117 protein-coding genes (1 of these 117 running past the window's edge) are annotated in these 115343 nt (G+C 36.0%); 82 read left to right on the top strand and 35 right to left on the bottom strand.

Going from position 1 to position 115343, the window contains the following annotated elements:
- The 3 genes from ACYQ73_RS01460 to ACYQ73_RS01450 all read left to right on the top strand — a co-directional run.
- On the top strand, positions 1-650 hold the 3' portion of the coding sequence (locus tag ACYQ73_RS01460; RefSeq protein WP_460010824.1) for a hypothetical protein. Its footprint begins 379 nt before the window's first position; only the last 650 of its 1029 coding nucleotides appear in the window; its start codon lies off the left edge, out of view; its stop codon occupies positions 648-650.
- Between the two features lie 58 nt (positions 651-708).
- Complete coding sequence (locus ACYQ73_RS01455; protein WP_460010823.1) at positions 709-1209, top strand: hypothetical protein; 501 nt, start codon at positions 709-711, stop codon at positions 1207-1209.
- Between the two features lie 128 nt (positions 1210-1337).
- Positions 1338-1718: a GntR family transcriptional regulator gene (locus ACYQ73_RS01450; RefSeq protein WP_460010822.1), complete on the top strand. Its 381-nt coding sequence runs from the start codon at positions 1338-1340 to the stop codon at positions 1716-1718.
- A 225-nt stretch (positions 1719-1943) separates the two neighbouring features.
- Here the strand turns inward: ACYQ73_RS01450 and ACYQ73_RS01445 are convergent, their stop codons facing one another.
- Together ACYQ73_RS01445 and ACYQ73_RS01440 are read right to left on the bottom strand one after the other, a co-directional pair.
- Positions 1944-2627 carry a GNAT family N-acetyltransferase gene (locus tag ACYQ73_RS01445; RefSeq protein ID WP_460010821.1) on the bottom strand — a complete coding sequence of 228 codons (684 nt, stop codon included), beginning with the start codon at positions 2625-2627 and terminating at the stop codon, positions 1944-1946.
- Positions 2628-2724: 97 nt separating this feature from the next.
- Complete coding sequence (locus tag ACYQ73_RS01440) at positions 2725-4122, bottom strand: hypothetical protein (protein WP_460010820.1); 1398 nt, start codon at positions 4120-4122, stop codon at positions 2725-2727.
- Positions 4123-4566: 444 nt separating this feature from the next.
- On the opposite strand from ACYQ73_RS01440, the gene ACYQ73_RS01435 reads away from it, so the two are divergent.
- The 10 genes from ACYQ73_RS01435 (at position 4567) to hblA (ending at position 17710) form a co-directional block, all read left to right on the top strand.
- Positions 4567-5244, top strand: coding sequence for a response regulator transcription factor (locus tag ACYQ73_RS01435; RefSeq protein WP_460010819.1), 678 nt, complete (start codon positions 4567-4569; stop codon positions 5242-5244).
- Between the two features lie 398 nt (positions 5245-5642).
- Positions 5643-6674: a siderophore ABC transporter substrate-binding protein gene (locus ACYQ73_RS01430; protein WP_460010818.1), complete on the top strand. Its 1032-nt coding sequence runs from the start codon at positions 5643-5645 to the stop codon at positions 6672-6674.
- A 19-nt stretch (positions 6675-6693) separates the two neighbouring features.
- Positions 6694-7710, top strand: coding sequence for an ABC transporter permease (locus tag ACYQ73_RS01425; RefSeq protein ID WP_460010817.1), 1017 nt, complete (start codon positions 6694-6696; stop codon positions 7708-7710).
- On the top strand, positions 7707-8771 hold the full coding sequence (locus tag ACYQ73_RS01420; RefSeq protein ID WP_460010816.1) for an iron chelate uptake ABC transporter family permease subunit: 1065 nt from the start codon (positions 7707-7709) through the stop codon (positions 8769-8771). The genes ACYQ73_RS01425 and ACYQ73_RS01420 overlap by 4 nt, the downstream gene beginning before the upstream one ends.
- On the top strand, positions 8768-9520 hold the full coding sequence (locus tag ACYQ73_RS01415) for an iron ABC transporter ATP-binding protein (protein WP_460010815.1): 753 nt from the start codon (positions 8768-8770) through the stop codon (positions 9518-9520). Before ACYQ73_RS01420 ends, ACYQ73_RS01415 begins: the two co-directional genes overlap by 4 nt.
- An 850-nt stretch (positions 9521-10370) precedes the next feature.
- Positions 10371-11867, top strand: coding sequence for a serine hydrolase domain-containing protein (locus ACYQ73_RS01410; protein WP_460010814.1), 1497 nt, complete (start codon positions 10371-10373; stop codon positions 11865-11867).
- Positions 11868-12366: 499 nt separating this feature from the next.
- Positions 12367-13410, top strand: coding sequence for a Fic family protein (locus ACYQ73_RS01405; protein ID WP_460010813.1), 1044 nt, complete (start codon positions 12367-12369; stop codon positions 13408-13410).
- Positions 13411-13969: 559 nt separating this feature from the next.
- Complete coding sequence (gene hblC, locus ACYQ73_RS01400) at positions 13970-15289, top strand: hemolysin BL lytic component L2 (RefSeq protein ID WP_460010812.1); 1320 nt, start codon at positions 13970-13972, stop codon at positions 15287-15289.
- Between the two features lie 53 nt (positions 15290-15342).
- Positions 15343-16575, top strand: a complete 1233-nt coding sequence (gene hblD, locus ACYQ73_RS01395) for a hemolysin BL lytic component L1 (protein ID WP_460010811.1) — start codon at positions 15343-15345, stop codon at positions 16573-16575.
- Positions 16576-16597: 22 nt separating this feature from the next.
- A complete protein-coding gene (gene hblA / locus ACYQ73_RS01390) occupies positions 16598-17710 on the top strand; it encodes a hemolysin BL binding component B (RefSeq protein WP_460010810.1) in 1113 nt (370 codons plus the stop codon).
- Positions 17711-18053: 343 nt separating this feature from the next.
- Here hblA and ACYQ73_RS01385 read toward each other — a convergent pair whose 3' ends face one another.
- Positions 18054-18821, bottom strand: coding sequence for a sulfite exporter TauE/SafE family protein (locus ACYQ73_RS01385; RefSeq protein ID WP_460010809.1), 768 nt, complete (start codon positions 18819-18821; stop codon positions 18054-18056).
- Positions 18822-18925: 104 nt separating this feature from the next.
- On the opposite strand from ACYQ73_RS01385, the gene ACYQ73_RS01380 reads away from it, so the two are divergent.
- A complete protein-coding gene (locus tag ACYQ73_RS01380; protein ID WP_460010808.1) occupies positions 18926-19810 on the top strand; it encodes a LysR family transcriptional regulator in 885 nt (294 codons plus the stop codon).
- Positions 19811-20168: 358 nt separating this feature from the next.
- Entirely contained in the window at positions 20169-20564 is a 396-nt protein-coding gene (locus tag ACYQ73_RS01375; RefSeq protein ID WP_460010807.1) for a VOC family protein, read from the top strand.
- Positions 20565-20804: 240 nt separating this feature from the next.
- On the opposite strand, the gene ACYQ73_RS01370 is transcribed toward ACYQ73_RS01375, so the two are convergent.
- Complete coding sequence (locus ACYQ73_RS01370) at positions 20805-21662, bottom strand: LysR family transcriptional regulator (protein ID WP_460010806.1); 858 nt, start codon at positions 21660-21662, stop codon at positions 20805-20807.
- 102 nt (positions 21663-21764) lie between these two features.
- Complete coding sequence (locus ACYQ73_RS01365) at positions 21765-21887, bottom strand: hypothetical protein (protein WP_460010805.1); 123 nt, start codon at positions 21885-21887, stop codon at positions 21765-21767.
- A 49-nt stretch (positions 21888-21936) separates the two neighbouring features.
- Between ACYQ73_RS01365 and ACYQ73_RS01360 the strand changes: the two genes are divergently transcribed.
- Together ACYQ73_RS01360 and ACYQ73_RS01355 are read left to right on the top strand one after the other, a co-directional pair.
- Positions 21937-22908 (top strand): DMT family transporter, encoded by a 972-nt coding sequence (locus ACYQ73_RS01360; RefSeq protein ID WP_460010804.1) that lies wholly within the window; start codon positions 21937-21939, stop codon positions 22906-22908.
- 218 nt (positions 22909-23126) lie between these two features.
- Positions 23127-23267, top strand: coding sequence for a hypothetical protein (locus ACYQ73_RS01355; RefSeq protein WP_460010803.1), 141 nt, complete (start codon positions 23127-23129; stop codon positions 23265-23267).
- Positions 23268-23626: 359 nt separating this feature from the next.
- Here ACYQ73_RS01355 and ACYQ73_RS01350 read toward each other — a convergent pair whose 3' ends face one another.
- Complete coding sequence (locus ACYQ73_RS01350; protein ID WP_460010802.1) at positions 23627-24838, bottom strand: MFS transporter; 1212 nt, start codon at positions 24836-24838, stop codon at positions 23627-23629.
- A 404-nt stretch (positions 24839-25242) separates the two neighbouring features.
- Entirely contained in the window at positions 25243-25680 is a 438-nt protein-coding gene (locus ACYQ73_RS01345; RefSeq protein WP_460010801.1) for an N-acetylmuramoyl-L-alanine amidase, read from the bottom strand.
- A 377-nt stretch (positions 25681-26057) separates the two neighbouring features.
- On the opposite strand from ACYQ73_RS01345, the gene ACYQ73_RS01340 reads away from it, so the two are divergent.
- The 5 genes from ACYQ73_RS01340 to ACYQ73_RS01320 all read left to right on the top strand — a co-directional run bounded on the left by ACYQ73_RS01340 (position 26058) and on the right by ACYQ73_RS01320 (position 29490).
- Positions 26058-26519 (top strand): hypothetical protein, encoded by a 462-nt coding sequence (locus ACYQ73_RS01340; protein ID WP_460010800.1) that lies wholly within the window; start codon positions 26058-26060, stop codon positions 26517-26519.
- Positions 26520-26536: 17 nt separating this feature from the next.
- Positions 26537-26845 (top strand): hypothetical protein, encoded by a 309-nt coding sequence (locus tag ACYQ73_RS01335; protein WP_460010799.1) that lies wholly within the window; start codon positions 26537-26539, stop codon positions 26843-26845.
- Between the two features lie 2 nt (positions 26846-26847).
- Complete coding sequence (locus ACYQ73_RS01330) at positions 26848-28113, top strand: glutathionylspermidine synthase family protein (RefSeq protein WP_460010798.1); 1266 nt, start codon at positions 26848-26850, stop codon at positions 28111-28113.
- Positions 28114-28182: 69 nt separating this feature from the next.
- Positions 28183-28596 carry a DUF350 domain-containing protein gene (locus ACYQ73_RS01325; RefSeq protein WP_460010797.1) on the top strand — a complete coding sequence of 138 codons (414 nt, stop codon included), beginning with the start codon at positions 28183-28185 and terminating at the stop codon, positions 28594-28596.
- A 453-nt stretch (positions 28597-29049) separates the two neighbouring features.
- Complete coding sequence (locus ACYQ73_RS01320) at positions 29050-29490, top strand: GNAT family N-acetyltransferase (protein WP_460010796.1); 441 nt, start codon at positions 29050-29052, stop codon at positions 29488-29490.
- Between the two features lie 136 nt (positions 29491-29626).
- On the opposite strand, the gene ACYQ73_RS01315 is transcribed toward ACYQ73_RS01320, so the two are convergent.
- The 4 genes from ACYQ73_RS01315 to ACYQ73_RS01300 all read right to left on the bottom strand — a co-directional run bounded on the left by ACYQ73_RS01315 (position 29627) and on the right by ACYQ73_RS01300 (position 35676).
- On the bottom strand, positions 29627-31423 hold the full coding sequence (locus ACYQ73_RS01315; protein WP_460010795.1) for a sensor histidine kinase: 1797 nt from the start codon (positions 31421-31423) through the stop codon (positions 29627-29629).
- Positions 31423-32106: a response regulator transcription factor gene (locus ACYQ73_RS01310; protein ID WP_460010794.1), complete on the bottom strand. Its 684-nt coding sequence runs from the start codon at positions 32104-32106 to the stop codon at positions 31423-31425. The genes ACYQ73_RS01315 and ACYQ73_RS01310 overlap by 1 nt, the downstream gene beginning before the upstream one ends.
- A gap of 88 nt (positions 32107-32194) precedes the next feature.
- A complete protein-coding gene (locus ACYQ73_RS01305; RefSeq protein WP_460010793.1) occupies positions 32195-33715 on the bottom strand; it encodes a hypothetical protein in 1521 nt (506 codons plus the stop codon).
- 23 nt (positions 33716-33738) lie between these two features.
- A complete protein-coding gene (locus tag ACYQ73_RS01300) occupies positions 33739-35676 on the bottom strand; it encodes an ABC transporter ATP-binding protein/permease (protein ID WP_460010792.1) in 1938 nt (645 codons plus the stop codon).
- A 262-nt stretch (positions 35677-35938) separates the two neighbouring features.
- Between ACYQ73_RS01300 and ACYQ73_RS01295 the strand changes: the two genes are divergently transcribed.
- The gene (locus ACYQ73_RS01295) at positions 35939-36154 is read left to right on the top strand and encodes a hypothetical protein (RefSeq protein WP_460010791.1); all 216 of its coding nucleotides are present in this window, start codon (positions 35939-35941) and stop codon (positions 36152-36154) included.
- A 579-nt stretch (positions 36155-36733) separates the two neighbouring features.
- Here ACYQ73_RS01295 and ACYQ73_RS01290 read toward each other — a convergent pair.
- Positions 36734-37327, bottom strand: a complete 594-nt coding sequence (locus ACYQ73_RS01290; RefSeq protein ID WP_460010790.1) for a hypothetical protein — start codon at positions 37325-37327, stop codon at positions 36734-36736.
- Between the two features lie 116 nt (positions 37328-37443).
- Between ACYQ73_RS01290 and ACYQ73_RS01285 the strand changes: the two genes are divergently transcribed.
- Positions 37444-37638 (top strand): hypothetical protein, encoded by a 195-nt coding sequence (locus ACYQ73_RS01285; RefSeq protein WP_460010789.1) that lies wholly within the window; start codon positions 37444-37446, stop codon positions 37636-37638.
- A gap of 461 nt (positions 37639-38099) precedes the next feature.
- Here ACYQ73_RS01285 and ACYQ73_RS01280 read toward each other — a convergent pair whose 3' ends face one another.
- Positions 38100-39296, bottom strand: coding sequence for an AraC family transcriptional regulator (locus tag ACYQ73_RS01280; RefSeq protein WP_460010788.1), 1197 nt, complete (start codon positions 39294-39296; stop codon positions 38100-38102).
- Positions 39297-39459: 163 nt separating this feature from the next.
- On the opposite strand from ACYQ73_RS01280, the gene ACYQ73_RS01275 reads away from it, so the two are divergent.
- Positions 39460-40218 carry an SDR family NAD(P)-dependent oxidoreductase gene (locus ACYQ73_RS01275; RefSeq protein WP_460010787.1) on the top strand — a complete coding sequence of 253 codons (759 nt, stop codon included), beginning with the start codon at positions 39460-39462 and terminating at the stop codon, positions 40216-40218.
- 156 nt (positions 40219-40374) lie between these two features.
- Here the strand turns inward: ACYQ73_RS01275 and ACYQ73_RS01270 are convergent, their stop codons facing one another.
- Positions 40375-41340 carry a DMT family transporter gene (locus ACYQ73_RS01270; protein ID WP_460010786.1) on the bottom strand — a complete coding sequence of 322 codons (966 nt, stop codon included), beginning with the start codon at positions 41338-41340 and terminating at the stop codon, positions 40375-40377.
- Between the two features lie 84 nt (positions 41341-41424).
- Here ACYQ73_RS01270 and ACYQ73_RS01265 point away from each other — a divergent pair, with 84 nt between their 5' ends.
- The 3 genes from ACYQ73_RS01265 to menC are packed head-to-tail and all read left to right on the top strand — an operon-like array spanning position 41425 to position 43507.
- Positions 41425-41997, top strand: a complete 573-nt coding sequence (locus ACYQ73_RS01265; protein ID WP_460010785.1) for a helix-turn-helix domain-containing protein — start codon at positions 41425-41427, stop codon at positions 41995-41997.
- 4 nt (positions 41998-42001) lie between these two features.
- Positions 42002-42382: an oligopeptide/dipeptide ABC transporter ATP-binding protein gene (locus tag ACYQ73_RS01260; protein WP_460010784.1), complete on the top strand. Its 381-nt coding sequence runs from the start codon at positions 42002-42004 to the stop codon at positions 42380-42382.
- 15 nt (positions 42383-42397) lie between these two features.
- Positions 42398-43507, top strand: a complete 1110-nt coding sequence (menC, locus tag ACYQ73_RS01255; RefSeq protein ID WP_460010783.1) for an o-succinylbenzoate synthase — start codon at positions 42398-42400, stop codon at positions 43505-43507.
- A gap of 392 nt (positions 43508-43899) precedes the next feature.
- Here menC and ACYQ73_RS01250 read toward each other — a convergent pair whose 3' ends face one another.
- The 5 genes from ACYQ73_RS01250 to ACYQ73_RS01230 form a co-directional block, all read right to left on the bottom strand.
- Positions 43900-45561: a methyl-accepting chemotaxis protein gene (locus ACYQ73_RS01250; protein ID WP_460010782.1), complete on the bottom strand. Its 1662-nt coding sequence runs from the start codon at positions 45559-45561 to the stop codon at positions 43900-43902.
- Complete coding sequence (locus tag ACYQ73_RS01245) at positions 45558-46544, bottom strand: BMP family lipoprotein (protein ID WP_460010781.1); 987 nt, start codon at positions 46542-46544, stop codon at positions 45558-45560. Before ACYQ73_RS01245 ends, ACYQ73_RS01250 begins: the two co-directional genes overlap by 4 nt.
- A 321-nt stretch (positions 46545-46865) precedes the next feature.
- On the bottom strand, positions 46866-48134 hold the full coding sequence (locus ACYQ73_RS01240) for a PTS ascorbate transporter subunit IIC (protein WP_460010780.1): 1269 nt from the start codon (positions 48132-48134) through the stop codon (positions 46866-46868).
- 49 nt (positions 48135-48183) lie between these two features.
- Positions 48184-48447 (bottom strand): PTS sugar transporter subunit IIB, encoded by a 264-nt coding sequence (locus ACYQ73_RS01235; RefSeq protein ID WP_427425399.1) that lies wholly within the window; start codon positions 48445-48447, stop codon positions 48184-48186.
- A 5-nt stretch (positions 48448-48452) separates the two neighbouring features.
- A complete protein-coding gene (locus ACYQ73_RS01230; RefSeq protein WP_460010779.1) occupies positions 48453-48902 on the bottom strand; it encodes a PTS sugar transporter subunit IIA in 450 nt (149 codons plus the stop codon).
- 404 nt (positions 48903-49306) lie between these two features.
- Between ACYQ73_RS01230 and ACYQ73_RS01225 the strand changes: the two genes are divergently transcribed.
- From ACYQ73_RS01225 to ACYQ73_RS01170, 12 genes are all read left to right on the top strand, one after another.
- Complete coding sequence (locus ACYQ73_RS01225; RefSeq protein WP_460010778.1) at positions 49307-50086, top strand: SDR family NAD(P)-dependent oxidoreductase; 780 nt, start codon at positions 49307-49309, stop codon at positions 50084-50086.
- A 98-nt stretch (positions 50087-50184) separates the two neighbouring features.
- A complete protein-coding gene (locus ACYQ73_RS01220; protein WP_460010777.1) occupies positions 50185-50757 on the top strand; it encodes a TetR/AcrR family transcriptional regulator in 573 nt (190 codons plus the stop codon).
- Positions 50758-51504: 747 nt separating this feature from the next.
- Positions 51505-52647, top strand: coding sequence for a DUF3419 family protein (locus ACYQ73_RS01215; protein WP_460010776.1), 1143 nt, complete (start codon positions 51505-51507; stop codon positions 52645-52647).
- On the top strand, positions 52634-53776 hold the full coding sequence (locus tag ACYQ73_RS01210; protein ID WP_460010775.1) for a Glu/Leu/Phe/Val dehydrogenase dimerization domain-containing protein: 1143 nt from the start codon (positions 52634-52636) through the stop codon (positions 53774-53776). Before ACYQ73_RS01215 ends, ACYQ73_RS01210 begins: the two co-directional genes overlap by 14 nt.
- Positions 53777-53928: 152 nt before the next feature.
- Entirely contained in the window at positions 53929-54309 is a 381-nt protein-coding gene (locus ACYQ73_RS01205; protein WP_460010774.1) for a DUF5367 domain-containing protein, read from the top strand.
- A gap of 2 nt (positions 54310-54311) precedes the next feature.
- Entirely contained in the window at positions 54312-55328 is a 1017-nt protein-coding gene (locus ACYQ73_RS01200) for an SDR family oxidoreductase (protein WP_460010773.1), read from the top strand.
- Between the two features lie 200 nt (positions 55329-55528).
- Positions 55529-56776, top strand: a complete 1248-nt coding sequence (locus tag ACYQ73_RS01195; RefSeq protein WP_460010772.1) for an aspartate aminotransferase family protein — start codon at positions 55529-55531, stop codon at positions 56774-56776.
- Positions 56777-56794: 18 nt separating this feature from the next.
- The gene (locus ACYQ73_RS01190) at positions 56795-57274 is read left to right on the top strand and encodes an SRPBCC family protein (RefSeq protein WP_460010771.1); all 480 of its coding nucleotides are present in this window, start codon (positions 56795-56797) and stop codon (positions 57272-57274) included.
- Positions 57274-58383, top strand: a complete 1110-nt coding sequence (locus ACYQ73_RS01185; RefSeq protein ID WP_460010770.1) for a hypothetical protein — start codon at positions 57274-57276, stop codon at positions 58381-58383. Before ACYQ73_RS01190 ends, ACYQ73_RS01185 begins: the two co-directional genes overlap by 1 nt.
- Positions 58384-58911: 528 nt before the next feature.
- Positions 58912-60237: a M48 family metallopeptidase gene (locus tag ACYQ73_RS01180; protein ID WP_460011498.1), complete on the top strand. Its 1326-nt coding sequence runs from the start codon at positions 58912-58914 to the stop codon at positions 60235-60237.
- A 113-nt stretch (positions 60238-60350) separates the two neighbouring features.
- A complete protein-coding gene (locus ACYQ73_RS01175) occupies positions 60351-61166 on the top strand; it encodes a YitT family protein (protein WP_460010769.1) in 816 nt (271 codons plus the stop codon).
- 419 nt (positions 61167-61585) lie between these two features.
- Complete coding sequence (locus tag ACYQ73_RS01170; RefSeq protein WP_460010768.1) at positions 61586-61960, top strand: MmcQ/YjbR family DNA-binding protein; 375 nt, start codon at positions 61586-61588, stop codon at positions 61958-61960.
- A 225-nt stretch (positions 61961-62185) separates the two neighbouring features.
- Here the strand turns inward: ACYQ73_RS01170 and ACYQ73_RS01165 are convergent, their stop codons facing one another.
- The 6 genes from ACYQ73_RS01165 to ACYQ73_RS01140 form a co-directional block, all read right to left on the bottom strand.
- Positions 62186-62527, bottom strand: a complete 342-nt coding sequence (locus tag ACYQ73_RS01165) for a GIY-YIG nuclease family protein (RefSeq protein ID WP_460010767.1) — start codon at positions 62525-62527, stop codon at positions 62186-62188.
- Positions 62528-62543: 16 nt separating this feature from the next.
- Complete coding sequence (locus ACYQ73_RS01160) at positions 62544-63299, bottom strand: DUF2087 domain-containing protein (RefSeq protein WP_460010766.1); 756 nt, start codon at positions 63297-63299, stop codon at positions 62544-62546.
- Between the two features lie 127 nt (positions 63300-63426).
- On the bottom strand, positions 63427-64302 hold the full coding sequence (locus ACYQ73_RS01155; protein WP_460010765.1) for an ABC transporter permease: 876 nt from the start codon (positions 64300-64302) through the stop codon (positions 63427-63429).
- Complete coding sequence (locus ACYQ73_RS01150; protein WP_460010764.1) at positions 64302-65222, bottom strand: ABC transporter ATP-binding protein; 921 nt, start codon at positions 65220-65222, stop codon at positions 64302-64304. The genes ACYQ73_RS01155 and ACYQ73_RS01150 overlap by 1 nt, the downstream gene beginning before the upstream one ends.
- A 5-nt stretch (positions 65223-65227) precedes the next feature.
- Positions 65228-65635: a DUF3021 domain-containing protein gene (locus tag ACYQ73_RS01145; protein WP_460010763.1), complete on the bottom strand. Its 408-nt coding sequence runs from the start codon at positions 65633-65635 to the stop codon at positions 65228-65230.
- Position 65636: 1 nt separating this feature from the next.
- Positions 65637-66086 carry a LytTR family DNA-binding domain-containing protein gene (locus ACYQ73_RS01140; protein ID WP_460010762.1) on the bottom strand — a complete coding sequence of 150 codons (450 nt, stop codon included), beginning with the start codon at positions 66084-66086 and terminating at the stop codon, positions 65637-65639.
- Between the two features lie 224 nt (positions 66087-66310).
- On the opposite strand from ACYQ73_RS01140, the gene ACYQ73_RS01135 reads away from it, so the two are divergent.
- The 6 genes from ACYQ73_RS01135 to ACYQ73_RS01110 all read left to right on the top strand — a co-directional run bounded on the left by ACYQ73_RS01135 (position 66311) and on the right by ACYQ73_RS01110 (position 72198).
- Positions 66311-67339 (top strand): AbrB family transcriptional regulator, encoded by a 1029-nt coding sequence (locus tag ACYQ73_RS01135; protein ID WP_460010761.1) that lies wholly within the window; start codon positions 66311-66313, stop codon positions 67337-67339.
- A 242-nt stretch (positions 67340-67581) separates the two neighbouring features.
- Positions 67582-68058, top strand: coding sequence for a YjdJ family protein (locus ACYQ73_RS01130; protein WP_460010760.1), 477 nt, complete (start codon positions 67582-67584; stop codon positions 68056-68058).
- A gap of 255 nt (positions 68059-68313) precedes the next feature.
- The gene (locus tag ACYQ73_RS01125; protein WP_166672191.1) at positions 68314-68454 is read left to right on the top strand and encodes an RAxF-45 family protein; all 141 of its coding nucleotides are present in this window, start codon (positions 68314-68316) and stop codon (positions 68452-68454) included.
- 103 nt (positions 68455-68557) lie between these two features.
- Positions 68558-70357 carry a ribosomal protection-like ABC-F family protein gene (gene abc-f / locus ACYQ73_RS01120; protein WP_460010759.1) on the top strand — a complete coding sequence of 600 codons (1800 nt, stop codon included), beginning with the start codon at positions 68558-68560 and terminating at the stop codon, positions 70355-70357.
- Positions 70350-71141, top strand: a complete 792-nt coding sequence (locus tag ACYQ73_RS01115) for a GNAT family N-acetyltransferase (RefSeq protein ID WP_460010758.1) — start codon at positions 70350-70352, stop codon at positions 71139-71141. The genes abc-f and ACYQ73_RS01115 overlap by 8 nt, the downstream gene beginning before the upstream one ends.
- A 322-nt stretch (positions 71142-71463) precedes the next feature.
- On the top strand, positions 71464-72198 hold the full coding sequence (locus tag ACYQ73_RS01110) for a hypothetical protein (RefSeq protein WP_460010757.1): 735 nt from the start codon (positions 71464-71466) through the stop codon (positions 72196-72198).
- Between the two features lie 305 nt (positions 72199-72503).
- Here the strand turns inward: ACYQ73_RS01110 and ACYQ73_RS01105 are convergent, their stop codons facing one another.
- The gene (locus ACYQ73_RS01105) at positions 72504-73571 is read right to left on the bottom strand and encodes a beta-propeller fold lactonase family protein (RefSeq protein WP_460010756.1); all 1068 of its coding nucleotides are present in this window, start codon (positions 73569-73571) and stop codon (positions 72504-72506) included.
- A gap of 234 nt (positions 73572-73805) precedes the next feature.
- Between ACYQ73_RS01105 and ACYQ73_RS01100 the strand changes: the two genes are divergently transcribed.
- The 3 genes from ACYQ73_RS01100 to ACYQ73_RS01090 all read left to right on the top strand — a co-directional run bounded on the left by ACYQ73_RS01100 (position 73806) and on the right by ACYQ73_RS01090 (position 76429).
- Complete coding sequence (locus ACYQ73_RS01100) at positions 73806-74000, top strand: hypothetical protein (RefSeq protein ID WP_460010755.1); 195 nt, start codon at positions 73806-73808, stop codon at positions 73998-74000.
- Positions 74001-74320: 320 nt separating this feature from the next.
- Positions 74321-74851 carry a hypothetical protein gene (locus ACYQ73_RS01095; protein WP_460010754.1) on the top strand — a complete coding sequence of 177 codons (531 nt, stop codon included), beginning with the start codon at positions 74321-74323 and terminating at the stop codon, positions 74849-74851.
- Positions 74852-74866: 15 nt separating this feature from the next.
- A complete protein-coding gene (locus ACYQ73_RS01090; protein WP_460010753.1) occupies positions 74867-76429 on the top strand; it encodes a flotillin family protein in 1563 nt (520 codons plus the stop codon).
- A 44-nt stretch (positions 76430-76473) separates the two neighbouring features.
- Here ACYQ73_RS01090 and ACYQ73_RS01085 read toward each other — a convergent pair whose 3' ends face one another.
- The 3 genes from ACYQ73_RS01085 to ACYQ73_RS01075 form a co-directional block, all read right to left on the bottom strand.
- Positions 76474-77016 (bottom strand): GNAT family N-acetyltransferase, encoded by a 543-nt coding sequence (locus tag ACYQ73_RS01085; RefSeq protein WP_460010752.1) that lies wholly within the window; start codon positions 77014-77016, stop codon positions 76474-76476.
- Positions 77017-77033: 17 nt separating this feature from the next.
- Positions 77034-77858, bottom strand: coding sequence for a methyl-accepting chemotaxis protein (locus tag ACYQ73_RS01080; RefSeq protein WP_460010751.1), 825 nt, complete (start codon positions 77856-77858; stop codon positions 77034-77036).
- Between the two features lie 140 nt (positions 77859-77998).
- Entirely contained in the window at positions 77999-78232 is a 234-nt protein-coding gene (locus ACYQ73_RS01075) for a hypothetical protein (RefSeq protein ID WP_460010750.1), read from the bottom strand.
- Between the two features lie 180 nt (positions 78233-78412).
- Between ACYQ73_RS01075 and ACYQ73_RS01070 the strand changes: the two genes are divergently transcribed.
- Together ACYQ73_RS01070 and ACYQ73_RS01065 are read left to right on the top strand one after the other, a co-directional pair.
- Entirely contained in the window at positions 78413-79621 is a 1209-nt protein-coding gene (locus ACYQ73_RS01070; RefSeq protein WP_460010749.1) for an MFS transporter, read from the top strand.
- A 109-nt stretch (positions 79622-79730) separates the two neighbouring features.
- Positions 79731-80402, top strand: a complete 672-nt coding sequence (locus ACYQ73_RS01065; protein ID WP_460010748.1) for a peptidylprolyl isomerase — start codon at positions 79731-79733, stop codon at positions 80400-80402.
- Positions 80403-80480: 78 nt separating this feature from the next.
- On the opposite strand, the gene ACYQ73_RS01060 is transcribed toward ACYQ73_RS01065, so the two are convergent.
- Entirely contained in the window at positions 80481-81263 is a 783-nt protein-coding gene (locus ACYQ73_RS01060; RefSeq protein WP_223553174.1) for an enoyl-ACP reductase FabI, read from the bottom strand.
- A gap of 285 nt (positions 81264-81548) precedes the next feature.
- On the bottom strand, positions 81549-81797 hold the full coding sequence (locus ACYQ73_RS01055) for a ferredoxin (protein WP_053482601.1): 249 nt from the start codon (positions 81795-81797) through the stop codon (positions 81549-81551).
- Positions 81798-81904: 107 nt separating this feature from the next.
- Between ACYQ73_RS01055 and ACYQ73_RS01050 the strand changes: the two genes are divergently transcribed.
- The 5 genes from ACYQ73_RS01050 to ACYQ73_RS01030 all read left to right on the top strand — a co-directional run bounded on the left by ACYQ73_RS01050 (position 81905) and on the right by ACYQ73_RS01030 (position 87341).
- Positions 81905-82933 (top strand): YpbB family protein, encoded by a 1029-nt coding sequence (locus tag ACYQ73_RS01050; RefSeq protein ID WP_460010747.1) that lies wholly within the window; start codon positions 81905-81907, stop codon positions 82931-82933.
- Complete coding sequence (locus ACYQ73_RS01045) at positions 82934-84376, top strand: RecQ family ATP-dependent DNA helicase (RefSeq protein WP_460010746.1); 1443 nt, start codon at positions 82934-82936, stop codon at positions 84374-84376.
- Positions 84377-84560: 184 nt separating this feature from the next.
- Positions 84561-85343, top strand: a complete 783-nt coding sequence (locus ACYQ73_RS01040) for a LysM peptidoglycan-binding domain-containing protein (protein ID WP_460010745.1) — start codon at positions 84561-84563, stop codon at positions 85341-85343.
- Positions 85344-85502: 159 nt separating this feature from the next.
- Positions 85503-86258, top strand: coding sequence for a metallophosphoesterase (locus tag ACYQ73_RS01035; RefSeq protein ID WP_460010744.1), 756 nt, complete (start codon positions 85503-85505; stop codon positions 86256-86258).
- Positions 86259-86375: 117 nt separating this feature from the next.
- A complete protein-coding gene (locus tag ACYQ73_RS01030; RefSeq protein ID WP_460010743.1) occupies positions 86376-87341 on the top strand; it encodes a YpdA family putative bacillithiol disulfide reductase in 966 nt (321 codons plus the stop codon).
- 267 nt (positions 87342-87608) lie between these two features.
- Here the strand turns inward: ACYQ73_RS01030 and ACYQ73_RS01025 are convergent, their stop codons facing one another.
- Positions 87609-87968: a hypothetical protein gene (locus ACYQ73_RS01025; protein ID WP_460010742.1), complete on the bottom strand. Its 360-nt coding sequence runs from the start codon at positions 87966-87968 to the stop codon at positions 87609-87611.
- Between the two features lie 104 nt (positions 87969-88072).
- Between ACYQ73_RS01025 and ACYQ73_RS01020 the strand changes: the two genes are divergently transcribed.
- Both ACYQ73_RS01020 and ACYQ73_RS01015 read left to right on the top strand, forming a co-directional pair.
- Positions 88073-88633: a glycerol-3-phosphate acyltransferase gene (locus ACYQ73_RS01020; RefSeq protein WP_460010741.1), complete on the top strand. Its 561-nt coding sequence runs from the start codon at positions 88073-88075 to the stop codon at positions 88631-88633.
- A gap of 4 nt (positions 88634-88637) precedes the next feature.
- Positions 88638-90179 (top strand): aminotransferase class V-fold PLP-dependent enzyme, encoded by a 1542-nt coding sequence (locus ACYQ73_RS01015; protein WP_460010740.1) that lies wholly within the window; start codon positions 88638-88640, stop codon positions 90177-90179.
- Positions 90180-90207: 28 nt separating this feature from the next.
- Here the strand turns inward: ACYQ73_RS01015 and ACYQ73_RS01010 are convergent, their stop codons facing one another.
- Complete coding sequence (locus ACYQ73_RS01010) at positions 90208-91176, bottom strand: asparaginase (protein WP_460010739.1); 969 nt, start codon at positions 91174-91176, stop codon at positions 90208-90210.
- A 400-nt stretch (positions 91177-91576) separates the two neighbouring features.
- Here ACYQ73_RS01010 and prsW point away from each other — a divergent pair, with 400 nt between their 5' ends.
- The 19 genes from prsW (at position 91577) to ndk (ending at position 108805) form a co-directional block, all read left to right on the top strand.
- Entirely contained in the window at positions 91577-92251 is a 675-nt protein-coding gene (prsW, locus tag ACYQ73_RS01005; RefSeq protein WP_460010738.1) for a glutamic-type intramembrane protease PrsW, read from the top strand.
- A gap of 365 nt (positions 92252-92616) precedes the next feature.
- Entirely contained in the window at positions 92617-93438 is an 822-nt protein-coding gene (gene sleB, locus ACYQ73_RS01000; protein ID WP_460010737.1) for a spore cortex-lytic enzyme, read from the top strand.
- A 15-nt stretch (positions 93439-93453) separates the two neighbouring features.
- Positions 93454-94737 carry a PepSY1/2 domain-containing protein gene (locus ACYQ73_RS00995; RefSeq protein WP_460010736.1) on the top strand — a complete coding sequence of 428 codons (1284 nt, stop codon included), beginning with the start codon at positions 93454-93456 and terminating at the stop codon, positions 94735-94737.
- A gap of 84 nt (positions 94738-94821) precedes the next feature.
- Positions 94822-95481: a flagellar brake protein gene (locus tag ACYQ73_RS00990; RefSeq protein ID WP_460010735.1), complete on the top strand. Its 660-nt coding sequence runs from the start codon at positions 94822-94824 to the stop codon at positions 95479-95481.
- Between the two features lie 207 nt (positions 95482-95688).
- Positions 95689-96363, top strand: a complete 675-nt coding sequence (gene cmk, locus ACYQ73_RS00985; protein ID WP_460010734.1) for a (d)CMP kinase — start codon at positions 95689-95691, stop codon at positions 96361-96363.
- A 102-nt stretch (positions 96364-96465) separates the two neighbouring features.
- On the top strand, positions 96466-97602 hold the full coding sequence (gene rpsA, locus ACYQ73_RS00980) for a 30S ribosomal protein S1 (protein ID WP_460010733.1): 1137 nt from the start codon (positions 96466-96468) through the stop codon (positions 97600-97602).
- A 40-nt stretch (positions 97603-97642) separates the two neighbouring features.
- Entirely contained in the window at positions 97643-97804 is a 162-nt protein-coding gene (locus tag ACYQ73_RS00975) for a hypothetical protein (protein ID WP_460010732.1), read from the top strand.
- Positions 97805-97859: 55 nt separating this feature from the next.
- Complete coding sequence (der, locus tag ACYQ73_RS00970; protein WP_460010731.1) at positions 97860-99170, top strand: ribosome biogenesis GTPase Der; 1311 nt, start codon at positions 97860-97862, stop codon at positions 99168-99170.
- A 193-nt stretch (positions 99171-99363) separates the two neighbouring features.
- Positions 99364-100380 carry an NAD(P)H-dependent glycerol-3-phosphate dehydrogenase gene (locus ACYQ73_RS00965; RefSeq protein WP_460010730.1) on the top strand — a complete coding sequence of 339 codons (1017 nt, stop codon included), beginning with the start codon at positions 99364-99366 and terminating at the stop codon, positions 100378-100380.
- 438 nt (positions 100381-100818) lie between these two features.
- Complete coding sequence (locus tag ACYQ73_RS00960; protein WP_460010729.1) at positions 100819-101028, top strand: DUF2768 domain-containing protein; 210 nt, start codon at positions 100819-100821, stop codon at positions 101026-101028.
- A 21-nt stretch (positions 101029-101049) separates the two neighbouring features.
- Positions 101050-101841 (top strand): hypothetical protein, encoded by a 792-nt coding sequence (locus tag ACYQ73_RS00955; RefSeq protein WP_460010728.1) that lies wholly within the window; start codon positions 101050-101052, stop codon positions 101839-101841.
- A gap of 91 nt (positions 101842-101932) precedes the next feature.
- Positions 101933-103411, top strand: a complete 1479-nt coding sequence (gene spoIVA / locus ACYQ73_RS00950; protein WP_460010727.1) for a stage IV sporulation protein A — start codon at positions 101933-101935, stop codon at positions 103409-103411.
- 199 nt (positions 103412-103610) lie between these two features.
- Positions 103611-103883 (top strand): HU family DNA-binding protein, encoded by a 273-nt coding sequence (locus tag ACYQ73_RS00945; protein ID WP_004232618.1) that lies wholly within the window; start codon positions 103611-103613, stop codon positions 103881-103883.
- Positions 103884-104513: 630 nt separating this feature from the next.
- Positions 104514-105083: a GTP cyclohydrolase I FolE gene (gene folE / locus ACYQ73_RS00940; RefSeq protein ID WP_132359262.1), complete on the top strand. Its 570-nt coding sequence runs from the start codon at positions 104514-104516 to the stop codon at positions 105081-105083.
- Between the two features lie 63 nt (positions 105084-105146).
- Positions 105147-105365: a trp RNA-binding attenuation protein MtrB gene (gene mtrB / locus ACYQ73_RS00935; RefSeq protein ID WP_049666799.1), complete on the top strand. Its 219-nt coding sequence runs from the start codon at positions 105147-105149 to the stop codon at positions 105363-105365.
- 455 nt (positions 105366-105820) lie between these two features.
- Positions 105821-106588, top strand: a complete 768-nt coding sequence (locus ACYQ73_RS00930) for a heptaprenyl diphosphate synthase component 1 (RefSeq protein WP_460010726.1) — start codon at positions 105821-105823, stop codon at positions 106586-106588.
- A 15-nt stretch (positions 106589-106603) separates the two neighbouring features.
- Complete coding sequence (locus ACYQ73_RS00925) at positions 106604-107308, top strand: demethylmenaquinone methyltransferase (protein ID WP_460010725.1); 705 nt, start codon at positions 106604-106606, stop codon at positions 107306-107308.
- A 19-nt stretch (positions 107309-107327) separates the two neighbouring features.
- Positions 107328-108302 (top strand): heptaprenyl diphosphate synthase component II, encoded by a 975-nt coding sequence (gene hepT / locus ACYQ73_RS00920; protein WP_460010724.1) that lies wholly within the window; start codon positions 107328-107330, stop codon positions 108300-108302.
- An 86-nt stretch (positions 108303-108388) separates the two neighbouring features.
- A complete protein-coding gene (gene ndk, locus ACYQ73_RS00915) occupies positions 108389-108805 on the top strand; it encodes a nucleoside-diphosphate kinase (protein ID WP_132359254.1) in 417 nt (138 codons plus the stop codon).
- 414 nt (positions 108806-109219) lie between these two features.
- Here ndk and ACYQ73_RS00910 read toward each other — a convergent pair whose 3' ends face one another.
- Positions 109220-109393 carry a hypothetical protein gene (locus tag ACYQ73_RS00910; RefSeq protein WP_460010723.1) on the bottom strand — a complete coding sequence of 58 codons (174 nt, stop codon included), beginning with the start codon at positions 109391-109393 and terminating at the stop codon, positions 109220-109222.
- A 111-nt stretch (positions 109394-109504) separates the two neighbouring features.
- On the opposite strand from ACYQ73_RS00910, the gene ACYQ73_RS00905 reads away from it, so the two are divergent.
- Both ACYQ73_RS00905 and ACYQ73_RS00900 read left to right on the top strand, forming a co-directional pair.
- The gene (locus tag ACYQ73_RS00905; protein WP_460010722.1) at positions 109505-110653 is read left to right on the top strand and encodes a thiolase family protein; all 1149 of its coding nucleotides are present in this window, start codon (positions 109505-109507) and stop codon (positions 110651-110653) included.
- Between the two features lie 15 nt (positions 110654-110668).
- Positions 110669-111430 (top strand): 3-hydroxyacyl-CoA dehydrogenase, encoded by a 762-nt coding sequence (locus ACYQ73_RS00900; RefSeq protein WP_460010721.1) that lies wholly within the window; start codon positions 110669-110671, stop codon positions 111428-111430.
- Positions 111431-111556: 126 nt separating this feature from the next.
- Here the strand turns inward: ACYQ73_RS00900 and ACYQ73_RS00895 are convergent, their stop codons facing one another.
- Positions 111557-111793 (bottom strand): hypothetical protein, encoded by a 237-nt coding sequence (locus ACYQ73_RS00895; RefSeq protein ID WP_460010720.1) that lies wholly within the window; start codon positions 111791-111793, stop codon positions 111557-111559.
- 138 nt (positions 111794-111931) lie between these two features.
- Here ACYQ73_RS00895 and ACYQ73_RS00890 point away from each other — a divergent pair, with 138 nt between their 5' ends.
- The 3 genes from ACYQ73_RS00890 (at position 111932) to ACYQ73_RS00880 (ending at position 114924) form a co-directional block, all read left to right on the top strand.
- Positions 111932-113557, top strand: coding sequence for a long-chain fatty acid--CoA ligase (locus ACYQ73_RS00890; RefSeq protein WP_460010719.1), 1626 nt, complete (start codon positions 111932-111934; stop codon positions 113555-113557).
- Between the two features lie 296 nt (positions 113558-113853).
- A complete protein-coding gene (locus ACYQ73_RS00885) occupies positions 113854-114069 on the top strand; it encodes a hypothetical protein (protein ID WP_460011497.1) in 216 nt (71 codons plus the stop codon).
- Between the two features lie 84 nt (positions 114070-114153).
- Positions 114154-114924, top strand: coding sequence for a CheR family methyltransferase (locus ACYQ73_RS00880; protein ID WP_460010718.1), 771 nt, complete (start codon positions 114154-114156; stop codon positions 114922-114924).
- Positions 114925-115343: the final 419 nt, after the last annotated feature.

Raw genomic sequence — 115343 nt, 5'->3', positions numbered from 1 at the left:
TAGAGTTTAAGCTAGCTGTCGCAGTAAAATCAATTGCATTTTTACTGATCATGAATGTTTTAATTGTACTGTTCCTTCTATTTTTATTATCCATTTTGAATCATTATCGCACTGTATTTATCAATACATCTGTGTATTTGCTTGTCAGGATGACTCTTATATTTGGTATGGGAATAAGCCCAATATTGTACTTTCTAATAAAAAATTATCATGCGATCAACATTGTTTTAGCGAAATTAGATGCTTCAACAATATCATCCTTAAGTGCTTCAATTTTAGATTTGCTCGATTTAGGTTATCGTTTTGCAATGCAACAGTCATGGGTGAAGACGCTTTTGCTATTGACTACTACAAAAAGTTTTATCTATTTCATCCTATTATCCGTTCTATGTTATTTATTGTTTAAAGCAACTATAAAAATGATTGCATCTAAGTATTATGAACATGGCTTGCTTGTAAGCAGAATAGAAAAAACGACCAAAGTTTGGGGAAGAGATATTCAAAGTAGTTTGCTCAATTATTTGCAACGTGAATATTGGATTATCCAGTCTGAACCATACTTTAAAATGCAAGCTATTTTAGGGATTATTTTAACGCCAATTTGTACAATCATTTTTTTTAACGCTACAGACGAACATTTTAAAGGTTGAATGGATTGTTAACAATGAATCTTTTCTTTTTGTCTATATGATTTTGTTCATAAGTTGTATGAACAATATTAGTGGAACTCCTTATTCAAGAGAGGGGAAATACTATGCATCTAGCATGACGTTGCCATTTGATCCACAAAAAATTTACCTGGCAAAAGTTATGACCTCATCATGCATCGGCACAATATCGGTTGTAATAAGCTACATCATTTACATGCTATTTGGTAGAGGCGATATTATTACGGGACTCCATTTATTGATTACATTACTATTAGTCATTACGTATAATTTATTGTCCCCACTTTATGATAGAAGGCATCCATTACTTGAATGGTCTAATCCATCAGAAGCAATAAAATCAAATCCTACAGTATTAATAAGCTTGCTATATGGATTACCATTATTGATTGTCATAGTACTTCTTCACTTTAGCTTGCTATCTTTCAATGTTTCTCCGTCGATTTCGGCAGCAATTATTTTGATTATTGCAATACTATGTGTAACCACTGTAATTTACGGAATATTCAATAAAAAGAAATTTGAATGCTCATCACCATAACTTCTGAAACACTGTTCCCCAAGGAGTCGCCCAGTCTGCATTTCGATAAATTTAGATTTTGGTAAATGTTTTAATAAATGTAATGCCTAATTTTTGGCGATGAGCCATATGAAAGGATACGTGAACACTTGAATGTAAAAATAGATCCAATGAGTAAAATTCCTTTTTATCAACAGTTAACCCAGCAACTACTTTGTGAAATAGCGACAGGAAATTTAAAAAATGGTGACCCATTGCCCTCTATTCGTGATTTAGCAGCCGAAACAAACCTTAATCTTCATACCGTTCATAAAAGTTACAAGGAGCTTCAAAAGAAGGGAATAATCGATTTAAAACCAAGCTCGAAAGCAATTGTTAAAAAATCTGTTGAAGCAAAGGGCGTTAACTTGCAACAAATTTCTATAAAGGTCGAACAAATAATGTGTGAAGCATATGTGTTAGGGATCAGTGAGCTTCAACTACAACAGATATTTCATAAGAATTTGCGAAAATATTATTCTGAGTGTTAAGAGAGAAAGGGATGACTTCTGCAATGTACAGAAGTCATCTAGTGTATTTTATTCAATTATGGCTAGGTATAATTGCGTCCGGAATCGGCTTTGTGCTTGGGACTGCGTTATGCAGGTCAGTTAGCAGTTGTCGCTTGGATGCGATGATTTTAGGCTAACATCCTTTATTAACTCCTTTCCGATTCTGTGACATCCGCCGGAAGCTTTGGGCCAACATGATGTTGGTCACTCAGTCGTTGCCACAGGACGTGGCGTTCTTAGACTGAGTTCCTCTATTTCAGTAGGTGTTTGGACACCCTCTGAAAAGTAACTTATATCCGAAATCATTTCACCACTTATAGAAGTAGGAGACTTCTGATGAAAGAAGTTAAACTCATCCTTGGTCATTCCAAAATAGACCTCGTCATAAAAGGTACCATTTGTATAAATCATATTTCTTAACCGGCCTTCTTCAACAAATCGCAGTTTTTTATGTAGAGCTATAGAAGAGGCATTAAAGGAATAAACACAAATTGTTGCTTTCTGATAGCGAAGTTCAAAGAAATAATGCTTTAAAATCGTTAAAATCATATCTTTAGCATACCCTTTTCCTCTATGGGAGGGAAATACCGTAATAGCATAATCAAAGGTTCCATTCTTTGCATCACAGTCAGAAACCTCAATTGTCCCCACGACATTGTTCGAAGTATCCTCCGCAATCCAGTAAAAATCATCACTGTCTGTAGATGCCCCTTGAGATATTTCATTTATCCATTCTTCAATTTGCTGATTTGTCCGAGGAAAAGCGATTGAATCAAGGTTTTTAAGTATGTCATCATCTAAATTTTCAAATATATGAATGTCCTCAGACTTAGCCGCCCTCAATCGTATTTTTTCTCCACACCAATAGGAAACTTTCATTGAACTCATCTACCTTTCTAATTTGTACAGTTAAATTATACCATTATGATATGTGTGGAAAAGAAAAAGTAAGAAACCACTAAAAGAGTTCCTTACTTTTACAATGCTAAATTAAAAACACAGCCACAATAGTTGTAATCACAAGGCCAATCGCCACTGGCAATAAATTACGCCTTGCAAGTTCAAATGGGCTGACATTACAAATTGCAGCAGCGGGGATTAGTGCCCAGGGAATTAATGTACCGCCCCCTACAAAGATCGCTGTTATTTGTCCTAAAGCTGTTAAAGTTGCAGTACTTCCACCAATAGCATTGCCAAACAAACTACCAACGGAACCTGCTAAGGAAATACCTGAGAAGCCCGAACCGTCTAAGCCTGTAATGGCGCCAACGACTGCTAAAGTGACGACTGCGATTCCCTTCGTTAATGGAACTACTGCAGCTAGACCCACACCGAGATCGTTGACAATACCATGTGAAGTGGCTGGTAAGTAGTCACCAATAATTTGTGTAAATCCGGAATCTCCTAGATAGAAAAAGGCTGCGATTGGAATAACCGGCCCAAACACTTTAAATCCGAATTGGAAACCTTGAATGAAATAGCTTGTTGTCTTTTCAAGCCCTTGTTTTTTGTGGGCTACAACGCAAAGCAATAGTAGTATAAAAAGAGATGTGCCTCCTATTAAAGCTGTTGCATCTCCACCTTGTAATTTTAAGATAGACATGGCAATGACATCGAGTACAAAGGCAATTGGAATAAGTACTGCGAAAAAGCGTTTTTGTCCGAGTGTTAGCAGGTTTTCAGTAATTACTTGTTCTTCATCTTCATTTGTGTCGTTTGTAGCATATAAATTCGTTGCTCCACGCTTCATATCACGTCGTAATAAAATATAAGCGACTACCGTAGTAACAACGCCCATTGTAATAACAAGGGGAATACTAGCAGTCATTACCTCACTAACTGGAATACCAGCAGCGTCAGCCGTTAGCTTCGGAGCTCCTTGTATAACAAAATCACTGGAGAGAGCGATTCCGTGACCAAATAAATTCATTGCCATCGCTACTCCAAGTGCTGGTAAGCCTGCACGTAGAGCAACAGGTAACAAAACCGCCCCTAAAAGTGCGACAGCCGGCGAAGGCCAGAAAAACCAAGAGATACACATCATTAACAGCCCAATCGTCCAATAAGCTAAAGCTGGTGTTTTAATAATTTTAGTAAAAGGAGCTATCATTACCTCATTAATACCAGAAGTCATCATGACTCGACTCATGGCTACGATAATAGAAATAATGAGAATGGTCGACAAAAGCTCAGTGATGGCATAAATAAAACTATTAAATACACCACTAATGGACGAAGTTAAATCGCCTGTAGCAACGATTGCTAACATGAAGATGCCAAGTACACAAATGAGGGTGGTATCGAGACGTTTAACCATAAAGCCAATGATAAGGACAATAAAAACAACGTAAATCCAATGGAGAGCCGTGAATTCAATCCCCATACGTTTCCCCCTCAATATTCGATCTGATTCTATAGAATATGAAGGTGAAAAAAGTTGGTGATGGTTTTGAAAAATTTCGACTTAAGTAGAATGAAAATATGAATTGATAATTAAAATTAAATCTCTTATATTTACTATAAAGGGAAAAACTGTTGAAAGTTCGATGAATCAAACTTTCAACAGCTAAATGAACACATCGGACTTTTTCATTTCCCCCCAATTAACCCTTTACGAGATTTTCACAGTTGTTAGAATTATACTTACTTAATAGAATGAGAAAGAAAGGGATTTTTTTATATTTAGCATTTTGTACATATTCATTTAAAATCGCCAAATTAACCCTGATAAGTTGTTATAATAGTTTTTTAGAAATTTAAGATTTATAAATCCGATATTCTTTTTTGTGATAAATAAATTTATGAATGAAGTAGAGGTGAATCATAGGTGAAGCAGGTGTTGGTAATTAAGAATGAACGGTCTTTGGCAAAGAAAATCGTAAGTGGTCTAAAGCAAGAAGGCTATTTCATTTTAACACTTCACAATGAAAACAAAGGTTTAAATATAGTATATGATCAAGATTGGGATATTATCATATTGGATTGGGATTCGTTAAGTATATCTGGACCGGAAATTTGTAAACAAATACGAGCAGTTAAAACGACACCGATAATCATTGTGACCGACAATGTGTCCAGCAAGGACTGCATAGCAGGGCTACAAGCAGGAGCAGATGATTATATAAGAAAACCGTTTGTGAAAGAAGAATTAGTAGCAAGGATAAAAGTTATTTTAAGAAGAGGGGACAGTATCCGGCCAATCGAGATAGATTACTTCCGGTTTAAAGATCTCTTCGTGGATGCATCTCGCAATATTGTGACAAAAGATGGAGAGAATTTCCTGCTTACTAAGCGTGAGTATGACCTACTTGTATTTTTAATCAAGAATAAAAATACAATATTGAGCCGTGAAATGCTTTTGAACCAGGTTTGGGGATATGACGTAGCAGTAAATCCAAATGTAGTGGATTTATATATTGGATATTTAAGAAAAAAGCTAAAGTGCGAGAAGAAAGACAGATATATTCAAACAGTACATGGCAGAGGCTATTCAATGATTGAATAGTAGAAATAAGATAATAGGTACAGTTTGTCACAGTAATCAATATTAAACATAATCGAAAAAAAACGAGTAAAAACAGTTTCATCCAGTTTTGCTCGTTTTTTTGTTCTATTAAATCTGATAACCAAGCAGTTTCTGGAAGATTTTGAAGAGAAGTAAACTATAAAAAGAATACTTCACGCATTACTCTCTTGTATCCAATACTTAATGTGAAAAATAAACTTTATTTATCATCTTATATCCTTCACAAGATTTTCACAGAATTAAAGACTATACTGTTCCACAGGACGGTTAAATGAAAATGATTATCAATAGCAATTGAGATGGCTAGCAATTACTATCCAATTCAATCTATAGACTTCATCATTTTCGAAATAAATTACATAATAAGGAGTATGTGTATGAAGAAATCTATGTTTTTAAAATTTGTTGGTATTATCGCAGTTTTGACATTGATGTTAGTAGCTTGTTCAGATTCAAGTAATAAATCTAGTCAAGAGTCAAAGTCTAATGAAGATAATGGAAGTAAAGAGGTTGCTAAACCTGCGACAGTTGAAATCACTGATGCTCACGGAACTGTTACTGTTCCTGTGAACCCAAAGAATGTAGTTGCATTGGATAATAGAACTTTTGAAACTTTAGCTGATTGGAAAATTGACTTAGTGGCTGTTCCAAAGGATGTAATGCCTGCAGATTCGCCGTATGTAAAGGACGATTCAGTTAAAAATATTGGAAATCACCGTGAACCAAATCTTGAAATTATAGCAGCTGCAAACCCTGATCTTGTAATCGTCGGTCAAAGATTTGCTGGCTATTACGAAGATATCAAAAAATTAGTGCCAAATGCAGCTGTTATTGATCTTAATGTTGATGTTTCTGAGGAAGCTGCTACGCCTGGCGAAAACTTAGTAAATGGACTTAAAAATTCTACAATTGCTTTAGGTCAAATTTTTGATAAAAATGAAGAAGCTAAACAAGTGGTAGCTGATTTTGATAAAGTTATCGAAAACGCTAAATCTGCTTATAATGGAACAGATAAAGTGATGAGTGTTATCGTTGGTGGTGGGGATATTGGTTTTTCAGCTCCTCATTCTGGACGTGTTTGGGGACCAATGTATGAAATTTTCGGTTGGGCACCAGCATTAGAAGTTGCCGACTCTACTTCAGATCATAAAGGTGATGAAGTTTCTGTTGAAGCTATTGCGCAAAGTAATCCTGATTGGCTGTTCGTATTAGATCGTGATGCTGCAATATCTGGTGAAGAAAATGCAGTTCCTGCTCAGGATGTTATTGCTAACGCACCTGCTCTTCAAAAGACAACTGCTGTTTCTAAAAAACATATTATTTATGCACCAGCAGATACTTACACAAATGAATCAATTCAGACTTATATAGAGTTGTTTGAAAACCTTGCAAATACTTTAGCTAAGTAGTGTAAAGGAGTATAAAATAGTGCTGAAAAATGTAACTTCTAGGGTTGAGATAAATTCTCAACCCCAGTTTTATAACTACAATAAAATATGGACAAGACCTTTTATATTAGCGATTATAGTTGTTATTATTTTAGGCATTATATCACTGTTTACTGGAGTTTATGATATACGTGGACAAGAGGATGGAATGGAGATGTTTTTCATAACTCGTGTTCCGAGAACAGTTGCATTAATGCTTACTGGAGCTGCAATGTCAATGGCAGGACTCGTAATGCAACTGATTACACAGAATCGTTTTGTTGAACCTACTACAACAGGGACTATTGAATGGTCAGGTTTAGGGTTGCTTTTTGTTTATTTATTATTTCCTGCCCCGACTTTAGTTCTAAGAATGACTGGTGCAATCATTTTTTCTTTTATAGGAACTATGATTTTCTTTTTATTTTTAAGAAGAGTTAAACTTCGTTCGTCTTTAATTGTCCCGATTATTGGATTGATGCTTGGAGCAGTTATTTCTGCAGTGTCCACTTTTATGGGACTCCTTTTTCAAATGACACAAAGTATTGAAACTTGGTTTGTAGGTTCTTTTGCGCCTGTTCAGGTGGGAAGATATGAATATTTATGGCTAATTGTTATCGTTACTTTGTTTATTTTTATTTATGCTAATAGATTGACTTTAGCTGGACTAGGAGAAGATGTCGCAACAAGCCTTGGCGTTAATTACAATAGGATTGTTCTTGTGGGGACTGCCCTTATTTCTATTGCAGTTGGAATTGTTGCAGCTGTTATTGGGAACTTACCTTTCTTGGGTTTAATTGTCCCAAACATTGTGTCAATGTTTAGAGGCGATGATCTTAGGAGTAATTTACCTTGGGTATGTTTGATAGGAATGGGGACTGTAACTGCCTGTGACATAATTTCTCGAACAATTATAATGCCTTTTGAAGTACCTGTTTCATTAATACTGGGAACAGTGGGGGCAGTCGTGTTTATTACTATTTTATTGAGACAAAGAAAACCAAGGAGGCTACGATGAGCACATTGGAATATAGAAATAAAGAAAATGTCGAAATCGATTCTAGCCTTCATAATGAAAATAGATCAGCTAGGGCTTTTCGTTCTAAGAAGGAAGAAAGACGTTATTGGATTTTGCTAATAACATTGATTGCTTTAGGCGTCCTTTCTTCATACGGACTTTTAGTTTATAACAATCCAGTTCCGATTGATTCACCTTCTTTTATCCCAGTTGTTATGAGAAGGATAGTAGCTCTTGTTGCAATGATTATTGCTGCAGTTTGTCAGAGCTTGTCGACTGTTGCTTTCCAATCCATTACGCATAATAGGATTATAACTCCTTCGCTTTTAGGTTTCGAATCACTTTACTCAACAATTCAAACTAGTACTATATTTTTCTTTGGGGCTAGTGCATTGATAAATTTTACTGGGATTGGATCATTTTTATTTCAAGTTGTTGTAATGGTTTTAATGAGCTTGATACTTTATGGATGGCTACTTTCTGGTAAATACGGGAATTTACAACTTATGCTTTTAGTTGGAATTATTATTGGCACTGGGCTAAATTCAGTGGGAACTTTCATGAGAAGACTACTTGCGCCTTCTGAATTTGATATTTTACAGGCAAGATTGTTTGGTTCTGTTAATAATGCAGATTCTGCATATTTTCCTATTGTAATTCCTATGGTAATAATTGTAGCAATATTACTTCTTGCTCATTCTAAGAATCTAAATATATTGTCACTAGGGAAGGATGTTTCTACTTCTTTTGGAGTTAAATATCAATCTAATGTAATTTATACGCTTGTACTAGTTGCTATTTTGATGTCAATTTCAACAGCTTTAATTGGACCACTTACTTTCTATGGTTTTTTAGTAGCAACTTTGAGCTATCAGGCGGCGTCAACTTATGATCATAGATATATTTTTCCAATGGCTCTTGCTATAGGATTTTTGATAATAACGAGTGCATACTTTTTAATGTATCATGTATTCCATGCTCAAGGTGTAGTTTCAGTTATTATCGAATTATTTGGTGGAATAATATTTTTAACTGTAGTTTTAAGGAAGAGGGCTTTATGATAAAAATTGATAATGTTAAAAAGTTCTATACTGATAAGGTAAAAATAGGACCTTTGAATATTGAAATACCAAAAGCGGGTTTTACTTCTTTAATTGGCCCAAATGGTGCTGGAAAGTCTACGACACTTTTGATGATTGGAAGACTCTTGGATATGGAGGAAGGTCAAATTCAGGTGGCAAATATGGATGTTTCTGAATCCAAATCAAAAGACTTATCAAAAATTTTGACTATATTGCGCCAAGAAAATCATTTTGTAACTAGGCTAACTATTAGACAACTAGTTGGATTTGGACGTTTTCCTTATTCAAAGGGAAGATTAACTATAGAGGACGAGGTTATTATTTCTAAATATATCGATTTTTTAGACTTAACTGATTTAGAGAATAGATATTTAGATGAGCTTTCTGGTGGTCAAAGACAAAGGGCATATGTAGCGATGGTTTTGTGTCAAGAGACTGAATATGTACTTTTGGACGAGCCTCTGAACAACCTTGATGTTGCCCGTTCTGTTCAAATGATGGAGCATTTGAGACGTGCGGCTAATGAATTTGGAAGAACAATTCTGACTGTTATGCATGATATAAATTTTGCAGCCAAATATTCTGATAGAATTTGTGCTATGAAAGATGGACAAATTGCCGCTTTTGGGACAGTAGAAGAGGTTATGGACTCGGAAATTTTGACAGATATTTTCGAAACAAAAATAGAAATTATCGAAGGTCCTTATGGGCCAATCGCTGTTTATTAGTGACAAAATTTTTAATGAAGCATCTTAAAAAATGAGTATGCCAAAAAACTAATAGAGAATTAAATTATTTACTGTAGCTTGCATAGATCATAACTGCTACTCTAGTTGAAGTTGCTGTCTGTATTTTACAGGTGGCAGCTTTTTTAATGCCATTGCTCACGATAATGAATTGAAGTATGTCAGAACGAGAAAAATGAGGGTGGTATCACGACGTTTAACCATAAAGCCAATGATAAGGACAATAAAAACAACGTAAATCCAATGGAGAGCCGTGATTTCAATCCCTATACTTTTCCCCCTCAACATAGGTCTGCTTATAGAATATGAAGAGAAAAAGGTTGGTGATGGTTTTAATAAATTTCGACTTAAGTAGAAATTTGAAAAAGTAATAATAATATATAATAAGGAGAGGTAGCAGAAAAGCTTGCTGAGGCGGCGAATAAATAATTATTGCCTGCTGTAATAAGAGAACTTTCTAAACCACAACGTCAACAGCAACAACATAATAAATTAAATGGAATCGAGAAAAACAATTCATAATAAGAAAACAATGTTGCAACATCAGTAATAGTCCAAGTTCGCAACATTTTTTTTATCGGAAAAATTCCTTAAAAGAAATCTTTTAATACTTCGTACAGTAGTTAATACATTACTAGAAACTTTAACTTCTTTCAGCAAAATGTTTTATGTAGCGAAAGCAAAGCGTCAGCTACAGAGTCAACCACCTCTATAGGTGCTGAGATGAATGCAAGTTACTTTTCAGCGGGTGTCAAACATCCGCCGGAGGCATAATTGATAAAACATCATTACTAGGTGTAGAGTGGTTTGATATTAAAGAGAAGGGGGAAGTATGATTAAAAAGATAATAGTTTTAATTAATAGCATTCTCTGTATTTTATTAATTATGTCTACAGATAAAGTTGCGGCAACAATAAGTGATAGGGATGAGAAAATAAAACTGATTGAAGTTGAAATTGAGAGTAACATGAAAACACATGATATTCCGGGGATGGCCTTTGCGCTAGTTGATTCTAATGGGATTATTTATTCTAAAGGTTTTGGAATTTTAGATATACGAGAAGATACCCAGCAGATTGACGAAAATACAAACTTTAACTTAGGATCGCTTTCTAAAGTGTTTACCACATTAGCTATTATGCAGCTTCATGAGAAAGGATTTTTAAGTATAGAAGATCCTGTTGTTGACCATCTTCCTTGGTTTAAGACAAGAGATACTTTCATGTCAAATCAAATTACTATTAAACATTTACTTAATCATTCAAGTGGTTTGCCAAGTCGTCTCAATGTTCATGATGTTAAAAGTGTAGATCGCCAGGAGGTTATAGATCAAATTAGTTATAAACTAAGTAATGTTATGTTAGTTGCAAAACCTGGTGAAACTTTTGAATACACCAATATGAATACAGATTTGTTGCAAATAATTATTGAGGAAGTTTCAGGTGACCCTTTTACAAAATATATGGATGAAAATATTTTTAAGCCTCTCGGAATGAATAGAACAGGGTATTTTACATTTGATAATCATCACCTTTCCAATACAGCAATGGGGCATCGCTATCAATGGGGTAAAATTAAACCTTATGAGGAAAAGCTAGTCTATGCTACATCTAGTTCGGCTGGGTTATCCTCAAATGCCACAGATTTAGCAAAGTTTATGATGTGTCTACTCAACGAGGGAATAACTCCAACGGGTAATCTGATTCGTTCAAATAGTATTACTGAAATATTCAAAGCTAATAGATATGGCGTAGGGTACAATTGGTATGTATATCCTCATAATATGTATATGGAGGGTGGGTTACCAGGCTTCACTTCAACGATGGTCCTTTCTTCGGATAAATCCTTTGGTCTTGTTCTCTTATCAAATTCGAAACAAGATATAACATACCATTCTGGATTTAATTTATTTAAAATAGTGGACGGAGGAACTCCTAAACCTTTATTAGGTAAGGACTTTCCAAAGGTGAATTCTGCCGCTAAGATAATTCTTGGTATCACAATCTTCATTTGTATTATTTTAACCTTTGTATTAGGATCAACATTCTATAATTTAGCAAAAGGAAGACATAAGGTAGCTTTTGTGAAACCAAGTTTTGGTAAATTTTGTGTGATCATTTTCTTACTAGTATTATACTTTGGAGTAATGTATTACATTTACGTGTTACTACCTTTTTACGTGGGAGTTCCTTTGTTATTCAACTTTAAAAAAGAACCAGATGTCACATCAGGACTGATTATATTTAGTATAGTACATACATTGTTCTCTTTAGTTTTATTCTTGAAAACCCTAATAATTCAAAAGGTTAAACAGATCCAAGCGGTATAGTTTAATTAGAAATTAAAGCGTTGATCAAACAAGGGATTAACGCTCTTTTTGTTGAAGTAAATTGGACTAACGAAGCAGGTTTAGTTGAAGCGTGTTGTTTAACTTGTATGTAACATCGGGAGTATAGTGGAATAACTCGCTTTCGTTAAAAATGAATGATTATATAGAGGAAAGAAAAATACATATAAAAAAATGTCACAAAAAATAACAAAAATCAGTACATATAAAAGATAATATTCCGATATTTAATAATGTCTAATGTCTAATGTCTAATGTCTAATGTCTAATGTCTAATGTCTAATGTCTAATGTCTAACGACTATATTCATTTTATACAAAAATTTGAATAATAAATTAATCCTCTTTTTTAGAAAGTAAAAGCTCTATTTAAACCGGATGTTATTTGAATAGTAATACTAAATAACATTAGGAATTCCTAAAAACAAAAAATTTATTATTGTTGTAATAGAGCATTAAGAGATAGTGACAGGAGGAACAAAATGAGAAATTATTTCGAAGACCCGTACATAAATATTGAGCAACAACTAATAAACTTGGTCAGTGAAATTAGTGAATATAAAGGAATGTTGACCGCTTATAAAGAGCAAAGACCAGACATATTCACTAACCTTGAAAAAGCTATACCCCTACAATACATAAAAAACTATATTTCAGTTTATGAGGATATAAAAGTTTCAAATAAGCGATTAAAAGAACTTATTTTAGATGATATGATCCCCCAATCAATTTCGGAAGATGCGATATTTTGTTATTATGAAACTTTGTCTCTAGTACATAAAAAATCTTGTACTTTTTCTATCAGTCCAGATACTATACAAGAATTGCATTTTCAGTTAATTCATTATAATACCTCTGACGGTGCAAAATGGCGTCAAAAGCCATTTTCTATCCCAGGACTTCCCGAAAAAGGGATGCATACGATCTGTTATCGTCCTCTTCCACCTGAAAATATTCCACAGGCAGTAGAACAATTATGTAACCAGTACAATTTATTAAACCGTAAAAAAGAGTTACCTACACTTATATTGATAGCTCGTTTTATATTGAATTTTTATTGTATAATGCCATTTAGTCAAGGCAATGGTAGATTAACACTTATGTTAATGCAATTACTATTAGTAAAAAGCGGACATACATTTGTAAAATATGTTTGTTTAGATGATTATATAAAGAAAAGAGAATCTGAATACTATGAAGCCATAGTTAAATCATCGGTTAATTGGTATTGTAATGGGCATAATATTAACTTCTGGTTAAAAGAGTTCTTAATTATTATTTTAGAGGCTTATGAAGATCTACATAGCAGAGTGCTGGATTCTATATGTAAACATACTAAAGTAGAGCGAATTCAGAATTTTATTCATAATCAAAAACAACCATTTACAAAAGAATGCATTCGAAGCATTTATCCAGATATAGCTGAAAGTACTATTAGTAAAGCTTTAACTGATTTGCAACTATTAGGTGAAATTAAACTTATTTCAAAAGGGAGAAATGCCCGCTGGATGAAAGTGGAGTCTTAATCTACACCTTTTGAAGTCGGGGTTAATCAGTTTTTACTAAACAACTCAAAAATCTACTCAAAGAACCAATTGCCAACCTTTAATCGGCAATTGGTTCTTTAGTTATCTATCTAAATAAGGAATGGAAAGTTTTCCGTTGATAAAATATAACAACGAAAGTAATTCATTTCTCCTTTCTATCACAATAAAACACGTCCTTTCTAAAATAACCAATATGTCTAAATGTAGAAGATTTATTTTCTATTCCATTGGCAAAAATATGTCAATGTTGCAACTTCAAACTGCTGATTCTCACCATATTATGGCACTTTCATGTTGATTTTGTTCATATTAATCTACTTTAAAATCAAGATTACAGCGAAAATTAACTATTTTACACATAAAATAGATTATTTTCACTGCAATTTGCTAAAAAATGTGACTATGCCTAAAATTTACATTGTAGGAAAGTATAAATCATTTTAGCAAGGATCTTTCCTGAAACTATAAGAATATGGGGGGACTTAAGAAATAATTACATAAATTATTTGGAAAAATATCATCTAAGGAGGTAAACAAAATGAAAAAGAAAATAATTACAGGATTAATGATAACGTCCATTGTTACAACGGGGGCTATTCCTATACATACTTTAACAACGCCTTTAGTTCAGGCGGAAGTTCAAGAAGAGAACATGGCTATTTCCTCATCTTTAAGAAAATTAGGTGCACAGTCTAAATTGATTCAAATGTATATAGATCAGGCTTTAATAAGCCCTAATGTACAGCTAGAGGAAGTACCAGCTTTAAGCACAGAGCAATTTCTAATAAAACAGGATATGAAAGAATGGTCATCGGAACATTATCCAAAGTTAATGCTAATAAATTCAAAAAGTAAAGGGTTTGCCACTAAATTTAATAACTATTATTCAGCATTAAAAGGATATGTAGATAATAAAGACGATAAAGAAGGTTTTTTGGATAGATTAGAAGTCCTTCAAGAAATGGCTATGACGAATCAAGAAAATGTGCAACTTCAAATTAATGAATTAACAGACCTTAAATTCCAGCTTGATAAAAAACTTAAAGACCTCGATACAGATGTGACAAAAGCTCAGGGAGTACTAAGTTTAGAGGGAACTGGGAAGATAGACAAGCTAAAAGACGAATTACTGGATACTAAAAAATTAATTCAAAATGATTTGCAGCAAATAGCATTTCTACCAGGCGCTTTAAATGTACAAGGACTTAAAATATTCCAAGAGATATATAGTCTTGCAAAAGATATTATCGACCCGGCTGCTCAAACAGCAGCAGTAGCGTATAACAAAGGAAAAGAAATTAATAAATCTATTTTAGAAGCAGAGGAAAAAGCAGAGCAAGAAGCAAAAGAAAAGGGTAAATCTGCTTTAGAGATTGAAGCTGCTAAAAAAGAAGCTCGTGAAGCAATTGAGAAAAATAAAAAAGGTGAAATTGCTGCAGCTGCAGCTACAAAAGCGAAAGAGTATGACCTTATGAAAGCAATTGACCCAGAAAAAATCAAAAAAACATATAGTACCTTCGCTGAAGTCAATAATCTAAAGGCAGAACAACGAGCACAATTAAATGATTTAGAGCAACAAAATCAAAAATTATATGATTTAACAACGAAACTAACGATAGCAGATTTACAAAAATCAATGCTTCTTCTTATGCAACATGATTTGCATACATTTGCTAGCCAAGTAGATGTAGAACTTGACCTATTAAACCGCTATAAAGAAGATTTGAATTTAATAAAAAATAGTATCACAAAATTAAGTGCTGATGTTGATACTGCTAACAATCCGTCTCAAAAAGATACATTAAGACGATTAAAAAATGTAATAACTCAACTAGAGGAACAGGCTGATAAATTTTAATATCCTGAAATTTAAAATTATAAAAATCTATCGAAGTTTGGGAGGAAATAAATATGAAGAAATTCCCTTTTAAAGTATTAACCGTAGCCACTTTGGCAGCGGTTATAACTGCAACTAACAGTGGCACTATTCAAGCACTTGCACAAGAACAAATCACGCAGGAACAAAAAATAGGAAATTATTATTCATTAGGACCTGAAGGACTGAAAAAAGCGTTAGCTGAAACAGGATCACATATTCTTGTAATGGATTTGTACGCAAAAACAATGATTAAACAGCCGAATGTAAATCTATCTAATATTGATTTAGGTTCAGAAGGGGGAGAATTAATCAAAAATATTCACCTTAATCAGGACCTATCTAGAATCAATGCAAATTATTGGTTAGATACGGCGAAGCCAAAAATTCAAAAGACAGCACGTAATATTGTCAATTATGATGAACAATTTAATAACTATTACGACACATTAATAGACACTGTACAAAAGAAAGATAAGGAAGGCTTAAAAGAAGGTATAGGTGATTTAATCAGTACAATTAATACAAATTCAAAAGAAGTTACAGAAGTCATTAAAATGTTAGAAGCCTTCAAAACAAAACTGTATACAAATACTATAGATTTTAAAAATAATATTGGTGGTCCAGATGGGAAAGGTGGATTAACGGCAATATTAGCGGGAAAACAAGCATTGATTCCACAGCTTCAAGCTGAAATTGAGAATCTACGTTCCACTCAGAAGGCCCATTTTGACAATGTATTAGCATGGTCAATTGGTGGTGGATTGGGAGCAGCTATTTTAGTTATTGGAACTATTGCAGGAGGAGTAATCATTGTTGTGACTGGTGGAACAGCGACACCGGCTGTTGTAGGAGGCCTTGCAGTGCTCGGTTCAGCTGGTATTGGTTTAGGAACAGCAGCTGGAGTTACGGCATCTAATCATATGAACTCCTATAACGAAATTTCTAATAAAATCGGAGAGTTAACGATGAAAGCCGATTTTGCTAACCAGGCAGTTATTGCACTTACTAACGCTAAAGACACTTTGACATATCTGTATCAAACAGTGGATCAAGCGATCATGTCTCTGACGAATATTCAGCAACAATGGAATACAATGGGGGCAAATTATAAAGATTTATATGATAATATCGATCAAATGCAAGAACATAAGCTCTCTTTAATACCTGATGATTTAAAAGCTGCTAAACAAAGTTGGAATGATATTCATCAAGATGCAGAATTTATTGCAAAAGACATTGCCTTTAAACAAGAAGAAAAGAATTGAAATACAGTAGGAGGAATATAAAATGAATAAAAAATCTCTTTACAAAGTGCTCGCTGTATCGACGCTTTTAACCTTGACAACAACTTCTGTAATCACTCCGGTAGCAGCATTTGCAGAAACAAGTAAGATTGAGCAAACTAACAATAGTGATACGTCTCTTTCGGCAAACGAAGCGAAGATGAAAGAAACCTTGCAAAAGGCGGGGCTTTTTGCAAAATCTATGAATGCCTATTCTTATATGTTAATTAAGAATCCAGATGTCAACTTTGAAGGAATTAAGATTAATGGCTATCCAGATTTACCTAGTAAAATTATCCAAGATCAAAAGGATGCAAGAGGACATGCCCTTACATGGGATACAAAAGTAAAAAAACAGCTGATAGATACATTGACAGGTATTATTGAATACGATACAAAATTCGAAAATTATTATGACATAATTGTAGAGGCCATTAATACAGGAGATGCAGAGACGTTAATAGAAGGAATAACAGATTTACGAGAAGAAATTCAACAAAATCAAAAGTATGCACAACAATTAATAGAAGAATTAACTAAATTAAGAGACGCTATTGGACAAGATGTTAGAGCATTTGGCAGTAACAAAGATCTTTTACAGTCGATTTTAAAAAACCAAGGGGTTGCAGTGGAGGATGATCAAAAGCGACTAAAAGAAGTTTTAGAATCAGTAAACTACTATAAAAAATTAGAGTCTGATGGAATAATAACAGTATCTGTGCCATCTATTCCTACGTGGATTGCTGGTGGCATTATGCTAGGGGTAGCAAGAGATCAATTAGGTCAATTAGAACCGTTATTAGCACAATTAAATCAGACAGTTGATTATAAAACAACATTAAATCGTGTAGTTGGAATTGCACATAGTAATATTAGTGAGATGTACAATGCACTCGATGATGCTATTAACGCTCTTACTTTTATGTCTGCACAATGGAATGATTTAGACTCTCAATATTCAGGCGTACTGAGACATATCGAGAATGCATCTGAAAAAGCGGAACAAAATAAATTTAAATTTTTACTACCTAATTTAAAATCAGCTAAAGACAGCTGGGGAACATTAAAAGTAGATGCAGACACATTAAAAGCAGGGATAAAAGAGTTGAAAATATAACCTGTTTTCAATATAAACTACTATAATAGAAAAGTAGATTTGGGGAATATTTCATTTTCCAAATCTGCTTTTTTATTTCAGTTATATAGACTGCTTTCTTGCAATTAGAACACTATCTTAGCAACTAGTGTAGTGCTTACATATCTAACATAGACCCGCAACGTGATACAGAAATATTGTAATGTAAGATTCGTTCAGGCCAAACAGTTATTTTTTTCATTATAACTAACTGCTCAAACTTTTTTTGTTGTAACAACCAAAATAACTCTGTACTTTTACTTGTAAGATAAATTTGCACACCATCAAATGTACTAGCCAAAGAAAGTATATTAGCCAATTAGTGTTATATCAATAAATCTGATACGACCTGAACAATTAGCAAGAAAAAAATGATGGGTAATGAAATTTGAATCCATTTTGTTTTGATATAAGGAATTATCTTTAAACCTAAGAACGACCCAACGATAGAGCCAATGGAAACAGGAATAGCGATTCCCCAATTAACAATGCCCGTAAAGTAGTAAAAGAGAAATGCACCTGTACAACTTGAAAACGTAATAATTCTTGTTAACTCAACTGCTTTTATATAGGTATATTGCTTTTTAAGATGATAGGTTACATTCATTAGAGCTGAGCCTGGTCCAAAACCACCGTCATATATTGAAATCGCAAACGGAATGAGTTTATTAATTGGTTGTTCCTCTGTTTCTTTTATATCCTTTACCATAAATTTATTACTGCAAAGTACAATGAAAAATGCGAAAATTAAGAATACACAAGCTACAACATTCATGACTTGCTCCGATAATCGAGTGGCTAAAAATGCGCCAAATAAACCTCCTAAACTAGATATCATCATTAAAGATGTGGATTTTTTTAACGATAAATGTCCTTTAATTATAAACGATACGACATTTGATAGAGCTGAAATTCCTGTTGCGAATTTATTAACAGCTACGGTTGTATGAATCGGAATGCCAATAAATAACATTACGGGTAACAAAACAAAGCCTGCAGCGCCGAAAAGAACACCAATGACTGCTGCGAGTAAGCCGATTGAAAATAAAATAAATCCATTTACTGATAACCATTCATGTAGTAAAATTTCCATCAAATCACCTCTATACCTAAATTACTGCTAAATAATACATAAAACAAATATATAAAAATTGCTTATTCATAAATTTAATTTATGGATAGAAAGGTGTGAATGAAATGAATTTGCATGCATTAAGGATTTTTACGAATGTAGCAAAGCTTGGAGGAATTACCGCAGCAGCGAATAAAATGCTTCTTAGCCAACCAGCTGTCACTATTCAAATTCGGAAATTAGAGAGCGAAATAGGGGCAAAATTGATTGAAGGGAAAGGACGTGGCATTCAATTAACTCCTGAGGGGAAGTTTTTGTATGAGCAGGGAATGCGTTTATTTTATTTAGAAGCACAAATTGATGAAAAGCTCGGTAAATTTTTAGCGAAGGAAGAAAAAATACATATTGCTTCGTCCTATATACCGACAAACTATATACTCCCGTCTATTATAGCAGCGTATAAGCTTGCTAATCCTCACATTGAATTTTTTGTGTCGTTGGGCAATGTGAAATCTGTGGAAGAGCAAGTTCTTAATTATGAAGTAGATTTTGGCTTTGTCGTACAAAATAAAATTGGTCACTCTGATTTACAGTTTGAAAAACTAGTAGATATCCCGTTTTGGTTTGTTGTTCACCCATCACATTCTTTAGCAAATCAAACTGTCCCCATTTCCAAATTATCGAATGAGGACTTTATTTATCGGGAACGTGGTAGCTCGACACTTGATTTATTGGAGTCGGTTTTTTACACGTTTAATGGTCCATTACCTAAATTAGGACTTCAAATGCAGGGCTTACACGAATCGATTAAAGTAGTGGAAGCAGGGTACGGTATGACTTTAGCACCGTCCTACAGTGTAACGGAAAGTATAGCAAATGGGAAACTAGCTCGAGTGTATGTTGAACAGGCAGATATTCAGCAAAGTTTATTTTTATGTACTCGCAAATCAGATATAGAAGAGCATCCATTTATTCAGTATTTAAAAGATCATTTAAACACTATAAATTAACAATAAAAAATCGGAAATAAGCATTAGTTTGCTTATTCTCGATTTTTTTAAATGATTTTTCACTTGTAGCCTTTAACCTTTATTAAGTAACAGCCACGATTCCTATAATTTGAGCTAAAGAGATTGGTTCATGCAGAAAATAACCGGTAGAGTGTCTGAAAAAATTTGTGATACTGACGATTGTCAATACCTACGACGTCGTGATAGAATGGAAACAAATGTTCTTATGTTGAGGTGGGATTATTTAGTCAATAAAGCATACAAATAATTTCCCTTCTACATAATAATATTTTATAGTAATTGTAGTTAAACACAGATTAATTCAAGTAAAAGTTCGCTTTATAACGAGGAGGATATCATGGGAAGATTAGTTCATTTTGAAATTCATGTAAGTGACATGGAACGTGCAAAGAAATTTTATGGAGAGGTATTCGGATGGTCATTTCAAGACTGGAGTGAGTATGCAGGAATGCCTTACTTTGGAGCTGTGACTGGCAATGAGGACGAGCTTGGAATCAATGGTGCTTTAATGCAACGTCAAGGTGCTTCTCCGGAACCAAACCAGGCCTTAAATGGATTTGCTTGTACAATGGGTGTGGAAAATTACGATGTAACAGAAGCTAAAATTCTTGAGAATGGCGGCACGGTTGCAATGCCAAAGTATGCTCTACCGGGAATGGCGTGGCAAGGTTATTATATTGATACTGAAGGCAATATATTTGGAATTCATCAACCTGACAAAAATGCAAAATAGTATCCATGATAGATCAATAAATATGCAGTCATGAGAAGCTCAATAGATTTGACTTATTAACTGCATTAAAAGACCTGAGGTTGGTTTTGTACCGGCCTAGGTCTTTTAATTTTTGTCTTTATTCGTTGTGAATATATGATGGATAGGAAACAGTAAGCTTGGGACTAAAACCAAGCGTTTAGCTTTTAGATAAAATAACAAAGTCACGTCGAGTTGGCGCTTTCTACGGGCTAAATAATCCTATGTATGCTGATGCTCAGCAATTGTTTTTAAAAAACATTCCATCGAATTTGTCATATATGCATCTTTTCGTCGAATAAAGACGGTTGAAATTGTACCGTATTTTTTTGGAATTGGATGACAATATACCTTGCCTGTTGTAGAAAGATGTTCAGCAGCCGATTGTGGTACAAGTGTAACGCCAAGACCAATGGCAACACTCTTCAAAATGGTCTCTAATATATTAAATTCCATGATTCTTTTTGGCAGTAAACCTTCATCTTTGAGCCAGAGTTCTAGCTTGGAACGATATCCGCAACCTTGATTAGAAACAAGGATTGGTGTAGACATAAATTCCTCTATACGAAAGGATTTGTTTTGTGATAGGAGAACAAGGTTTTCAGTAAATACATCATATTGTTCTAAAATTGGATGTTTAATCGGACCAGTTATAAATGCCCCATCTAATTGGTGATCCGCTACTTCTTTAATAAGTTCCTCAGTTAAACCAGCTTGCAGTGTCAAGTCGACATTGGGATATCCCTTATAGTAAGACGCTAGAATGGTTGGTAATATACTCACAGTTTCGACTGTACCGATTTTTAATGTACCGGTCGGTGTATCACTATCTAAAAAGACCTGTTTCATTTCTTCGACATCCAACAAAATTTTATTCACGTAAGCAAGCATTTTTCGCCCTTCTGGATTTAATGTCATCCCTTTTTTATGGCGATAAAAAAGCGGCGTTTGGAGTTCCTTTTCCAGTAGCTTAATACGAGCAGTTACATTGGATTGTACATAATTTAATTCTTTTGCAGCATGGCTGACGCTCCCGTGATTTGCCACGCTTTTGAAAATTTGTAAATCTCGTAGTTCCATTGAGTATACCCCCTTAAAAACTATCATTATAAATGATAGTTAATATCACTTTCAATCATTTTACGTGATGTATTTTCTTTTTTATAATTCTCATTGTGAAATTTAATTTCTTTCAGCGGTTGTCCAAACACCCGCTGAAATAGAGGAACTCAGTCTAAGAACGCCACGTCCTGTGGCAACGGCTGAGTGACCAACATCATGTTGGCCTAGAGCCTCCGGACGCAATTATGCCGAGGCATAATTAATAGAGTTGTATAGAAACGAGGAAAAAACAGTGAGAAAAAGTCAAATAATAGTAGGCATGATGGCATGTTTAATTGCAAGTATGTCGTGGGGAGCCATGTTTCCAGTTGCAGATCATGCACTTGAATATATAAATCCATTCTATTTTTCTATTATTCGTTATGGAGCGGTATCGATTGTATTAGTTATTTTATTATGGATGAAAGAAGGTAAAAAAGCTTTTCGTTTAGAAGGGAAGGGTAAACTGCTCGTCTTTTTTGGGACGATGGCATTTACTGTTTATAACGTGCTTGTTTTCTTAGGTCAGATGTTAATGGGTAAATCTGGTGTTATGGTAGCATCGATTATGGAAGCACTCATGCCGATGATTTCGATTGCTATTCTCTGGGGATATAAACAAGTGAAACCGAAGAAGTATATGATTAGCAGCATGATCATTGCTTTTGTTGGAGCTATTTTTGTTATTACAAAAGGCGATATGAGTTTCTTTCTTACACTGAAACATAATCTAGTTCCGCTAGCCTTCATTTTAATTGGAGTTGTAGGATGGGTCATTTATACAATGGGCGGTCAAACATTTAACGATTGGTCTACTCTCCGCTATTCAACATTAACATGTGTATTTGGCACTGCTGTAACAGGCATCATGACAATGATCATCACGATGCAAGGGTATGTCTCAGTCCCAAGTATGGAAACCATTTTTGCTATTAAATATGATTTATTGTTTATGATGACACTTCCAGGTATTGTAGCATTGCTTAGTTGGAATTATGGTGTGAAAATCCTATCATCCATTAATGGAATTTTATTTATTAACTTCGTTCCAATTACTACATTAGTCATTATGATGTTACAAGGATATAAAATAACAATCTTTGATATAGCAGGGACCCTACTTGTTATTTCAGCTCTTATTTGGAATAACATATGTCAGCGCAGAGAAGAAAAAACGAGTCCGCAGGTTATACAAGAGGAGGAAGAATTACGGCAGGCTGTCTAATGTTAGAAGGTTTGTTGCTTTCTTCGATAGCTGGGGCGAAATTTATTAATCTAGATTTTATCTAGGTTGTATAAATTTCGCCCAATTTATTTTGGAAATATATCCCTTAATTAAATTAGTATAATAACCAGAATAATGAGACATATCGTTTTTTCTAATTATACAGTAGAGTAACTAGTAATTAATGATGTATAATTATTATTCTTATCAAAGATTTAATGTTTTTTGAAAAAGGAGAAATAGACGAAGAAAATAGTATTTTTTGTGGTGTTAGTAATAGCGATGAGTTCTGTAAAACGGCTAGTCTTGAAAGCACTGCCGATTTCATTATCAAAGGAATGGACTATTTCGCAAAATAAATTCAAGTTAAAAAATCTAGGTATATAACTCCCATGAAAGAACGTGATCATCTTTCATTTTCTGTGGTGTAGCACGGGTTTTGTGCTACATGGATGGCTAACGGGTTCCGTTTTGGGAGAGAAAAATGCTAATAACAATATAAATAACATAATTATTAGCACATATTTCAACAACAAATTAGCAATATAAATAGCAGGCAAAAACGCTCAGATTATTTCCGAGCGTTTTTTGACATAATATTTCACTAATCTTACTGATCTATCGTACTCGTTTACTTTAAGTGTAAAATTTCACAAACTATTCACGGATTAAGAAAAATGAAGGATTTTGTTAACTTCAAAATCCTTCATTTTAAATTTTATTGTTCCATAACATTTCTAACAAACAATTGTTTGTTTTTATGAACGATTGTACATACAATGGCTAGCAATAACCCCGAAATAACGAATACGATTCTAATTCCCCACAAATCTGATAAAATTCCCATTAGCAGTGAACCAATGCCAAAGATTCCTGTTCCGATGGCACCTAATGAGGTGTAAACAGTTGACAACTTTTCTTTTGATACACTAGTCTGTATAACAGTTTGTTGTGGAATGTTTTTTATCTGACCGAAAAGACCAATACATAATGATAAAAGTAAGGCGAGAATAGGTATACTGTTTAAACTAAACAATATCGTGACGATAAAAGTTGCTAAAGAACCAGCAAAAATAAAAGTACCCAATCTTTTTTCAATCAATAATGAGTATTTGATACAAAAAATACTTCCCAAAATTAAACCAATAAAGAAAGCACCATTAATAAAACCCCACCACTTTTCACCAACATTTAAAGCGTCATTGACAAATACATATAAAATAGCGGCAATCCATACTGTACCTGCTATGGTTTCGAAAAAGTCAATCCACGCAATTTTTCTCAAAATAGGAGTGTTGGATAAAGTTTTCCATCCTTCTTTTATCTGTTCCCACTTTCCCTTTGACTCGGTTGTTGTTTGATGATCAATGTTTTCTAAAAGACATAACAACAGACTTGATAAAACAAATAAACCTCCAACTAACCAAATGAGTTGTTGTGAGCCTAATATGACTAAAAGTAAACTACCTACGAACCACATCGCTGCTTGAATTATTTGGGTAACTGTTTCAGCAATTCCATTTGCTTGGATTAACTGCTCAGATTCTACATAATGTGGAATCAATGTGTGTCTTATTGGATTTGCACAACCATCAAGAAAGGAAATCATTCCTAGGATTAGGAACAGCAAATAATAGTTAGAATCCGTTATTATGATTAACATAAACCCTAAAAAAATCAACAATACTGTTTTTCCGATTTGAGAACCTGCCATTAGCCACTTTAGATTTACTTTTCCGATTAATAGTGGTGTTAATAAACTAGATACAAACATAGATGAAGTAATGGTAAACGGCACAAAGGATGCAGCTGTCGCAGAATCAGTTAAAATAAAAATTAAGCTAATTACACTTACCATATATAGAACGTCACCAATATCGGCAAGCGAATGTCCAATCAGTAATAAACAAAAATTTCTATTAAATTTCATAATAATATCCCCCATAGTTTTTAGCTTTTTTTAAAGAGATGGGGTTTTTAAATTGGACAATTCATTCTCATGCTCCTTTCAAAAAAAGATAAATCTGGGGGATATAGATTTATCACAAATTTATGATCCACATACACTTATTTGACTTTTAACACACTGCTGATTGACTAACATAATTAATTACTAATCACTTATACTTATTTAAGCTAACCTACCTCGTCAATTGCATACAAGTTTATTAAGAATGTTACTTTATTAACCCTATACTAATTTGATTTTAGCATAAATTTTCCATTTACATTTAAAAAAGTTCGCTATTATCTAGCGAACTATCTCAAATAAATTATAACTTTTAAATCAAACAGTCTATCAGTTATACCTAATCTTTGTGCAGGGGTACGCTTTTAGATTAGAGTAGTTGCTGCTGTACGTGTAGTATCACGTATAATCGCAAAATCTCCTTCGTGTGGAACAGTTCCGTAACGAATTGCAATAGCTTTGGAAAAATTCTTGGATGTAGTTTTATCTTTTTGATAAAACGGGCCAATTCTTCCCGTCCAAGCAGTATTAACGTGAATACTAGCCAATCCACTAACCTTCGGGAAATTTTTATTAATATATGCTACACGTTTATTTACATCCTCATCTGCATTAGAACCACCAAAATCTTTGTCTGTGGTACGAGTCATGTAAACAGTAGCCCCTTTAGCTTTTAATTTCTTTTCAAGAATTTTAGACATGTTTAAAGTCACTACTTTTTCTTTTCGAGAACCTGATGTTGTACCATCGTATTTACCGCCATGACCTGCATCAATAATGAATGATTTACCTTTTACACTCATTTAAAAATCCACCTTTATTTTTTATTTGAAAACCGGCTTTCATTAATAAAGGTAAAAATCAAAGCAAAATAACAACTATTCAATTTAAAATTAAAAAGAATTTATACAGTAAAGAAGGAAAGCCAGGAAAATACGGATTTACTCGATAAGGAAATTTCAATATATTAGAAAGTCTCTATTGGTGCAGTACTAATAGAGGCACTTTTTTTAAGTCACTATTCAGGGTTCAGTTCATTCTCTCTCTACAAAAATACCTAAGGTGCAGTTTAGAAGAATAATATGAAACTGTTTCTAATTCTCAGTCGTATAAAAAATAAGGAGATTATAGAAAAATCTACGATGAATATAAAATCAATATTTATAAAGGGAAGTGTGTTATGAAATTTGAAGGTGCGATGTTAGAATATCGTTTGCAAAAAGGTAAAGACAAGTTTGAACCAATCTATTATTATACTAATATTGATTTACCACAAATTTTAACAAGAAGAGAATGTGAATTTTTTATTAAAGAAGGTAAGACTTATCAACAATTGTCTTCTGCTATTGAGGGAGAGTTAATCGTCATTTATGTGAAATTATATGAAGAAACACCAATTGAAATTAATGAACACTTGCAAGAAGGTATAAAACTTGAATTTCGTGAATTAAATGCCTATAAAAATCATCCACTTATAACATTTGAATATATGACGAATCATTTAGATGTTTTAAGCATTATTGGCAATATATATACATATATCGAAGGCAAGGAATGGGAGCGTGACTCTGCTGAAATTGATGAAGATCGAGGTGTGTATGTTTTATATGTTACGCCAACAGGTTATACGCTTGCAACATAGGGAGGGGGATTTTTAGCATGAAGAAAACAAAGAAGATGATGACAGGAGCATTAGCAGCTGCGGCTTTGGTAACGTTAACTGCTTGTGGAGAAGAAAGGGGATATGCAGAACCGACTGGAACGGATTGCGATGATTGGGATTGGGATAAGGAGACGGGTACGTATTATTGCGATGATAACCATTCAACGCATGCCGGGAGTTACTATTATGGAGGAAATTATTATAACTCAAAAAATTCATTACAAAAAAGTGCTGACTACAAAACTTATACGTCGAATTACAAATCAGGAATAGGTAGTGGTTCAAAAGGCGGTTTTGGAGGGTAAAGATGAACCGATTTCGTGAGAATCGACAACAATTTTATAGCCAGATCAAGGATTTTTGGCATGACATATATGGTATGGAATATGCTTTATTTGATATTAAGAGAGAAAGTGCTGAAACGATTAAAAAGATTCGCCAAGCAACCGAACATATTGGCCATATTTTTTATAAGTCTGCTCCTTTGCTGCGTATGTTAGATGATGAGACACTTTTGCGACTTGGATTTCCAACTGAAACGCATTCTTTCATTCGTTTGCAAACACTTCCAGTAGAAAGTGTCATTGCTCGTTTAGATTTAGTAGTAACAGATGAACAAGTAAAATTGCTTGAAATAAACGCTGATACACCTACATTTATAAAAGAAACCTTTTTTGTGAATGGAAAAGTGTGTGAACAGTTTGAGCTGGAAAATCCAAACGAAGGATGCGAAGACCAGTTAAAACAAGCAATTTTGAAAGCTGTAACGTCTTCGCTTCGCTTGAGAGGAAGATCTGGAGCTCGCAATATTGTTTTCGCAGCACACTCAGAACATGAAGAAGATAAACTTACAACAATGTATTTAAAGGAACTCGCTGGCTTAAAAAGTCATTATATGGACTTTAGTCAGCTACAACTTGTAGATGAGCCGATTTTAGAAAGTGAAGAGGTTGTCCTACCACAAGGTCTTTATGATATGTATGGAGAAAAAATCGATGTTTTATATCGACAAACGTATCCAATTGAACATTTAATATATGATGTAGATCCCCTAACGAAAGAAAAAGTAGGTCAATCGCTAATGAAGCTTGTGGAACAACAACAATTAGCCATTGTGAATCCTCCTTCTGCTTTTTTACTACAATCTAAGGCAATAATGGCGCTCATATGGGGGCTACATGAGGAACAACATTCTTTTTATACGTCTGAAGAACATAACGCAATACATAAATATTTTTTACCAACCTACTTAGATCCAGATGCTTTTTTACAACATGGACAAAGTTTTGTTAAAAAACCTACATTTGGTCGCGAAGGAGACACAGTCGAGATTTTTTCAAATACAGGTAAAAAAATTGCGGAAGATATTCATAAAACATATAAAGATGAACTTCCTGTTTATCAACAATTTATAGAGCTACCACAAACTATGATTCAAACAGAACAAGGTCCAAAACGAGCGCATTATATGTATGGTTGCTTTTATATAAATGGTAAGGCAAGTGCAATTGGTATTCGCGCAGGGGGACAAATTACAGATAACGGATCTTATTTTCTACCAATAGGATATTAGAAAATTGTAAGAATTTAAGAGAGCAAAGTGAATCAAACTGAAGCTACCATAAAAGGAGTGTGTATTGGAATGGGATATTTCTCATTAGATAGTTTTTTAAATTTTTTATTATATACAGGAACCGGGTTTATTCTCATTTTGATTGGTATTGTTGCATTTGCTTTTACAACAAAATTTTCAGAGTGGAACTTAATTAAAGTAGGTAATATGGCTGTTGCATTAAAGCTATGGGGAAAAGTGATTGGATTAGGCATCACATTATATACAGTATGGTCTTCAAGTGTTCATATACTTGATGCTATTATTTGGGGGTTAATCGGAATTGCCACACAAGTAGTTGTGTATTTGATTATTGAATACGTGTTAACACCAAAAACAAGCTTGGAGAAAAAAGTGGAAGAAGGAAATACTGCAGTAGGCTTCAGCTTATTTGCAGTGGGCATTACGGTAGGATTAATTATAGCAGGGAGTTTATCATATTAATAAAGTATATTTGATAAAACTATAATAATACATTAAAGGGAGCATGTTTTTTATTAATGAAAAAATATGCTCCCTCTTTATTTGATTTGTACATGGAAATGTCTAGGTTGAACAGTTCCCTTTAATGTAAGAAATCGATAAGTGTAAACCTTTTTGAATAGTACAGGTAATATTTTCATAATATATTTTAATTCGTTTAATACGAATGCTTGAATTGTATATTTTTGTTAAATGTAGAAGGGGTTCGACTATGTATGTCGAACTAAAATAGTGTACAAAAGGAGAGTGGATTGATTGCTCTTTATTGTACAGTTTGGTGACAAACACCATCTTATAAGGAGTGATGTGGTATGTATATAAAAATAACAGGTCGTTTTATCGGTAGGGCTATACTAATTAAGTAGAGAGTTCGTGTCAATGGATTTCTCTACTACTAGGGGAGGAATATGAAGTTTGATTAGTATAAGATCAATTGATCAAAGTAATTGGGAAGCTTGTATTCAATTGAAGCCTAAGCAAGAACAGGAAGGGTTTATTGCCTCAAATCTGTATTCAATTGCTGAAAGTAAATTTCTTTCGCATATGAAGATAAAGGCGATTTATTGTGAAGAAATACTTATCGGCTTCGCGATGTACGGAATAGATTCGGATGACGGAAACTATTGGATTTATAGGTTTATGATTGATGAGCAATTTCAAGGACGTGGGCATGGAAAGAGCGCAATGAAGTTGATCATTGAAGATATCCAGAGCAGTGCTGATCATACCGACGTTATATGGCTTGGGTATCAGCCGGAGAATGAGCAAGGAAGGAAACTATATGCCCGTGTGGGGTTTGAAGAGTCAGGAATGGCACCTTGGGGAGAAATGTTGGCAAAGTATAGTTTTCGTTAGAATATCGAAGAGAGTAATAAGTATCGCGTAACAAATGCTTTCAAGGGGATGTTCCAAAAGTCTAAAATGGATTTTAGAACATCCTCTTTTCTTTATTTAACTTTATTCAGCAGATGAAGAGATAAACAGTTGATGATTAGTAGTCCAAATAATCTGTACTAACTGCTCTCAAGTCAAAGTAAAATTCGACTCCGTTTTCAGTGTTATTTACGCCGAAGCTACTATTATGACGTTCCAATATTTGTTTTACAATAGCTAAACCTAAGCCAGAACCACCAAATTCTTTGCTTCTTGATTTTTCTACTCTGTAAAAAGGATCCCAAATTTGTTCGATTTCATCATAGGGAATGAAAATATTTTCATTTTCAATTTTAAACTTATATTTATTTAAACCCTCTAGATAGACAATTTTGATGTTAATACGGTTATGTTTTGGCGTATATTTTATAGCGTTGACAAATAGGTTGGTAATGACCTGCTCGATTCTTTTTATATCTCCATTTACATAAGCTTCCTCATCAATTTCAAACAGAACCTGCAATCCTTTTTCGTCAGCCATAGCTTTGAATTTATCGTAAACCTTTAAAAATGTATGCCATAAGTCAAAGGTGCTTTCAGAAAGCTGATAAATAGGGGACTCTAGTCTCGAAATATCAAGCATTTCTTGCACCATTTCCGTCATTCGGTCGACTTCATCCAAAATGACATCACAATATTTTAAGTCGTTTTGCTCATATACACCGTTTTTTATGCCTTTAATATAACCGTTTATTACGGTTAAAGGGGTCTTTAATTCATGAGATACGTTGGCAACAAACTCTTTTTCTTTTTCCTTCAACTTCAACTGTAGTTCATAATCTTGTGCAAGTTTTTCATTGGCATGGACTAATTCTGTAATTTTCTGTTCTAGGTTAGTAGAAATTTTGTTTAATGCTTCACCCATTTGCCCAAGCTCGTCCTTGGACTTAACAATATATTTTTCGCTGAAATTTTGATTTGCAATCTGATTCGCAATCGTGCTCATTTTAACCAAAGGCTTGGATAATGTCTTAGAAAAAACAATAGCTATTATAATAACGATGATCATTGTAAAAATAAATAAAATAATATAGTACTGATTTAAATTGCCGATAACTTCATCTACAGATTGAAGAGAAGAAACAGCCAATATTACCAAATCTGTTCCTTCCACATTTTCAATTAACATCAAATTATTAATGTCTGTCTGTGTGTCCCGTACCGTATATATTTGATTAGGTAACGTTTGACCTTCATTTTTATTTGTCATGACAAGCATTTCTTGAATGAGAACATTTTTTTGCGCTGTGAAGGATTTACTTTCAGTTGGTTTTGAAATCACTTTTCCTTCAATTGTAATAGGCTTAGGCTGCTCATTCATCATGTCATTGTCACTTATAGTGATTCCTTCAAAAAATATCGTGGATGCATCGTTTGGCTCTAAGATTTGAGTACCAATTTTGATTTTTTTCGGGAGAACTAAGGATTCCTTATCATCTAATAGCAGACCCTCGATTGAGATGTTGTTCTCTTTATTTATTTCTTTATAATCAATAGACATAAAGTCATCTACGATTTTATACTCCTTGTTGTCCTTCGTTCTGATCACGAATTGCGAGTAATTATTGTTTAAAGACGCTCCGTAATGAGCCTGAAGTTGATGATTGATAACCGAAATAATAGCATTATTACTCTCTGACATTTCAGTAATATACTGATTAATTGTGTCAGTCGACTCATGGTTTTTAATCTTTGATTCAACTGTATGGGCAAACTCTTCCATATTTTGTTTCTTTTTATGGATATAGTAAGGTTCGAAATAAATCGATTGAAAGACGATTTGGACTATAAATATAGCAGTAAATAATAAGATATGAATTAAAAAAAGCTTATAGGCAATTCCTCTTTTTCGCATTATTCCACCTCAAATTTATACCCTAAACCAAATACGGTTTTAATTAGGTAGGCTTTATGCTGTAAGTTTTTTCTAAGTTTTTTTACTTGCGCATCAACTACTCTTGCGCTTCCGAAATAATCATATCCCCATACTTCATTTAATATTTGATCTCTGGACAAGACAATATGCTTGTTTTCCATCAAATATAGTAAAAGATCAAATTGTTTTGGCTCTAATTCAATGGACGTGCTATCTATCCATACTTCACGTGTAAGTTTGTTAATCGTGACTCCTTTTAGCGTCAAGGTTTCTTTGTCTCTATCTTCTTTTTTTACAGTATAGATTCTATCGAGAAGAACTTTAGATTTAGCTACTAGAATCTCAGGATTAAACGGCTTAGTCATATAATCGTCCACTTTAAATTCATAGCCCATCAACTGATCTTCTACTTCGGATCGTGCTGTCAGCATAATGATAGGAACATCTGATTTTTTTCTAATTCTTCTGCACACGGAGAATCCGTCGATTTCTGGTAGCATGATGTCGAGAATAATTAAATCGACTGATTCTTCTTCAAATATTTGCAGACCAACCTTACCATTTATCGCAATTAGGACTTTGTATTCGTTCATGGTGAAATAGTCAGCTATTATATTAGCAATTTTCAGTTCATCTTCTATAATTAAAATCGTTCGCTTCATTAAAATCTCCTTATTTAATAAAGCAGGCATCTTCTTAGTAAAATTATTTACCGTAAAGAAGAAGGATGCCTGCTAAATCTATGGTTCGTTATTTCATCAATATTTGATACTCTCCGTCTTTTTCCTCATACTTGGCATCAAAGATTAATAAATCATCTCTTTGAATCGTAAGTAGTTTGTCTTTAGAGAATTCGATCTCCTTTTTAGGAATATATACAATCGTGTAACCCATTATCGTATTTGGATTCATCTTCGTCGAATCTTTATAACCTTCCATAGGAGCTTCTATGTAAAGAGATTCCATTTTGTTAAGTTTGATACGAGTATCTGGAAGGATAATTTCTCTTGTCGTTGTTTGTATTTCTGCTGGATTCCCTTTATATTGGTACTCCACTATCATATCCTCAAACGTAGCTGAGGAGTTTTGAATTGTCACAGGGATTCTGACTGCTACATACTGGTTATCCTTCTGTTTGGATGCTATATCATCTACATAAGATTTTAGCTTACTATTATAAGAATTGTAATAATCATCGTTAGCTTTTTTTATATTTTCATGACCTTCAGCTTTTTTGCTACCGAATTGGGAATTCAATAATCCTAAAGGAGAAGCTGTTAATATTGTTTTGTCATTAAGGTTCAAGTCAACTGCAGAAGCAATTGCTAAAGCTCCGATATCATAAAATTCTCGGTCCTTCATCAAGAGTACTTCTTCTTGCTCTTGATTAGAATTATCTATAATATTTTGTAAAGTCAACTCATTTAATTCTTTTACAGATGCGTGTGGATGTTGGAGCATCTGATATGCTTTTGACTCTAGATAAGTAGCCATACCTTCAATATTATCGTAGCCGTCTTGGTCCTTATTCTTTTTGTTACTATTTAAATATAATTCATAAAAATATACAGCTTTTTGAATCTGATCGATTTTCTCATCTTTCTTCTTGGATTCAATAGCTTTTTTTAGGTATTGGTACATTTCATTTCGGTAATATCTACTGTCGATATCTTCGGGATATGTTTCAGCTCTTGTACCAAGACCTTCCACAGTGCCTCCAGACTGTAGTAGAATATGAATCCCTTCATGGATAATAAACTTAAATACATATTCATATGCTGCCTTCTCATCTGTGCCAGAAATAAAGTCTGACGCAAAATCAAGGTTAAAGACATAGGTAGGGTGATTATTGAATGTCGTAAGTTGGAATGGCGTCACCAACAATTGGGTATCCTTTATGGAATCCGTACTATACTCAATCACCTCGTCTTTAGGTCCAATATCGGTTTTCTGGTTGTTGATCAAATAGGCTATTTTGTTAGAAGGATTCAACAATAATATTTGCTTATCCTCATTATTGAACGATGGCCATAGCTTGCTTGCATCGTCTATCAAAATCTTTTTTATATCTTTCACTAATTCAGGTGTTATTTCTCTAATTTTTTGACTATTTTCAATCGGGTTGCTGTCCATCAAATCTTCGTTCGTCTTTTGGGAGTCTTCAACCTTCTTGTTTTCAGGCTTTACTGTCGTTTCCTGATTATTGTTGTTACATGCCGTTAATATGGTTATGATCAAAATCATGAACATTAAACGTACTGTTTTTAACATAATTATCATCCTTCTTTTAATAATTAATCCTGTTTAAGTAGTTGAATCGGATTTAACTTTGCTGCTTGGTTAGCAGGAATCATACATGCCAATACATTAATTACGATGCCAAATCCTATAGTTAGCAGGACTGTAAATACATCTATATGTAACAGCTCGAAATGAATTTTAGCTTCCAGTGCACGGTTCAAAATAACCTGAACTACTATGCCAAGCACTGTACCATTGATAGAAGCCATACCTCCCAATAAAATCGCTTCCGAAAAGAAGATCCAGCGAACTTCTCTATTTCTGCCGCCAATTGCTTTGAACAAACCAATTTCTTTTCTTCGCTCTAAAACACTGATATAAAGAATAATTCCTACCATAATAGAGGAGATTAAGAGAATTAGCATAGAAACGCCAGTAATAGCAAGCTGTATATTTTTAAATGTTTTAGTTAACTCTTTCAATACATTTTCAGGTGTTGTAATGGTATAGTTTTGCTTGAACTGGTTGACAACTGATTCGATTGAGCTTTTATTATCCACATACACTTCATAGTTGTTAGTCGTTATTTCTGAGTCTTTACCGATAAATCTTGAACGTTTAACAACCTCTGTGTGGAAATCATATGGAATATATGAATATTCTTTTCCGATAAAAGATCGTTCCGTAATGGCAGAAATCTTCAACTTTTGCGTGTCCCATCGAGAGGGATAGCTCGTAATTTCGTCCATGGACAGAAACTTCATTGTAATCTCTTTGCCGATTAATTCTTCTAACTTGCCGCCTTCCTTTAGCAGTTTTTTGGCTGTGCTTTCTGACAGGGCAATTCCGTGCTCCTCATCTTTTGGAAGTTGGCCATATAATACCTTTGGCAAGGCGTAATCATTTCTATTTTTTTCTTTATGCAAAGGTTTGACATCAAAGCTGATGATATCTTGCTTTTTCTCAATTCTTGCCGATAGATCGAATTCAGATTGCACTAATTTGATATGCTCATTTTTCTTGAGTTCATAATAATTGGAACTAATCATATAATCTTGTTCTTTTTTAAAATCTAGCTTTTTACCGTCTATTACTTTATCGGATGAATACTGTATATAGTTGTCTATTCCGCTCCCGAACGCCAGAGCCAGTAAAAATCCACAAATCCCCATAGAAATGCCTATCGATACAAGGAAATAGCGCCATCTTTTTTCCTTAATCCTGTGATAAGAAAGTCTAAATGCTGATTTCAGTTGAAAAGCACGTTTCCGGGGTGGTTCTTCCGGTATCTCCATTTGAACAGAATCCCGTTTACTTTGTTTCCTGTCCTCGATGATCTCTCCGTCTTTAACTCTAACGATTCTCGAAGCTTGCTCAGCAACCGCCTCATCGTGGGTGACTACAACGACCAAGCGACCTCGCTCAGAAATTCTTTTCAATAAATCAATTATTTCTTGAGAAGTATGAGAATCTAAGGCACCCGTCGGTTCATCAGCCAAGATGATGTTTGGCGACTTAACTAACGCTCTTGCAATCGCAACTCTTTGTTGTTGTCCTCCCGACAATTCATTAGCTTTTTGGTGAATCGCTTTTTCCAGACCAACTTCTCGAAGGGCTTGTACACATTTTTGGTGAGCTTCCTTTTTCTCATACGAGCTCATAGCCAAAGCCAATTCTACATTTTCCAACACAGTCAGGTGAGGAATTAGGTGAAAATGTTGAAACACAAATCCGACGTTATCTTTACGGTAATCAGAATACTGATGATCGTTAAACGTCGACATAGGTGTTTCATTTATGTACACCTCTCCAGAATCGGGTTTATCCAGACCCCCAAGTGTGTTGAGAAGTGTAGACTTTCCAGAGCCAGAAGCTCCTACAATCGCAACGAGCTCACCGTGATCTAATATTAAATTTACATTTTTCAATGCAGGGATTGGGGTTGATTTATCTGGATAATAGGTTTTACTAACATTTCTAATTTCTATCATTGAACCACTCCATCTCTTCTAATTGTTGTCTATGATAATGGTTGGTAATGATGGTCTTATGAATACCTTATGACTTTTTTGTGACTATTGGAGAAGGATATCGATTCAAAAGTCAGACCTGAACTTATTGTTGTCTACAAAAGAAAGGGGGTTATTCTACAAATCATTGATTAATGGAAGACTATAAAGCGCGAACACTTATGATTTACGTTTTTTCCTTGATAGCTTATCTAAAAAAGAAGTAACAACATCTTTAGAAAGAATGGCTCCAAAAAAACCAACAGAAACGTATCTTTGGCTAATACATCCTGAAAATAGGAATTTGCAGATAGATACTTGGCGAGAATGGCGGGTGCTTGACGGTTTACCAGATGAAACAGGTGTGGAAGCTTATAGAGAGGCAAGTAGAACTATTAAAAAAGCTAGAAACGACAGAAAGGAGGCTGCTAAACACAAGCGTAAGCCTAGAACCGAGTAAAGTATACCAGTTGATTTATGAGACCCTTGAACAGAATCAATTTAAGCAAATGACCTCATACTTTTGTGACCTATTAGATGTCTCTCGTTCTGGATATTACAGCTATCTAAAAGCATCCGTCAGTCGAGAAGCAAGAGAGCAATTGGACTTAGAAGCGAAAGAAATCATATTAAAAGCTTTTAAGCGGCGGGGTTATAAGAAAGGATCACGTTCTATTAAAATGATACTGGAGAATGAATATATAATATTATCTTTAGACGTAAAAAGATCCTAAGAATCATGAAGAAATAGGGCATTGTCTGTCCTCATAGAAAGCCGAATCCTTATAAAAGAATCGCTAAAGCTACAAAGGAGCATCAGGTCGTTTCAAACAAGTTAAATAGAGAATTTAAACAAGGGATTCCTGGAAAAGTGTTATTAACGGACATTACTTATTGGCCATATAATGATAATTGTAAGACTTATTTGTCAACTATAAAAGGTGACCCCTATTTAATATAGGAATCACCTTCTAGTAGCTTAATCTCTTTTTTTATTGTTCTTGACATAGGTGCCATTTTATAATTGTTGCTCTTTTGTTTATTTGTATTTTACTATCACGTAAGTAGCTGTAGTTTTCGCTACGTTTTTATAATACGAGCTACTAACATTAGGAAGACTTACACGATATCTTTCTACTTTTATATCTGCATAGCCACCTAAACGGCTAAGTTTATTTGAATTTGCTGGTATAGTAGTATTAACACCATATGATTTAGAGAATGATACGCCAACATCTCCCCAATTAGTGTTCACTTTCGAAGAGAAAGATTCTGATTGGTTATTTACTAACTGATAAGCATTTGCATATGTCCATGATGGAGTGAATTTTGAGTATCCAAGGAATTCCATCTTCTTATTTTGAGTACCTACTAATGTTTCTCCAATTGCCAGTGGAGCAATCCCCGGATTTTCATCGATTGATTTCATATAATCCAAATGAGCTTCCATATCTTCCTGATTGTCAAAAAAGATTATTGAACCATCGCTTTCTGTGATTTGCAAATTGTTGTCATAATCAATACTAGATGTGTCATCGTTTGAACTGTCCTCTGCAGCTGATGCTTCATAATTATTGAAGGATAGAATTATGAAAGCGCTTAGAAAAAACAATAAGACTTTAAACTTTTTCATTTTAACACCCCTTTTTTTATGATTAAATTTATTGTACCATATATTAGTAGATTTTGTGTGATATTTACATTTTTATTTAATGGATGGATAATATAATAAAAAGGAGGGTGCTATTAATGGAGAAAAAGAAGAAAGTTATAAATGTTCCAGAATCTATTTTATTAATAAGTTCTTTTTTTATGTTTATTTATCTCTCTAAGAATCTTGTATTTATACCAGAATTTAAATATTTTTTTGAAAGAAGTTCGCTATGGTTTGTTTTTCCTATTGTTACACTCATAGTAGGTATTCATTCTTTTCTAAAAAGATAATAGTAAAAAGCGACCCGTTTCGGATGGCTTTATTTCCCCAATAAGGGTGAGACGACTTATACATCCCCATACAAATCGAGTTGAAGCACGAATGATTATGTATGCAAGATTTTATACATCGTTGTTGTAACAACCTTTTTAGGTTAAATGACTAGCTACAGCATGTATAAAATCTTGCATAAAACTATCATCAAAAGATAAGCCAATTACTTTATGGATAAGAAGCCGAAATGAAAGGTGAAATTACTGTAAAAAAGTAGGTCTCCCAAAAAAACTTTGGGGGACCTAAGTAGTAACCATTTCAATAATGAATTTTTTATTTAAAAGATGCATACACTTTGGGATTACCAATATATGTATTATCTGAATTATACACCTTTCCGTCAGGTGTTCCTACCCCGTGGGATGTTCTCAAAGTCTATAAATGGTTTTGAGAACATCTCTTTAATTTGGCTGCAGTATCACTTGTTATAGTGCTCATTTCTATACTGTTTTGGTGTGATGCCAGTGAATTTTTTAAAGATTTTAATGAAATAGCTTTGATCAGTGAAATTTAGCAATGAACCAATATCTAAGATTGGATAATTTGTGAAAGTTAATAGCCTCTTTGCTTCATCAATACGTTGCTGTTGAATATATTCACTGATTGAAATGCCGACTTCCTTTTTAAATAAAGATGAAAGATAATTGGGACTTAAATGGCAGATATCTGCAAGTTGATCCAAAGTAACTTCACCATAAATGTGATTATCAATATAATGCTGACAAGTTGTGATTGTCGCAGAATACATTTCTTTATTTGCTTTTGATACTCGATTAGTAAAGTCGTAAATGGCTTCCTCTGTTAAAGCAAGTATTGTATGCCAGCTATCTTGTTCCTCGAGTTTTTGAATATAGAAATCACTTAATGTAAATGCGGTTTCTTCATTTAATCCACCTTCTATGGCTGCACGACAAGTAAGGGCTATTCCCGTTATCATTAGATTCTGTAAACTTCTTAGCCGACTTTGTTTAGATAGTATGCCAAGTTCAGCTTCTCCGACGATAGAGTAGTTCAGCACCTCAGTTAATTTATCCTTACGCCCGTTTTTTACATAGTCTAACAATATTTTTTCATAATAAAGATTTGTATGAACAATATAGTTTCTTCTTGCATTTGAAAGTTCAAGAATCGTATTTTCTTTTTGGATAATAATCGGCTTTAATGCTTGGTTGTTATGTATAACCATCGTTTTGTTTAGTTTTTGTCGATAAATAAGATAGTAAACGAATAAACTAATTGATAAAAATTGTTGGTAATGGAGAGAAGGGATGGGTTGATCGCCATCATAGAAATTTATTTTTTCATCAGACATTTCTGAGGAAAGAGCAGGTCCCACTATGATTGAACCTAAAAATTGCTGATCCATTTTTAAATTAATATAGAAAAAATTTAATTTGGCGTTAGAGAAAAAAATCGGGAAATCACTTGGAGTAGTATGAAATGGATATGCTCGAATGTGATCTTTTAAAGGAGCAAAATGTGAGTTTTCCTGGAAATGTTTTGAAGTGTACTCAAAAGCAATTTCTCCAAATTGATTGATATAAAAAACAGAAAGATTATGTGTTTCATAAATTAGCTGACAAATATATTGAAGATCGATTGAGGAGATTTTCATCTTTCTAACCCCATCTCTATTTTTAATATTCACAATGAAAGTAGTAATATTTTTGGCTAAATACAATGAGAAAATACTATTTTGTGTAGAATAATACAATAAAAATTGTTGATTTGGCAATAAAATAAACAGTGAATTAAATATATCAAGGGGGAAATTAAGTATGGATCTTTTAAATAAAATTGCAATAGTAACTGGAGCTGGAAGCGGTATTGGTAGAGCCAGCAGTATTAAACTTGCTAGTAATGGAGCAAAAGTTGTAGTGGTCGATTTCAATAAGGAAACAGGTGAAGAAACTTTAAGCCTGATTAAGGAACAGGGTGGCGAAGGTATCTTCGTTCAAGCCGATGTTTCGAAAAGTGAAGATGTTCAGAAATATGTAATTGCTACGATTGAAACATATGGACGTATCGATGTATTTTTCAATAATGCTGGGATTATTCAAAAAATTTCACCACTTACTGAGATTGATGATGCTGAATATGATCGTATTATGTCCATCAATGTAAAAGGCGTATTCCTTGGCTTAAAACATGTTTTGAAAGTAATGGAAGGTCAAGGTAGTGGTTCAATCATTAATACAGCTTCAACGGCAGGTATCCGAAGTGAACACAGTATGGCTGCATATTCTGCAAGTAAACATGCTGTAGTTGGTTTGACTAAATCAGCTTCGTTAGAATACGTTAAAAAAGGCATTCGCATTAATGCTATTTGTCCAGGCGGTGTTCAAACAGCGTTAACAAATAGTGTTACGGAAATGTTTGAAACAACTGGATATATTCCAGATGAACTTCCGAACATGCGAATGGGACGTTATGCAGCACCAGAAGAGTTAGCAGAAATGGTTGCTTTCTTAGCATCTGAACGCGCTAGCTATATGACAGGATCAATAGTTCTTGTTGATGCTGGTTTAACTTTATAATAAGAAAAATCCCGAATATTGAATGTTATTCGGGATTTTGTTTTTATTATCTTGTGTTTTTAATTTATCCTAAAGCCTTCTATTAAACATCGTTATAAATGAATAATTCAATTGAGCGTGTTTTAATCAGTTTTCGGTTTAAAACACGCTCTTAAACTATGCTATTTTCTTTTGTTTAGATACAGGAACTGACCGATTTAAAACACTGTTAGCTATCATTCCAACCATAATAATGATCATACCGATTAAAGATACTCCAACAGGCCAAGAACCATTTAAAAAAAGGATTTCACCAAGAACAGTAAATATCATTGTTCCAGCTTGTGTTGCCTCTACTGCCCCTAACAAAGACAGGTTATTTTTCGCTAAGTCAGTAGCGAAGAAAAATGTCATTGTGGCGATAACACCCGAACATAATGCTAATAAGAAACCTTGCGTAATTTGCCCAGATGTTGGAATGCCAGTTGTTGTCCAACCATAAATCGCTAATATAATACTGACAGGAAGGCTGCCAATTGCCATGCCTAACACGCGTTGAAATGTATCTAGGCGACCAGCAACGACTTCCATCATTTTTCTATTACCGAAAGGATATAAGAATGCAGCGATAACTACAGGGAGGAAGCCAGATAAAAATTGAGAAACAGTAATATCTCCAGCTTCTGTTAATTGCATACAAATGACACCCGTTAAAATAAATAAGGAAACGAGTAAGCTTCGCATTGGAATTTTACCGCGAACTCGTTTAACTCCTGACTTCGTCTCCAATGTAATGAAAAATAACGGAGATAATAACAAACCAGCTAAAATGGTTATTTGCCATGTACCTGCTACGAGCCATGCAGGACTAAATACAGCAGCATAGCTTAATAAGGAATAAAATCCAACTCCGGCTATTGTGCCATAACCAAGCCATGCCAAAGGATGTTTACGCATTTCTACCCATAGTGGACGAAGGTTTTTGCGAAATAGGACGATAAAGAATAAAATGGGTAAAGCGAATAAAAATCGGAAGGAAGCAGTCCAAGCCCAGCTTGTTCCTGATACGTTCATAACTCGATTTATAATAAATGTAGCTGAAAAAAACGCAGATGATAAAATACCTAATAAGATAGCACGCATTTCGTTCGCTCCTTTCTAAATATATATTATAATATAATTATTTAGTTAGAAAGTAAACTATAATATACCGAAAGTGAGGTTCCTATGAAAGAACAAGAGGATATGCAAACAAAAGAAGTTATTTTGCAAGTTGGTCAATTGTTACGACAAATACGCAATGAACAGAAATTTAGTTTAGAAGAGTTAGCGAAAAAAACGGGTGTTAGTAAATTAACACTAGGAAAAATTGAGAGAGGAGAAACGAATCCTACATTAGGTGTCATTTGGAAGATTACGAAAGGATTATCTATTCCGTTGTCACGGCTTATGGTGATAGAAGATAGAGTAAATGTTGCACGCTGCGGAGAAGGATTTACTATAGAAGAAAATCAAATGTGGCGGTTAGAGACTGTATTTCGTTACAAAAAAGAAACAGGATTGGAAATGCATCGTGCTTGTTTGCAACCGAATAGCATATATGAGGCAGAACCTCATCATGAAGGAGCTATTGAATTTGTAACAGTAATGAAAGGGGAAATTTCGATTCAAGTTGGACAAGAAAAGTATGAATTAAACGAATTTGATTCTATTCAATTTGAAGCAAATCGAAAGCATAGCTATGAAAACAAGGGGAATGAAGTAGCAGTTCTCCATTTAACAATGAAATATTTATCTTGAAATATTGGAGGATTTACAAAAAGAATTTAACTTAACATTATTGTTTATCTCTCATGATTTAAGTGTTGTACGCCATATTTCCAATCGAATTGACGTAATGTATTTAGGAAAGATAGTAGAAGAAACAACGACAGATGAGATTTTTAGCAACCCAATGCATCCTTATACAAAAGAGCTTTTATCAGCAATTCCTGTGCCCAATCCGCGAATAAAACGTGAAAAGATTAAGCTACAAGGTGAAATCCCTTCTCCATTGAATCCACCAACAGGCTGTGTTTTCCAGACGAGATGCCCTTTTGTAATGGAAAAATGCCGGACGGTGGAGCCAGAGTTGGTCGAACATTCACCTGCCCATAAAACGGCCTGTCATTTATATTACAAGTAGGGGGAGTTTTGAGAAATGAAAATTGAAAAAATAATAGTTCGCAAAATGAAGATGACTATGAAATCACCCTTTGAAACAAGTTTTATGAAGCAGCAAGAACGTATTTTCTTAATTATTGAAGCGTATGGTGAGAAGCATGTTGGCTATGGAGAATGTGTTGTTAGCGCTTATCCTTATTATGGAGAAGAAACGGCTTCAACGGCATTCTCTATTATTGATGAATTTTTAATACCACTTGTTATTAATAAGGAATTCAACCACCCAGATGAGGTAAATGAGAAATTTGCTCGTGTGCGTCGCAATAATATGGCAAAATCTGCAGTGGAAGCAGCCATTTGGGATTTATATGCAAAAGAGCAGGGAATACCTTTAGCACAAGCACTTGGAGGAGAAAAAAAAGAAATTACAGTTGGCATTAGCCTGGGTATTGAGGATGATACGAATGTATTGCTGGAAAGCATTGAAGGTTATTTAAAACAAGGGTTCAAAAAAATTAAAATTAAAATTAAGCCCGGAAAAGATATCGAAGTACTGCGTGTAATCCGTGATCGCTTTGGTGATATTCCTTTAATGGCAGATGCCAATTCTGCCTACTCGTTAGAAGATCTACCTTTATTTCAGGAGATGGATAAATTAAATTTAATGATGATTGAGCAACCACTTGAGCATGATGATATTGTCGATCATCGAAAATTACAAAGAGAACTCAATACACCGATTTGCTTAGATGAAAGCATTCATTCATACGATGATGCAAGACGTGCAATTGAACTAGGTAGCTGCAAAGTGATTAATATAAAGGTAGGGCGTGTTGGAGGCTTATCTGAGGCTAAAAAGATTCATGACTTATGTCAGCAGCATCAGATCCCTGTATGGTGTGGGGGTATGCTAGAATCAGGGATTGGTCGTGCTCATAATATTGCCATTACAACACTGTCAAACTTTACAATACCTGGTGATACAGCACCGTCTTCCCGCTATTGGTATGAGGACATTATTGAGCCAGAGATTGTCATGGATGAACAAGGACATATCCAAGTTTCTGATCTACCAGGTATTGGTTATAATGTTGTGCAAGACAAACTTGAAAAATACACAATAGAAAAGTATATTTACGAAGCATAATGAAAGACGAATGCCGTGTTTTATAGTTATTTGAACAGCTTCTAATTTCATTTCTTCTCTAAATTTAGCCATATAAAAACTGCACCACCAATTGTAAGTTTGTGTCTAACAATTGGGGTGCAGTTCACTATAAAGATGGGAGGCTTTAGAGCTCCATCAGATTTTACTCACCCTCTACTACAACCCAAAAATTGTGAAGGTTAATATAAATTTTATGTGTAAAAGTTCTTGCTACAATTGCTTTCATCTTATTGTAAGCGGCTCGACGCTCTCCAGCAGGAAAGTGTGAATAGCCTGTAGCGGATATCAGCATCTTCTTAATTAAAAGTGGGGAAGATCGGCTAATTAACGCGTCTATTACTCTAAAGTAATAGACGAAATTAATACTAAATTTATAATGTGAATTTTTTTAGTTCTACAGACAATGTATTTGTCATTTCTTGGAGTTCTGAAACCTTCTCACTAATTTTTTGGAATGATCCTAACTGTTCTTGAGTAGAAGCGGATATTTCTTCTGTTCCTGCTGCGGTTTCTTCCGTAATAGCTGAAATGTTTTCAATGGCACTGTTCATTTGCTGGCTTATTTCGCTTGTTTGCTCCATATCCTTTGTAAGGTGCTGTAACTGATCATTAATGTCTAATACATGAGTTGCAATTGCCTCAAATGACTTTTCTGTATCGGTCATCGATTGTAATTGTTCTTTTGAAAGCTGATGTCCATGCTCTGCGGTAGAAAGAATGAGCGTAATGCCATCTTGTATATGTGTCACCATTGAAGTGATTAAAGTAGTTGCTTTTTCTGTTTCATGGGAAAGTTTTTTGACTTCCTCTGCAACAATGGCAAATCCTTTTCCGGCTTCGCCAGCACGTGCCGCTTCGATTGCAGCATTTAATGCTAATAGATTTGTTTGATCAGCAATCGCGTGGACTGCATTAGCTGCACCTTCAATTTCCGTTGTGAATTGAGAGAATTGAGTAACAGCCTCTTTGATATTAATCGAAGTGGATGAAATATCCTTTGCAATAGAGGATTGCTTCTCTAGTGAGCTACGACCATTTTGAACAGCAGTAAGTGCTTTGTTACCGTTTACTGCTGATTGTTCACTTGTCTCCTGAACAGTAGTAAATTGATCTGCCATCGTATTCATCAAGATAGCTGTTGACTGGATATCTTCTGAAATAGTTAGGCTTCCCTTTGCCAATTCGTCTGTTGATGTAGCAATTTGTTTACTGCCTTCGTTAACAGTTTCAATATAGCTTGTGACATCTTTTGTAAATAGACCAACATTTTTACCTACATGATCAATGGATTGTACGGTGCTTTTTAAGCCAACAATCATTTTGGAAAAGTTCTCAGTCAGTTGGTCAACTTCATTGCGACTGCCTTTCTTATAGGGGAGGGAAGAGGTGTCAATTGTCAAATCCCCTGCAGCCACCAATTGTGCATAATCCACGATTCGGTTAATCGGATTTGTAATTCTTTTCGTTGCGACATACGAAAAAATGATAGTAGCAATCAGTAGAAGAATACTTCCGATTATTGTTGATGTAGTAATAAAAGAAATTTTTTGTGTTGCCAAATCATTCGTTTCTTTATACCATTCATTTGTTTCTTTTTTCAGTAGATACATATCGTTCAAAATACCGGATATTCTGATTGATTGTTTTTTTATCTCTGGACGATTGTGAGCAAGAAATCCTGCTTCTGAAGCTTTTGCTAATTCGTCGTATTTACCCTCGATTTTTTTGATAATTGCCTTATGCTCAGCTATTTTTGCAATAGTTGAGAGTTTTTCTAAATTTGCCTTCGTTTCTTGTAAAGTTGAAAGAGCTTCATTTTTATTGGCTTCACTATCTAAAAAAGTGTAGTTATTTAATGATTGGCTCGCTACAACTAAACTTTGTTCAAGTTCTTTCACTGCCAGTAATAGTTCTGTATCATCTTGTGCAGTTGTTTGTATATCAAATGTTTGTACGATAATAAAACCAATCATAGCCATTGCGAGGACAATGGGAATAAGTATGTTCATGAATAATTTTTTTCGTAGTGTCACTGGCTGTTCTCCTTTTCTGCAGTAACTTTTATTTTACCCGAAACAATATCTTCTTTTGCTTTTTCAATAGCAGCCTGTTGTTCAGGTGTAAGTTTAATAACACGTATATCCGCTAGGCCCACTCCATTGTCAGCTAAACCGAATGACAACGATTTTTCGGAAATTTTCCCTTCTTCATCTAATGTTTTAGCAATTTTAAAAACAGCTTGGTCGACATTTTTTAACATCGATGTTACGACAGTTTTTTCTGCAATGTAAAATTGATCAATATCAACTCCGGCCGCATATATGCCCATTTCTTCCGCTTTCTTTATGGCACCAAAGCCTGTGAATCCAGCTGCATGATAAATAAAATCTACTTTGTTCTTTATGTAACGTTCTGCGATTGCGGCACCCGCATCGGTATCATCAAATGAGCCAGAATATTCACTAACAATTTCGATATTTGGATTATAATATTTAGCGCCTTCAATAAAGCCGTTCTCAAAATGGTGGATAACTGGAACATTTGCGCCACCAATAAATCCTATTTTTCCAGTTTTACTCGTCATTGCTGCAACCATGCCAAGTAAAAAGCTACCTTCCTGCTCTTTAAAAGTTATGGAAGTGATATTTGCAACATCTGATTGTCCGTCAATAAGGACGAATTGTTGATCAGGATATTTCTTCGCAGTCTTTTCCAATGCCTCCTGTACAGAGAAGCCTAGACCAATAATGACGTTATATTTTTCTGCGACAAGTTCTTCTAGCTTCTGCTCGTAATTGCCATCAGGCGCCTCTTTATAATCAAATAAAATACCTAGCTCATCGCGAGCTTTCTCAAGCCCTTTAAAAGCTGAGTCATTAAATGATTCATCACCAAGACCTGCATCTGAGAGTAAGATACCAATTTTATAGTCATCTTGCGCTTTTTCCTGCTGAGTAATTGAACAGCCTGCTAATAACAAAGCTATTAAACAAAAGCCAATCATTAATTTTTTCAATATGGGTACCTCCAATTGTATGTATTATTTATATCGGAAAAAAGTTATTCTAAGTCAGAGGTCAGACGATGATTTTTGTTTTACCATTAAATACTATCAGATTTTTTACAATTTACTACAGGCATATGGGTTTAAATCATTCTAGACATTTTCTTATCACTGAGTATTTAGTTTGTTTTGTAATGGATTTTCTCTATGTATATAGTGAAAAAGGTAGGGGAATAATGTGAAATATTAATATATTTTGCAAAATCATCCCTTTTCTTTAGTAAATAAAAAGCCTCGCAAACATCTAAAGAGTTTGCGAGACACACTAATGAATTAAACTGCACCAAATAATTTTAATATATTTATTAGTATGATCCCTACAATGCCGAAGTCTGAATCGCCAAAAGTAGTTCCTTCGTAGCCGATATCACCCATAAAGATTAGTAGAATCGCGGGGATAAAGCTAATAATTAATCCGTTGGCAAATGCTCCTACCATAGCACCGCGTCTACCACCAGTTGCATTACCGAATACTCCTGCAGCCGCACCTGTGAAGAAATGTGGTACAAGCCCAGGTACAATCACTTTTAGCCCTATGAGGGGGAGTATAAACATAGACACTAAGCCTGCTACAAAGCTAAACAGGAAACCGATAATAACTGCATTCGGTGCGAACGGAAAAATTGTAGGACAGTCTAATGCAGGCTTTGTGTTTGGCACAAGTTTATCTGCAATACCTTTAAAGGCAGGAATAATCTCGGAAATGAGCATTCGCACTCCAGCCAAAATGATATAGACACCAGCGGCAAAAGTAATAGCTTGAATAATAGCAAAGACGATAAAGTTTGAGCCGCCCGATAATTGTGTCTCAATATAGGATGAACCTGCGAATAAGGCAACGATAATAAAAAATAGACTCATAGTTAAGGACACAGCCACAGATGTATCTCGTAAAAAACCTAGAGATTTTGGAACTTTTATATCTTCTGTTGATTTGGCTTTGTTTCCAAAGAGCTTCCCGATTTTAGCAGATACATAATAACCAACACTGCCAAAATGGCCAACAGCAAAATCATCATTGCCGGTTATTTGACGAACGGTTGGTTGTAAAATGGCAGGGAACACAACCATACAAAGACCCAGTATAATAGAGCCAACGATGATAAGAGGTGTGCCACTCATACCGCCGACTGAAAGTGAAGCTGCGATTAAACACGCCATAAATAATGTATGATGACCAGTTAAAAAAATATATTTTAAAGGCGTAAATCGCGCAAATAATATGTTCATAATCATACCGAAAACCATAATCATGGCAGTAGATGTTCCGAAACTAGTTTGAGCGGCTGCTACAATCGCTTCATTATTTGGGATAACCCCTTGGACATTAAATGCATGATCAAACATTTTACTAAAATGATTTAAAGAACCAATTAAAACGCTTGCACCTGCGCCAAGTATAACAAAGCCCATAACCGTTTTTAATGTACCAGAAAGAACTGTTGAAGTTGATTTTTTTTGGATTAATAAACCGACAAAAGCGAATAGGCCGACTAATATAGCTGGTGTTCCTAAAATGTCATTCATAATAACATCTAACATATTAACACCTCATCCTATCCAATTTTTAATTAAGTTCAAATTCAATCCTTTATAACAGAGATTTAAGCTTTAATTTAATTTCAGAAATACTCATCATATTAACAATACTAACGATATGACCTCTTTCTTCGGGCAATTGATTGACAATATCTTCTGCGCCAATATAAATATCCGCTTTCTCTGCCTTGGCAGATGCTAAATCGGTATGCGTTACTTCTGCAACTTTTCCAAGTTCAGTTAACGCTTTTTTTACATTCAATTCCATAATAAAACTACTGCCTAATCCATTCCCGCACACTACTAAAATCTTCATCAAGATTACCCCTTTGCCACAATTTGTTGGATTTCTTTGATAATATCGTCTTTATGCTGGCAGGCGATGATGCTGTCGATTTGATTGGGTTCTTGCAAAATCTTTGTTAAGTCAACTAATGCCTGCAGATGTGACGCATGATCGGTCGCAGCCAAGACGATAATTAAGAAAACAGGCTTTTCTGGTCCAAACAAAACAGGTTTGTGTAAGCTTAATAGGCTCATGGCTAGCTCATTTACGCCTTCTGTGTGCTGTGCATGTGGAATCGCTACTTTTGGTGTAATGACTACATAAGGCCCATGCTTTTCAATGGAATGAATCATTGACTCAATATAGCGTTCTTCGATTTTATGCTGCTTTAATAGTGGACTTGCCGCTAAATGAATAGCTTCCTGCCAAGTATTTACAAAATTCGCCAGTTGTATAGTATCTTTTGTCAGTAGCTCAGTTAACAAGTACAACCCTCCTTTTATAGGGATAAACAATCCCCATTCCATGTTATTAATGTTGATTATGGAATTATGTCATTAAAGGATATATTTTTTGTTTGGCTAAATCGATAAGTGTAAAAGGAGCAACCATGACCTTATACTAGATGTCACTAATACTCAACTCATGGCAATAATTATTGAAATAATAAAAATTGTCGATTTTGGGAGTAGTGATGAAAAAATATTATCCTTTGAGAGTAACGAAATGTAATTGAAATTAAGAGGTGCAAAAGCATCTTAGAAAATAGTATATACATGGAAAAGAAGGAAATGTATTTACTTCTTCCCGGGATACTATATACTTATATGTAATAAATTTCTATTTAATGAATGTATGGGCAAGTCCTTATAAATGAGAGGAGTATTATATGAAAAAGAAGACTGTTTTATTGACAGGTGCTAGTGAAGGGATTGGATTGGAACTAGCAAAAATATTTGCTACAAATGGAGATAGACTTATTTTGATTGCTCGTAACCAAAAGAAATTAGTCGAGGTTTCCCAAATTCTGAATCCGCTAACAGAAGTAATTATAATAGAGAAAGATTTATCAAAAATTGGCGCAGCTAAGGAAATCTATGATGAAATAAGATTAAAGGGAGAACATATTGATATACTTGTTAATAATGCTGGAATGGGATTGCAAGGATATTTTCATCAACTATCAGAGCAAGAACAGCTACGCATGATTCAGTTGAATATTATGACTTTAACTGAACTTACTCATTTATGTATACAGGATATGCTAAAAAATGGTTATGGTCGTATAATGAATATTGCCTCTATTTCATCTTTTATTGCTACACCAAGTATGGTTGTATATGGAGCAACTAAAGCTTATGTATTGTCTTTTTCAGAAGCATTAAATATAGAACTTCAGAACAAAGGAGATTTTGCTGTAACAGTTGTTTGTCCTGGACCTACTAAAACAAATTTTTCAAAAAATAATAATATGAATCAATTGGATCAAATTGCAAGCATGGTTGGTACTAGACCAGAAAAGGTAGCTGAAATGGCTTATAATTCATTAAAAAAGAAAAAAATTACAAATATACCTGGTAAGCGTTACAAAGTCGCTATAATAAGTATGAGATTTTTACCAAGATATTTAGTTCAATTTTTAATTGGTAAATTGATGCTAAGTAAATAAGGTGGTATTTGAAAAATCTAAATGTTTTATCACAATAAAATTAGTTATTTAACTAACTAACTCTTTTACTAACTTTAAACTGAATCGGAGGTATTCTTTTGGCGAAACCTATTGGAAAATCAAAGCAGGAATTAATACAGGCAGCAATGCAATGTTTAGTAGATAACGGAATTGCAAATTTTACGTTGAAATTGGTTGCTACATATGCTGATGTAACACAGGGGACTATTTATTACCATTTCAAAACGAAAGAACAAATACTTTTAGAAATAATTAAATATATTTGTGAAGATTCTTGGGGAAAATTATTTGAGAATGATCAATTTACAATTAGCGTTGCTCTTGAAACTATAAAAAGTCGTTTTAAAAACGATGCATTCTATCATAAATTGTTAATTTCATTGATTGTTCTTGGATTTAATAACCCGTTAATAAAAGAGCAACTTGGCCAAGTTTTAATGAATGAAAATGATAGTTTGCTATTTGGTATAAAAAAATTATGGAGAGCTTCACCAATTGATGGGGTATCGTTAACAACATGGAGTATTTTTTTTAATGCATTGATTGATGGCATAGCAATACAGTTAATTACATGTGAGGATTTTCCAATAGATACTTTTTATAAAGAGCTAGAAAAGATACTCATCACGCTTCAACAATTGGAAGAGTAAATCTATAATCACTAATAAAAAATGAGAATACAACAAACGATCTATCATAAAAATTTGTAATTTGTTTAGAGGCAGAATAAATTTAAAAATCAGCATAAATAAATATTTGCATTTATTCCATAAATTGTTATAATTTGTATTAGTTAGTTAACTGACTCAGATGATAATAAATGTGATTTAATCTGAAAAATTAAAAACGGTTTAACTTTGTGTGATGAATACACTCATTATCGAGCGCAAAGTTAAACCGACTGAATTGTTCTCTCATGAAAAGATTGTTTTTTTAGTAATCCAGCGCGCTAAGTAAACAAATACTTTTATGTTTTCCATAAGTAGATATTTTACGCTGAAGTCCTTATAAGTCATAACAATAATCACATCTTATGCATATCTTCAATGTTTTAAGTTAATCCTTTGCTTTTCAGGGCAGAATTTATTAGTGTACCCTCTGTTCATATCTGACAAAAACTTAGAAACTTGGTAGTGTTCATATATCTCCTTTGAGAGCACTTGTTGAACTTCTTTCATTACTAGCTGTTCTGTACAAGTAGGTATAATGACATTAGTTCAAGCAGCCTCTCAACATAGTATTTGTTATGTATGAAATTCCGAATAGTACTATGCGATGGAGTCTTTAAATTGTTTTTTTATAATGAATTTTTGCAATATTCAATTTCGATGATGCAATTTAATGAAGTTATAAACACCTGTTGTTAATATAAGGATTTAGGAGGATATATATAAACTATGATTAAATTTTTAAAAGAAGTAATTCATTTAATGAGAAAAGCTGATGATTCATGGTTATTATATACAACCTCTAATGAAGACTCCCAATCTGAGTTAGATGCTTTGGATATAACAAATACTGATTCAGTTGTATCTATTACTGGGAGCGCTTGTAGAAGTTTAGCTTTATTAACTAAAGGTCCTAAAAGATTATATTCTGTTGATGCTGATGAGAAACAAAATCATTTAATGGAATTAAAATTAAATGCTTTTAGACATTTAACTTATGAAGAACTATTGTCTTTTCTAGGTATTTATCATACTAATGAAAGATTGAACTTTTATCAGAAAATCAAAGTAGATTTGACGCCTACTGCGCTGGCGTTTTGGAATAACCATACGAAAGAGATTGAAAAAGGAGTTGTATTTACTGGAAGACAGGAGCTTTTTTATCGTCATATCGTCGGTCCAGGGATTAAATTATTTCATAGAGCAGAAATAAAGGGGATCCTAAATAGTGAAACAATAGAGGAACAAAGAATAGCTTATGAAAAATTAAATAACGGTCGTTGGGAGAAGAATCTAAACTTACTCTGCAAGAAGGGACTTTATAAGCATATTTTAAAAGATCCAAGCTATTTCGCGTATAATGAGGTGAACTCAATAGGGGAATTTTTACATTCTCGTCTTGAAAACACCTTTAAAAATCATTCAATTAAAGAGAATCATCTGCTTACATTTTTATTAACTGGAAACTATGTATCCGAGAGATCTTTGCCAGTGTATTTGTTGAAGGAAAATTATAGTAAAATTCGTGAATATGCAAATCGCGTTGAAATTGTAACTAGCCCTATTGATTGTTATTTGAAATCAATGCCAGAGAATTCCTTTAATAAGTATTCTCTTTCTGATATTTCAGGCTGGGTTTCTGATGATCTTTTTGACACAATACTGAACGAAATAATTCGTACAGGTGTGAATGAAAGTATCTTCTGTTACAGAAATTTTTTAGCTGAAAGAAAAATTCCAGAAAAATATTTTGATCAAATTGAAAGGAATGAAAATATTATAAACAAGTTGAATCAAGATGATCGATCTTTTGCCTTTACGTTTGAAGTTGGAAAAATAAAGAAGGAAGTGAAGAATATTGTCTGCTTATAAAGTGATTTTGTGTGATCCAGAAATTGATTTAGAAGCTTTTATTGTTATAGATTCTATTGTTAATGGCATGAGTGCTGGTGGTCTTAGGATGACAAGCAATGTTACGTTAGAAGAGGTAGAACAATTGGCTCAAGTAATGACTAAAAAATACATTATTTCTGGTGTACATATGGGTGGAGCCAAATCGGGAATTGTATATGACCCTAATAAGCATGACCGAGAAAGGTTATTAAAAAGGTTTGCAGAATTAGCAAAGCCATTTTTAACAGAAAATTATTTAGTAGGGGAAGATTTAGGAATCACAGGAGATGATATAGAATTTATATATAATTCTATTAGCTTTGATCCAATCGCTACTATGAAAAATAAGCTAGAATCACAAGGATTAACAGTAAATGTTCCTCAAAATACATCATTAAAAGTTTTATTTAACGCAGGAAATTCTATTAAGTTGGTAGGGTCAACTATCATTAATTCGACACAAATAATATTAAAAAAATTAGACAAATCTATAGAGAATATGAGGGTAGGGATTCAAGGATTTGGAACAATTGGCCAGGTGAGTGCGGAAGCTATATATAATCTTGGTGGTAAAATTATCTCTATTGAAGATAAAGAAGGGTGTATTTATTACGATGATGGATTAGATATACCCGATTTAATATCTAAAACCAATAAAACGGGAATTATTGATCGTACGTTAATATCGGAGAATTATATTTTAAAGCCCAACGGAACATGGTTAGATGATGCGGAATTGTTAATCCCTGCTGCTATCAAACATTCTATAAATGAATCAAATGTAGATAGAGTGAATGCTTCTATAATTATTGAAGCGGCAAATTTACCAATTGAAATAGGGATAGAAGAACGTTTAATTAACAAAGGAATTATTATAGTTCCAGATTTCATATGTAATAGTGGAGCAGCTGCTTTTTTTGGTATGTTGGCTTCTGGACAAGCAAATTTTGAAGATATATTTGAAAAAGTGGAAACGAACGTTAATAATTCGTTTAATGATATTCTGGAACATAAATCTTTATTTAATTGTGATATAAGGGAATTTGCTAATCAGTATGTTTTGAAAATTCAAAGAAGTTTAGCGTTGGGCGATAAAGCAAATGTGTAAAATACAAATAAGTTAGAAAATTCTGATAATATAATGTGTGATTAAACAATAGAAAAGACTTTATGAGGTTCAAGATGAAATTTCCAACGCCAAAGAAATGGGTCAAATCGTCAAATCATTGATATATCAACTAATATAGGGGGTAGTGGGAAATGCCGTTTTTCTTATTTTGGGGCTTTCTTGTATGGTTAGGTGCAAGTTTAATTTTTAGGATTTTAGGTCAAGTATTTTTTATTCCTGACAATACATTGCTGATGGTATCGTCTTATATTTTAGTAATTCCGTTGATTCTAGTTCTTACATTCCCTATTTATAAATTTAAAAAAATTCAAAAGAATAGTGAAAGAATGAAAGCTGCAGTGTGTATAGCTCTTCCGGGAATGTTAATTGACGCCATTGTATTAATCTACTTTGATCAAGTTTTTGTAAATTTGTCAGTCGATACAGATAGATTTTTCGCTTCATGGTTAATGTGGGCATACTCGTTGATTCTCTTAACTGGATTTTTTAATACAAAGAAATTGGAGGGATAGTTTTGTATAAAAATATATTTATTACTGGGGGGAGTGGAGTTCTTGGAACCTCTGTAATTGAGAAACTACATGATTTTAATTTATATTGTTTAGTCCACAGTACGCCACTAAAAAAAGATAATGTTAAAACGATAATAGGTGATATACGTTTTCCTCAGTTAGGTTTAAATGATAACGATTATATTGAGCTATGCGAAAATATAGATTTAATCGTTCATATGGCAGCATTGACAAATTTTAATATGTCATACGAAAAAATTAGTACTACAAATGTAACAGGGACTCTGAATGTTTTAAAACTAGCAAAAGATGCAAAAGTGCCATTGTATCATGTTAGTACAGCATATGTTCATAATTTCAATCAAGAGGATTCATACATTACTACGGGTAATGGTTATGAGACTTCTAAAATAGAAGCAGAAAAATATCTTTGTGATAGCGATATTCCTATAACGGTCATCCGACCTTCAATTATTTTAGGCGATTCAAGAACAGGAGAAATTGCTAATGAACAAGGTTTTCATTATATTACCAAATTATTATTACAAAATCGAATACCTATTATACCCGGAGATGCTGAGGCAAAAATAGATATAGTGTCACAAGACTATGTCGCTAATGTTATTTCTCATTTAATAAGGAGTAATAAAGCTGGAGGAGAATTTTTTGTAACATTAGGAAATAATGCACCGAATTTAGAGGAGGTAATCCATAATATTATACATTCTGGTATTAAGATTACAGGTCAGTCGCTTACTATACCGAAAATAGTATCGGGCGAGATGTTTGATCGATTAATAAAACCAGTATTTTTACCAAAATTACCTATACAATATCGGAGAGAAATAAAAGTCGCTTTGTATATGTTTAAGTATATAAATATTAGTGGTTGTTTACCTAGTTCCATGGAATCCCTGTGTAATACCTTTGGAATGGAAGAACATCGCGATATAAAGGAGGTTATATATAATAATGTGAAGTATCTTGTAGAAAATGAATCACTAAAAGCTACTGTATAAAAATTTTTATGTTAGTAGGATATTCAGAGACTCTAAGGAAAAAGTCCTTTTGAATGATGAAGGAATGTTACCGATTGGACTTATGAAGAAGGATAATAATAATTTCTTTTAACATCAATGTGAAGTATTCTATGAATTTCAAATAACTTAAAAACGGATTAAATCGATTAAACAATAAAAATATATAGAGGGAAGATCTAATGGGCAAAATTGAGAGAAAAGCTGTAGTAAATATGTATCGAGATCATGTAAATAGTGGTTTTGCAAAACTGACTGAACTAATGCAAGTACCACTCCAAGTTACATCTAATGGATGTTATGTGTATGATGAGGCTGGAGAGAAGTACTTAGATTGTGGTGGATATGGAGTATTCTTATTAGGTCATTCTCACCCCCGTATTATTGATAGAATAAAGCAACAACTAGATAAGGCTGCGCTATCAAATAAACTATTAATAAATCCAGAAATGGGTAAAGCCGCTAAGTCATTGGTAGAAATTACTCCCGAGGGTTTAGATTACGTACTTTTTTTAAACTCAGGAACAGAAGCAGTTGAAGCTGGATTAAAAATAGCAAGACTAAATAATCGTAGTACGATTATCTCTACAAAACAAGGTTTTCATGGGAAAACACTTGGAGCTCTTAGTGCGACTGGTAGAAGGGAGTTTCAAGAACCCTTTAAACCACTCTTACCAGATGTTTACCATGTTTCATATGGATCGCTGATAGAACTCGAAAAAACATTAAGAAACCACCAGGCAAATGCAGTTGTAATATTAGAACCTATTCAAGGAGAAGGTGGAGTAAATATACCGCCCCAAGGTTACTTTCATGGTGTTAGAGAATTATGTGATAAATATGAAGCATTATTAATAATTGATGAAATACAAACTGGCCTAGGTAGATTAGGCGACTGGTGGGGAATAAATCAAGAGGGAATAGTTCCTGATATGTTGTTAACTGGAAAAATATTAAGCGGTGGAGTTATACCTGTTTCTGCTGTATTGGCAAATGAAAGAGTATTTGAGCCGTTGAATAAAAATCCTTTGCTACACACCTCAACATACTCGGGAAACCCTCTAGCAATGGTGGCAGTACAAGAAACGATTCGCGTAATTCAAGAAGAGGAACTTATTTTAAAAGCAAAAAAAATAGGAGAAAGATTCCAAAAATTCTTTGGAGAAATGCTAAAAGAGAATAAAGTTGGGCTTGCTGATATACGCGGAAGAGGTTTATTGTGGGGATTTGAATTTGAAAATAGTGGACTATCAGGGAGATTTATGATGGGTCTTTTGAAGAAAAAGATTATTGTGTCTACTTCTCTAAATTCTAATAAAGTAGTCCGAATTACGCCTCCTGCGATTTTAGAGGATGAGCAGATAGAATATATCGAAAATTCTATTAAAGATGCAATAAATCAAATAGCAAATATCAGTGTGAAAATATAATGATACTAGGGGGATAGTATGGGGAAAATTATTATAACATCTTGTATACCGGGAACGAAAGCACTAGAAATATATCTTAAAATATCTGATTTCAGTAAATATTCTAACTTCATCGATGTGATACGAGATATATCTGTAGAAGTAATAGACGATAATTCAAGTATATCGAAGTGGGAAGTAGATTTTGAAAATGGAGTTCTTTGCTGGAAAGAAAAAGATTCTTTTGATAGGGCGGCATTAAGTATTAATTTTGAAAAGTTCGAAGGTGATATAGATAAATTTATTGGGAATTGGAGTGTGAGACAGGAACAAAATGATTCAATATTAACATTTGAAGCAGAATATGATTTGGGCATGTCTTTATTAGAAGATATTCTAGATCCAATTGCGGGTGATATTCTTGCACATACAATACAAGAAATATTAAAAGGCCTCTTTTCCGATGTCCAATTTATAGACATTAATATACGGACACTAGCCTTAAAGGGGGAGATTTAATGACACAATTTCTAGCTAAAGAACGAGCGGTATTAGAAAAATATTTCCCAGGTTTTGATGATTATTTAACCTCTTTCTCTTTTGAAGAACGGGAAGAAGAAACTAAAATTCTCATAAATAAATTTAGAAATATAAATGGTACTTCTTTATTGATTCCAAAAGAATTTGGTGGTATTGGAGCAAATATTATTGAAAGTCTATCTATTCAAAGAGCAATAGCAACTAGATCTCCATCATTAGCAATTGCATTTACGATGCATCATTTTTCAGTTGCATCTTTAGTTGAAATTGTTCAATCTAATGGGCGCTTAGATACTGTATTAAAATTAATAGTTGAAGAAAAATTCTTATTATCTTCCTGTTTTGCGGAAGGAAATTCAAATAATACTTTTTCGCCTTCAGTAAGTGCTGAAGACAAAGGAGATTATTTTATTATTAATGGTACAAAAAAGCCTTGTACTTTATCGAAATCTATGGATATTTTAACAGGCAGTGTAAAACTACCGGATGGAAGACTTGGTATTTTCACAATTCCTAAAAATAGTCAGGGAATTGAAGTGAGAGAGTTTTGGAAGCATTGGATATTAAAGGGGAGCGAAACAGAAGAAATCGTATTAAAAGATGTAAAAGTACCTAAAGATTCAATGTTTATTGCAGGAAATGAAAAAGAATTACATCCTTCAATTGTGAATGGTTTAATATGGTTTGAATTAATAGTTTCCACATCCTATATTGGCGTTTGTTCTTCTTTGATTGAGAAAGTAATTTCACAGGGGAATTTGCCTACTTTTGAAATAAGGAGCATGGTTTCATTAATAGAGGCAGCGATGAATGCTATTGAAGGTTTAGCACACAAGTTTAGCTTGAATTATTCTGAGAATATACTACCTGAAGTAATTTTTGTGCGTAAAAGTATAGAAGATATTATTAAGAGTGTCGCTTCTGATGCAACAAAACTTTTAGGTGGAATGCAATTTATTACAAATAAAGAGATATCTTATCAATTATTGGTTTGTCAGTTACTTCATTTCCATCCACCAGCAAAACAAGAATCTTGTCAAATAATGGATAACTTTTTGAAGTATTCTCCTGAAAGTGTTCTAAGCTAAATCGATTATTTAAAGAGCTTAGAGCTTTATATACAATAGTCATTATTGTGTTGTAATGATTAAACAATACTTTCTATAAAGAAAGCTTTGCGGGCAATGCGGCGGATATTGAGATTTGGCAATAGCACGGGGACATTATGGTAGAGATATCAACGAAAGAGAATGATGCATTAAAGACCGCTGTTATAGAATGGTATGATCAATTAAAATTACCTTTTCAGCGGGTGTCCAATCACCCGCTGAAAGCAGGTAAGCTTCCAGACGCAATTATGCTAAGGTATAATTGGTTGGGATAAGTAATGAAAAATATTTTTAAAAATTCGCGATATTTCTTGGAATAGCGAACAGACCGTGGTGCTTATCATCTACATGGCTTGTTACGCGTTTGGAGAAGTAGAGCGAATTTTCTTTTTGGTGTGAAGTAGAATAGAAGGTAAATAAAAACAAAGAAAAATTTGTTCTAACTTTTTCATTTTAGCTTACACTTACTATAGGACGAACTTAGTGTTGAGCAAGGGAGGAAATGACATAGCGAAAAAAATGGGAATTGTCGCGCTACTTTTATTCGGTGTTTATGTGCTGTGTATGTATTGGTATATATTCCATAGCGGTGGTGGTACAATACCTCGAGCGATGCAGGGGACAGCTGCAGATCCAGTGATGTTTATGTCTGAAAAAGAACTATACTTAAGCGGTGAATATTCTAAAATACGGAACTTCCTATTCTTTGTTGCTACACCTTTGGAATGGTTAATTTATTTCATGATTTTAATTATGGGCGTATCACGTTACTTTGAAAAGGTAGCGACGTCACAAACAAAATGGAAGCTGTTACAAAATGCAAGCTACTTATTCTTATTATCACTTTTACTATATGTTGTACTATTCCCACTCGATTATTATCGTTACAATTTAAGCAAAACTTATGGAATTAGTACACAAGGGTTTTCGTCATGGATGCGAGACGGCATTATTGATTTTTGGGTTAACTTTGGCATGAGTTTAATTATCGTATCTGTCCTTTATTGGCTCATCAAAAAAAGTGCCAAAAGATGGTGGTTATATGCATGGTTTCTAACGATTCCATTTACAATATTTGTGATGTTCATTCAACCTGTAGTCATCGATCCTTTATATAATGATTTTTATCCGTTAAAAAATAAGGAGCTAGAAGAGAAAATCTTGTCTATTGCAGCACAGGCAAATATACCAGCAGAGCACGTATATGAAGTCAATATGGCAGAAAAAACAAATGCCCTAAATGCCTATGTAACGGGTATTGGCAGTAATTCGAGAATTGTGCTATGGGATACAACCTTAAATCGTTTAACAGATAATGAAATATTATTTATCATGGCACATGAAATGGGACATTATGTTGAGAAGCATATTTATTTTGGCATTGCTGGGTATCTTCTGTTGACCTTGCTAGGCTTATGGCTGACGGCGAAATGTTTGAGGTGGTTCATTGGACGTTACGGACAGGTATTAAAAATAAAAAAAATTGGTGATATAGGCTCTTATCCATTGTTCTTACTCCTAACCTCTGTTTTATTATTTGCTTCAAGCCCTTTATCGAATTATGTTTCAAGGTATCAGGAAAATAGAGCTGATCAATATGCGATTTCACTAACGGGTGATCGAGAGTCCGCAATTACAGCATTCCAGAAGCTAACGATATCTGGTTTGAGTGAGGTAAATCCACAGTTACTCGTAAAGTGGTTCCGTTATACACATCCGCCAATGCTTGAACGTATTTATAAGGTAGCGGAGAAAGCTGAAGAGAATAAAGAGGAGCCGTTAAAAGAAGTGCCGTTAAAAGAGGAGCAGAAAAAAGACCATCAAAAGAAATAAATGTCGACGTTTTCATCGCAATAGTGCCATACTCCAGGTTTTTTGAACGAATAAGTTGGGTATTCTAAGGGGAAGAAGTACAAAACTCGTTCGTTAATGATAGGGGAATTGTTATGCGAAATATTGTCGTTATTACACTTTCATCGATTTTAGTCGCCCTTGCTTACAATCTTTTGTTAATTCCACATGAGATTTTAAGTGGGGGATTAAGCGGGATTGCTATCATGCTTGGTATTATTACACCCTTGAATACAGGGGTTTTAAATTTACTATTGAATTTGCCTTTGCTTATTTTAGGGGTCTTGAAGCTAGGGAAGCGGTTTATTGGCTATACCATTCTTTCTGTAGTTGTCTTGTCGGTAAGCTTGTATATTATTCCGGTTTATAAAGCTACACAAGATCCAATTCTTGCCTCATTATTTGGTGGTGTTATTGTGGGCATAGGGTTGGGGTTGATTTTTCGTGCGGCAGGTTCTTCTGGTGGTTTTGATATTATAGCGATGCTGCTAAGTCGCAAACGAGATTTTCCACTGGGTACATTAATCTCTGCGATGAATGGTATCGTTGTAGCTATTTCCGGATTCGTCTTTAGTTGGGATGCGGCATTACTGACGCTCGTATCAATTTATGCTACAGGGAAAGTTGTCGACACCATTCATACGAGCCATATTAAATTGACACTGATGATTATTACGAGCAAGGGCGAGGAAGTAAAACAGCAGTTACTGGAAAAGCTTCATAGAGGTGTAACTATTATGGATGCGAAGGGTGCTTATTCAGGCGAAGGGCGGAAAGTTTTAATTACCGTCATTACACGTTATCAGCTTGCCGATGTTAAAGGTATGATCAAGGAAGCTGATACTAAAGCCTTTGTCAATATATTACAAACTACCGAAGTTATCGGCGTGTTTGACAGAGGTATAAAGTAATGGGCGCCCTATCATAACGTGTCGCTGCGCTTTCGCACAAAAACCTTATTTCAATATGGCTCATCTGGCAATTTAAACTAAATAATTATTTCCCCTACACACGTTGTTGATTATAATAAATATAATCGAACGTGTGTTTTTACCTTCTTTCTGCAGGTGTCCAAATACCTGCAGAAAGAAGGTAAGCCTCCGGCGGATGTCACGGAATCGGAAAGGAGTTCATATAGAATGTTAGCCTAAAATCATCGCATCCATACGATAACGGCTAACTGACCTGCATCGGTAAAAACGCCACGTCCTGTGGCATTACCGAAATGGCTGACGTCGTGTCGGCTCTCACGCAGGCCTAAGCACAAAGCCGATTCCGGACGCAATTATGCCGAGGCATAATTGATATTAGAAGGAAATGGGGTTAAATAATGAACAAAGAAACAATTCATGAATATTGCCTAAAACTTCGTGGAACAACGCATGATTATAAAGAAGAATGGCGAGCGGATCGTTATCATATTGGGGGTAAAATGTATGGGATGATGGGCGGAGATGCTACCGGAAGACCAGTACTTACATTAAAATGTGAACCTAATCGAGCTGAAGAGTTGAGAGAAGCCTATGAAGGTATTATTCCAGGTTACTATATGAATAAAACACATTGGAATTCAATCTATATGGATATAGATGACGTACCTATTGATTTAGTTGAAAATTTAATCAAACATTCGTATGAGTTAGTTTTCGGAAAGTTAACAAAAAAAACTCAGCAGGAAATTAATGTAGTGGAAGATATGAAGTAAGAAAACAAGTAGGATGCCCCACGCAAAGAAGTAAGAGCAGATCAGCCTAAGAAATGTAAGAGAAAAGTGCTCGGGTAAGCCAAAGAACTGATCAGGTCCAACGGTATTTAAAAGGAATACCCCCAGAAGCAATGAAACCCCACGCAAAATAATAGAAACCAAAAAAGAATCTGCAAGTTTCTCGGCTCAATCGCGGAGAAAACAGATTCTTTTTTCATGCTATACCTAATTATATCCACGTTCACCAAATGGCTGAAGCTTGTCGAGCCATTTTTGTTCCAGCTTTTCTAGCTCTTTTTTGGCATCGAAATAGCCCTCTTCTTTTTTCTTCAAATATTCTACAACTTCAATATCGAAAGCATCCTTGCCGAATGTGTTGTAATCGGCTTGTAGCTTTTTATTAGTATGTGTATTTGTTTTTAATGAAAATTGAAAGCCGTTTAAGCGTTTTAAATTATTGAAGCTACCAACAAACAGTTTACCATTTTGTTGATTGGTCATTGTAAAAACACCAGCTTCGATTTTTATTTCTTTATACATTTCCTTTAATTCTTTTTTATGGTCCATTGGAAACCCTGCTTTCTTATTTTTTTATCCAGTAAGCACTGCCATCTTCTTGTCGATCCATGAAGCCGTATTCAATTAAATAGCGACGTATTTGCACATAGTCCTCATACATCGGCTGAATCACTTCGTTTAATTCTTTTTCGGAATACTGTTTTGTTTCATCGAAAAGCTTTGTGATTGCACGGAGTATGACAATTTTATGTTTTTCACGTTTTGGGAAGCGGACAAGCTCTTTGCCAATACCGTTTGGAAAGTACTTTTCAAGTAATTGCTGTTCTTCAGAAATCGTAATATTATAGCGATCGTCGACCATCGTAGCCGTTTTGTGAATAGGTACAAAGCTGTCTTCCTTTTGATTCTGTTCTTTTAATAGTTCCATCATTGCAAGAAAGGTTTTCGCTTGACGTTCCTTTTCTTTAAGGGTAAAGCGATGATGACGTATCGTTGTCGCACTACCAATCTCCAATTCTTCTTTAATGTCTTGATCGGATTTTCCTTCATAAAATAAGCGCAAAATATGACTTTGATGATCAGTTAGCCCTGTCATTTTTTTATTAAGGCCATTTAAATAATGAAATACGGATTGGTGTGCAGCAGTAATATGATGTTGCATAAATTTTTCTGCCTCGTAGAGAACGCCTTCATGTGGATAAATAATACCCTTTTCAATCTTTTCCCCGCAAAGCAAACAAGTGAAGTGTGTTGCTTCATCGTTGTAGCCTTTTTTTATGTCATGAATCGAAGCTTGCCAAAATAATTCATTTACATCCATTGAAAGTCCTCCTGTAAAACAAACGATTGTTCATTTTGTTTGCTTATATATTATTAAAATAACAGATTGTTTAAATAGAATCAATAAAAAACACATCGTTTTATAAACGATGTGCGAAATTGTTTATTTATTTTTCTTTCTTTTTGAAAATAATGATAGATAAGATTGCTAGCACAATAATTGTGACGATAATAATGATCATGCTTGTTGAGGTGCTTAGTATATTTCCATGAAGGTCATAGACAATGCCATACATTTTTTTGTATTCTTCTAATTGTGAAGCGGGGGCACCATCGAAAACCTTGGAGATTGAGCTCTCCATAAAGGCGTTGCGTAATAGTAAAGTTGTATGGCTGATTGGGAAATACATAATAACATTTTGAGCAAAGCTTGGCAGTGCACCAACAGGTACATAGACACCACATAAGAAACCGAGTGATGTGCCAACGATTGTACTGAGCGTTGAAAATGAATGTTGGCTTTTAGCAAGTAATACAAGGAAGAGATTAAAAACACTGGCAAGTAACACAGATAAAAATAGTAAGCCTACTACTTTTAAGAAATCCCCAAAGCTTAGTAGTTCACCGCCTGTTGATACGATAAAAATTTCACAGCCAATAAGGGCGATAAAGGAAAAGATACAGCCAATGAATAAGGCATTTAATACATAGCTAAATTGAATAGTTGCTCGCGAGATAGGGGCTGTTAGAAAATCAGCTTGCGCTTTTGATTCAAAATCCCTTACAGCAATACCATACGCAGCGAGTGTAGTGGAAACAGCGGTCATAGATAGTAAACCAGCGACAATCCATTCATTGACCATCGCTACCAATGCTGGAGTAGCCTTTGTCACTTCTTCAATGGCATTTACTTGCATTTTTTGAAGAAATACTGCGTAAAGGACGATGACAATTATGACAGCAAGTAGCGAGTAAAAAACTTGTGTTTTATCACGTCTAAAAACCTTGTTATTTCGTTTTACTAAGCTAAATAATGCTTCCATTAAGCTGCATCTCCCTCGGCCATAATATGAAGAAAGACATCATCCATCGTACCTTTGATTACTTCAAACGAAGCAATAAGCGACTCCGCTTTTTTTAATAGCGTTAAAGCATGTAGTGTCGATTCGACTCGGATGGAGAAAATACCTAGGTTTTCTGAATAGGAGATAGCATTTTCCTCGAGCCACTGTATCCCTTCAGAATTATTATGAAAAACAAGAGCCATTGAATCATAGGCGTATTTTGTTTTAAGAGCGTCTGGTGTTCCTTCAGCAACAATTTCTCCTTCTTTTAAGACGATGACATGATGAGCGACTGCCGCTTCTTCCATATAATGCGTAGTTAAAAAAACTGTCATGTTTGTTTCGAGCTGAAGCTGTTTAATGGCTTGCCAAACGAATTGTCGTGTTTGTGGATCAAGTCCAGTTGTTGGTTCATCTAAAAACAATATTTTAGGTCGATGGATAAGGGCTCGAGCGATATCAGCACGCCTTTTTTGACCACCCGATAAAGTTCCATATTTGCGCTTTTCTATATCATCTAAATGCAAATATGTTGAAACGAATTGATAATTTTCGGCCAATTGTTTTTTCGATAAGCCATATGTTTTACCACGGTGAATTATATTTTCCCGCACCGTTAATCGTTCATCTAGTAGACTTTGCTGGAATACGACACCAATGGATTTTCGAATTTCCGCATTGTCGTTGCTTGCATCAAGTGTATAGCCATTAATGTTTACAGTACCGCTTGATTTTTTTAATAATGTACAGAGTATTTCAATGGTCGTTGATTTCCCTGCACCATTCGCACCTAAAAAGGCGAAGAGAGAGCCTTGTTCAACCGTAAACGAAATACCCTTTACAGCTTGTTGTTCGCCATATTGCTTACATAGATTTTCAACTTGTATAGCAAAAGTCATATTGTTTATTCCTTTCTTTTTTGAATTACTTGATTGATTTTTGCAATATCACTTTTTTGAAGTACATAAATAATGCACCAAGCGATAAAGAAAATAATAGCTTCACTTACAAAAATGTATGTAATGCTTGAATGTTCGAACCAACGCCCAAAATAGCCTGCAATCATGACACACAGCGTAACTGCAATTACATGTAGAATAAACTGAGCAATAAAAGGTAAACGTTCAATATCATAGATGATAGAAAGTAGACCTATTGCAACTCCAAGTATGGCGGCGACGATAATTTGTTCAAGTAATTCCGACCCTGATATCACTGCGTTATTAGATATGACACTTAATGTTACTAAGGTGTAGGAAGAGCTTAGTGATATGAGTAGACCGATTGTCATCATACGTATAAATTTTTTCATATTATGAGTCCCTCCCAATTCCTAAGTGTTGTTTTAGTTCTTTTAAATATTTGCGGCTAACATGGACGGACACATCATTTTCTAAAATCAGTTCTGTTGTACCGATTGTACCCATTTGAATAGAGGCAATTTTGTTAATGTTGACGAGTGTCGATTTGCTGACTCGGGCAAAGTCTTTCGCAAATTGTGCTTCTAGCTCATATAATTTACGCTTCGTTTCGAATTCCTGTTCCTCCGTCTGCAAAAATACTTTTGCACCCTCTGCGTATATGGAGTAAATATCTGAAATTTTTAGCATATGAATTTCTTGTTGAAAATAGCCATCTAGCATTGTCGTTTGTGAAGTTTGTAGCTGCTTCATCAGTCGTTCAATTTGCTCGTTGTATTCCTTCGCATGTATATGAATCTCAGTTTCTTCTAATGCACTGTTGATCGTTAAGTGAATTTTCATTGGAGGCCTCCTTTACATATCTCCGCAACGGAGAATCACTGAATCAGGTAATAATAATGTAGCATAGAAAATTTTAGCTTGGAGAAAATCTTGGATAAGAGGTTAAATTTTATAAATAACAGGTTCAATTTTAACGATATACGACATTGCAAAAAAGTGATGAAGTAGAAAAATAGGCAGGTTCACGGCATAATAGAATGATACAGTCACGAGGGGTTGCTTCTATGTTTATTTTTGACAAGCACATGTTTATTACATTATGTATTGGTTTAACAGGTGCGATTTTATTTAATGTATTACATATTCCAATGCCGTGGTTACTTGGAGCTATTGCGGCGGTGCTAATTGTTCAGTTATCGACAAAGGTACAATTGAAATGGCATAAATATTTCCGTAATTTTGGTTTAATCGTTGCGGGGTATTCCATTGGTTTTGCGTTTACACCAGAAGCGGTGCAAGATATTAAACAATTTTTAGGCAGTATGATTGTTTTAAATATATTATTTATTGTACTGTTTTTCGGCGTTAGTTATTTAGTAGCAAAACGTGCAGATTTAGATTTTGCGACCGCGTTGACCTGCTGTGTACCTGGTGGCATGTCACAGGTTGTTGCCTTTGCCGAGGAGCAAGGGGATATGGATATGGTCGTCATTACGTTCTTCCAAATATTACGGGTTCTTTTAATCGTCGGCTTTGTGCCATTAATGGTGTCAGACTCTGGGGGAACTAGCGTAGTTGTCAACGGAGCGTATACATGGAGCCTAATAGCTTTACTTGCTGTGTGCGGAGTAGCGGGTTGGCTAGCGCAAAAGGCAAAAATTCCGACAGGCTATATGCTTGGTCCAGTGTTTTTATTGATGGGCATCAATATGGCAGGGATTGATGTGCCGAAATTGCCATTGTCACTACTTCATATTGCACAACTAATGCTTGGTATTTACATCGGACTTTTATTGAAAAAAGACGATCTACATTTATCGAAGAAGCATGTATTTTACGCTTTTGTATCCGCAGGTATCTTTGTTGGCGCAGCATATGGCTTAACATTTGTCATGCAGAGTTTTTACAGCCTTGATTTTCGAACAGGCTTTTTAAGTATCGTACCAGGCGGCCTTGATCAAATGGGGATTATCGCCGCTTCCGTACATGCAAAGGTCACAATCGTCACCGCATTTCAGCTATTCCGCGTACTGGTCGTATCCGTGTTCCTCGTACCATTTGTTAAAATGTTTGTGAAAAAAGTGAAAACGTAGAGGCTGATGTATCCCATCAGCTTCTTTTTTATCTTATAGGCTCTGATAAATAAATTGAGAAATCCAATTCTTGACTATTTGCTCAAATAAATGAAAATTTAATATTGCTGACCTTGGGGCCTTGTGCTCGTACGGTCCCTAGTCGAAACATAACTACCATTCTATACCAGGTGATCCAGTGTTTATGAAACTTAAAACTTATCGTAACGTCTTTACCTTCAAAGGATGAAGGGAGAAGTACATTGTTTAAATATGTGATACAACTAATTCTTGGATTCTTGACTTTATTGGTGTCAACAACTATTTCTTGGTATGAGGGAAGTGGTATCATAGATAATACGCTGGAATGGAAGTATTCAACCCCGTTTTCTCAGATATTTAATATTGAGATAAACAATGGCCAGGATATTAGTCAGCTTGATTACTTTGTCTATGCGGCTAAATTCCAACCATTTTTCCCGACTATTATGACAGTAAGTGTTCTTTATATTTGTACTGTACTTATATTTTTCATTTTTCAACTAAATCATCAGTTAGCCATTATTTTGTCAGGGATTATAAGTTGTGTATTTATTGTTATTAGCGGTATATTTTTTAATTCATCAACTGTTGGAGGAAACGTATTCTTTTGGATTACGGCTGTCAGTGCATTAATTTTTATAAGTATGGCGATAAGTTTATGGTACAGAAAAAAATGCATGTTTAAATTACAACCATAATAGTTGATTAGTGCAACATAAACGTGCGAGCTCTAGTATATAAGTATTTGTACAAGAGTTCGCATTTTTTTAAAAAAAATCTTGATTGGGGAATGAGTGTTGAATTTTAGGGAAAATTGGCACTCAGTCGGAAAGGAAATCAACCTTTGTTATGGAACGGGCTGAAAAAATGTGAAAGAATGTAATTTGCTCTTTTCAAAATTACCTGAATTATGGTAATATAAATTTAATTATATTGAACGGAGGTGAAAAGGAATGAATAAAAACGCTACGAAAACATGTGTAAAGGTGGATACAGCTATGTATTTTGCACGTGTGATTACTTTCGATTTTGCGAACAACGGGATAGGTCTGTCCATTTTTAAGCAAAATCAAATATCAAACGTAGCGAATTAACCATTCTTTTTCACAAACTAATGAGGAAAAGACTGCTTGTTAATCGAGCAGTCTTTTTTGTGTCTTTAGATGTTTTTCGCACGTTTCATTGGAGGAAAAAACGATGCAAATTAAAGCTGAACAAATACAAAAAATTATTGGTGGAAATGTTTTATTTGAAGGGCTTCAATTAGAAGTAAATACAGGGGAGCATGTTGCCGTTGTTGGTGTGAATGGTAGTGGGAAAACGACTTTATTACAGTTACTAGCTGCTTTGGATGCGCCAGATAAGGGACGAATCATAAAAAGTAAGGAAGCGTCGATTGGTTATTTACATCAAATTCCACAATATCCTTTGTTCACAGTGAAGGAAGTGTTGGAGGAAGCATTTGCGGAAATTTTTGCATTAAAGGCTAAAATGACAAAGCTTGAGCAGGAAATGCAGTTAGCTGTAACAGATAAGGTACTCCAGCAATATGGTCAAGTACAGGAACAGTATATGCTGCAGGGTGGCTATGAAATTGATGCGCAATTAGCGATGATTGCAAATGGTCTAGGTATAACACCTTTGCTTGAGCAACCTTTTAGTAGCTTAAGTGGTGGGGAGAAAACGAAGGTAATGCTAGGGCAAATCCTTTTAAGTAATCCTTCTATTTTGTTATTAGATGAACCGACCAATCATTTAGATATGCAGGCAATCGAATGGCTAGAAAATTATGTCCGAAATTTTGCAGGAATTGTTATTGCAGTATCACATGATCGCCACTTTATGAATCAAATGGCTCAAAAAATAATTGAAGTTGAAGATGGAGAGGCATTTACGTACATTGGCAATTACGATGCATTTGTTGAACAAAAGGAAGCTAAGCTTGAACAGCAATTTGCTCAATACGAAGAGCAGCAAAAGAAAATTAAAAAAATGCAGGAAACAATAAAGCGCTTAAAGCAATGGGCGAATGAAGCGAATCCGCCAAATGCTGGCTTGCACCGTCGTGCTAAAAGTATGGAAAAAGCACTAGCCCGTATAGAGCGTGTGAAGAAGCCTTCAACGAAAAAGAAAATGAATTTAGCGTTAACGATGGCTGAACGTAGTGGTAAAGAGGTTGTACAAATGAAGGGCATTAGCCATGCATTTGAGAAACCGTTATTTAAGGAAAGTAATTTAGCGGTTTACTTCGGAGAACGACTGGCGATTGTTGGAGGCAATGGCAGTGGGAAATCAACGTTATTAAAAATGATGTTAGGTGAAGTTGAACCTAATGAGGGTGTTTGTCATGTCGGCAGCAGTGTTAAAATTGGTTACCTTTCACAGCAATTTGAACATAAAAATCCGGCCATTCGCTTAATAGATGCCTTCCGTGAAAGTGTCTCGGTGTCAGAGGCTGAAGCGCGTCATATTCTTGCTCAGTTTTTATTTTATGGCTATGACGTTTTTAAAAAAGTGAAGGACTTAAGTGGCGGTGAAAAGATGCGCTTACGTCTAGCACAGTTAATGCATGAGGATATTAATTTATTGATGCTGGATGAACCGACCAACCATTTAGACATTGAAGCGAGAGAGGTATTGGAGGATACACTAGAATCCTTTGAAGGGACCATTATTGGTGTTTCGCATGACCGTTATTTTTTACAAAAGATTTTTACAAAAGTTGCATGGATTGAGCATGAGAAGATTCAAGTATTTGAAGGTGACTATGAATGGGCAAGACAAAAACGTTTAGAAATAGTAAAAGAACCAGTTTTAAAAGAAGTACCTGAAAAATCCTATGCTGTTAAAAAAGAGATACCAATTGAAGAACAAATTGAAAAGCTCGAAATGAGATTAAAGGAGCCGACACTTGCTAAGGAGCAACGTCAAAAGCTTGAACAGCAGCTAGAGGATTTATATGAAAAATGGATTGAGGGAGGAACTGAGCATGCATAAAATAGAGCATATCATGCAGTTAGATATTGATTATATTAAAAGTTTTAGTGAGATGGAAACATGTAATGAAGGAGTATTATTTTACAATAAGGAAATGCCAACATATTACGACGCCAATCATGCACACATTTGGAAGATGATTGCCGAGCCAAATATGTTTTTAAAGAAAATTAAAAATTTCTATCAGTCAAAATCTCTCATCCCAAGATTGTATTTATACAACGTAGAGGAAAATCAGTCATGTATAGAAGCATTAGAGAATCATGGCTTTCAATATGAAAGTTTTACTGATGATGTACAGTGTTGGAATGGTGAATACTCGCAATTAGCTCATAATCCAGCCATACAAATTGAACATGTAACAGATGCCAATATGGAGGAAGCATTAGCTGTAGAAATGAGCATTTCTACATTTGGAGAGCCTGCATTAATCAAAAAAGCTTTTGAGGAAACATATCATTCTCCTCATTTTATGTATTATTTATTAAGATTGGATGGCACAGCTTGCTGTACTGCCAATATTTTCGTCTCAGGAAATCAAGGGAGGGTCGAAAGTGTAGCAACACTTGAAAGCTATCGAGGTCGAGGTTTGATTGGATATATTCTGCAGCATATTCAGCAAGAGTCGATAAAGCAAGGGTTAGAATATCTCTGGATTATGCCTATCAATGAACAGGTTGCCAAGGTCTATGACAGGGCAAATTTCAAATCAGTAGGCACAATAAAATCAATTCATGCCTTTACTGAAGGAAAAAGCATTAAGCAAATACGACAAGAGTCTTAATTAGGATGAACGATAAAATATTTTGCCAAACTCCTGTGGGACAGCAATCGCCATAGGAGTAGTGCTTTTAGGGGTTTAATTTTGTTTATTTTAGTCGTAGAATATGTTCAAATCGTGTAAGTCAAAGCTTGTCAGAGGTAAAGTGGTAAAATCCTCCATTTGGAAAATATGGTGAACCTGAACAGTGTTGACTACTCGGGATTTTTGAATTAATGTTTCGAAAGAAGGATTTTCAATCTTTAAAAGTTTTTTACTTGAAAAAATGGCGAATTCGATTTACTCTCTTTAGAGATACTTGTTTAATGGACTTGGAGGATATGAAATGCACGGAATTTATATACGCTATAATGTCTTAGAAGAAACCCCAGCAGCACAATGGCCCAAAAAAATGGATGCATTTGCGTATGTTCAACGAGGAAAGCCACAACAAGACAATGACAACTTGCTATCGATGGAAGAGCTAAAAAGCCATGCAATTCGCTATATTAAAAGCTTGAAAGATAATGCAGGTGATCATTTAGTAGAACAACGCAATGGTGAAATCGAGCACTTTGATCGACGCTATATGGAATCCTTAAAGCTAAAGGAAAGCATCGATTCACAACTTATTAATCTAGAAGAAATTCGTTTACTTTTACAGCTAATGAATGTATTGAATTTATCACATGGTTTCGGAGAAAATGCTGGAAAGCTACTTCGTCAAATTACCCCATATGCAAAAGAGGTAGAGCACCCAACATTCCAAACAACTCGTGTTGAGCGACATTTTTATTCAGAACTAATTGAACAAATTGAAGCAGTTTATGCACGAATTATGCGTCACCACAACCCATCAACGACTGAAATGCAGCAGTCAGAAAAGATATGGACAGCAGTTTGTGAGCAAGCAATTGAAAAGGTAGAATCGCGAATTGAACGCCTGTCTTCTATCAAGTTAAAGCATGAGAAAAATTTGCTAGAGTTTAGTCAATTAAAACAGCAAACTATCGAGGCAAAGGAACGCCTAGATATTGCTGTCAATGATCTTGATGCTATTTTAAATGTACTAGAATCTTAAGGCTATGTTAAAGCCTAAATAATGCGGTTTGAGTGGGGTTTAGCTATGAGCTAGCCCATTTTTTCAATAGCTCAGTCAAATGTGTTGGTTGAATCAAAAGAACTACCAACACATTTGAAGGCGGTGAACAATAAGGAACCAGAAATTGCTTGGACTCAAGTTCTACGTCGCACATTTTAAGGTAGCCGAACTTCATAACAAAATCGAAAAGACATACTTCAATTGCCTTTAGGAAATTGAAGTATGTCTTTTTTTATGAACAAGGGAAGGTGCCTGTTTTAACCTTGAACCCCAAGAACTCTAGATTATGAAGTCAGGCAGATTGTTCCAGTTTTAATACCAGTTGGACCGTTAAACCCTGGAATTGTATCGATTACTGTATTTGTTTCTATATCTATGACAGACACGGTATTGTCAAGTTGATTTGTGACATAAGCAAGTGTTCCATCTGGCAAGATGGTTACTTGGTCAGGGGATAATCCTACAGGGATCGTAGCAATCACCAAATTGGTTAATGTACTTATTACAGATACAGTATTACTACCTTTATTTACAATGTAAACAAATATTCCATCAGGTGTAATGGCTGTTCCAACAGGTCCTGTTCCAACAGGAATTACAGCAACTACCGTATTTGTTGCAGTATTAATTACAGATACTGTGTTACTATTTTCATTTGTAACGTAAGCAAATTGTCCGCTCGGTGTGATAACGATGGATCTTGGGCGAATACCAATTCCCACAGTGATAGTAGCAACCACGGCATTTGTAGCTGTATTTATTACTGATACTGAATTTGAATTTTCGTTTGCAACGTAAGCAAATGCACTGTCTGGAGTAAAAGCTATGCCCTGAGGTTGGAGCCCTACTGGAATAGTAGCGGTTACCGTATTTGTAGTTGTATCTATGACAGATATAGAGTTAGCTCCAAGTCCGTGATTTGATACATAAGCAAGTAATCCATTTGGTGAAATTGCTACACCAAGAGGCTGAAATCCTACCGGGATGGTAGCGACTACCGCATTTGTTGCCGTATTAAAAACCGTTACATTATCCGAGAAGAGAGCTGGAACATAACCAAATTCTCCATTTGGTGTAATCGCTACTTCTAAAGGAGCAGATCCTACTGGAATGGTAGCGACTATAGTATTTGTAGCTGTATCAATTACTGATACCATATTATCAGGAGTTGCTTGCTGACCAGCGTCTGTAACGTACACTAAAAAATGACAAGGTGGAGTTGGTGGTTCAGGTATAAATGGTGGTGTAAATGGTGGCTTACAAGGACAAGGACAACAAAAACCACAACAATTACAACGACAGCTTGGATTTGATTTAAACTTGAACTTTATAAATTTATTTTCTTTTTCCACAATGCACACCCTTTCTATTACATATGGATACATTGATACTATATGCAAATAGAATTATGTTGCTTGTGCATTTTTACCTACACTAAATAAGTTTGAACAGTGTCGAGTGGTCGTTTATATTAGTTCCCGATAATTGTTTGATTCCTAAATTATAGTGTCTGCTGGTGATTCTTTGAAATGTACTTGTTTCTGTATTTATATGGTAAAATTAAATGTGCAAAAGGAGGTATTCTATTGTTTAAAAATGTTTCAAAACTCCAATTGGCACTATCTTTTTTTATGGTTCTTATCGGTTTTTTACAAGCATATAACCATTGGGGAGAAAGGACTGCTTTATCATTATTCTTTTTAACTTCTAGTATTTTACTTTTACTTCTTTCGATCATTGGCCTGTTTGTTTATAGGAAAAGGCAAATATCTAATGCCTAAAGAGCTTTTAAGGGGCTCTTTACAATGTGTGAGTAAGAAAGATTGAGGTGAATCGTTAGCCCCAATCTTTCTTACTCACACATTCCTGTACACACGCTTGCTGTATTTTTCTAGCCAAACCTCAATTTTACACCTTGAAAGCCTCCTACAATATCTCCTTAGTTGCCATTATTCCTTTTATTATGACCTGGCTATTATATTTTAAGAATCATACTATTTAAAAACACATCATTCGAAAATTAAGAAAACGGTAAAAATTACGAAACCTTTTATAGACTGCATCCGTATAGTAGGTAATACAATGAAAAGGGGTGAACAACTTGACGCTATTTGGCTATTCACTCGAGCAAATCTTTTTAGTGGGATTAATATTTGGGGGCCTTGCAACACTTTTATTTACGTTTTTTAGTGATGCTGTCGAGGGCATTGGAGAGGGGCTACCGATTTTTAATCCAAGTGTCATTCTATCTTTCATTACGTTGATGTCAGCAACAGGATTTATTTTAGAAAAACTAGCCTTCTTCCCTAGCGTTTGGAACATTGTTGCTGCTTGTATCATCGGAGCTATTTTAAGTGCACTATTTTATTTATTTGTTCTAGTTCCGCTACGATCGGCCGATGTTTCGTTAGCTTATACAGAAGAATCGCTTGGCGGCCAGCTAGGAAAGGTTATTGTTCCAATCCCGATTGACGGTTTTGGGGAGGTAGTTATTGAAACGACTAGCGGAATGATTTCAAAGCGAGCAACAGGATTTGACAATGAGGCTATCGATTACGATACGACGGTACTTGTTGTAGAAGTGAAAGAAGGAACGCTTTTTGTGAGATCCTATGATAAGAAATTTTTATAGAGGAGCGATATGTATATGTCGATGGAGATTTTAATTGTAATAGGGATTGTAGCCTTTGTTTTAATCGCACTAGTTGCACTGTATGTGACAAAGTATCGTACAGCGGGTCCTGATGAAGCACTGATTGTGACAGGTAGCTATCTTGGCTCAAAAAATGTACATAAAGATGAGTCAGGAAATCGTATAAAAATTATTCGTGGTGGCGGTACATTCGTATTCCCAATTTTCCAGCAAGCACAGCCATTAAGCTTATTATCTAGTAAGCTTGATGTGACAACGCCTGAAGTGTATACGGAACAAGGTGTACCGGTTATGGCTGATGGTACAGCTATCATTAAAATCGGTGGTTCTATTTCTGAAATTGCGACGGCAGCGGAGCAGTTTTTAGGGAAGCAAAAGGAAGAGCGTGAAAATGAGGCACGTGAAGTGCTAGAAGGTCATTTACGTTCGATCTTAGGTTCAATGACGGTTGAGGAAATTTATAAAAACCGTGATAAATTCTCTCAGGAAGTACAGCGTGTTGCATCTCAAGACTTGGCGAAGATGGGTCTGATAATTGTTTCCTTTACGATTAAAGATGTACGTGATAAAAATGGCTACTTAGAATCGCTTGGTAAGCCACGTATTGCACAGGTTAAACGTGATGCGGATATAGCTACCGCAGATGCTGAAAAGGAAACACGCATTAAGCGTGCTGAAGCATCGAAAGAAGCTCAAAAGGCAGAGCTTGAACGTGCGACAGAAATTGCTGAAGCAGAAAAAGAAAATCAATTAAAAGTAGCAGAATTCCGTCGTGAGCAAGATATTGCTAAGGCACGTGCTGACCAAGCATATGAACTTGAAACGGCTCGTGCGAAGCAGGAAGTTACGGAACAAGAAATGCAGATTCGCATTATTGAACGTCAAAAGCAAATTGAATTAGAAGAAAAAGAGATTTTACGTCGTGAGAAGCAATACGATTCAGAAGTTAAGAAAAAGGCTGATGCTGATCGTTATGCTGTCGAGCAAAATGCAGCGGCAGCCAAAATGCGTGAACTAGCGCAGGCAGATGCGGAGAAATACCGTATCGAATCATTGGCGCAAGCCGAAGCAGAGAAAATTCGTTTGGATGGTCTTGCAAAAGCGGATGCTGAGCGTGCAAAAGGGGAAACAGATGCGGATATTATTCGTCTTCGTGGTCTAGCAGAAGCAGAGGCAAAACGTAAAATTGCGGAAGCCTTTGAATACTATGGTCAAGCAGCTGTCCTGGATATGATTGTACGCATGATGCCAGAATATGCGAAAGAGCTTGCGAGTCCACTTGGCAATATTGATAAGATTACTGTTGTCGATACTGGTGGTGGGGAAGGCGGCGGTGGTGCTAATAAAGTAACTGCCTATGCAACAAATTTAATGTCAACATTACAAGAATCGTTGAAGGAGACTTCAGGGATTGATGTGAAAGAACTTATTGAAAGCTATGCAGGTAAGCATACATTGCGTCCTGAGCTAGAGCAAATAGCAGTAGGCTTAGGAAAGCAAGCACCAGCTACAGCTAATGAAATACAAGACGAGATAAAAGAAACAGTTGAACAATAATAGAAATAGCCGCCTGATATGATTTCAGGTGGCTATTTTTGCTTCTATTTTTCCTTCCACTCACTAGCGAGTATGCCATAAGCAACGTGGTCAACATAATGATCATAAAGCCATTCTGCTGCACGAATCGTCCCTTCCTTAGTAAAGCCTAGTCGTTCAGGGATGGCACGGCTTTTGGCGTTGCCCACAGCAGCACGAATTTCGACCTTGTTGAGCTGTAAATCCTCAAAAGCATATTGTAATAATGCCTGTACAGTCTTTGTCATAATACCATGTCCTTGAGCTCCTTCGCTGAGCCAATAGCCAATAGCAGCTATCTGATTGCTATGATTTATCGTATTAAAGCCAGCAATGCCTACGATTTCATTTCGAAAAATGATAACAAGAGAGAGGCTGCTTTTAGCTTCGTGTCCTTTTATACAGCCTTCTATATATGACGTAGTATCGACTACTTCTTTTGTAAAATCCAGCCACGGCAACCATTCCCGTAAATATGCACGTGATGCATCTGTTAAGGCAAAAACAGCATTTGCATCTTCTAATTCGACAGTACGTAAAGATAAATCCGGATTAATTGTAATTTGCAATATTCTTCACCTCTTTATTATTTTAAGGCGTTATGCATAAAGCCCTTCATTTCGTGACTAAGAACTGTTAACTCCTCAATAATTTCACTAAAATCTTGAACGAGCTGAGCCTGTTCGTTCGTTGCGTCATTGATTTGCCCCATATTTTGCTTAAGGTTTTCAAGGTTTCTATTTATATTTCGTAGGGAGGCTTCAATGTTTTCCGTGGCGCTGGATGTTTCGAACGAGAGCTTTCTAACTTCCTGCGCTACGATGTTAAAGCCAGCACCGTGCTGACCTGCACGAGCCGCCTCAATGGATGCATTTAAGCCGAGTAAGTTTGTTTGGCGAGAAATACTTTTTATTAAATCTGTTACTTCATTTGTCTTCTCTGAATCTTCAAGGGCGTGCTGTGCTTGTTTGTTAATTTCCTCACTTGTTGCTGCTAATTCCTGTGAATGTGAGGCGATTGTATGTACTTTGTCCTGTAAACTGTTTACAATGCTATCCATTGTCCCCATATAATCCTCGAGTTTAAGCTCATTGTCGATTGGTAATCCAAATGCTAGGGCACCTACGACTTTACCATTTTCACGGATTGGAAATGAAAAAGCATTGATGGCAACTCCGTATACATCCTTTGGTATAACGACATCAGCATTTTTCCCAGTAAAGGCAATGAAAACATTTTGGTCATTAGCATTTACTTTTTGTCCATCTAGGTAGCCTGAATCTACACGTTTGCCAGCTAAATATTTTACAACTATTTCACTTTCCTTCTCGACGACAGCCACAATTGCCTCTTCCTTTAATGCAAGGTGGATATAAGGTACTGAAAGTGCTAAAGCTTCAATAATTTTCATAAAAATTCCTCCAAGTCTGTGCAACGAAAATAGTTTAGTCATCGGAGCTTTTTACCAATGATTGCTAGATGATTACTTTCACTGTAACACAATATTTGCCAACCCAAAATAGAAATTTATTTGAAGATATGTAATTGTGATCATGGGAAGATTATCAAATGAAATAATGCACTCAACACTAAAAATAGTGCGCTCATCATCAATTGTTGTGGATGACATTTGTTAAAACGTATGCCAAATAGATAGGTTGATTGGAGTGGAGACTGGGCAACTCCTTGGGGATTAGCAATAGATGAACGAAGGCTAAAACCATCACGTCCTGTGATAACGCCTTCGTGACCAACCTCGTGTTGGCCCGAGACCCTGGAGCGCAAGCGAAGCGGCTCATCGGACGCCCCCAGGAAAGCGCCCAGTCGGAACGGAAATCAACAACACGTTATGGCAATGATTCAAACGGTGGCAAATTTGTCTATTTTTTGACAAACAATCGTGTGTTTTGAAGATCGTTGTATTAGAATAATAGTAGAATTGGAAGAACGTAAGGAGAGAGAGAAATGGATTACATTCAAAAGGGGACAAAGTCGTTTCATAAAGCAAACTGGGCTTTATTTTTAGCAGGCTTTATCACCTTCGCCAATTTATATGTATCACAGCCATTATTACCAACATTTGCGAAGGAGTTTCATGTATCACCTGCAGTTGCGAGTTTAACGCTTTCTGTGACAACTTTTGCGTTATCCATCAGTATGATTATTGTGGGCTCATTATCAGAAGCATGGGGTAGGAAATCTTTGATGACGATTTCTATTTTTGCGGCATCTATTATTACACTTGCACTCGCCTTTTCTCCTAATTTTGAAACGATATTAGTGTTACGTGTTATACAGGGCGTTGTTTTTGCAGGATTGCCAGCAATTGCGATGGCTTATTTAGGAGAAGAAATGGATCCAGCTAGTTTAGGTATTGCGATGGGCTTATACATAAGTGGTAATTCGGTAGGCGGGCTTAGTGGCCGAGTTATTATAGGGACATTAACGGATCTTTACAATTGGCAGGTGGGAATGATTGTACTGGGTGTCATTAGTCTTGTGATTAGCGTGTTATTTATCTGGATGCTACCTAACTCCAAACATTTTACAGCACGCCCATTGCAGATAAAATCATTGACGGTATCTCTTTTTCAGCATTTAAAGGACTTATCTATGCTTTGTCTTTTTGGCATTGGCTTTGTATTGATGGGAAGCTTTGTGACTCTATATAACTACATTGGCTTTAAATTGATGGCGCCACCTTATAATTTAAGTGCTACGATTGTTGGTTGGATTTTTGTAATTTACTTAGTAGGTACATTTAGCTCTGCTTGGTTCGGTAGTCTTACTGATCAATATGGACGTCAAAAGATGTTGTTATTGTCTATTGCGATCATGTTAGCTGGGGCGATTTTAACATTAAATGGGCTACTTAGTTTAAAAATTTTGGGGATTACAATCTTTACATTTGGCTTCTTTGCAGCGCACTCGATTGCCAGTGGATGGGTAAGTAAACGAGCCACTCATGATAAAGCACAAGCCTCTTCTCTCTATTTATTTTTCTATTATTTTGGCTCAAGTGTTGGGGGAACAGTAGGAGGGGTATTCTGGATACATTATGGCTGGGGAGGCGTTATTGCAATGATTGCTGTATTTTTAGTCGTTGCATGTTTGCTCTCTTTTTTGTTAAAGGAAATTATTGCTAAACAACAACAGATTGCAGCAGAGCACTAGAAATAGTATTTTTTTGCTTAGCTATTTACTTTCGCGTATAAAAATGATTTGTCGTAAACTATCTGATAGTATAGTGAGTAGACTGGTGATAAAGAGGAGTTGAAAGAATATGTTCGCGCGTTATAAAGGATTTTCGATTGTCTTAGCTTTTCTAGCGGTAGCATTTGTTTTGACAGGTTGTGGAGCTGCTAAAGACAGTGGGAAATCGGAAGGAAATACGGCAAAGAAAACAGAAGAAATTGAGGATTATTCATCAAAAGTGAAGGAAAATCCAATTGTGACGATCACGATGAACAATGATGAAAAAATCGTAATCGAATTAGAACCTTCTACCGCGCCGAATACGGTAGCTAATTTTATTTCGTTAGTAAAAAAAGGTTTTTACGATGGTCTTATATTCCATCGAGTTGACCCTGATTTTATGATTCAAGGTGGAGATCCTTCAGGTAATGGTACGGGTGGCCCGGACTATTCGATAGAAGGTGAGTTTTCTTTAAATGGTTTTAAAAATGATTTAAAGCATGAACGCGGTGTCATTTCGATGGCTCGTTCGCAGGATCTGAATTCTGCGGGATCTCAATTTTTCATTATGGTAAAAGAAGCATCACATCTTGATGGCCAATATGCTGCCTTTGGAAAAGTAATTGAGGGGATGGAAACAGTAGATGCTATTGCTACTGCTGAACGAGAGGGTGAAAAACCATTAAAAGATCAGCAGATGAAAAAGGTAGAAGTAGATACAAAGGGCTTTGATTATCCAGCCCCAAAGGTACTAAAATAACAGATGTGAAAATCTGAAGTACAATACAAAACAAAGAAGCATGAGAGATCAATGATGATCTTTCATGCTTTTTTGTATTTACCCCATAATATTGTAGCCTGCGTCGATGTAAATCGTTTCGCCTGTTACACCACGTGATAAGTGAGAAAGCATCACGATTGTCATATCTGCCACTTCGTCTTGTTGAACATTACGTTTTAATGGAGCTGTTTCTTCGATTTTGTGTAAAATTGTATTGAATGAAGGAACGCCTTTTGCAGCAAGTGTGCGAATTGCTCCAGCTGAGATCGCATTAACGCGAATATTATCTTTGCCAATATCTGCAGCAAGATAGCGCATAGATGCCTCTAGTGCAGCTTTCGCTACACCCATGACATTGTAGCCGTCAAGGACACGCTCTGCTCCTAAGTAACTCATTGTTACGATAGAGCCGCCTTCAGTCATATAAGGATGTGCGGCCTTTGCTGCTGAAATAAGAGAATAGGCGCTAGTATCTTGTGCAAATGCATAGCCATCACGAGTTGTATCTAAAAAGCGATTGTGTAAATCTTCTGCATTGGCAAAGGCTACTGAATGCACGATACCATGGATAACGCCGACTTTTGTACCGATTTCATTGAAAGCCGCTTTTGTGCTCTCGTCGCTGTTAACATCACATTGTACGATCAGTGAATCAGATTGTCCGATATTTTCTAATTGCTTTTGTAATTTTTTTAATGAACGTTCTTGGCGATATGTGAAAATAACATTTGCACCTACGTCAAATAAACGTTTTGCGATACCCCAAGCAATACTTCGATCGTTTGCCACACCCATTACGACAATATTTTTATCTTTTAATTGTAATAAATTATCCATCATCTATAAGAACCCCTTTATAAAATAATATCTGTTATTAGTACCAACTACTAAAATCTTATCATACATAAAAAATGGTTGCAATAACAAGATGAAAAGAGTGGCCAACTTTACGTTAGAAAACAAAAAAATTCATCTCTGCTATGTTAGAGATGAATCCAGTAGATGTTATTTAATTGGATCAACCAAAGTATGTATATCCCATGGGAAATTAACTTTAGTGTTTGTCACGTGGGGATAAAATAAAGGCACCCAGTTAAGGATGCCTTTAAAGATACGTATGAAGAACTATTCGAATTTTAATGAGTCGCCATCAAAAGTTTCATCTGCTACTTTGATTGAGTCAGTTGGGCATCCTTCGAAAGCATCTTGCATGTCTTCTAGTAGATCTTCTGGAACTTCAGCAGTTCCCATGTTATCATCTAAAATAACGAAGGCAATACCTTCATCATCATAATCATAAATATCTGGTGCTGCGGCTCCGCAAGCGCCACAAGCGATGCATGTATCTTTATCAACAATTGTGAATTTAGCCATTTTTCTTTCTCTCCTTTTACATGTTCCTATAAAGCTTCATACTCATTTTAAAGATGTTTATCTTACATTTCAACATAAATACTATTAAATTGGAGGAATTTGCGTCTATGTTTCATCAAATTTTATTGCAAATCTTTCAAAAACTAAATAACGAACGAACAATTTCCGCTGCTTATCACGTATTGAGAGGAAAGCGCTCAGGTCAGACTATTCAAGACATTGGCCTATTTCAGTTACATAATTATTTTGGGCTATTACCTAAGTTACCTAGGAAGACATTTGATGAAGCCGTAACTTCGTTTTTACAGTATAGTTGGTTAACTATGCAAGAATCTGGTCACTATTCCATGAAAAAGCTAGGTTTACAACGAGCGGAGCAGACTCCTTATTTTTTATTTGACGGATGGCACTATCGGGGAAATGAGCATGTATTTTTTGCGAGGTTCTCGTTAATTGTACAAAGTTTATCTTTTCAAAGTGCTGGTGTTCGTTCATTTTCTCCTATTAGTAAGGATACGAATATTCAGTCTTGGGTTCGTACATTTTTAGTCGAGCATAACTATCAAGATGGGCATTTACAGCAACGATTATTGGCAGAATGTGAACAGGTGCTTTCTGTGTTACCGTTATCAGATGCCAACAAACAGCTTGTCCTCTATCGGTTGAGTGGTCATAGTATACCAGGATGGACGTGGCAGCAGCTCGCGAGTGAACGTAAGGAAACAATTTTAGATTGTCAGTTAGCGTTTATAGAATTGCTACATACATTATTAAATGAAGTTCATCAGTCAAATGATTATCCGTTGCTTGGTAAAATGGCAGAAGGATTAAGAGTAAAAGCATTACTAACTGATTCAGCGCAGCAAACAGCACATTTATATGAGCAGGGCTATTCAATTGAACAGATTGTGCAAATAAGGAAACTAAAACAAAGTACAATCGAGGATCATTTGGTGGAATTAGCCATGAACGAACCGAACTTTTCGATTGGTCCATTCGTCTCATATGAAGAAGCGGAAAAAGTCTGGCAAGCTTCGAAACACTATCAAACAAAAAAATTGAAAACATTGCATGAAGTAGTTGAAGGTATGAGTTATTTCCAGTTAAGGCTTGTCCTCGCGAAAGGAGAAGTATAAATGGAACTTGAACAAACGTTGGCAAAGTATTTTGGCTATACAACATTTCGTCCAGGCCAGAAAGAGGTCATTGAAGCAATCCTAGAAAAAAAAGATGTTATTGCTTTATTACCAACAGGAATGGGTAAATCTCTTTGTTATCAGCTACCAGGATATATTTTGCAGAAGCCGGTTTTAATTGTTTCTCCTTTGCTTTCTCTAATGCAGGATCAGGTAGAGGAGCTAAAACGCTTTGGTGAAAAGAGGGTAGTTGCCTTAAATTCATTTTTATCCGTAAGTGAAAAACGCTATGTGTTACATTTTTTAGAGCAGTTTCGTTTTATCTTTACGTCACCAGAGATGCTTTTACAGCAGCAAGTTCAAGACAAGCTTTCGCAAATGCAGTTAGGTCTTATCGTCGTGGACGAAGCACACTGTATTTCTCAGTGGGGCTTTGATTTTCGACCAGATTATTTACGAATTGGACAATGGTTTTCGCAAGTAAATCGTCCACCGGTTTTAGCATTATCAGCGACTGCGACGAATAAAGTAGTCAATGATATACGAGATACATTGTCGCTAGATACACCATTTGAGTTTTTGTACAATGTGGATCGGCCTAATATTCATCTTGGGCGTGTCGTATTTGAGGATAAGGCAGATAAAACACACTGGATTTTGCAACATGTTAAAGAGACGGCAGGACCGGGTATATTATATATGTCCTCACGGAAGCGTGCTGAACAATATAGCGAAGCGCTTATACAGGCTGGTATACGAGCGGCAGCTTATCATGCAGGCTATGGTGCTGAGGACCGTCAGTTTATTCAGCAACAGTTTATTGACGGGGAACTCGACTGGATTGTGGCTACGAATGCTTTTGGAATGGGTATCAATAAGTCAAATATTCGTCAGGTTATCCATGAAACGCTGCCTGCTAATGTAGAAAATTACATGCAAGAGATTGGCCGTGCAGGGCGCGATGGTCAGCCAGCGCTCGCAATTTTACTTTATAGTGATGGTGATGAGGAACTTGCGAAATTTGTTGTAATAGGCGATTTGCCAACAGCTGGTCATGTTGATCGTTATCAGGAACTACTAAATCAACAAGTACATCCTTCACAAATGTTGAAAAATGGAGAGCTGAGTGAGACCGCTTTTCGTGTGCTTGATTACTGGCTACAACAAGAAACGATGGAACAAGTTAAAGTGCGTTTAAATCATTTGGCGCTAGAAAAGTATCGTGCTGTCGATGAAATGCATAAAATTACTCAGACAAAAGACTGTATTCGTACACAGCTAGTCGGGTATTTTGGGCAAAATTTGCTGAAAAAACCAGAAAACTGTTGTGAAAATTGTGGAATCCATTATGATGAAATCAATAAGGTACGCTTGAAAGAAGAGAAGAAAATAGAAATGATCCCATGGGGAAGTCGGCTAAAGCAACTCTTAATGGGTTGTTAAAGGCTCATCACTAAAAGTTGTGGATGACATGTTGGAGTGGAAACTAGGCTCTCCAGGAAAGCGCCCAAGCCCCACGTTATGGTGATATGTCCTTTTTAGACTATAACTGACGGTCATTTACTTTTTTCGCAAAATTCGTCATAATAGAATGATAGAAAGCGTAGTAAGGTTGGAGGAACGGCGAATGAGTAAAGAAGATTATCGCGATAAAATCGAAGAACATCGTCAATCTTTTGAAGAAGAACAAAAAGAACAGCAAGCTTTATCTAGAGTTTCAAGAATGAAGAAAAATGGAAATGACAATAAAAAGCCAAGTAATACAAAACGAAAACCGCCATTAATGACGATTCTTTTTGTAATTTTTATCTTAATTCCATTATCGATATTAGTCTATTTTTTGAAATTCTATGAACCTGGAACAACAATTGAAGAGGCTGAAAAAAAATCTTCGGATCAAATTGTAGAAATTGACAATTCAGGGGATGATGATAAGGTACCTGTGTCAACTGACAAAAACAAAACAAAAGAAGACGATAAAGCAAACAAAGATAAAGCAGACAAAGCAAAGGAGCCTTCTAAGAAAGACGCTGAGAAATTAGCAGCTGAGCAGAAGGCGGCTGAGGAAGCGAAAAAGGCAGAAGCAGCCAAGAAGGCAGAGGAAGCTAGAAAAGCCGACGAAGCTAAAAAAGCTGAGCAAGCTAGAATAGCACAAGCAGAAGAGGCTAGAAGAGTAGAACAAGCACGAAAGGCCGATGAAGCGCGTAAAGCTGAGGAAGCACGGAAAGCAGAAGAAGCAAAACAATCTGCAAATGCAAGTACCCATACTGTAAAAGCAAATGAAAATCTATATCGTATTGCATTGAATCACTACGGTGATGGCAGCGAAGCAACACTAGCGAAAATTCGTGCAGCAAACGGTATGTCTTCAAATAATGTAATGATTGGGCAAGTGATTAAGCTACCATAAGAAAACGGGTGTCATTCTTTGGCAATTATGTTTTTCTAGTATAAAATAATGGACAAACGTCAACACCAAATATGGTTGAGACGTACGTCTGATTTAGTGAAAAGGCGATTCTTCATTATAACGAATCGTCTTTTTGCTTTCGTAAGGAGATGTGAAGGAATGATTTATTTTGGACTATTTGTTTTAGTAGTCATCGCGTTCCTGCTTTATATGTTGAAGGTGGCACATGAAAATAATGTTTTGCATCATCAATTGTTATTAAAGGGTGAACAGGAAAAAATCCGACTATTTTTTATTTCGGATACACATTTACGCAAAATTAATCGCCAGATGATTGAACAGTTAGATGGTCAGTTTGATGCTGTTATTATTGGTGGAGATTTTGCAGATGGACGCACACCTATTCAACGTATTCATGACAACCTAAAATTATTAACTCCTTTAGGACCGACTTTTTTTGTATGGGGTAATAATGACAGAGAAGTAGGTGAAGGACGATTACGAAGTATTTTGCAGGAACATGGTGTTCAGATCATCGCGAATGATGCTGTATTACTACCTAAAAAAAACCGCTTTTGGCTAAATGCAATTGAAGACACATCTACAATGAAATATAGCTTTGATGAAGCATTTGCAAAGGTAGGAGAGAAAGACTTAGTTGTTTTCATCTCACATAACCCTGGTGTTTTTGCAAGAGTCCGTGCAAAATTTAGAGCAGATTTAATGATTGGTGGGCATTTACACGGTGGTCAAATTAGAATGGGTCCGTACGGTGTGCATCCTAATGGCTCTTATCGGGAGCGTGAGGGTGTGATGACGTTAGTAAGTAACGGCTATGGTACGACATTATTACCTTTCCGACTTGGTGCGAGACCACAGTGTCATATTATTGACATTGAAATTTCGGGTAAATAAACAACCAAAACTCGATTGAAGGCGTATAATGGAAGCGATAAGGATTTATTCGGTAAAAGCCCGATTATTGAAAGTATTAGCAAATTGCTGATACAAAGTTGATAGGAGTGTCAAGAAATGCAGCAAGTAGATGCAATTATTGTTGGAGGAGGCCCATGTGGTTTAGCAGCAGCAATAGCCTTGCAAAATATTGGATTAAAGCCAATTGTCATTGAAAAAGGCAATATCGTAAATGCGGTTTATAATTACCCTACGCATCAAACTTTTTTTAGTACGAGTGAACGACTAGCTATTGGTGATGTTCCCTTTATTATTGAAGGTCGTAAACCAAAGCGAAATCAAGCACTAGTTTATTATCGAGAAGTTGTACGTTTGAAAGATATTCGAGTAAACCGCTTCGAGAAAGTAAATAGCGTTGTGAAAAATGGAGCGGTGTTTACAGTAACGACAGATAAAGAGGTCTATTCAACACCTTATGTTGTGATCGCAACAGGCTACTATGACCATCCGAATTTTTTAAACATCCCAGGTGAGAAATTGCCGAAAGTCTTCCATTACTTTAAAGAGGGACATGAATTTTTTGATACTGATGTTCTCGTAATAGGTGGAAAAAATTCAGCAATAGATGCAGCGCTTGAGTTGAATAAGGCTGGAGCTCGCGTCACAGTTGCCTATCGTGGTAGTGAGTATTCACCAAGCATCAAGCCATGGGTTTTACCAGAATTTGAAGGTGTAGTACGAAATGAAGAAGTCAAAATGCATTTCAATACGAATATACTGGAAATCCGAGAGCATGAGGTCATAGTAGAAATTGATGGTAGCAAGAAAACTTTAAAAAATGATTTTGTTTTTGCTATGACAGGCTATCATCCAGATCATTCATTTATTCGAGCTATGGGTGTCTCTATTGATTATGAAACGGGTCGTCCTTTCTTTAATCCAGAAACTATGGAAACAAATGTAGAAGGATTATTTATTGCGGGAGTTATTGCAGCTGGAAATAATGCCAATGAAATTTTTATTGAAAATGGCCGTTTCCATGGCGATAGTATTGCAAAGACAATTGACAAAAGAGCAAAATAGCAAGAGAAGCTGTATAGGCATATAAGCTTATACAGCTTTTTTTAAAACGTCGGATAGGAGAGAGAAAGCGACGGAAAGAAGGGCTAGAGTGACGGATGAAAGAGCCGAAGTGACGGAAAGAAGGGTCAGAGCGACGGATGAAAGAGTCGAAGCGACGGATAGAAGAGCCGGAACGACGAAAAGAAAAAGAAACGACTGATGAAAGAGCCGAAGCGACGGAAAGAAAGGCCAGAACGACGGAAAGAGCCGAAGTGACGGAAAGAAGTGTCAGAGCGACGGATGAAAGAGCCGAAGCGACGGAAAGAAAGGCCAGAACGACGGAAAGAGCCGAAGCGACGGAAAGAAGTGCCAGAGCGACGGATGAAAGAGTCGAAGCGACGGATAGAAAGGCCAGAACGACGGAAAGAGAACAGAGTGACGGAAAGAAGTGTCAGAGCGACGGATGAAAGAGCCGAAGCGACGGAAAGAAAGGCCAGAACGACGGAAAGAGCCGAAGCGACGGAAAGAAAGGCCAGAACGACGGAAAGAGAACAGAGTGACGGAAAGAAGTGTCAGAGCGACGGATGAAAGAGCCGAAGCGACGGAAAGAAAGGCCAGAACGACGGAAAGAGCCGATAAGCGGCTCATCAGATGCCCCCAGGAAAGCGCCCAGTCATCACGGAAATCAACCCCACGTTATGCTGATAATACATAATTTGTCTAATGGAAGTTGATAAAAAAGGTGTGAAAGAATGATTGGATTATATTGTATTCTGAGTTATATTATAGGGAGCTTTATGACGGCGTATGTTGTAGGTAAAGCATATGGTGTTAATTTACAGGAAGAAAGAAGTAAAAACTTAGGGGCTAGGAATGCTGGTAGTGTGATTGGGAAAGGTGCTTTTCTATGGACCTTTTTAGGGGATTCTTTAAAAGGTGCGCTCATTGTTGGTGTAGGGCGTTTATTGCATTTCGAAGAATGGGTAATTGTTTTAGGCGCTAGTTTGGGCATGCTTGGTCATATGTTTCCATTTTGGCTTAAGTTTAATGGGGGAAAAGGAGTAGCCACTTTTATAGGTGTAGGTCTGGCATTATCTCCAAGCTTATTTTTCATGATGGTTGCAGGGACATCTATTACGCTCAGTGTAACTAGAGCTTTAACACTTAGTATGTTAGGCGGCTTTGTCTTATATGTTGGAGCGATTGTTTATACAGATAAATTACTGTTATACATACCGATACTAGTAGCAATAAGTATTGTGCTTATTAAACATATGTCGAATATTAAAGAGGCTTTAGAGAGAAGGAAGTGATTATATGTATTGGTGTAAAATTGCGCATACAGAAGCGGAGTTTGAGGAAATTGCACGATTAAATTATGAAACCTTTGTCGAAGAAATTCCACAGCATAAACCAAACCCCGAAAGAAAAAAAGTTGACCGTTTTCATCATGAAAATACGTATATTGTTGTTTATAAAGGAATAGAACTTATAGGCATGCTTGCATTTAGAGATCGTAGGCCGTTCTCAATTGATGAAAAGATAGGAAAGGTTGAGCAGTATTTATCAAAAGAGATTAGTACTAAACTTTGTGAAATTAGATTGCTTGCCGTCAAGAAGGCATACCGAACAGGAAGAGTACTGCTGAAATTGACACAGGCATTGACTGCTTTTGCATACGAAAAAGGCTATTCGGCAGCGGTTATCTCAGGTACTACTCGTGAAGAGAAGCTTTATAAGCAAATGGGCTTTACCCAATTTGCACCTGCTACAGGGACCGAGGATGCTTTATTTTTACCAATGATATTAACGAGACAGCAGTTTGAAAAGTCTTTACAGCAAAGACTGGCGAAGGAGTGCCATACTTTTTATCCAGGTCCAGTGAAACAAAGAGAACCATTTATGTATTCAGAGCTTTCTCATCGTTCGTTAGGCTTTCAATCATTATTTGAGAAAATGAGAAATAAGTTGCTACAATTATCAGGAGCAGAGCATGTAGCTACAATTGTAGGAACTGGGACATTGGCAAATGAAGTTATGCTAGGGCAATTGAAGGCTCAACAATCAGGGCGTGGACTAATTTTAACAAATGGTGAGTTTGGAGAACGTCTTCGAAAGCAAGCAGAGAGATGGTCATTGGATTTTGATGTAATTGAGCAAGATTGGGGAAGTTCCTTTGATACAAATATTTTAGACGCTTATTTGGGAAAAAGATCTTATCAATGGCTTCTTGTAGTACATGGAGAAACGTCGACCGGTACTTGTAATGATTTAGAGGGAATTTTACAGCTTACAAAACGATATAATATAAAGCTTTGCATTGATTGCATTAGTTCTTTCGGAGCAATGTCATTTTCTTTAAAAGATTGTTATTTAGCGACTGCAGTGAGTGGAAAAGCAATTGGTGCGCTCAGTGGTTTGGCTTTTATTTTTTCGCAAAACATGGTGAAATCTTCTTCAACATTACCTGCTTATCTCGATTTAGCTAATTACCAGCAAGGCGCGATTCCATTTACATTACCAGCAGTACTTGTTGCAAATGTTACTGCAGCATTACAAGCGTATCCAGAAAGATATGGACAGTTACAGCAACGTTTTAAAACATTACTGCAACTACCATTTATGCACTACCAAGTTTCAACTAGACAGTATCCGATGCTGATTACTTTACAACTTCCTAAGACTTTGGCAAATCTACAGAGAGATTTAAATTTAAATGGTTATTATGTTCATGCAGATAGCCAATACTTACGTCAAAGAGATTTCATACAGCTCTCAGTTATTCAGCCGGATTTTGAGATAGCAATCAATCATTTACATAAAATCTTGAATTATTATAAGCAAATTGGAGATGCATAAGCTTAATTGAATATTGAATACATTAGCTTTACATGAAAAATTCCTTTAAATCAAGAGGAGTTCCTACTTTGTTGAGCCCAATTAATAATTTTAGTCGCGCCTTTTGACCATTAATACCAGTTGCAAATATAGCTCCTAAATCTTCGAGCATTTTGCCACCGCCAACATAGCCATATACTCCTTCAGCGATACCATTAAAACAACGGGATACGAGTATAACAGGAATACCGCGCTCTAAAAGACTTTCAATACCTTTAACAACTGCTGGAGGGACGTTGCCTTGTCCAAGGCCTTCTAACACAACGCCATCATATTTACATGCGAGTACTACATCAAGTAAGTCAACCTCCATGCCAGCATACACTTTCAGCATGGCTACTCGTTTTGATAATCTATCAATTTCTACATATTGACGGCGGATAGGGGCATGATGAAATAATATTCTTGATTTTGTAATAAGTCCAATCGGGCCATATTGAGGTGACTGAAAGGTATTTACCGAACTAGTGCTTGTTTTTGTCGTGTTAACAGCAAGGTGGACCTCGTCATTCATGACAACAAGCACACCTTTCTCACGAGCTTCTTCATCAACGGCCACACGAACTGCTTCTACTAAATTATAAATACCGTCTGCACCGAGTTCGTTTGAGGAGCGCATTGCACCTGTTAATACAATAGGAATTGATAAATCAGTCGTTAACTCTAAAAAATAAGCTGTTTCTTCTAATGTATCAGTACCATGAGTGATAACAACGCCATCAATTTTCTCCTCTGCAACTTTTTCAATAATAAGATTACGTAATTTAAGCATTTCTTTTTGTGTAATATGTGGTGATGGGAGATTAAAAGCCTCCATTTCAATAATTGTGGCAAGTGCATTAAGTTTACTGCTTTCCTTCATTAAAGGATTTTCTTTGTTTGGCATAACGGCACCTTCATCACTCATTGCCATAGAAATTGTTCCGCCTGTATGAATTAATAAAATTGTTTTTTTCATAAAAAATATTTATCTCCTTTTAAAAAGTTTTATGTCATATCATGGTATAATAATAGCAGTTTATCTTCATGTAATAGATATTTATTGTCGAAAACGGAAGCTTAATGTCTCATAAGTTTTCCACCTGAGATATACGGATATAATTTTTTTATGCAGGTGTCCAATAATCGGTAGAAAAAGATAAACTTGGGAAAGAAATTTTACATCCTTTGAAAACGCCAAAGTTAACCAACATTATGCCCTGCCGCTTCGCTTACGCGCAAGAATAGATTTGCTGCTGCCGCTGTCGCTTTCGCGCAGAAAACATTGTTGGTTTAAGCATTAGAAGGATGTCACGAATTTTAAAATCTTAACATAATTATGTCAAGGCGAAATTGATTTTTTGAAAGGAGCCGGCATCATGATCATTATATTATCAGCTGCCATTGCTCCCGGTCTAGCGCTTTTTAGTTACTTTTATTTGCGCAATCAGATGGCAACGGAGCCAAGAAGAACCTTACTTCAAACGTTTTTGTATGGCGCATTTTTAACGTTCCCAATCTTGTTCTTACAATATGTACTAACAGAGGAAGGGGTCTTTCGTTATCTTTATCTACAAGATGTAGTTTTTTCTAGTGTAGTTGAAGAATTTTTTAAATGGTTTGTTCTTTTGATCGCAATCTACAATCATGTAGAATTCGATGATCCTTATGATGGCATACTGTATGGTGCAAGTATATCTCTTGGTTTTGCCACGATAGAAAATGTGCTTTATTTATTTTCTTTCGGTTTGAATACTGCATTTATGCGTGCATTATTACCTGTATCCAGTCATGCTTTGTTCGGTGTTGTTATGGGCTATTATTATGGACGTGCCAAGTTTTCTAAGCTTGCAAAAACGAAAGAAATGATTGCTATGGCGATTTGTGCACCGGTAGTATTACACATTTTATATAATACAATTTTATCATTCAAAGGGTATTGGGTATATTTAATGATCCCTTTTATGCTATTTTTGTGGTGGTTTGGGCTACGGAAAGTCAAGCTCGCTCACTATCACCTAGTACAACATTTGCATATGCATAAAAAAATATAAAGCGTAGAAATCTAAAAAAGATTTCTGCGCTTTTCTATTTTTAACTGAAAACATTTGCTGAGAGGGGAACTCAGTCTAAGAACGCCACGTCCTGTGGCAACGACAGAGTGACCAACATCACGTTGGCCCAAAGCCTCCGGCGGATGTCACGGAATCGGAAAGGAGCTCTTAAAGGATTTTAGGCTAACTGACCTGCATCGGTAAAAGCGCCACGTCCTGTGGCATTACCGCAATGACCAACATCGTGTTGGCCCTCGTGCTGGTCTAAGCACAAAGCCGATTCCAGACGCAATTTTGCCGAGGCAAAATTGATATGTATAAAATGAGTCGTTTGTTTCAAGCTATGAAAAAAAGGAGTGATAATAATGCGTTTAGTAAGCATAGTTTTTGCTTTGATGTTGGGAATTAGTATATTTGCTATTCCACAAAATGACGCCATTGCATTTACCGAGCAACAGATTTCTCGTGGTGCTTATGGAGATGATGTAATTGAGCTACAGGCAAGGCTACAATACTTAGGATTTTATAAAAGTAAAATTGATGGCAAATTTGGCTATAACACATATTGGGCTTTACGAATTTTCCAAGAGAAATATGGTTTACCAGTAGATGGAATAGCCGGTGCTAAAACTAAAAAAACTTTATCGGGTTATTCAGATTACGATGAAGGATGGGTCAAAGCGCAATTAAATGCAGGAAATCAATTTACTTATTATGGTGGAACGCCACTTGAACAGCAAGTGAAAACAAACACTGGCGGCGGTGGAGGAGGAGGTAAAAGTAGTGGTAGTACTAATAACAATGGTACTAAAACTCAAGTACCTCCAAAGTATACTGACAGAGATGTACAGTTAATGGCGAATGCGGTTTATGGTGAAGCTAGGGGAGAGCCTTATGAAGGTCAAGTAGCTGTAGCGGCTGTTATTTTAAATCGTTTGGAAAGTCCTGAATTCCCAAATACTATTTCAGGTATAATTTTCCAACCATTGGCATTTACCGCGGTGGCAGATGGACAAATTTGGCTTGAACCAAATGAACGTGCAAAAGAAGCAGTTCTCGATGCTATGAATGGATGGGATCCTTCAGAAAATGCATTGTATTATTTTAATCCGAAAACAGCTACAAGTAAGTGGATTTGGTCACGACCTCAAATTAAACGAATTGGAGAACACATTTTCTGTTCATAGAAAGGAGGAAAACAAATGAGAACTATGCTCGTTATACTCACTGCGGCAGTTATTGGCTTAGGGGCATATAGCATTAATATGCACGGAAAAAATGTAAGTTTACAACGTACTGTGCTAGCTCAGTACACAGATAATTTAACGGATGCATCAGAGAAATTATCGCATCTACAACAAGCTGTTTCACAGTCTCTATTGTTTCAGGATGACAATGCCATTCACAATGAATTAGATTCCGTTTGGCGACTAAGCTCTGACGTTCGATCTTCGATGTCGAATATTCCTATCGGGCAGGAAATGTCGAACGACTGGCTAAGTTACTTAGGACGTCTAGGAGATGAGGCAAAGAAAACATCTAAAACTGGTGATTATAAAGCTTGGCGAGAAAAAATGCCACAAATCTCAACTAATTTACAATCACTTTCTGATGAATGGTCAGCTGCAACAGTAGATTTTTATAAAAACAACGGTAAGATGGATGTCTGGTTAAGACAAGTAGATACGAAGAACCCAAATACAACATTTGATAATGTGCAGAAGACATTAAAGGATTACAGCGAAAAAGACTTCCCACTTACATTAAGCGAATCGGATTGGCAGAAAAAAATAGATCTTAAAGCATTACAAGATTCAGTCATTACTGAAAAAGAAGCGTTGGAAAAAGTAAAACAATTATTCCCTATCATAAAAGACGCAACATTTACTGTGACGAAAAGTAGCGATACTGCACCATATCCGTTTTATCATATCCAATTCCACCAAGACATTCGTTTAGGATATGTCGATCTAACAGAAAAGGGTGGACATTTAATATCCTATTTAGTGGAACGTCCAGTAGATGAAGCAAGGTTATCACAAGATGAAATTATGAAAAAAGCTGAAGAATATGTAAAACGACTTGGAATGAATGATGTTGCATTTGTTGAATCTCGTGAAAACCACCAAGCATGGCATGTGACATTTGCACGTGTTCACCCTGGCGATAATGCATTGATTTATGCAGATGGGGTGCAATTGAAACTTGCTAAGGATACAGGTGAGTTACTTGGTGCAAATGCGATGGAATACATTCAGGCAGAGACGATTAAACCACAAACTCCAAAACCAATTGATTGGAAAACTTTCTTCGATAATGATGTGAAAGTACAAGAAGTGAGAAATATTTATACAGATAACGGTTCGTTTGAACAACGTCTTTGTTATGAGGTAATTGCGGTCCGTGATAAAAACGCGCAAGAAACATTCCGAATTGTTATTGACGCTGAAAATCACAATGTTTTAAAAGTGGAATATTTAACTTAATATAAGAAAAAACTACCAGTTGATATAGCCAAAATGGGCATCTCATGCGATAATAAATGTATATTTGTGTTCGGGGAGATGCTCATGGAAATAAAAATTGGTACACAATTAGAACTAGAACCAACTTATACAGAGCGTGTTGAAAAATTCCGCTGTAAAGTTGTAGAACAAAAAGAAAATATTGTTTATATTGATTATCCAATAAATGTTGCCACAAAGAAAACTGCATTTCTAATAGATGGTTCAGAATTTAGAGCAACTTTTCGAACAGAGGATAAACAATCCTTTGCTTTCAATACTGAAGTGATTGGACGTAAAGCTGGTAATATACCTATGATTATGTTGCATTGTCCAAAGGAAGATGACTTTATCAAAATTCAACGTCGTGAATATGTACGTGTGGAAACGTCTGTGGATGTAGCGATACAGTTTAAGGATTACAAACATCAGCTAGTAACATCAGACATTAGCGCAGGTGGTTTGGCAGTGACCTTGAAAGGGGCAATTGCTTTCCAAGATGATGATGAGGTTCAGCTAACAATCGTTTTACCATTTGCTAATGGGGATGTAAAATACGTGGTCACAGATGCGACGGTTGTTCGTATATACGAAAAAGATGATAAAAAAATGGCAACTATTCAACTAACAGATACTGATGATGTAGACCAACAGCATATTGTTCGTTTCTGCTTTGAACGTCAATTAGTGAATCGTCGTAAAGAAATCAATCCTTTTGATGCTTGACTTTTTCAAAGCCGGTTCCGGACTTCATTATGCCGAGGCATAATTGGTGGGTCTTCCCAACCTCTATTGGTGAGTGGAATATTCCATGAAATTTTGCAGGGAGTTTACACACCTTCAAATCGAGTAGTATTTTGATTTAAGAAAGCCCTCTGCTTAAAGAGGGCTTTTTTATGATACAATATGGTGTGTTAGAAAGTAGGGGGAAATATGAAGAAAAACATTCAAATTGCGATTGATGGACCGGCTGGTGCTGGGAAAAGTACAATCGCGAAAATTGTTGCAGAGGCACTTGGATTTACTTATATCGACACAGGTGCTATGTATCGTGCTGTGACGTATAAAGCAATGCAACAAAACATACATTTAAATGATGAAACAAAATTAGCAGAAATGCTAGCATCGAGCACAATGGATTTAAAGCCTTCTTCTGAAGGACAACTTGTCTTTTTAGACGGGAAGAACGTGTCGGCAGAAATTCGATCTAATGAGGTAACTTCATCTGTTTCACAAGTAGCAGCACACGCTAAAGTACGTGAACTATTAGTAGCACAGCAACAAAAGCTTGCGGCTAATGGTGGTGTCGTTATGGATGGGCGCGATATTGCTACGCATGTATTAAAGACTGCAGAACTAAAAATTTTTATGTCTGCAACTGTAGAAGAGAGAGCAAGACGTCGTTTTATAGACAATCAAAAGCGAGGAATTGAATCTTCTATTGAAAAGCTTCAGGAAGAAATTGCCCTGCGCGATAAAATGGATAGCGAGCGTGAAGCATCGCCACTAATTCAGGCAGAAGATGCCGTATTTTTAGATACGACAGCATTGTCAATTGATGAAGCAGCACAGGCCATTTTAAAATTAGCGCAAGAAAAAATGGTATAAATCCTAAAATTTCAGACATTTTTTGAATTTAAAGGATTTATTTTTGTCTTTATCTTCAATTTCGAATAAAATAGTAAGGGAAGATGCGAAGGAGGGTTACATATGTCTGAAGAAATGAACTATGCAGAACAAACGTTTAACGAAGGTGATATCGTCAAAGGTATTGCAGAGCAAGTTGATGAAAAAGCAGTAACTGTTTCAATTCCAGGTGCACCATTTGACGGTATTGTACCAATAAGTGAATTATCAAGCTTACACATTGAAAAAGCGTCTGACGTAATTTCTGTTGGAGATGAGTTAGAGTTGATGATTACAAAAGTTGAAGAAGAAAACTATGTATTATCAAAACGTAAAGTAGATGCTGTAAAAGCATGGGATACACTTGAGCAACAATTCAACGCTGAGGAAATTTTTGAAGCGGAAGTAAAAGATATTGTTAAAGGTGGTCTTGTCGTTGATTTAGGAGTACGTGGCTTCGTTCCAGCATCCCTAGTTGAAGACCACTTTGTTGATGATTTTGAAGACTATAAAGGCAAATCTCTTAGCTTTAAAATTGTTGAGCTAGATAAAGAAAAAAATCGCTTGATTTTATCACATCGTGCTGTAGTGGAAGCTGAAAAAGCTTCTCAAAAGAAAGATGTTATTAACCAGATTAAAACTGGCGATGTCTTAGATGGTAAAGTACAGCGTATCGCATCATTTGGTGCATTTATTGACCTTGGTGGTATTGATGGCCTTGTGCATATTTCACAAGTGTCTCATGAGCATGTGAGTGATGTGAGCGAGGTTTTATCAGAAGGACAAGAGGTGAAGGTAAAAGTCCTTTCTGTAGACCCTGAAAATGAGCGTATTTCGCTATCCATTAAGGAAACGATTCCTGGACCTTGGTCGAACATCGAAGAGCGTGCTGCTAAAGGAACCGTGCTAGATGGGAAAGTAAAACGTCTTACTTCATTTGGAGCTTTTGTAGAAGTTTTCCCAGGTGTAGAAGGATTAGTGCATATTTCGCAAATCGCGCATAAGCATATTAACACGCCACACGAAGCTCTTAAAGAAGGACAAGAGGTACAGGTAAAAGTGCTTGACGTTAATGCTGAAGAAGGTCGCTTAGCTTTAAGCATTAAGGATTTACTTGAAAATCCTGAGGCAGAGGAAGTTGTCGACTATGAATTGCCAGAAGAAAACACAGGCTTCTCTTTCGGTGATGTCATTGGCGATAAGCTGAAAAATTTTAAATAAACTAGACATGCGAGGATGCAGTTTGTGTCCTCGCTTTTTTATGGAAGAAATAGATAGAAGAATCAAAGAGATGGATAGAATAAGTCAAAGCGAGGATAACCACATCGAACCACAAGATTTAAGAGAAAACGATGAAAAAAATTCCAGAGAAATGAATAGAACTGTACATAGCGTGCACTTTTATGGATATGATATGATATAATGGCATTTTTCGTGTATAATAGCGAAAGACAAGAAGTTGGAAGGATGAAGTACAGATGACGAAACCAGTAGTAGCCATCGTAGGTCGTCCGAACGTAGGTAAGTCGACGATTTTTAATCGTATCGTTGGAGAACGTGTATCGATTGTGGAAGACATTCCAGGAGTTACACGCGACCGTATTTATAGTTCGGCAGAGTGGTTAGCACATGATTTTAATATTATTGATACAGGTGGTATTGAGATTGGGGACGAGCCGTTTTTAGAGCAAATTCGTCAACAAGCAGAGATTGCCATTGATGAAGCGGACGTTATTATCTTTATGACAAATGGTCGTGAAGGTGTAACAGCTGCTGATGAGCAAGTAGCAAAAATTTTATACAAAACAAAAAAACCAGTCGTTTTAGCAGTGAATAAAATTGATAACCCGGACATGCGTGAGATGATTTATGATTTCTATGCGCTTGGCTTCGGTGAGCCTTGGCCAATTTCTGGTTCTCACGGCTTAGGCTTAGGGGATTTATTGGATGAATGTGCAAAACATTTCCCTAAAGAAGATGAAGATCAATATGGGGACGAGGTCATTAAATTCTCGTTAATTGGTCGTCCGAATGTTGGGAAATCTTCGTTAGTAAATGCATTTTTAGGTCAAGACCGCGTTATTGTAAGTAATATCGCAGGTACTACTCGAGATGCTATTGACACGCCTTATGAGTATGATGGACAGGAATATGTCATTATTGATACTGCAGGTATGCGTAAAAAAGGGAAAGTATACGAAACGACAGAGAAATACTCTGTATTGCGTGCGTTACGTGCAATTGAACGCTCTGATGTTGTTTTAGTTGTTCTTAATGCAGAAGAAGGCATTCAAGAGCAAGATAAAAAAATTGCAGGCTATGCACACGAAGCAGGAAAAGCTATTGTTATTGTTGTTAATAAATGGGATGCTGTTGAAAAAGACGAAAAAACAATGAACGTCTTTACACAACAAATTCGCGAGCATTTCTTATTCTTAGACTACGCACCAATTATTTTTGTTTCGGCCAATACAAAGCAACGTGTACATCAAATTTTACCGATTATCCAACGTGTAAGTGAAAACCATGCAATGCGTATTCAATCATCTATCCTTAATGAAGTGATTGAGGATGCAGTGGCACGCAACCCAGCACCAACTGATAAAGGCCGCCGTCTTCGCATCTACTATGCTACCCAAGTTGCGATACAGCCACCTACTTTTGTGGTGTTTGTTAATGAGCCAGAGCTAATGCATTTCTCTTATGAACGATTTTTAGAAAATCGTATTCGAGAAACATTTGATTTTGAAGGAACGCCAATTCGTTTAATTACCCGTGCTCGTGCTTAGGAAAAATATACACATACAATACGCCAGCCTGACAATATTGTTGGGTGGCGTCTTTTTACAAGAGAGGAAAGTATAATTTTCCTAATGTTTACTAAAAGATTGCTTTGAAAGATTTACTGTTGTAAGCCTTTATCTAGCATTTTTTGTAACAATAAAAGTGAATTGTCTTTTCTTAACAAGGGAGGATTTTTGAATGGAAAAAGTTTGTGTGTTAGGGGCAGGCTCTTGGGGTACAGCACTTGCGATGGTACTTGCAGAAAATGGGCATGATACACTTCTATGGACTCATCGAACTGAACAAGCTGAAGAAATTAACAACTTGCATACAAATAGGAAGTATTTACCTGAAACGGAACTGCCAGCAAATTTGTATGCAACAAGTGATATCGCTCAAGCAGTTGCTCATTCAGAAACAATTGTCGTAGCTGTACCTACTAAGGCTATTCGAGAAGTATGTGAAAAGATGATAGCAGAACTCGATAAAAAAGTACTGTTTGTTCATGTATCAAAGGGGATTGAACCCGATACATTAAAACGAATTTCAGAAATTCTGGCAGAAAGTCTACCAGCTGAAAATGTAGAAGAGATTGTTGTACTTTCAGGTCCAAGTCATGCAGAGGAAGTTGTCTTACACCACCCGACAACTGTCACTGCCGCTTGTGCAAGCATTGAAGCAGCAGAAAAAGTACAGGATTTATTTATGAATCAATTTTTCCGTGTCTACACAAACAAAGATGTGATTGGCGTAGAAATAGGTGGCGCATTAAAGAACGTAATCGCATTAGCTGCGGGTATTTCTGACGGCTTAAATTATGGTGACAATGCCAAAGCGGCACTTATAACTCGAGGATTGGCTGAGATTTCACGTCTTGGTGTTAAAATGGGGGGGAATCCATTTACATTCTCAGGACTTACAGGTATGGGGGACTTAATTGTAACATGTACAAGTGTGCACTCTCGTAATTGGCGCGCAGGTAATTTACTCGGGCAAGGAATGAAACTGCCAGAGGTACTAGACCAAATGGGCATGGTTGTTGAAGGGGTACGCACAACAAAAGCTGCCTATCAACTAGCAGAGAAATATGACGTTGCTATGCCAATAACTGCGGCGCTTTATAGTGTTCTATTTAGTGATATAGAACCGAAAGTAGCGGTTGATGCATTAATGATGCGTATGAAAAAGCGAGAAATCGATGACATGATATACTAAATTAATGAAAATGGATAAATAAGGTAAATCAATATACCTAATCTATTTGATTAGTTTTGTCATAAAATGGACATAAATAAGGTGTCTCAGGGAATAGCTGAGACACCTTATTGTGCGCTTTTAATTGAATATTTTATAAAGGTTGTCCATTTAACTTCTTTCAGCAAAAGTCTCCTACCTCTATAGGCAGTGGTATGATGCGGTTTTAAGCTACTTTTCAGCGGGTGTCCAAACATCCGCTAAAAGAAGTTAAAGCCTCCGGCAGATGTCACGGAATCGGTAAGGAGTTCTTTGTGCAAGCACAAAGCCGACTCTGGACGCAATTATGCCTCGGCAAAATTGATGATAGTTATTGGACAACTATTTCTTTTTAGCGAAAGCACATAGTATAATATACTTTGATTGTTTTGTGACGTTGAAGAAAGGTGGTTGTCTTGAATGGGTCCGTTAGAACATTTGCCTGCGCTTGATGTAATGTGGGTATCATTTTATTGTATCGGCTTTATGATTATATCTGTCGGTTTAATTTATTTAGCTCGTCATAAGGTTTCGAACGTTTTTTTACGTACAATCGTAAATTTATTAGCATACATACTGTTTGGACTTGGCACATTTTTAATGGTATTAATTGTTGCCACATGGCCATAAAAATGATGAGGTGGAAGTGACATGAAAAAACTAAGTGCGTTTCTATTTGTAATTGTAACCGCTGTACTTCTAGTAGGTTGTGCATATCCAGAAGACGAAAAAAGGGCAAAATTAGTGCCTGATGCTGACCAATTAGCTGCGGTTCAGCGTGCGGTTGATGAATACCGTGAAGCAACGGGTGGCCTAGTTCCAATTAAAAATAGTGAGCTAGATACAGATTTATATATAAAATATTTAATTGATTTTGACAGACTAATGCCAAAATATCTTGCACAAATTCCAGGGAACGCCTATGAAAAGGGGGGGATTTTCCAGTATATTATTTGGGATCCTGAGAATGAAGCTAAAGTAAAATTAGTAGATTTAAATGCTGCAGAACGAATTCGAGAAATTAATATTCAAAAACTTGCTACCCAATATTTACCGATAAAGGGTGCGACTTCTGATAATGTATATCAAATTAACTTTGAAGAATTGGGCTATAAAACAGATGTAACTGTGAAAAGCCCCTATTCTGGTGCCGAATTACCAATATTTATGACCGGCGATGGCGAAATGCATGTGGACTATTCCATCGATTTAGGTCAACTACTAAAGGAAGACAAGCCTGATGTGAAACCTGGGGATGATATTCGTCAGCTACTTGTCGATAAATATCCAGTAGTACCAGCTTATTCTATACCATATACAGTAGATGAAAAAGGTGAGCCAATTTATTTTATGGAAGCCTATAATAGTGACGCAAAAAAAGCTAGAGAAAAAGCTAGAGAAAAAGCAATTCAAGAGTCTGAATCCAAAACTAAAAAAGATTAGTCACTAAGCTCCTTACATTTGTGAGGAGCTTTTCATATTTATCTATCCGCTCGCATATAGTGAAAAAGCGTAGATAAAGGAGGCAGAAACCTTGAGTGAAGCAGTATTTAGAGAAATTGCAGAGCGCACAAATGGCGATGTTTATATTGGTGTTGTCGGTCCAGTACGTGTAGGTAAATCAACATTTGTAAAAAAGGTTATGGAAGCGGTCGTGTTACCAAATATTGTGGATGATACAGAAAGAATGCGTGCACAAGACGAGTTGCCACAAAGTTCGCCGGGGCCAGTCATTATGACTGCTGAGCCGAAGTTTGTGCCTGCCCAAGCAACACGTATTGCGGTCGGTGATGATGAAATGTCATTTCAAATTCGGTTAGCAGATTGCGTTGGTTATGTCATTGAAGGTACAAAGGGCTATGAGGATGAAAATGGGCCGAAATATGTGCATACACCATGGCATACAGAGCCTATCCCTTTCCAAGAAGCGGCGAAAATAGGCACAGATAAAGTTATTCGTGACCATGCCAATATTGGAATTGTTGTAACAACAGATGGCACGGTAAATGGAATAAGTCGTCGTGCGGCAGAGAAGGCTGAAGAGGAAATTGTAGAGCAATTAATGGATATTGGAAAACCTTTTGTTATTGTATTAAATTGCCAAATGCCAGCGCGAGAGGAAACGGTACAGCTTCGAAATGAGTTATTTGAGCGCTATAATGTTCCAGTAATTGCTACATCAATTGATCAAATGCGTGCATCTGATATTCAGTTTATTTTGCAAGAAGCATTATTTGAATTTCCAATTCGAACAATTGAGGTGGAAAAACCAGATTGGTTAGATGTTTTAGATGCAACACACCCATTGAATGTTGCATTAATTGATTCGATGGAAGAAGTGTTGTCATCTATTATGAAAATTAGAGATGTACAGCAGGCGTCAGATGCCTTTAAAGCCATTGATTTTATTGACCAGAGTGAAGTGGTGCATGTAGATGCTGGTGTTGGGACCGCAGTCATTCGGGTGTCATTACAAGGTGAGCTATATAAGTCGGTTTGCAATGAATGGCTAGATGAACCGATTGAGACGAAGCGAGATTGGCTCCTATTTATTAAAGAGGCAGCAGAAGCAAAAGAGGCGCAAAAACGCTTTAAAACTGCTATTAGTCAAGCAGATTCGACTGGTTATGGCGTAACATTGCCGATGATGCAGGAGTTTGAGCCAACAGCACCAGAGCTCATTAAACAAAATAATTTTTATGGTGTACGTATGAAGGCAAAAGCGCCATCATACCATATCATTCGTGTAGATATGGAATCAGAATTCGCACCACTAATTGGCTCTGAATTCCATAGTCAACAATTACTTAAGGATTTAAATCATGCCTATTTACATGATCGTGAAGCTTTATGGAACACACAACTTTTTGGAACTCCACTACATGAAGTGTTAAAAGAAGGAATACGCTATAAAATGGATGCTGTTCCATCAACAGCCAAAAAACGGATGCGCCAAACAATTGAACGTATGGTGAATGAAGGTGATAGAGGATTAGTTACATTTATTTTGTAGTGAAAAAATGAAAAATAAAGCACAAAAAATTACTACAGGGCTCTTCGTTTTTATGCGAAAAGTCCTGTTATTTTTGTTTTTTGGGTGAAAAACGTATTTTTTGGTTATAATCATGAATGAATACAGTTGCGTAGCGGTTTTCATTGTGTTAATCTTTTTACAGAATTGGTTCATGACCCTTTGAGAGGAGGTGAATGGTGTGAATAAAACAGAATTAGTAAACTCTGTTGCTGAAGCTGCAGGTCTTTCTAAAAAAGACGCTTCTAAAGCAGTTGAAGCTGTATTTGATACAATTCAAGATGCTCTTGCAAAGGGTGACAAAGTACAATTAATTGGTTTTGGTAACTTTGAAGTACGTGAACGTGCGGCTCGTAAAGGTCGTAACCCACAAACTGGTAAAGAAATCGAAATCGCTGCTAGCAAGGTACCTGCTTTCAAACCAGGTAAAGCGCTTAAAGACGCGGTAAAATAATACACGTCTAGTAGTTACATAGAGCAGTCTTCATGTAAATAACATGGAGGCTGCTCTTTTTAACTTCTTTCAGCGGGTGTTTGGTAGCGTCAGCTTTAAGTAGTCTTTAGACCGTCTGTTGGCCTTAAGCCTCCGAACACAATTAAACCAAGAGCCAATTAATCTTTACTACGAAAAGTTGGCGTTGATAGCTAAATAGGCTAAATGTACATAGAAAGATGAAATAAACGTAAGTGTAATCGTTATAGATATCATATGCACAATTGAGGAACATCACTAAATGTTGGGATGCCCTTTGCTAAAACATATACCATAATATTAGTTGATTGGAGTGAAGACTGGGCGACTCTTTAGGGATTAGCGTCACAGATGAGACCATGGAGCGTAAGCGAAGCGGCTCTCGGGCGCCCCTAGAAAAGCGCCCAGTTGGAACGGAAATCAACCACACGCTATGTTGTTGAGCTGAAATTTAGTAAATATGCTCCTAATTAGAAAGTAAAAAGTGGCAATTTTTCTCATATAGGGATGAATTTCTTTTGAATCAAGTAAGTCGTTTTGCGCTTACCTTTTGGATATGCTACGATGCATAAGGAAATGTGTTATGTATTGATACGCAGGAGGGTTTCACGGATGTCGAATGTTGATTTATTAAAAATAGAAGAAGCAGTAAAAATGATTTTAGAGGCGGTAGGTGAAGATGTAAATCGTGAAGGTTTACTCGATACACCGAAACGTGTAGCAAAAATGTATGCGGAAATGTTTAGTGGCTTACATGAAGATGCAAAAGATTATTTTAGAACAGTGTTTCATGAAGACCATGAGGAATTAGTACTTGTAAAGGACATTCCGTTTTATTCGATGTGTGAGCATCATTTAGTTCCTTTTTATGGAAAGGCTCATGTCGCATACATACCAAACGATGGCATTGTTGCTGGACTAAGTAAATTAGGACGTGCAGTAGAAACTATTGCTCGTCGTCCGCAATTACAGGAACGAATAACTTCTGCTGTGGCAGAGACAATTATGGAAATGCTCTCTCCGAAAGGTGTTTATGTAGTGATAGAGGCGGAGCATATGTGCATGACTATGCGAGGACTTAAGAAACCAGGATCTAAAACTGTGACATCGGTTGCACGTGGTATTTACGAAGAAGATGAAGTAAAACGTAGAGAAGTTTTATCATTTATTCAAATGTCTTAAATTGAGTATCTAATTATGTTATGATGGACTAAGAATTTGTCGGATTTAAGGAGTGTACAGACAATGGCACAAGATTATATTGTTATTCAAGCAGAGGAAGATGGCGTACATGTAATCGGTTTAACACGAGGTACAGATACAAAATTCCATCATTCTGAAAAATTAGATGCAGGCGAAGTTATGATTGCTCAATTTACCGAACATACATCTGCCATGAAAATTCGTGGGAAAGCACAGATTCATACAGCTCATGGTGTTATAAATAGCGAAGCTAAAAAGTAATAGCGAGAAATACTATTCAGAAATGCATTATGAAAGGTATTGTGTCTACGCAAATTAGTGAGGGCACATATAAATCGACTAGATGTGTAAAACTTAGTAATGATGTTTTCTATTCGATTATTTCAGCGACTGTCAAACATCGCTGAAATAGAGGAACTCAGTCTAATAACGCCACGTCCTGTGGCAATTATTTATCTGTGCGGAAGCGAAGCGGCAGCAACAACACACTACTGAGTGACCAACATCATGTTGCTTCCGAACGCAATTATGCCGAGGCATAATTAATAGGCAGTTGGATTTCTTCCGTTTTTTAACGGGGAAGCTCTTCTGCCTATCATGTTGAATAAAGCAAAAATTTTTTATTCCGAATCGTCGCGTATGCTATAATGACTCAGTAAGCAAGCGTTAGGTTATGAAATGCCTAGCGTATTTGAAAGTGAAATGGAGTAAGATCTATGAATGCAACATACATTCAAAATTCAATTGCACAATTAAAAACAGAGATTTTCATGGATGTTCGTCATAGAACTTTGCAAAAATACACAGGATTGCCTGTGCTCGATGAAAATCAATTATTTTACTTGTTAGTGCCCTTTATTAATGGGGAAGAGTGGCAACAAGATGAAAGAGAAGCTGCAATCACTGTTGGAATTGTGTACGCAGCCTTAGCAGCGCACGATCATATAAAAGAACTAGATGCCACATCAAAAGAACAGCAGCTAACCGTTTTAGCTGGAGACTTTTATAGTGGCCGTTATTATGAGATTTTAGCGATGTCGGGAAATGTCGCATTGATTAAAAATTTGTCACAAGGAATTGTGGCACGTTGTGAACACCAAATTAAAGTATATGAGGCAGAAAAGCGATCAATCGAACAATGGTTTGCCTCAATAACTAACATTGAATCAGGATTAATCTCAAAATTTTTTGAGCTCTATTCATTTAGTGATTATATTCCAATTGTGGAGAAGAGCTTATTAATCTTGCGTTTAGAAAGAGAATTGGCGGCATATCAACGTGGGCAAGTATCTTTAATGAGTAAAGTTCTTGAAGAAAGCGCGAGATCTGCTGGAGTGATCTATGGCGACGTCATAAAGAACAAAATTGTGCAATTAAAAACAGAGCTGTTACAGGTGATAGAAGATGCATCGTTTTTACAAGGTGATGTGAAACAAGCTCTACAAGCACGTGTAGAGGCAACGATAGCTTCTACTAATGGATAAGAGAGGTTTTTCAAAATGGCTAAAACGAAAGAAGAGCACGTGCACGAAGTATTTGAAAGTATTTCGGAAAACTATGACAAAATGAATGGCGTTATTAGTTTCCAGATGCATGTTGGCTGGCGCAATGATACGATGAAGCACATGGCAGTAAAACCTGGAGCGAAGGCTCTAGATGTTTGCTGTGGTACGGCAGATTGGACAATTGCATTAGCCGAGGCAGTTGGTGAAGGCGGAGAAGTAAGAGGTGTAGACTTCAGTAAAAACATGCTGAAGGTTGGCGAGGAAAAGGTAAAGTCATATCCACAGATTGAACTAATACATGGAAATGCTATGGAGTTACCTTTCCCAGACAATACTTTTGATTATGCAACAATTGGTTTTGGGCTTCGCAATGTACCAGATTATTTACAAGTTTTAAAGGAAATGAATCGTGTTGTAAAACCAGGGGGAATGGTTGTTTGCTTAGAAACATCTCAATCTGAAATTCCAGGCTATCGACAACTATTCCGTTTCTATTTTAAATATATAATGCCGATATTTGGTAAAATATTTGCGAAAAGCTATAAAGAATATTCTTGGCTACAGGAATCAGCAAATGATTTCCCAGGTATGAAGAAGTTAGCGGCATTGTTTGAGCAGGCAGGTTTAGAAAAAGTAACGTACAAAGCATACAGTGGCGGTGCTGCGGCAATGCATATGGGCTTTAAAAAAGTACGTTAATGGGGGAAGGTTTTCACACGTGGAAAAGATGAAGTTAAAACTACTCTATTCCGATTTGAAATCAGATATCGATATCATTGAACAAGAATTAGAAAAAGCAGTGAACTCTTCTTCATGTTTGATCAATGATGCTTCTCTCCATTTATTGCAAGCTGGTGGCAAACGGATACGACCAATTTTTGTGTTGCTTGGCGCGAAATTTGGCGAATATGATATCGAAAAGATGAAGGATGTAGCCGTACCAGTAGAGCTTATTCATATGGCATCACTTGTGCATGATGATGTAATTGATGATTCCAATATGCGAAGAGGACGCCCGACGGTCAAATCACAATGGAATAATAGAGTTGCAATGTACACGGGCGATTTTATTTTTGCGCGTGCACTTGAATATATTACAAAGCTTGAAGACCCATTAGTTCATCAAATTTTAGCGCGTACAATGGTTGAAATTTGTAACGGTGAAGTCATTCAAATCGAAGATAAATTTAGATTAGATCAAGGATTGAAGGATTATTTTAGACGAATCAAACGAAAAACGGCATTACTGATTTCTTCTAGTTGTGAACTTGGTGCAGTGGCAGCAGGTGTCGATCCCAAAACGGTGAGACATTTGAAACGATTTGGCTATTTTGTGGGCATGAGCTTCCAAATTATCGATGATGTTTTAGATATTATGGCAACAGATAAAGAATTAGGGAAGCCGGCAGGTAGTGATTTACTGCAAGGTAATATTACATTACCGATTCTAATGTTAAAAGATGATCCCGTAATGCAACCTTATTTGGCAAAAGTATTTGCAGGCACATTGACGGAAACAGAACGTCAAAATATGCTGCAGTATGTGCGTAAATCTGACGCGATTGAGCAAGCTAATAAAATGAGTGATAAATATTTAAAAAAGGCATTACAGGAAATAGATGCATTACCAAAACATCCCGTCAAGAAAAAACTACGTGATGTCGCTTTATTTATGGGTAAGCGTAAATTCTAGCTTTTTGTTGTACAAAGGCTCATTTTTTGTTAATATTTATCGGTAGGTGTAAAACCTGTTATACGAATTTAAGGAGTGTTTTAAACATGGCAATCGAAAAAACTTTTTTAATGGTTAAGCCTGATGGCGTAGAACGTCAAGTAGTAGGAGATATCGTAGATCGTTTTGAACGTCGCGGTTTTGTATTGAAAGGTGCTAAATTAATGGTAATTCCTACAGAGTTAGCAGAAAAGCACTATGCAGAGCATGCAGAGCGTCCATTCTTTGGTGAATTAGTTGATTTCATCACTTCTGGTCCAGTATTCGCTATGGTATGGGAAGGCGAAAACGTAATTAAGCTAGCTCGTACAATGATGGGAGCAACTAAACCTGAAGAATCTAACCCAGGTACAATCCGTGGTGACTATGCAACAACTGTTTCTCACAACATCATTCACGGTTCTGATTCACTTGCTTCTGCTGAGCGTGAAATCGGCTTATTCTTCGGTGAAGATTTAGTTTAATTCGCAAAGTTTAATTTGCAAATAGATTAAGCAATCTCAATTTAATTTGAGATTGCTTTTTTTGTGCTTCTAAATGGAGTAAAGGATAGTTTTGTTAAAGTAATAGGTAGAACCCAAGAATTAAAAGTATATCCACTCAAACTGTGGATAGAATTTTCTAGATACATATAGAATTGTTATATACTTCTTAGTCATGTAAAATAAGAGATGTAATATTCTGATAATTACGGTTTTTAACTTCTTTCAGCAGAAGTCTTCCTCCTATATAGGCGGTCAGATGAATGCGGTTTTAAGTCACTTTTCAGCGGGTGCACAAACATCCGCTGAAATAGAGGAACTCAGTCTAAGAACGCCACGTCCTGTGGCAACGACTGAGTGACCAACTTCGTGTTGGCCTAAAGCCTCCGGCGGATGTTACGGAATCGGAAAGGAGTTCTTAAAGGATGTTAGCCTAAAATCATCGCATCCAGCGATAACGGCTAACTGACCTGCATCGGTAAAAACGCCACGTCCTGTGGCATTACCGAAATGACCGACATCGTGTCGGCCCTCGTGCAGGCCTAAGTACAAAGCCGATTCCGGACGCAATTATGCCTAGGCATAATTGAAATAGCTTATTATCAAGAATATATTTCATAACATCTAAATACATTGGATGATAGGAAATGAGAGAGATGACAGTGCAAAGGGGATTTTAAAATGAGAGAAGTGGTGATTGTTTCAGCTGTTCGTACAGCGGTTGGCAGGAGCAAAGGGGCATTAAGCAATGTTCGAGCAGATGACTTAGCGGCAGATGTTCTGCAAGAAGTAGTAAAACGAGCAGGTATCAATAAGGGTCAGGTGGAAGATGTAATTTTTGGCTGTGTAACGCAAACTGCTGAACAAGGATCAAATATAGCCCGTACTGCATTATTAATGGCAGGCTTTCCAGAAAGTGTTCCAGGTGTGACAATCGATCGTCAATGTGGTTCAAGTCAGCAGGCTGTACATTTCGCAGCACAGGCTATTTTAGCAGGGGATATGGACATTGTGATTGCTGGCGGGGTTGAAAGCATGACAAGGGTGTCAATGGGGTCTAACATGAAGGGGGCCCATGCAGGTAAACGATTACAAGACAACTATACAATTATACATCAAGGGTTATCAGCTGAGAAAATAGCGGAAAAATGGAACTTATCAAAAGAACAGTTAAATAACTATGCTTACAATAGTCATAGACGAGCATTAGCTGCAATTGAGGCTGGCCATTTCAAAAAGGAAATACTGCCTGTCCAAGTTACGCAAGAAGATGGCGCAGTTACAACGTTTTCTGTTGATGAGGGACCTCGGGCAGAAACGACAGTTGATAAATTAAATGGGCTTAAAACCGTATTCCAGGAAGATGGTGTGATTTCAGCTGGTAATGCAAGTCAAATGAGTGATGGTGCCTCAGCGGTAGTTATAATGTCTTTAGAAAAAGCACAGGAGCTTGGCATACAACCGCTTGCTAAAATTGTTACAAGAGTTGTTGTTGGCTCAGATCCGACGTTAATGCTAACTGGTCCAATTGAAGCAACTAGACAAGCGCTAGAACGTTCAGGTCTTACGATAGAGGAAATTGATACGTATGAAGTGAATGAGGCTTTTGCGCCAGTACCACTTGTTTGGTTACATGAAATTGGAGCAGATCCAAATAAATTAAATCCAGATGGAGGAGCAATTGCCTTAGGGCATCCATTAGGAGCGTCAGGTACAAAGCTGTTAACAACGATGCTATACAGAATGGAACGAGAAAATTTACGTTATGGCTTACTTGCAATTTGTGAAGGTATGGGAATGGCGAATGCCACTATTATCGAAAAAATGTAAAAGGGGTTGTGTTTCATGAATGAAGTAATAGCAGTTGTAACAGGAGGAGCATCTGGTTTAGGAGAGGCGACTGTTCGTAAAATTGTTGCAGAGGGTGGTAAAGCAGTCATTTTTGATCTTAATGACGAGCGAGGACATGCACTAGTAGAGGAGTTAGGGGAGAATGTCCAATATGCACGTGTAAATGTCACAAAAGAAGCTGATGTAGCGGCAGGTCTTGAGCAAGCAGTAGCAAAATTTGGGTCCATTAATGTCACAGTGAATTGTGCTGGAATTGCTGATGCAAGTAAAGTGCTTTCAAAGCGTGGTGTACATGCCCTTGATTTGTTCGAAAAGGTGATTTCTGTAAATTTAATTGGTACTTTCAATGTTATTCGCCTAGCAGCTGAGAAGATGCAACATAATGAACCAAACGAGGATGGTCAGCGTGGCGTTATTATTAATACTGCATCTGTGGCAGCATTTGATGGACAAATAGGACAAGCAGCATATAGCGCGTCAAAAGGTGGTGTGGCAGCGATGACGTTACCGATTGCCAGGGAGCTTGCTGAAATTGGGGTACGTGTTATGACTATTGCTCCAGGATTAGTAGAGACACCAATGTTTGCATCATTACCAGAGCCAGCAAGAACAGCACTTGCCCAAATGACACCGTTCCCTAAACGACTTGGGAAGCCATCAGAATATGCGCTATTGGTCGAAAGTATTATCAAAAATGGTTTATTAAATGGTGAAGTAATCCGCTTGGACGGCGCGATTCGTATGCAGCCGAAATAGGGGTAACATGAATGTGCTCGACTCTAGCTAAATAAGCTAGACTGTTCATAGAGCATAGAGAATGAGCAAAAGCTCCTGTGATTATGCATTTGTGAAGCTCTGAAGTGAAAAGGTACTTGTCTACGGTTAGCGAGGGAAAAAATTAACTTGTTTTATATGGTTCATCACTGAAAGTTGTGGTTGACTTTCGTTAAAACGTCTGCTTAGTAAATAAGTTGATTGGAGTGGAGGCTGGGCGACTCCTTGGGGATTAGCAATAGAGGAACGAAGGCTAAAACCATCACGTCCTGTGATAACGCCTTCGTGACCAACATCGTGTTGGCCCGAGACCCTGGAGCGAGCAGAGCGAGTGAAGCGGCTCATCGGACGCCCCCAGGAAAGCGCCCAGCCGGAACGGAAATCAACCACACGTTTTGGTGGTGATCCTTTTATATGTAATTATTGGTAGTAACAGTAAGCCTTGGACGATTCAAAAATTTATGAACAAAGGGGAGCGTTTTTATGCATATGATGGATACACCTTTATTATTAACAAGTTTTTTGGATCGAGCAGAACGATTTTTTCATGCGAAAAAAATATATTCGCGGACAAGCCCTACAACAATTCACGAGTTTACCTATAAAGAATATGTAAAACGAACTCGTAAGCTAGCAGATGCCCTTACAAAGTTGGGAATGGAGCGAGGTATGAAGGTAGGTACCTTTGCTTGGAATCACCACCGTCATTTAGAAGCATATTTTGCAGTACCATGCGCGGGAGCTGTATTGCATATGATTAATATTCGATTAGCACCTGAGCATATTGCTTATGTTATTAATCATGCAGAAGATGAAATATTACTAATTGATGATAACTTAGTTCCACTTATTGCACCGATTGTCTCACAGCTTAAATCGGTAAAGCATTTTATCGTAATGGGAGATGCTGACGAGCTAGAAAACATCCCATTACCGAATGCTCTATCTTATGAGGCATTACTCGAAGAAGCAAATGAGAATTTTAGATTCCCAGATGATTTAGATGAAAATACACCTGCTGGTATGTGCTACACAAGTGCCACTACAGGAATGCCAAAGGGTGTGGTGTATACACATCGTAGTATTGTCCTCCATACGATGACAGCAGGACTCTCTGATAGTATTGCAATAGGCGAGGCTGATGTTTTACTACCTGTCGTACCAATGTTCCATGCGAATGCGTGGGGATTTCCGTTTGCTGGTGTATTATTTGGTGCTACCCAGGTGCTACCAGGGCCAATGTTTACACCTCAGCTATTACTTGATTTAATTGAAACATATAAGGTAACGTTGACTGCAGGAGTACCGACAATTTGGCTTGGGGTATTACAAGAGCAACGCAAAAATCCTCGTGATTTGTCTTCGATACGATTGATTGTATGTGGTGGTTCAGCATCGCCGCTCGGTTTAACTCGCGGTTTTGAGGAGGAGCTTAAAATTCCTTACATGACGGGCTACGGAATGACCGAGACATCGCCGCTTGTTAGCATATCGACGTATTTAACACATATGCAAGATTATACGATGGATGAAAAAATGGATGTTCGTATTACACAAGGAATAACAGTGCCGCTCATTGAAACACGCGTAGTCAATGAAAACGGTGAAGTCCCTTGGGATGGCAAAACAATGGGCGAATTGACAATTAGGGGCCCGTGGATTGCTGCCGAGTATTATAACGATGAACGAACTACGGAAGCCTTTAAAGATGGCTGGCTCTACACTGGTGATATTGCTGTAGTGACAGTAGATGGTTATATTAAAATTACGGATCGTACAAAAGATTTAATTAAAAGCGGTGGAGAATGGATTTCTTCAGTAGAGCTTGAAAATGCTTTGATGTCACATCCTAAAGTGTTTGAGGCTGCTGTTATAGCAATTCCTCATGAAAAATGGCTTGAACGACCTCTAGCATGTGTTGTACCAAAACCTGAATTTAAAGATGCTATTACGAAATCCGAGCTACTAGAAGATTTACGATCGCAATTCCATAAAACATGGATTCCTGATGACGTTGTATTTTTAAATGACATACCGAAAACTTCTGTAGGAAAATTCATGAAGGTAAAATTACGAGAAGATTTAAAGGATTATCGAGTAGAGGTTTAGAAGACTAAAAAACTTGAAGATGGTGATTAACTACCTTCATTTTTTATGGATTAATACCATAATGTGTGGTTGATTTCCGTTCCGACAGGACGTAGTAGCATGGTTCAAAAGGATGTTTTATCACGAAGGAGTTACCATAGGACTTGATGCAATTTATGAAATGGCTACGTTGTAACAAATTAAAAAGAATAATTTAGCTAAATTAATGAAAGAATGAAAAGAAAAATGAAACTATTTTTTCGATTTTGCCGTATAATCATTATAAATGAAAGGATGTGTACGAATTGATAGCGGAGATGGGGATTATTGCAGGGGTAGTTATTTGTTTAGCAGCTATTTTTACAGATACACATACAAAAAAACAAAAAATTAAATTGAAGGCTATTGAGAAGGAAGTAGAGCTAGAGAAGCTCAGATTAGAAACGTATACGATGGAAACAGAAAAATTACGTCTAGAATTAGAGCAATCCAAAGTGTTATTGTTAGAGGAAAAACAAAATTCAACCAAGTAACTTAGATTACATGTGAAAGACTATTTCAGGAATGGCACTTTTCCGCTATAATGGAAATACGACGCTAGAGGGGAAGAAGACCGTATGTCTGATTATGAACAGTTTATAGAAGGTATAAAGCGCAAAACAGGAATAGATTTAGCGCTATATAAAGAAGCACAAATGAAAAGACGATTAACATCTCTGTATGAGAAAAAGGGATATCGTAATTTTGTGGACTTTCTAAAGGCACTTGAACAAGATCGTGATTTAATGAATGAGTTTTTAGATCGCATGACGATCAATGTTTCTGAATTTTATCGCAATGGGAAGCGCTGGGAAGTGTTGCAGAAAAAAATATTTCCGAAATTACTGCAATCTAATAAGCGTTTAAAAATTTGGAGTGCTGCTTGTTCAACGGGTGAAGAACCCTATTCTTTAGTCATGGTATTATCTCAATTAGTGCCATTATCTCAAATTCAAATCATTGCTACTGATTTAGATGAAAATGTTATTCAAAAGGCGAAATTAGGTGTCTACCCGGAGCGCTCATTAGCAGAAGTGCCGAGTGATATTAAAGCCAAATATTTTGAGCAAGAAGGTTCCTTTTATAGGGTTAAGGATGAGATTAAACGTTGTGTGACGTTTAAGAAGCATAATTTACTTAAGGATCATTACGATTCTAATTATGATTTGATTGTTTGCCGCAATGTGATGATTTACTTTACGGAAGAAGCAAAAGATCAGATTTATACGAATTTTAGTAAAGCATTGCGCAAGGATGGAGTTTTATTTGTTGGATCAACAGAGCAAATCTTTAATCCATCTCGTTATGAGTTTGAAGTCGAGGATACATTCTTCTATAGACGAAAATAGTTAATAATATGAGAAAAGCATTCGTACAATAGACAATATGAATGTCATGTACATATTTTTAAAGCTTTAGACATAGATGAATCGTACGCTTTTCGCTTGATATAAGCAAAAAGCGTATTTTTTATTAGCTATCTCGCATCAAGGTCATTAAGGCTCCAACCTCAAAATTTAGCGAAAGCTTAGGTAGGGGATTAACTGATTGGTGAATACTAATAATAAATGGAGATGAAGAACCTATCTTTTTCTAAATGAATCGTTCAGAATATTCAAATTTAGTAAATTGCTCTAAATTAACGTAAAAAATCTTGAAAATAAAAGTTGCTGGAACAATTTGGAATTTACAAACAATTAAAACGAGTCTTAAAAGACATTTGCAAAAGGACTGTTTTTTTAGAGAATATATGTTATAGTGAAAAATA

This window comes from Lysinibacillus sp. CTST325 (assembly GCF_054665055.1).
Note: the sequence above shows the minus strand (reverse complement) of the source record. Positions and strands in the feature narration are given on the sequence as shown.

Coding starts and splice junctions, on each gene's coding strand:
- ACYQ73_RS01455 (WP_460010823.1), top strand. CDS start 709: ATGAACAATATTAGTGGAACTCCTTATTCAAGAGAGGGGAAATACTAT.
- ACYQ73_RS01445 (WP_460010821.1), bottom strand. CDS start 2,627: ATGAGTTCAATGAAAGTTTCCTATTGGTGTGGAGAAAAAATACGATTG.
- ACYQ73_RS01440 (WP_460010820.1), bottom strand. CDS start 4,122: ATGGGGATTGAATTCACGGCTCTCCATTGGATTTACGTTGTTTTTATT.
- ACYQ73_RS01430 (WP_460010818.1), top strand. CDS start 5,643: ATGAAGAAATCTATGTTTTTAAAATTTGTTGGTATTATCGCAGTTTTG.
- ACYQ73_RS01420 (WP_460010816.1), top strand. CDS start 7,707: ATGAGCACATTGGAATATAGAAATAAAGAAAATGTCGAAATCGATTCT.
- ACYQ73_RS01415 (WP_460010815.1), top strand. CDS start 8,768: ATGATAAAAATTGATAATGTTAAAAAGTTCTATACTGATAAGGTAAAA.
- ACYQ73_RS01410 (WP_460010814.1), top strand. CDS start 10,371: ATGATTAAAAAGATAATAGTTTTAATTAATAGCATTCTCTGTATTTTA.
- ACYQ73_RS01405 (WP_460010813.1), top strand. CDS start 12,367: ATGAGAAATTATTTCGAAGACCCGTACATAAATATTGAGCAACAACTA.
- hblC (WP_460010812.1), top strand. CDS start 13,970: ATGAAAAAGAAAATAATTACAGGATTAATGATAACGTCCATTGTTACA.
- hblD (WP_460010811.1), top strand. CDS start 15,343: ATGAAGAAATTCCCTTTTAAAGTATTAACCGTAGCCACTTTGGCAGCG.
- hblA (WP_460010810.1), top strand. CDS start 16,598: ATGAATAAAAAATCTCTTTACAAAGTGCTCGCTGTATCGACGCTTTTA.
- ACYQ73_RS01385 (WP_460010809.1), bottom strand. CDS start 18,821: ATGGAAATTTTACTACATGAATGGTTATCAGTAAATGGATTTATTTTA.
- ACYQ73_RS01380 (WP_460010808.1), top strand. CDS start 18,926: ATGAATTTGCATGCATTAAGGATTTTTACGAATGTAGCAAAGCTTGGA.
- ACYQ73_RS01375 (WP_460010807.1), top strand. CDS start 20,169: ATGGGAAGATTAGTTCATTTTGAAATTCATGTAAGTGACATGGAACGT.
- ACYQ73_RS01370 (WP_460010806.1), bottom strand. CDS start 21,662: ATGGAACTACGAGATTTACAAATTTTCAAAAGCGTGGCAAATCACGGG.
- ACYQ73_RS01355 (WP_460010803.1), top strand. CDS start 23,127: ATGTTTTTTGAAAAAGGAGAAATAGACGAAGAAAATAGTATTTTTTGT.
- ACYQ73_RS01350 (WP_460010802.1), bottom strand. CDS start 24,838: ATGAAATTTAATAGAAATTTTTGTTTATTACTGATTGGACATTCGCTT.
- ACYQ73_RS01345 (WP_460010801.1), bottom strand. CDS start 25,680: ATGAGTGTAAAAGGTAAATCATTCATTATTGATGCAGGTCATGGCGGT.
- ACYQ73_RS01340 (WP_460010800.1), top strand. CDS start 26,058: ATGAAATTTGAAGGTGCGATGTTAGAATATCGTTTGCAAAAAGGTAAA.
- ACYQ73_RS01335 (WP_460010799.1), top strand. CDS start 26,537: ATGAAGAAAACAAAGAAGATGATGACAGGAGCATTAGCAGCTGCGGCT.
- ACYQ73_RS01330 (WP_460010798.1), top strand. CDS start 26,848: ATGAACCGATTTCGTGAGAATCGACAACAATTTTATAGCCAGATCAAG.
- ACYQ73_RS01325 (WP_460010797.1), top strand. CDS start 28,183: ATGGGATATTTCTCATTAGATAGTTTTTTAAATTTTTTATTATATACA.
- ACYQ73_RS01315 (WP_460010795.1), bottom strand. CDS start 31,423: ATGCGAAAAAGAGGAATTGCCTATAAGCTTTTTTTAATTCATATCTTA.
- ACYQ73_RS01310 (WP_460010794.1), bottom strand. CDS start 32,106: ATGAAGCGAACGATTTTAATTATAGAAGATGAACTGAAAATTGCTAAT.
- ACYQ73_RS01305 (WP_460010793.1), bottom strand. CDS start 33,715: ATGTTAAAAACAGTACGTTTAATGTTCATGATTTTGATCATAACCATA.
- ACYQ73_RS01300 (WP_460010792.1), bottom strand. CDS start 35,676: ATGATAGAAATTAGAAATGTTAGTAAAACCTATTATCCAGATAAATCA.
- ACYQ73_RS01295 (WP_460010791.1), top strand. CDS start 35,939: ATGGCTCCAAAAAAACCAACAGAAACGTATCTTTGGCTAATACATCCT.
- ACYQ73_RS01290 (WP_460010790.1), bottom strand. CDS start 37,327: ATGAAAAAGTTTAAAGTCTTATTGTTTTTTCTAAGCGCTTTCATAATT.
- ACYQ73_RS01285 (WP_460010789.1), top strand. CDS start 37,444: ATGGAGAAAAAGAAGAAAGTTATAAATGTTCCAGAATCTATTTTATTA.
- ACYQ73_RS01280 (WP_460010788.1), bottom strand. CDS start 39,296: ATGAAAATCTCCTCAATCGATCTTCAATATATTTGTCAGCTAATTTAT.
- ACYQ73_RS01275 (WP_460010787.1), top strand. CDS start 39,460: ATGGATCTTTTAAATAAAATTGCAATAGTAACTGGAGCTGGAAGCGGT.
- ACYQ73_RS01270 (WP_460010786.1), bottom strand. CDS start 41,340: ATGCGTGCTATCTTATTAGGTATTTTATCATCTGCGTTTTTTTCAGCT.
- ACYQ73_RS01265 (WP_460010785.1), top strand. CDS start 41,425: ATGAAAGAACAAGAGGATATGCAAACAAAAGAAGTTATTTTGCAAGTT.
- menC (WP_460010783.1), top strand. CDS start 42,398: ATGAAAATTGAAAAAATAATAGTTCGCAAAATGAAGATGACTATGAAA.
- ACYQ73_RS01240 (WP_460010780.1), bottom strand. CDS start 48,134: ATGTTAGATGTTATTATGAATGACATTTTAGGAACACCAGCTATATTA.
- ACYQ73_RS01235 (WP_427425399.1), bottom strand. CDS start 48,447: ATGAAGATTTTAGTAGTGTGCGGGAATGGATTAGGCAGTAGTTTTATT.
- ACYQ73_RS01225 (WP_460010778.1), top strand. CDS start 49,307: ATGAAAAAGAAGACTGTTTTATTGACAGGTGCTAGTGAAGGGATTGGA.
- ACYQ73_RS01215 (WP_460010776.1), top strand. CDS start 51,505: ATGATTAAATTTTTAAAAGAAGTAATTCATTTAATGAGAAAAGCTGAT.
- ACYQ73_RS01205 (WP_460010774.1), top strand. CDS start 53,929: ATGCCGTTTTTCTTATTTTGGGGCTTTCTTGTATGGTTAGGTGCAAGT.
- ACYQ73_RS01195 (WP_460010772.1), top strand. CDS start 55,529: ATGGGCAAAATTGAGAGAAAAGCTGTAGTAAATATGTATCGAGATCAT.
- ACYQ73_RS01190 (WP_460010771.1), top strand. CDS start 56,795: ATGGGGAAAATTATTATAACATCTTGTATACCGGGAACGAAAGCACTA.
- ACYQ73_RS01185 (WP_460010770.1), top strand. CDS start 57,274: ATGACACAATTTCTAGCTAAAGAACGAGCGGTATTAGAAAAATATTTC.
- ACYQ73_RS01175 (WP_460010769.1), top strand. CDS start 60,351: ATGCGAAATATTGTCGTTATTACACTTTCATCGATTTTAGTCGCCCTT.
- ACYQ73_RS01170 (WP_460010768.1), top strand. CDS start 61,586: ATGAACAAAGAAACAATTCATGAATATTGCCTAAAACTTCGTGGAACA.
- ACYQ73_RS01165 (WP_460010767.1), bottom strand. CDS start 62,527: ATGGACCATAAAAAAGAATTAAAGGAAATGTATAAAGAAATAAAAATC.
- ACYQ73_RS01160 (WP_460010766.1), bottom strand. CDS start 63,299: ATGGATGTAAATGAATTATTTTGGCAAGCTTCGATTCATGACATAAAA.
- ACYQ73_RS01155 (WP_460010765.1), bottom strand. CDS start 64,302: ATGGAAGCATTATTTAGCTTAGTAAAACGAAATAACAAGGTTTTTAGA.
- ACYQ73_RS01150 (WP_460010764.1), bottom strand. CDS start 65,222: ATGACTTTTGCTATACAAGTTGAAAATCTATGTAAGCAATATGGCGAA.
- ACYQ73_RS01145 (WP_460010763.1), bottom strand. CDS start 65,635: ATGAAAAAATTTATACGTATGATGACAATCGGTCTACTCATATCACTA.
- ACYQ73_RS01140 (WP_460010762.1), bottom strand. CDS start 66,086: ATGAAAATTCACTTAACGATCAACAGTGCATTAGAAGAAACTGAGATT.
- ACYQ73_RS01135 (WP_460010761.1), top strand. CDS start 66,311: ATGTTTATTTTTGACAAGCACATGTTTATTACATTATGTATTGGTTTA.
- ACYQ73_RS01125 (WP_166672191.1), top strand. CDS start 68,314: ATGAATAAAAACGCTACGAAAACATGTGTAAAGGTGGATACAGCTATG.
- abc-f (WP_460010759.1), top strand. CDS start 68,558: ATGCAAATTAAAGCTGAACAAATACAAAAAATTATTGGTGGAAATGTT.
- ACYQ73_RS01115 (WP_460010758.1), top strand. CDS start 70,350: ATGCATAAAATAGAGCATATCATGCAGTTAGATATTGATTATATTAAA.
- ACYQ73_RS01110 (WP_460010757.1), top strand. CDS start 71,464: ATGCACGGAATTTATATACGCTATAATGTCTTAGAAGAAACCCCAGCA.
- ACYQ73_RS01090 (WP_460010753.1), top strand. CDS start 74,867: ATGTCGATGGAGATTTTAATTGTAATAGGGATTGTAGCCTTTGTTTTA.
- ACYQ73_RS01080 (WP_460010751.1), bottom strand. CDS start 77,858: ATGAAAATTATTGAAGCTTTAGCACTTTCAGTACCTTATATCCACCTT.
- ACYQ73_RS01070 (WP_460010749.1), top strand. CDS start 78,413: ATGGATTACATTCAAAAGGGGACAAAGTCGTTTCATAAAGCAAACTGG.
- ACYQ73_RS01065 (WP_460010748.1), top strand. CDS start 79,731: ATGTTCGCGCGTTATAAAGGATTTTCGATTGTCTTAGCTTTTCTAGCG.
- ACYQ73_RS01060 (WP_223553174.1), bottom strand. CDS start 81,263: ATGATGGATAATTTATTACAATTAAAAGATAAAAATATTGTCGTAATG.
- ACYQ73_RS01055 (WP_053482601.1), bottom strand. CDS start 81,797: ATGGCTAAATTCACAATTGTTGATAAAGATACATGCATCGCTTGTGGC.
- ACYQ73_RS01050 (WP_460010747.1), top strand. CDS start 81,905: ATGTTTCATCAAATTTTATTGCAAATCTTTCAAAAACTAAATAACGAA.
- ACYQ73_RS01045 (WP_460010746.1), top strand. CDS start 82,934: ATGGAACTTGAACAAACGTTGGCAAAGTATTTTGGCTATACAACATTT.
- ACYQ73_RS01040 (WP_460010745.1), top strand. CDS start 84,561: ATGAGTAAAGAAGATTATCGCGATAAAATCGAAGAACATCGTCAATCT.
- ACYQ73_RS01035 (WP_460010744.1), top strand. CDS start 85,503: ATGATTTATTTTGGACTATTTGTTTTAGTAGTCATCGCGTTCCTGCTT.
- ACYQ73_RS01030 (WP_460010743.1), top strand. CDS start 86,376: ATGCAGCAAGTAGATGCAATTATTGTTGGAGGAGGCCCATGTGGTTTA.
- ACYQ73_RS01025 (WP_460010742.1), bottom strand. CDS start 87,968: ATGAGCCGCTTATCGGCTCTTTCCGTCGTTCTGGCCTTTCTTTCCGTC.
- ACYQ73_RS01020 (WP_460010741.1), top strand. CDS start 88,073: ATGATTGGATTATATTGTATTCTGAGTTATATTATAGGGAGCTTTATG.
- ACYQ73_RS01015 (WP_460010740.1), top strand. CDS start 88,638: ATGTATTGGTGTAAAATTGCGCATACAGAAGCGGAGTTTGAGGAAATT.
- ACYQ73_RS01010 (WP_460010739.1), bottom strand. CDS start 91,176: ATGAAAAAAACAATTTTATTAATTCATACAGGCGGAACAATTTCTATG.
- prsW (WP_460010738.1), top strand. CDS start 91,577: ATGATCATTATATTATCAGCTGCCATTGCTCCCGGTCTAGCGCTTTTT.
- sleB (WP_460010737.1), top strand. CDS start 92,617: ATGCGTTTAGTAAGCATAGTTTTTGCTTTGATGTTGGGAATTAGTATA.
- ACYQ73_RS00995 (WP_460010736.1), top strand. CDS start 93,454: ATGAGAACTATGCTCGTTATACTCACTGCGGCAGTTATTGGCTTAGGG.
- ACYQ73_RS00990 (WP_460010735.1), top strand. CDS start 94,822: ATGGAAATAAAAATTGGTACACAATTAGAACTAGAACCAACTTATACA.
- cmk (WP_460010734.1), top strand. CDS start 95,689: ATGAAGAAAAACATTCAAATTGCGATTGATGGACCGGCTGGTGCTGGG.
- rpsA (WP_460010733.1), top strand. CDS start 96,466: ATGTCTGAAGAAATGAACTATGCAGAACAAACGTTTAACGAAGGTGAT.
- ACYQ73_RS00975 (WP_460010732.1), top strand. CDS start 97,643: ATGGAAGAAATAGATAGAAGAATCAAAGAGATGGATAGAATAAGTCAA.
- der (WP_460010731.1), top strand. CDS start 97,860: ATGACGAAACCAGTAGTAGCCATCGTAGGTCGTCCGAACGTAGGTAAG.
- ACYQ73_RS00965 (WP_460010730.1), top strand. CDS start 99,364: ATGGAAAAAGTTTGTGTGTTAGGGGCAGGCTCTTGGGGTACAGCACTT.
- ACYQ73_RS00960 (WP_460010729.1), top strand. CDS start 100,819: ATGGGTCCGTTAGAACATTTGCCTGCGCTTGATGTAATGTGGGTATCA.
- ACYQ73_RS00955 (WP_460010728.1), top strand. CDS start 101,050: ATGAAAAAACTAAGTGCGTTTCTATTTGTAATTGTAACCGCTGTACTT.
- folE (WP_132359262.1), top strand. CDS start 104,514: ATGTCGAATGTTGATTTATTAAAAATAGAAGAAGCAGTAAAAATGATT.
- mtrB (WP_049666799.1), top strand. CDS start 105,147: ATGGCACAAGATTATATTGTTATTCAAGCAGAGGAAGATGGCGTACAT.
- ACYQ73_RS00930 (WP_460010726.1), top strand. CDS start 105,821: ATGAATGCAACATACATTCAAAATTCAATTGCACAATTAAAAACAGAG.
- ACYQ73_RS00925 (WP_460010725.1), top strand. CDS start 106,604: ATGGCTAAAACGAAAGAAGAGCACGTGCACGAAGTATTTGAAAGTATT.
- ndk (WP_132359254.1), top strand. CDS start 108,389: ATGGCAATCGAAAAAACTTTTTTAATGGTTAAGCCTGATGGCGTAGAA.
- ACYQ73_RS00905 (WP_460010722.1), top strand. CDS start 109,505: ATGAGAGAAGTGGTGATTGTTTCAGCTGTTCGTACAGCGGTTGGCAGG.
- ACYQ73_RS00900 (WP_460010721.1), top strand. CDS start 110,669: ATGAATGAAGTAATAGCAGTTGTAACAGGAGGAGCATCTGGTTTAGGA.
- ACYQ73_RS00895 (WP_460010720.1), bottom strand. CDS start 111,793: ATGAGCCGCTTCACTCGCTCTGCTCGCTCCAGGGTCTCGGGCCAACAC.
- ACYQ73_RS00890 (WP_460010719.1), top strand. CDS start 111,932: ATGCATATGATGGATACACCTTTATTATTAACAAGTTTTTTGGATCGA.
- ACYQ73_RS00885 (WP_460011497.1), top strand. CDS start 113,854: ATGGGGATTATTGCAGGGGTAGTTATTTGTTTAGCAGCTATTTTTACA.
- ACYQ73_RS00880 (WP_460010718.1), top strand. CDS start 114,154: ATGTCTGATTATGAACAGTTTATAGAAGGTATAAAGCGCAAAACAGGA.